This is a genomic window from Candidatus Deferrimicrobiaceae bacterium, from assembly GCA_036504035.1.
Lineage (GTDB): Bacteria > Desulfobacterota > Deferrimicrobia > Deferrimicrobiales > Deferrimicrobiaceae > JANXPS01.
Genome location: DASXVV010000004.1, coordinates 1 through 93883 on the forward strand (window position 1 = coordinate 1; position 93883 = coordinate 93883).

Genomic DNA, 93883 nt, shown 5'->3' on the forward strand with positions numbered 1-93883 from the left:
GTGGGCCTGCGCCTGCCTCAAGGATCCGGCCGTCCTCAAGGACGGCAAGGCCACCCTGTCCCTCGACGCGATCGACGGCGAGACCCCCGAGGGCAAGGAGGTCCTGGCCTCCGCCCGCGAGATCCTGCGCCACCTCGGCAAGAAGGACGCCGCCGAGATCACGCTCGAGGACACCGCCGACACCAACAAGGTCTTCGTCGAGACGCGCTTCAACGGCGACGGCATCGTCATCCCCGAGGCCGCCGAGGACGAGGCGGTCAAGCAGGTGGTGCTGGACATCATGGCCTGCTGCGGCGAGAAGACCGACCGCAGCGGCAAGCCGGGCCTCGACCAGGCAGCCGTGGACACGTTCTTCGTCGCCGCCCAGGCCTACGCGGACTGGTGGAAGGAGGGCGAGGCCGCGCCGGCGATCCTGCCGCTCGGCGACGCGACCGTCGCCGCCGGCGACGCCGTCAGGGCGGTCAAGGCCAAGGTGGACGACTACTTCGCCCGCTGCCGCCTGGCCGCGTTCGACGCCCGCGCGATGCAGGCCCTCAACCGCGAGGAGAAGGACTACCTCGCGTTCACGGCCAAGGACCTCACCATCACGCACGACGAGATCGCGGCCCTGCCGCTGTCGCACATCGAGGCGGACCGGCCGCTGCCCTTCTTCGACGGCCCGAACCCCGCCTGGGCGGCGCGCCTGGCCCAGCTCCACGCCGCCGCCGTCGTCCCGCTGCTCGGCCCGCGCGACCGGCTCACCGAGGCCGACTGGCAGGCGCTGGGCGAGCGCCTCGCCGCGCACGAGGAGTGGCGCGGGCGCAAGGCCGGCGCCGAGGTGGAGAAGCTCGGCAAGGAGCGGGTCCGCGCGATGCTCGGCGGCCCGGCCAAGGACCAGGTCACCGCGCTCGTCGACCAGGACCAGGCGCTCGAGCCCGAGTACAAGGCCATCGCGAACGTCGAGAAGCTGATCCGCCTGCACCGCGATCTCTACCAGCTCCTCGTCAACTTCGTCTCCTTCCGCGACTTCTACCGCGGCAAGGGCAAGGCCATCTTCCAGAGCGGCACCCTCTACCTCGACCAGCGGAGCTGCGATCTGTGCGTGAAGGTCGAGGACATGGCGCGCCACGGCCTGCTCGCGCACCTGTCGCGCACGTTCCTCGCGTACGTCGAGTGCGTGCGCAAGGCGACGAACGAGAAGATGACGGTCGCGGCCTCGTTCACCGCCGGCGATGCCGACAACCTCATGGTCGGCCGCAACGGCGTCTTCTACGACCGCAAGGGGCAGGACTGGGACGCCACGATCGTGAAGATCGTCGAGCACCCGATCAGCATCCGCCAGGCGTTCTGGGCGCCGTACACCCGGACCATCCGCTGGATCGAGGAGCAGGTGGCGAAGCGCGCCGGCGCCGCCGACACCGCGATCCACGCCGGGGTCACCACCCACGGCGAGCACGTGGTCGGGCACGTCCACCCGGGCGCGCCCCCCGCCCCCGTCCCCGCCAAGCCGGGCGTCGGGGCCGCGCCCGCGGCCGCGCCGGTCAAGCCGAAGTTCGACGTCGGCGTCGTGGCCGCGCTCGGCGTCGCGGTCGGCGGCATCACCGCCGCCCTCGGCGCGCTGCTGTCGTCGTTCTTCGGCCTCGGCCTGTGGATGCCGCTCGGCCTCGTCGGCCTGATGCTGCTCATCTCGCTGCCGTCGATGATCATCGCCGCGCTCAAGCTGCGCCAGCGCAACCTCGGGCCGATCCTCGACGCCAACGGCTGGGCGGTGAACGCGAAGGCCAAGATCAACATCCCGTTCGGCACCTCGCTGACCGGGACGGCCAAGCTGCCCAAGGGCTCCCGGCGGGACCTCTTCGACCCCTACGCCGAGCACCACAGCCAGCGCAACGCCGTCATCGCGGCGGCGATCATGGTCCTCCTCGCGGGCCTGTGGACCTGGGGCAAGCTCGACCGCGTGCTGCCGCAGAGGATGCGCGCCGCCGTCGTCCTGCACCGCGAGGAGCCGAAGCCGGAGGTCGCCAAGAAGACGCCCCCGGCCCCGGCCAAGGCGCCCGCCCCCGCGGCCAAGGCGCCGCCCGCCCCGGTGAAGACGGCCGCTGCGCCCGCGCCGGCCACGCCGCTACCGCCGGCCGCGTGCGCGCCGCTCGCCGCGGCGGCGGCCGCCGCCTGTGCCGTCCCCGCCACGCCCGCCGCGGCCGCCGCCGGCGCCGCGCCCCCCGCCACGCCCCCGCCCGCGGGCGTGACCGCGGCCAAGAAGTAGCCCGCCGCCGCCGGCCACTCGACTCGCGTTGTGGCGCTGGACTCCATTTCACCATCGCTGTATCTTTAGGCCGTCCCATGGTCGCCACCGAGCCCAGCCGGGTCCTCCTCGTCGAGGACAACCCGGACCACACCTACCTCGCCTCGCTCGTGATGGGCGGCGCGAGCGTCGCCCACGAGGTCGTCTGCGCGGCCGACGGTCAGGACGCCATCGACCGGCTGCGCGGCGGCGGGCCGCACGCGGGCCACCCGCTCCGTCCCGACCTGGTGCTCCTGGACATCAAGCTGCCCCGTCTCGACGGGTTCGCCGTGCTGCGGATCATCCGCGAGGATCCGGGGCTCATGGCGATCCCGGTCGTGCTGCTGACCACCTCCGGCAACCCCAGCGACATCGAGCGCGCGATCGCGCTCGGCGCCAGCGACTACATCATCAAGCCCATCGGCCTCAACGAGTTCGAGCGCAAGCTGCACGCCGTCCTGAGCTACTGGCTCAGCGTCAGTGACCTCGGGCGCGGGCGCCGCCCGCCGCAGTAACGAAGTGCCAGGCGGCGCCGGGGGGCGCCGTCGCGGGGATAGGTCTCGGGGGATGAAGACCGCCGACATCGAGATCACGAAGCTGCTGCGGTTCGAGCCCGCCGCGGGGCGCATCTCCCTGGGCGGACGGCGGCTGCTGCTCTTCGACGCCGCGGCCACCGGGGCCATGCGCGAGCAGCTCATCAAGACGCTCGGCGAGGCGGTCGCGCGCGGCATCCTCATGCGCTGGGGTTACCAGACGGGGCTGCAGGACGCCCGCAGCCTGGGCGAGCAGTTCGCCTGGGACTCGGAGCGCGAGTGGATGCTCTCGGGCCCGCTGATGCACGAGTGGGAGGGCATCTGCGCCGTCGAGACGACGGAGCTGCGCTTCGACCGCGCGCAGGGCGCGCTCTCGATGACCGGGGTGTGGCGCAACTCCTACGAGGCCGAGCAGCACGTCAAGAGCTTCGGCCACGCCGAGGATCCGGTGTGCTGGACGCTGACCGGCTACGCCGCGGGCTGGACCACCGGGGTCATGGGCGCGCCCATGATCGCCGTCGAGACCGCCTGCGTCGGCCGCGGCGATCCGGCCTGCGGCTTCGCCATCCGGCCACGGGGCGAGTGGGGCGAGGAGGCGGCCGCCGCCATCGCCGCGCTCGCCGAGGAGCAGCCGATCCAGCGGCTCGAGGACCGCGTCGACGCGGCGCGCCGCGCCCTGAAGGAGAAGAACGTCCAGCTCGAGCGGGTGGCGAGCGAGCTGGCCGAGTCGAACCAGCGGCTGCGCGAGCTCGACCGGCTCAAGACCGAGTTCTTCGCCAACATCTCGCACGAGTTCCGCACCCCGCTCACGCTCAACCTCGGCCCGCTCGAGGAGATGCTGGCCGAGCCGCGCCCGCCCAAGGACCAGGCGCGGCTCGACCTCATGCACCGCAACGCGCTGCGCCTGCTGCGCCTCGTCAACAACCTCCTCGACTTCGCGCAGATCGAGGCCGGCAAGATGCGCGCGGTGTACCGGCGCGTGAACCTGCGGGCGACCACGAAGGACCTGTGCGCCTCGTTCGAGTCGTCGTTCATCGCGCGCGGCCTGACGCTCACGTTCGCGGACGGGGCCGACGACGTGGTCGGCTACGTCGACCTCGAGATGTGGGAGAAGATCGTCTCGAACCTGCTCGCGAACGCGCTCAAGTTCACGGCCAAGGGCGGCGTCACCCTGCAGCTCGCGACGGCGCCCGGGCGCCTCGTCCTCGAGGTCGCCGACACCGGGCCCGGCATCGCGTCCGAGGAGTTGCCGCACATCTTCACGCGCTTCCACCGCGCCGAGCAGATCGGCGGCCGCAGCCACGAGGGCGTGGGGCTCGGGCTGCCGCTCGTGAGCGAGCTGTGCAAGCTGCACGGCGGCGAGGTCACCGTCGACAGCCGCCTGGGCGCGGGCGCCACCTTCCGCGTCGCGCTCCCGGCGGGCCGGGACCACCTGCCGGCCGACCGCGTGCTCGAGGAGCCGGTCGCCGCGGACGCGCTCCTCTCGCCGCAGCCGCTCGACGCCGCCGCGGCCGCGGCGAGCGCGGTGCCGACCCCGGTGCGGCAGGCCCCCACCTCGCCGCGGGAGCGCATCCTCATCGTCGAGGACAACGCCGACCTGCGCGCCTACCTCGCCGGCCTCCTCGGCGCGCGCTTCGAGGTCGAGGTCGCCGGCGACGGCGCCGAGGCGCTCGCGTGCGCCCGCGCGAACCCGCCTTCGCTCGTGCTCACCGACGTGATGATGCCGGGCCTCGACGGCTTCGGCCTGCTCGAGCGGCTCAAGTTCGACCCGCTCACGGCCTCGGTCGCGGTGGTGATGCTGACGGCGCGCGCGGAGCTCGGCGAGAAGCTGCGCGGCCTCGAGATCGGCGCCGACGACTACGTGCTCAAGCCCTTCAACCCGCGCGAGCTCCTCGCGCGGATCACGGCCCAGGTGAGCCTGCGGCGGGCCCAGCGCCAGCTCGAGCACTACGCGACCGAGCTCGAGCGCCTGGTCGAGGAGCAGGTGGGCGAGATCCGCCGCCAGAACCGCACCCTCGAGGACGCGCAGCACGAGATGGAGGACTTCCTCTTCATCGCGTCGCACGACCTGCAGGCGCCGCTCGTCACGATCGCCGGCTACGCCCACCTGCTGCAGACGCGGCTGCAGAGCCACCTCGGCGCCGTCGAGGTGCGCGCCGCCGAGCGCATCCAGCTCGCGGTCAAGGCGATGCAGGCGCTCATCGACAGCCTCCTCGCGCTCGCCCGGGTGCGCCACCGCGAGCCCGAGCGCCGCCGCGTCGATCTGCGCGAGCTCCTCGCCACGGTGATCGTTCAGCTCGGCGCCAAGATCGACGAGACCGGCGCCAAGCTCGAGGTGCAACGCGTGCCCCACGTCGCCCACGGCGACGCCACGCAGCTGAGCCAGATCCTGCGCAACCTCGTCGAGAACGCCATCAAGTACCGCGACGAGGCGCGGCCGCTGAAGATCGACATCGGCGCCGCGGACGAGGAGGGCGCCCTGACGCTGTGGGTGCGCGACAACGGCGTCGGCATCGCGCCCGAGCACCACCACCTCATCTTCCGCCCCCTCGCGCGCCTCGAGCAGGTGCGCCAGGTCGGCGGCACCGGCATGGGCCTCTACATCGTGCGCAAGATCGCCGAGGCCCAGGGCGGCAAGGCCTGGGTCGAGAGCCAGCTCGGCCTGGGCTCGACGTTCTACGTGCGCCTGCCCCGAGTGCCGGAGCGGACCACGCGGTAGGGCGCGGCTCTCAGGACAACAGGGAGACGGGGAGGCGGGGAGAACGGCTAGGGTTTGAGGCGCAGACGCCGGAGGCCGTGCTTGAGCACGGGGACGCGGAAGTTGACCAGCAGTGCGACCTCGAGCCCGGTGAGACGCAGGTACGTGAGGGCCTGGGCTTCGTGGATGGGCGCGAGAGCCTCGACGGCCTTGATCTCGACGATCACGCGATCCGCAACAACGAGGTCGAGGCGGTAGCCGCATTCGAGCGCGAGGCCCTTGTACGTGAGGGGGACGGCGCGTTGCCGCTCAAATGACATCCCGCGCAGCGACAACTCGTGGCAGAGGCAGGCCTCGTACGCGGATTCGAGAAGACCGGGGCCGAGGTGTCGATGCACCTCGATGCACGCCCCGATCACGGGCTCCGACAAATCCCAGAGAGGTCTCCCCGTCTCCTCGTCTCCCTGTTTCATGTCCGGACTATCGGCCGCCCCTCCTCGCGGTTGCGCCGGGAGCCCTGGCGCGACCGCGCATCTGCGCTACCCTTCAGTGTCCGCGCGGCGCTCCCCCGGTGAGCGCCAAAGAGTTTGCGGCGTCCCGCGGACGGACGCAGAATCCGAGCCGATGTCTTCCAAGAACAGCGAGAGCAAGCGCGCGGCGGGGCGGGTCGTTCCCCTGTTGCCCCTGCGCGACATCATCGTCTTCCCCAACCAGGTCGTCCCGCTCTTCGTCGGGCGCGAGAAGTCCATCGGCGCGCTCGACCAGGCGATGGCGCACGAGGGCAAGGAGATCCTGCTCGCCGCGCAGAAGAAGGCGCGCACGAACGAGCCGGGCCCCGAGGACATCTTCGCCTTCGGCACCCTCGGCACCATCATCCAGCTGCTGCGCCTGCCCGACGGCACCGTCAAGGTGCTCGTCGAGGGCAAGGGCCGCGCCACCATCGAGCGCTTCCTCCCCGAAGAGGCCTACTTCGCGGTCGAGGCGCGCGAGGTGGTCGAGCCGGTCGAGAAGGGCGTCGAGCTCGAGGCCCTGGTCCGGTCGGTGAACGGCGTCTTCGAGACCTACGCCAAGCTCTCCAAGCGGGTGCCCCCCGAGATGCTCCTCTCGATCCAGACGATCGACGAGGCGGGGAAGCTGTCCGACCAGATCGCCGCCCAGCTCCAGCTCAAGCTCCAGGACAAGCAGATCCTCCTCGAGACCACCTCCGCGACCAAGCGCCTCGAGAAGCTCTACGAGCTGATGCAGGGCGAGATCGAGATCATGCAGGTCGAGCGGAAGATCCGCACCCGGGTCAAGAAGCAGATGGAGAAGACCCAGAAGGAGTACTACCTGAATGAGCAGATGCAGGCCATTCAGAAGGAGCTCGGGGAGCGGGACGAGTTCAAGAACGAGATCCAGGAGCTCGAGGAGAAGGCCAAGGCCAAGAAGCTGTCGAAGGAGGCCCAGGCCAAGATCAAGAAGGAGCTGAAGAAGCTCAAGATGATGTCGCCGATGTCGGCCGAGGCGACCGTCGTCCGCAACTACATCGACTGGGTCCTGTCGCTGCCCTGGGACGAGTACACCCAGGACAAGCTCGACGTGAAGGAGGCCGAGAAGATCCTCGACACGGATCACTACGGCCTGCAGAAGGTGAAGGAGCGCATCCTCGAGTACCTGGCCGTCCAGGCGCTCGTGAAGAAGATGAAGGGCCCGATCCTCTGCCTCGTGGGCCCGCCCGGCGTCGGCAAGACCTCGCTCGCCAAGTCCGTCGCGCGCGCGACCGGCCGCACCTTCGTGCGCCTCTCGCTCGGCGGCGTGCGCGACGAGGCCGAGATCCGTGGTCACCGGCGCACCTACATCGGCGCGCTGCCGGGCAAGATCATCCAGAGCCTGCGCAAGGCGGGCTCGGGCAACCCGGTCTTCCTGCTCGACGAGGTCGACAAGATGTCGACCGACTTCCGCGGCGACCCGTCGGCGGCGCTGCTCGAGGTCCTCGACCCCGAGCAGAACAGCCTCTTCAACGACCACTACCTCGACCTCGACTACGACCTGTCGAACGTGATGTTCATCACCACGGCGAACAGCCTCCACTCGATCCCGCTGCCGCTGCAGGACCGCATGGAGATCATCCAGCTCCCCGGCTACACCGAGTGGGAGAAGCTCGCCATCGCGCAGCAGTACCTGGTGCCGAAGCAGAAGGCGCTCAACGGCATCGCCGACGTCGAGTGCGACTTCACCGAGGACGGCCTGCGCGGCATCATGCACGGCTACACCAAGGAGGCCGGCGTCCGCAGCCTCGAGCGCGAGGTCTCCTCGGTGTGCCGCAAGGTCGCCAAGGACGTGGTCGAGAAGGGCAAGGAGACGCGCTTCAAGATCACCGGCCGCAACCTGGTGAAGCTCCTCGGCGAGCCGCGCTTCCACGCCAACCGCACCGAGGAGAAGGACGAGATCGGCCTGACGAACGGCCTCGCCGTGACGATGATGGGCGGGGACCTGCTCGCGACCGAGGTCACGGTCATGCCCGGCAAGGGCAAGCTCGTGCTCACCGGCAAGCTCGGCGAGGTCATGCAGGAGTCGGCGCAGGCGGCCATGAGCTACGTCCGCTCGCGCGCCATCAGCCTCGGGCTCGACCGCGACTTCAACCAGCGCGCCGACATCCACGTCCACTTCCCCGAGGGCGCCATCCCCAAGGACGGCCCGTCGGCGGGCGTCACCATGGCGACCTCCATCGTCTCGGCGCTCCTGCGCATCCCGGTGCGCCGGGACGTCGCGATGACCGGCGAGATCACGCTGCGCGGCCGGGTGCTGCCGATCGGCGGCTTGAAGGAGAAAGCGCTCGCGGCACTGCGCGCGGGCATCACGAAGCTGATCGTGCCCGAGCAGAACCGGAAGGACATCGAGGACATCCCGAAGCACGAGGCGAAGCGGTTCGATTTCAGCTTCGTCAAGACCATGGACGACGTCGTCGGGCTGGCGCTCAAGCGGAACCCGCTGCGCCCTGCCGACAAGCCCGGGAAACCCGCGAAGGCCGCGAGGAAACCCGCGAAGGCAGCCGGGAAGCCGGCGAAGACGACCGGCAAGCCGCCGAAGGCCGCGGGGAAGCCCGCCGCGAAGTCTGCGGAGAAGCCGGCGAAGTCCGGGCCGAAAAAGGCCGCTGCCCCCGGAGCGCAAAAAAGGAAGTGAGCGGGAGCCCTCGTTCCCGGCGCACGCTCCGAGACGCCGGGGAATTCGGATTCATCGACGCGATCCGCCGCGCGTACGGAGGGGCCGAGCGGCCCGGCGAGCTGGGCATCGGCGACGACGCCGCGCTGCTGCCGGTGCATGGGCGCATGGTGCTTTCCACCGACATGCTCGTCGAGGGGACCCACTTTTCCCTCGGCTATTTCCGGCCCGGCGAGATCGGCGTCCGGGCGCTCTCGTCCAACCTTTCCGACCTGGCAGCCATGGGCGCCAGGCCCGTCGCTTATCTCGTGGCGATCGCCGCGCCGCCCGACACGCCGCTCGATTTCCTCCGTTCTCTTTACCGCGGCATGGCGCTGGCCGCCGCGCCGGCCGGCATGCGGCTCGTCGGCGGCGACACCGTGCGCGGCGACCGGCTCACGCTGTCGGTCACGGTCGTGGGCGAGACCGCGCCGGGCAAGGCGCTGCTCCGGACCGGCGCCCGCCCGGGCGACCTCGTCGTCGTCACGGGCGAGCCCGGCTGGTCGCGCCTCGGGCTGGCGCTTTTGTTTCGCGGCCGTCCCGCCCGAGCGGGCGGATGGCGACGCGAGGCGATGCGGCGGCACCTGACCCCCGAGGCGCGTTGGCGGGAAGGAATCGCCGCTGCGGGCTCCGGCGCGGTCTCCGCCATGATCGACGTCAGCGACGGCGTGCTGGCCGACCTCGGGCACCTGGCCGAAACCGGACCGATCGGCGCGCAGCTCGACGCCGCGGCGTTCCCGATGTCGATGCGCTTCCTTCTCGCAGCCGAGACGCTGGGGGAGGACCCGATGGCGGCGTTCCTTTCCGGCGGCGAGGATTACGAATTGCTGATGGCAGTGCCCCCCAAGAAGCTCGACCGGCTGCGCCGGGCGCTCGCGCCCTTCCGCTGCGGGCTGGCCCCGATCGGCCGCTTCACCGAGGCGCCCGGTGTCGTCGTTGTCACGCCCGACGGAAGCCGGCTCTCCGGAACGGCGCTTCCGACCGGTTTCCGACACTTCGAGCCGCGCTGAAACGGCTGTCATGGAATTCGTCCTCATTCCGCTGCTCCTGATCGTCTCCGCCTTCTTCGCCGCGTCCGAGACCGCCTTCTTCGCGCTGCGCCGCGTCGACCTGCTCCGCTGGAAGGAAGAGGGAAATCGCGTCGGCGGGCTCATCGAGAAGATGCTCGCGGCCCCGAGCTCCCTCATCACCACCATCTTCATCGGGAACGAGATCGCCAACGTCTCGATCTCCTCGCTGATCACGGGGCTGGTCCTCCCGCTCTACCCGCGGTACGGCAAGCTCATCGCGACCGCCGTGGGGATGCTGCTCATTCTGGTCGTGGGCGACATCGGGCCCAAGTCGATCGTCTGGCCCCGCGCCGGCGCCTTCTCCCTGGTCGCCGTGCGCCCGTTCCGCGCGTTCGCCCGGGTCGTGGCGCCCGTCCGCTTCGTGCTCGAAGGGCTGGCCAGGGGCATCCTTGCGCTGCTCGGCGGCGGGACGCTCTCGTCGACCTGGGGCGTGTTGTCCGAGCGCGAGTTCCGGGCGCTGGTCGACGTGGGCGAGGAGGAAGGGACGCTCGAGCCCGGCGAGAAGACGCTCATCCACAACATCTTCGAGCTGACCGAGCAGCGCGCGGGAGAGGTCATGACGCCGCTGGCCGACGTGTTCATGGTGCCCGCGGGGATGCCCTACGCCGAGCTTCTGGCGCAGGTCAACCGCTACCGCCGGTCGCGCATCCCTGTTTACGAGGGGGATCGGCAGAACGTGGTCGGGATCCTCTACGTCAAGGAGCTGCTCCCCGCCGTCGCCGAAGGGGCGCCCGACGTCGACTGGAGACCGCTCGCGACCCCGCCCTTCGTCGTCCCGGCCTCGAAGAAGCTGCCGCTCCTGCTGCGGCAGTTCCAGCAACGCAAGATCCACATGGCGCTGGTCGTCGACGAGTTCGGCGAGATCGTCGGCATCATCACGCTTGAAGACGTCCTCGAGGAGCTGTTCGGCGAGATCATGGAGGAACACGACCGCGAGGAGCGCGAGGTGACGCCGGGGCCCGGGGGATCCCACCGGGTGCTGGGCAAGATGCCGATCCACCGGTTCAACGCGCGGTTCGGCACCGGCCTTCCCGACGAAGAGTGGGACACGGTCGCCGGGCTGCTCCTCCACGCCTTTGGGCGGGTGCCTTCGCGCGGCGACGCGATCGTCCTGGGGGGCTTGCGCTTCGGCATCGAACGGCTCAAGGGCATCCGGATCGTCGAAGTGTCGGTCACGCCAGTGACCGGGGGAAAGGAGTAAACGGTGGAGCTCGCGCTGGCCATCATGGCCTGCCTCCTGATGGAGGGGATCTTCACCGGGGCCGAGATGGTGCTCATCTCGGCCGACCGGAACAAGCTGATGGAGCGCGCCCGCCGCGGCGACGGCGGCGCCGTCATCGCGCTCGAGCTGCTCGGCCGCCCCGACAAGGCGATCGCGACCACGCTGACCGGCACCAACATCTTCGTCGTCCTCAGCACGGTCCTGACCACTTCCCGGCTCCTTCCCGCGTTGGGCCCGCGCGCCTCGCTCGCCGCGATCGCCATCGTCACGCCGCTCGTCATCCTGCTGGGCGAGATCGTCCCGAAAAGCTTCGCCGTGCCCCGGGCCGACCGGCTGGCGGGAAGCGCGGCCCGCTTCATCCGGGTCGCCGGATATCCCCTCTACCCGATCGTGGCCGTCGTCTCGTTCCTGGGCCGCCTGTTCGCGAAGCCGTTCGGGGGGACCGAGCCGATCCACGGCGCGGTCACGCGGGAGGACCTCCGGCTGATCCTCAAGATGAGCCGCGCGGGCTCCGACGTCGAGCCGCACGAGCGGACGATGGTGCGCCGCGTGTTCCACTTCGGAGAGCTGATCGTGGGGGACATCCACCGGGCGCTTCCCCAGGTCGCCGCGCTTCCCGAGACTGCGACCTGCCGCGACGCCGCGCTGCTGGCGGCGCGAAGCGGCTATTCCCGCTATCCCGTCTACCGGGATCGACTCGACCATATCGTCGGGTTCCTGCACGTGCTCGACACCGTGGGAAAGAACCCGGGCGAGCCCGTGCAGCCTCTCCTGCGCAAGGCGCTCTTCGTCCCCGAGCTGATGCACGTCGACGATCTGATGGCGGCGTTCCGCAAGGCGGCCACCTCGTTCGCCGTCGTGGTCGACGAGTTCGGCGGCGTGACCGGGATCGTCACTGCCGAGGACGTGGTCGAGGAAGTGGTCGGCGAGATCGAGGACGAGTACGACCGCGGGCGCGAGACGCCGCGCAAGGTGGGCGAGGGTTCCTTCCTCGTCTCGGCCCGGACCGAGCTTGCGCGTCTCGAGGAGTCGGTCGGCATCCGTCCGCCTCACGGCGATTACACGACGCTGGGCGGATTGTTGATAGACCTGGCCGGGAAGATCCCCGCGGCGGGCGAATCGTACCGGATTCCCGGCGCGGTTCTCACCGTGGTCCGCGCTTCCGACCGGGCGGTGACGCAGGTGCGCATCAGGATCGAAACGACGAAGGAGGATTCGCGATGACCCCGGAAAAACTCAAGACGCTTCTCAAGGACGTGGCCGCGGGCAAGAAGAGCCCCGACGACGCCTACGAGAACCTGAGCACGATGCACTACGAAAGCCTCGGCGACGCGCACGTCGACCACCATAGGGCGATCCGGCAGGGGATGCCGGAAACGATCTTCGGCGAGGGCAAATCGTCGGCGCAGATCCTCTCCATCGCGCGGGCGATGCGCAAGGCCGGCTCCGACGTGCTGATCACCCGGATCGACGAGGCGAACGGGAAGGTGATCCGCAAGCATTTCCGCGAGGCCGTGATCCACCCGAAGGCGCGCTGCGCGGTGATCCGCTCGAAAGAGCCGGAAATGGTGGGCAAGGGGACCGTGCTTGTCATCACCGCAGGCACCTCCGACGTGCCGGTCGCCGAGGAGGCGGCGCTTACCGCCGAGTTCATGGGCAACAAGGTCGAGCGGCTCTTCGATGTCGGGGTCGCCGGCATCCACCGGCTGCTGATGCAGAAGAAGGCGCTGACCGGGGCGCGCGTCATCGTCGTCGTCGCGGGCATGGAAGGCGCGCTGGCCTCGGTCGTCGGCGGCCTGACCGACAAGCCGGTCATCGCGGTGCCGACCAGCATCGGATACGGCGCGTCGTTCGGCGGCATCGCCGCGCTGCTCGGCATGCTCAACTCGTGTTCGCCGACCGTCTCGGTCGTCAACATCGACAACGGCTTCGGCGCCGGCGTCTACGCGTCGGTCATCAACCGGCTTTAGGAGGCGAGGGAGCCATGTCCGGCAACATCCTTTATTTCGACTGCTTCACCGGCATCGCGGGCGACATGACGTGCGCCGCGCTGCTGTCGCTCACCGGCGCCGAGAAGGAGCTGCGCAAGGGCTTGAAGGGGCTGCCTGTTTCCGGCTATGCGCTCAAGGTCGACCGGGCATCGTCGTGCGGGATCGCCGGGCTGCGCGTCGACGTCAACGTGTCGGCCAAGAAGGCGCACGCGCGGCACCTGCCAGAGATCGTCGACCTGCTCCGGAAGTCGGCGCTGCCTCCGGGGGCGAAGGCGCGGGCCGAACGCGCATTCGACCTGTTGGGCACGGCCGAGGCCGCGGTGCACGGCACGACGAAGGACAAGGTGCATTTCCACGAGGTCGGCGCGGTCGACGCGATCGTCGACATCGCCTCGGGCTGCTTCCTGTTCGACCTTCTCGGCAATCCGCGGGCGTTCTGCTCGGCGCTGCCCGGCGGGTCGGGCGAGGCGTGGTCCGAGCACGGCAAGATCCCGGTGCCGGGGCCCGCGACGCTGGCGCTCCTGACCGGCGCGAAGTGGCGCCTCGGCGAGGGCGAGGGCGAGCTGGTGACGCCGACCGGCGCGGCGCTGCTGCGCGCCTTCGAGGCGTCGTTCGAAAAGCCGCCCGAGATGACGGTGCGGCGCGTGGGCACCGGCCTCGGCCACAAGGAATTCCCCGGCCGGCCCAACTGCCTGCGGGTGGTCGAAGGCGAGACGACCGGCGCGGGGCCGGGGCGCGACCGGGTGCTCGAGATCGAGGCGAACATCGACGACATGAATCCGCAGCGCTTCGAGCTGCTGATGGCGCGCGCTTTCGAGGCGGGCGCGCTCGATGTGGCCATCCTGCCCGCGACGATGAAAAAGGGGCGGCCGGGCTGGCTGTTGCGCATCCTGTGCCCCGAGGAGGATCTCGAGATCGTCTCTGCGGCGGTCTTCTCGCTGTCCACCTCGATCGGGCTGCGCTACCACGCCTGCGACCGGCTGACGCTGTCGCGGACGGTCGTGATGGTCGAGACGGCCTATGGCCCCCTCCGGGTCAAGGAGATCGCGCTGCCGGACGGGACACGTCGCGGGGCGCCCGAGTACGACGACGTGAAAAAGATCGTGCAGTCGGGCAAGGCGTCTTTCGAGGAGGCGGCCCGGGCCGCGGAAGAGGGCTGGCGGAAGCTTCGACGGTAGCGTCGCCGCAGCTTCGCACGTCGACTCCCAAGGTGGATTGGGAATAATATTTCCCGAGTTCGGTTGTTAATTACCGTATGCCGCACCTTCCTCCCGTTCGGCGCAAGGCCTCCTTCTGCGCCAAGTCGTTTGATTCCCGGTTACTTGCGACCCCGCCCCTTTCCTGCCATATCCCCCGGCGCATAAATTGCTTGCGCTCCAAAGAATCAGCCGTTCTTGCCCGGCCGGTCCGGGGGGAGGTCGCTGCATGGAATAGCGATGCCAGACGCGCGCAGACCTTATCTCTGAAATCATCGATCGATCGTAAGGAAAGAGAGGTTCCTCGATGTCCATTGGCCAGGAACTGTCGTCCATCGATTTCCAGTCCATGATCGGCGGCCCGCTCAACGCCGTCATCAAGGCGCAGGCGCAATCGGCCCAGACCTCGGTCGACTTCATCAAGAGCGTCGGGTTCAACGCGGCCGATGCCGCGACCGACCCGGGCAAGCCGACGATGGTCACCTTCACGTACGACAAGCCCATCGAGACGAAGGACGCCGCCGGCGTCATCACGGTCACGCCCACCCCCTTCCGGCTGACCGTGCCCATTCTCACGATGCTGCCCATCCCCTACATCCGGGTCGAAGAGGTCACGATCGACTTCAACGCGAAGATCAATTCCGTCGTCGAGTCGACGACCACCTCCTCCTCCGAGCTCAATGCCTCGCTGGCGGTCAAGGGCGGGTGGGGCCCGGTCTCCGCGGAATTGAAATGCAGCTACAGCACCAAGAAATCGACCTCGGCGACCGACAAGACCGAGCGTACCTACAGCCTGATCATCCACGTCCGCGCCGTCCAGGACGAGCTGCCGGCGGGCCTTGAGAAGCTGCTGGGCGTCCTCGAGAACAGCATCAAGGAAGTCAAGGCGGCCTGATCGCCGATTGACCGGCGGGCAAGGGCGATCCTCCGAACGATCGCCCTTGCCTGCAAGCAGAATCGAAAAGGAGGCAACGCGTGGCGGATCTCGGGGAGCTGATGGGGGCGATGATGGCCGGATTGATCCGCGCGCGTCGGGTTGCCGACGAGCAGACGGCGTCGCTGGCGGAATACTACAAGGACAATCCGCTGCTCGAGGGGCTGTCGATCCCGCGCATCCGGATTCCCGAGATGACGATCGACCTGCCGCTGCTGATCGAGGATTCCACGTCGGCCCAGGCCGGAGAGATGGAAGCGCCCGCCAAGATCGCGGCCGCGGTCGAGGCCCAGATGAAGGCAACGCTGGCGAAGAACAACATCCGCATCGCCCCGGCGTTCAACAAGCCGTTCCTCGAGGCCGTCAAGGGCCGGCTGGCGTCGCTGAAGGATGCGGGCGGGCCGGTCACGAAGGAATCGGTGGTGCGCGGCGTCCAGGAGGCGTTCGCCGATACGCTGGCCGGCACGGGCACGACGCTCGGCACGCCCGAGAAGGAGGCCATCGCGAAGGAGCTCCGGCTCCGCGTCGCGGCCATAAGCCTGGTCAAGGAGCCGGTGATGCCGGGCATCCAGGCCAACATCCGGACGGCCGACGTCAAGGAGCGCGCCTCTGCCCAGAACGTGGTCCGTCTCAAGATCACCCTCAAGGAAGAGGGGCTCGAATGGGCGACCCAAGCGAGCGACACGGGCGGCGTGATCCGCACGCTCCAGCCCGAATAGCGCCCCTTCCCCTGAAAAAGGAGGCCGGCCGATGCAATGCATTCTGCGGGAAAAGCTGGTGGCGCAGGCGGTGCTCCTGTCGGCCGTCAGCCAGGTCTACCGCACCGAGAGCAACCGCTTCGTCGAGGCCTACCTCGCCTGGCTGGAGGCGGCCGAGAAGGATCTGGCCGGCCTGCGTGCGCCGATCGGCATCCTGCTGCAGTCCGAGAAAAGCGCGCTGATCTCGGTGCTCGACGGCTACGTGCCGGGACACGTCCAGCCCGGGCGGAACCTCCGGAAAATAATGAAGGCCGCGGCCGCCCAGTCGCTCGAACGGATCTCCCGCGAGATCTTTTCGAAGGTCGAGCACATCGACCAGGAGCTCGGGCAGCAAAGCGAAAAGATGTGCCACGCCGTCGCGGTCCTGTTGTCCAAGTCGCCCGAGATCGTCCCGCTGCTCGATCCGGCCCAGCCGGGGATCGACAAGGTCTGGCATCTGCTCGGCGCGACGCCCGAGACCGCGTCGATGTATCACTACTTCAGCGCGAAGCTCGCCGTATCCGACCGGAACTACCTCCTCGGCGACATCCTCCAGAAGATCGTCGCCAACCGGGTCCCTGCCTGAGCCGAAGTCCGATGCTCGGGCGGTCTAATTATTTACTGAATAATTCGATTATTTGAGGAAACGAATGGCCAGGCACGGACCCCGATCGGGGATAAAGTGTCAATCCGCTGGATTTCCGGAGGGTTTTTCAGGGCATTCGTGAGGCATGACGGTTGCAAAGATTCTGTATCCGATCAGGCTGCCCAAGGAGGACGCGATGAATCCACGCATGGCATCACGAATGGCCGCGCTCTTGACCACGATGGCTTTCCTGTTTTCAGGGTGTGTGGAGGACACCGTTCCGATCGACACGTCGCACGCGGTCGTCGCCTGGAACGACCTGGGCATGCATTGCATGGACAACGACTATTCCGTGTTCGCCATCCTGCCCCCCTACAACAACCTGCACGCCCAGGTCGTCAACCGGTCGACCGGCAAGGAGGTCACCTCCGGGATCTCGGTCACCTACCAGGCCACAAAGGATACGCGGAGTTCCATCAACACCACCAGCGTGGGCAAGACCAACTTCTGGAGCTACGTCGGCGACCTGTTCGGGGTGACGCTGCCGCCGGATACGGGCCTGGCAGGCAACCGGACTCCGAGCCGCTCCCCGGCCGCGATGGCCTACGACAACGTGAAGGGGTTCTGGAAGGCCGACGGAATCCCCATCGTGTGCACCGATGACGCGGGCCAGACGGACTACTACCCGATGGTGAAAGTGGTTGTGAAAAACGGGCGGGGCGAGACCATCGCAACGACGAAAACCGTGCTCCCGGTCAGCAACGAGATGACGTGCAAGGGGTGCCACTCCTCCAACGTGGGCGGCGCCGTGGATGCCCTTCCGGCGGCGGGATGGGCCTTCGACCCCAACCTCGAAAAAGACTGGAAGCTGAATATCCTCCGGATCCACGACGACCGGAATTTCGCCGATCCCGCCCGCGCGGCCGTATACGCGGGTGTGCTTTCGGCGAATGGATTCGACGGGACGGGGCTCGAGAACACCGTCAGGCTATCCGGGAAGCCGGTCCTTTGCGCACAATGCCATCGCTCGAATGCCCTGGGAACAGCCGGAGCCGTAGGCGTCAAGCCGCTGACTGCGGCGATGCACACCCACCACGCGCCCGTGATGCAGGACTCCACGGGCATGCCGCTCGACGACGGGACCGACCGTACGGCGTGCTACTGCTGCCACCCCGGTTCCATCACGCAATGTCTGCGCGGGACGATGGGAAATGCCGTGGACGCCTCGGGGAACCCGTTGATCCAGTGCCAGAGTTGCCACGGGAACATGTCCGCCGTCGGGGCGTCCACGCGGCAAGGTTGGCTCGACATGCCCGACTGCCGGTACTGCCACTACCAGTCGTCCGCCAAGGGAAGCTACGTGCGCGACAACACGGTCTTCGACGCGGCCGGAGGATACCGGCAAGCGACGGGAATCTTCGGAAGCCCCGGGCTTTATAAGGTTTCCGCCGGGCACGGCCGGATCCAGTGCGAGGGATGCCACGGCCCCACGCACGCCGAGTATGCGTGCTCCGAGGCGAACGATAATGTCCAGAGCACCGCGCTTCAGGGATATGCCGGAAAGATCACGGAATGCGAGGTCTGCCACGTCCGAGTTCCACTCACGAAGAACGGCGGTCCCCACGGCGTTCACACCCTGGGAGAGAGCTGGGTCGCGCTGCACGGTCCTTTCGTGAAGAGCGATCCCGCATACTGCGCGACTTGTCATGGCGCCGATTTCCGGGGAACGTTCCTTTCGAAGGTTCCGGTCGGGAGATTCTTCAACCAAGGGCCATTGGGGCGAATCACCCTCGCGCGGGGGCATTTGGTGAGCTGCTTCGATTGCCACTCCCGGCGGACCTGGTAACGGCGTCGCCGTACCGGGCGCATTGACCCGTCCGCGGAGAAAGTGATGTAATCGCCTATCCCCTCCGGAAACGAGGTCTCTTGGCCAAGGCAAAGACAGAGTACGCCTGCACGCAGTGCGGCACCGTTTCGCCCAAGTGGGTGGGGCAGTGCCCGGGGTGCGGGCAGTGGAGCACGATGGTCGAGGAAACCGTCGCGGCGGCGCCGAAATACACCGGGCGCTCGTTCGAGGATTTCCCCGTCTCGAAGCCGGTAAAGCTGTCCGAGGTGTCCGAGAGCGCGTCGGCGCGCACCGGTAGCGGCATCGTCGAGTTCGACCGAGTGATGGGGGGCGGCGTGGTCCCCGCGTCGGCGACGCTGATCGGCGGCGATCCCGGCATCGGGAAGTCGACGCTCCTGCTGCAGGTCGCGAAGGGGCTGGCGTCCGCGGGCAAGCCGATCCTCTACGCGTCGGGCGAGGAGTCCGAGGCGCAGATCAAGATGCGGGCGGCGCGGATGGGGATCGACGGCGGGTCGATCTACCTGATGGCCGAGACGTCGCTCGAGCGGATCGTGCAGGCGACGGGCGACCTCGCTCCCGCGGCGCTGGTCGTCGACTCGATCCAGACCGTCTTCACGGGCGAGCTGCCGGGGGCGCCCGGCTCGGTCGGTCAGGTGCGCGAGTGCGCGGGGCGGCTGGTGTTCTTCGGCAAGAAGGCGGGCATCTCGGTCTTCCTCGTCGGGCACGTGACGAAGGAAGGGGCGATCGCGGGGCCGCGGGTGCTCGAGCACCTCGTCGACACGGTGCTCTACTTCGAGGGGGAAAAAGGCCACCCGTACCGGATCCTCAAGGCGGTGAAGAATCGCTTCGGCTCGACCAACGAGATCGGCGTCTTCGAGATGCGGACGACCGGCCTCTCGGAGGTCGCCGACCCGTCGGGCATGTTTCTCTCCGAGCGCAACGGCGACACGTCGGGCACCACCGTCTTCCCGGCCATCGAAGGGACGCGGCCGCTGCTGGTCGAGGTGCAGGCGCTCGCCTCCCAAAGCTACCTCGCGATGCCGCGCCGCACGGTGCTCGGCGCCGACACCAACCGGGTGATCCTTTTGTGCGCGATCCTCGAGAAGAAGGCGGGGCTGGCGCTTTACAACCAGGATATTTTCGTCAACGTCGCGGGCGGCATCAAGATCGACGAGCCGGCGGCGGATCTCGCGCTGCTGTGCGCCGTCGCGGCCTCCTTCCGGGACCAGACGATCCCCGCGGGCACGGCGATCTTCGGCGAGGTGGGGCTGGGCGGCGAGGTGCGGGCGGTGTCGCAGGCCGAGAGCCGGCTGAACGAGGCGTCGAAGATGGGATTCACCCGGGCGATCCTGCCGGCGAGCAACGCCGAGCGGCTGGGCACGAAGTTTCCGCTGACGCTTGCGCCAGTCCACGACATCCGCGAGGCGCTGGCGGCGGCCTGGAAGAAGTAGCCTCAAGACCAGAACGACAACAAGGGAGCAGACGATGATGCCACGCTCGTCGCACCGGCTCGCCCTCGCGCTTTTCCTCCTCATGATCGTCGCATCCCGGGGTGTTCTTGCCGGCGGAACTTCCCCCTTGTCCCCGGCGGAGTGGCAGGACGGGAAGAAGGCGCTGTACGTCGCCCTTCTCAAAGGGAAAATAAACGATGTCCTGATCGTTCCCTTCCAGCCGGAGGAGAACGGGATCGACCTGCCGGGCCGGGCGCTCATGACGAGATACCTGGACGACCGGCTGCGACGGACGACCGGCTTCCGGATCCCCGACCCGACGCTGGTGGCTAGGGCGCTTGGCGAAAACGCCAGGACGTTTCCCGACGTGGAGGTTTACAGGCTCGCAAACGATCTGGGCATCCGGTTCCTCATTCGGGGCTTCGTCGGGCACAATCTCAAGGAGACAATGTCGGTCAAGCTACTCGTCCAGGAACGGAAGGCGGGAACGCCACTGGCTCCGGAGACGCCGGTCGCTCGCCTCGAGTGGACCGGGCTTTCCTTCTCGGATGAACGGCCGCCGGAGGAGGCATTCCTCGGGCTGATCGACAACGTCGTCGCGAAGTTTCCGATCACGCAGACCCGGAAGTCGGAAACGAAACGGTTCGGGATGGTGGGGCCGATCGCGCTACCCTCGACGATCCCGGAACTGGCGGAAGCGAAGTCCGTTTCTCCCGCAGAGAACGCGTGGCGTCTCCAGGCGCTCGCCCTGCTGTTCCCCGAGGATGCCCCCGAACGGGAACAGCTGTTCGAGCGGTCGCTCGTGGCCCTTGTGTCGGTTGCGCCTGAATCGCCGGATTACCGTCTCCTGAAAAGCCGCGCCCTGTTTTACCTTGCCCGCAGGCCGGCGGCTGTCGCGGCGCTCGGCTTCCCTGAAACCGCGGATGAAACGTATTTTTCCGCCTATCTCGACGCGGACCTCCCGACGGCACGGAAAGCGATGGAAAGAATCGGTTCACCGCTGGCAAGGGTCATGGCGGAGATCGAGGTGAACGACCTCGACTGGGCATTCGACCAAAATCTTCCCGAACGAGCTCGATACCCGGCGCTCACGAAGGAGATTCCGGCCTGGGAAATGGTCATGACCTGCCGCCTCCTGGAAAGGGACGGATGGACGGTGCCGTCGAACCTGCTCGTGAAGGACCGGATGGACCAGGAGTTTCCCGCACCCGGCGCGAAGGCGAAGGAGCTTGCGGCCGGGATGCTGATCCTCGCCGAATCTCCGGGCAAGGGGGAGGACGTGCTGCTGTCCGCCCATCGTCATTACCGGAAAGTCATGGAACTGGAAGGAAAGCAGCTGTATTCCGGGGACGATTCGGCGAGTCCTTCCCGGCGCGACGCCCTTGAACTGCTGACGGCGATCGGGGAGCGGAACGTCGTCAAAGAGATCAATCTGCGGGGGAATATTCAGGCTCTGCCCGAGAAGGCAATCGAGGAACTCGATTTCGTGGACGGCGTGTACAACGGGTATCCGGAGCTTTTGCTGCTTCGGGCGCAATCGGAGAAGCGGATCTCCGAGACACGGCAGCAGGACGGACGATCAAGCCTGCTAGCGGCCGCGAGGGAACATGCCGCCGAGGCGTTTTATCGCTCCGCGGGGCAAACCGGCGTCGCGAGGAGGTCCCAGGAATTTCTCGAGGAGCAGAAAGCGGACATGACCCTTTTGGCAGGCTATGATCGCGATTATCCCAGGCGATGGGACTGGAACTACTCCGGGCCCGGCGACCGCCTTGCACTCCGCAAGGAGGCGTTGACGGGACGCAATGCGTCGTCGCTGCCTGACGGCTCCTACCCGGCGCTGAAGAACGGGGAACTCGGGCTGCTGTACACCCACGCCGGGTTTTCCTGGTTCACCTGGCTCGTCGAGAATCTGCCTGCGAACCCCGCGAGCCGGAGCGCGGTCGACGCGTTCGTCGCGGCGAACGGCCGCCGGTTTGCCGGCCATCGGGGCCAGGCTTCTTTCCGGGCGAAACGGGACCTGGGGAAGGGCGAGCCGCAGGCTGCCGTCCGGATCTACAAGGAGGCGATCGATGCGTCTCCGAGGGTCTGGCAACCCTATGCCGACTTCGGGAAAATGCTGATGGCGGGAGGGGAGGTCGACAACGCCTTCGAACTGTACCGGTCGTATCCGCTATTCGGAGACACTGGGAACGATCCCGGGCCAAACAAGGTCGGGCTTTCCAACCAGGCCTGCGAAGTGGGTCAGGAATTCTTCTGGGCCGGATACCCCGACAAGGCGATCCCGTTCTTCAAGGCCTCGGCCGGCTACAAGACCGGCTCGGGCGCCGGCATGGTTGCGGCCGCCCGGGTTGCCACCATCGAAATGGATTTTCCGCGGGCGGCGGCTTACGCCCTCGAGTCCTTCAAGCGATACAACAACGCGTATTCGTTGCGTGACTACCTGGGACTGCTCCACCTGTTCGGATACGGGAAACAGGTCTGGCCTCTGTTCGATACGGTCGTATCCAAGGGGTTGAATCCGCCGGTCTGGTACTCCGCATTCATCGGCCACCGGCTCGATGGGAGTCGCGACGACGAAATCCTGACTTGGTACGGTCGGCCCGAAATCCGCAACGTCGAGGGAAACGGGATCGGATCCCCCATGATGCTCGAACTGTTCGTCGACCGTCCGGTCGACGAACAACTTGTCGCGAAGATTCGCGAGGCGGAAGTGAATCGTCCCGCCACCGGGGTGGAAGATCGCTACGTCGCCGAGGCTCCGGGCCGCGTCTCGGACCTGGCCGGAATCTACTGGCGTGTGAAGAGCGGCAACGTGGGCGACGTGATGCCCGCCGCGCGATCGATCGAATTCATGCAGCGGCAACCCGACCTGATCGGGCCCATCCTGCCTTATATGGTGTGGGGCAGCGTGAAGAGCGGGATCGGCCCGTCGTATGCCCAGTTCGCCGAGAGGTACCGGGAAAAGTCGCCCTTCGACTACGAGCTGGCAAAAGCCGCGATCGCGGCCGGAACCGGAAACCACGATGAGGCAGTGCGTCGCCTGAAGGCGGCCAGCTTCCGTATTCCCCGGGAGGCGCAGCCGATCCCTCCCTGGTACCGTCTCGTCGAGTGGGCGGAATGGTTCTATGCCGACAGCAAGCGGCCCGAGTATCGGGAACTCGCACTCGACTGGGCGAAGCGGCACCAGCGGATCCAGCCGATGTATGCGTGGGCCTACGCCGTGGAGGCCCGGTATGCGGAGGAAGGGCCCGCTCGCACGAGGGCGCTGGCGATGGCGTTGCACCTGGATCGGCGATCGGAGCGGATCACGGCCATTCCGGAAGCCGAGAAGGAGAAGGCGCGGGAGTGGCTAAAGGCGAACAACCCCTTCAAGATGCCTTCCGCGAAGTCGGGGCAGGGGCTATAGGGGGCGGTATCCCTTGAACCCCTTCCCTATCAGGTAGAGCTCGAACGATTCCTTGCGGGTGGCCTCTGGGCGGATGCGGCGCACCTTGTCGAAGTGGGGTTGCAGCTCCTTGAAGACGAGGTCGGACTCGTTGCCCGTGAAGATCTTGGCAAGGAAGGCGCCGCCCGGCTTGAGCGTCTCCCTGGCGAATCCGAAGATGATGCGGACGAGGTCGGCCGAGCGCGCCTGGTCGGTGAAGGCGCTTCCGGTCGTGTTGGGCGCGGCGTCGGAGAGCACGAGGTCGGCCTTGCGGCCCAGGAACCCGATCACCTCGGCGGGGAGGGCGGGCTCCTCGAGCGACTGGTGGTAGAAGCGGAAGTTGTCGCCGCCCAGCGGGTCCATCGCCAGAATGTCGACCGCCGCGACCTTGCCCTTGGCGCCGACCATCTGCAGCAGGAGCTGGCTCCAGCCGCCGGGCGCCGCCCCCGCGTCGACGACGAGGTCGCCGGGCTTCACGATCTTTTCGGCCACGACGATCTGCTGCAGCTTGTAGGCCGCCCGCGACCGGTACCCTTCCTGCTTGGCCTTGAGGTAGTAGCTGTCCTTGCGCTTGTACATGGTCGTCATGATAACGCAACCGGGGCGCGAAGTTGACAGCCGGAGGCCTAAGACGCTAGATTCAAATTACCCATGGCGCGCGCAATCACCGATATCGACGACGTTTTCCATCACATCAGCGCCGACCTCAAGAAGGTCGAGAAGGCGCTCGTCGCCTTCCTGAAGTCTCCCGTCCCCATCATCCCGGTCGTCGGGAAGCACATCACGCTGTCCGGCGGTAAGCGTTTCCGGCCGGCGTCGCTGCTGCTGGTGGCGGAGGCGTGCGGCTACAAGGGGCCCCGGCGCACCGTCCTGTCGGTCGTCACCGAGTACATGCACACCGCAACGCTGCTGCACGACGACGTCGTCGACGGCGGCACCGTCCGGCGCGGGAAGCCGTCGGCCAACGTGGTATACGGCAATTCCGTCAGCGTCCTCGTGGGCGACTTCCTCTTCGCCCGCGCCTCGCAGCTCATGACCGAGGACGGCGACCTCGACGTTCTCGGCATCTACGCCCGCACGCTGGTGTCGCTCACCGAGGGCGAGGTGCTCCAGCTCATGAAATCGAAAGATCCCGCCATCTCCGAGAAAGACTACCTGCGCGTCGTCTTCCACAAGACGGCCTCGCTCATCGCCGCCGCTACCGAGACGGGCGCCGTGCTCGCGGGCGCCGACGCCGCGCTTCGCCGGAAGATGTTCGAGTACGGCTCATCGGTCGGCATCGCCTTCCAGCTCATGGACGACATCCTCGACTACACCGGCACCGAGAAGGATCTTGGCAAGAGGCCGTACGCCGACCTGCGCGAAGGGAAGGTCACGCTGCCGCTGATCCAGGCGCTTCGCGTGGCGTCCGACAGCGATCGCGCGCATGCGGCTGCAATCTTGTCGGGCCGGTCGGTGGGCGAAGGGGACATCCGCTCCCTGGCCGACCTGGTCGCCGCGAACGGCGGCATCGAATACACCGAAAAGTTGGCGCGCCAGTACGTCGCGCGCGGTAAGCGTCAGCTCGCCGGCCTCCCCGACTCGCCCGCCCGCACCGCACTCGAAGTCCTCTCCGACTACATCGTCTCCCGCACGAATTAATCTGCTCGGGGCATAGGCCCCCGTCCGTGGACGCTCCGGGGCCGCTACGCGCCGGGGGGCGAAACCGCGCGCGGATGATGGAAACGCGCGACGAATAAGCCATAATGGCGGTATGAACAACGGGAACGGGCATGCCCGCGGGGGCGCGACGTGGACGGTGCCGGCGGATGTCGCGCCGGGCGCGACGCTGCTCGACGCGCTGCGCGACGAGGGAATCGTCGTGCCCGCCGATTGCGGCGGGGTCGGCACGTGCGGGCTCTGTGCGGTCCGGGTAGTCCCCGCGTCGGAGCCGTCGGCTGCCGACTTGGACCATATCGATTCGCCCCGGATCGCGCAGGGGTGGCGATTGGCATGCGGCGTGGCCGCGCGGCCCGGGATGGTTGCGCATCTGCCGGAGGATGCGACCCGGGTCCCGGCTTCCGCCCGCGAAAAGAAGGGGCGTCGTTCCTCCGGCGAAAGGGCCGATTCCCCGGCGGCGGCCCCTCCCGCCCCGAAGAGGAGCGGCATCGCCCTCGCCGTCGACCTGGGTACGACGACGGTCGCCGCGGCGCTCGTGTCGCTTCCGGGCGGCGAGATTCTGGCGGAAGCCTCCGCACCCAATACGCAAAGGCCATACGGCGGCGACGTCGTCTCCCGGATCGAATACGGGTCGCGCGGGCCGGCCGAGCTTGGCCGACTGCGCGACGCCGCGGTCGAAAGCCTCCGCGCCGCGGCCGCGGCCGCCTGCCGCGCGGCCGGCGTGCGGCAGACGCAGATCGACGGCGGCGCGATCGCCTGCAATCCCACGATGGCGCACCTGCTCCTGGGAGCGAACCCTGCGCCGCTTGGCCGCGCGCCGTTCCGGCTGGCCGTCGAGGGGACGCTCATCCTCGCCGGTAAGCGGATCGGTTTCCCCGGCGCCCCCGACGCGCTCGTGACGCTCCTGCCCGCGGTCTCCGCGACGCTGGGCGGAGACGCCGTCGGCGGCGCCGTCGCGCTCGGATTCGACCGGGTGGGCCACGACCCTCGCCTGCTCGTCGACGTCGGCACCAACACCGAGATCGTGCTGGCGATCCCGGGGCGAAAGCGGGTCCTTGCCGCTTCGGCCGCGTCGGGTGGCGCCTTCGAGGGCGCCGCGATCGCCTGCGGCATGCGGGCCGAGGCCGGTGCGGTGACTGCCGCCGGCTGGTCGGGCGACGACCTGACATTGACGGTCGTTGGCGGCGGTGCGGCGCGCGGGATTTCCGGCTCCGGACTGCTCGACCTGGTCGCCCTGCTGCTCCGGTTCGGGATCGTCGACCCGTCGGGCCGCCTGCTCGGCCGCGACGCGCTGTTCGGCTCGGCGCCGCCCGCGCTCCTGGGCCGCCTTCTTCCCGGGCGGGACGGCGACATCCGGTTCCTCGTGTCGCGTGCACCCGGCCGCACGGTCACCCTCTCGTCCGCCGACCTCCGGCAGCTCCAGCTCGCGAAGGGGGCGGTCCGCGCGGCGCTCGACCTTATGCTGGAAGAAGCGGGAATTTCCCCGCGCGACGTCGCCGAGGTCGCGGTCGCGGGAGCCTTCGGCGCGGGCATCGCGGAGGAGAGCGCGGTCGCGACGGGGCTGTTCCCGGAAGATTTTCGGGGGAAGTTTACGCAAGGCGGGAACGCCTCGCTCCGGGCCGCGGTCGAGACGCTGCGCGACGGGCGGTTCGCCGGACGCGTCGACGCCTTCGCCCGACGGATCCGTCCGCTGTCGCTGCCCGACCTGCCGGAATTTCCCGCCCGTTTCCTGGCCGCGATGGAATTTGCGCGCGATTCTCAAGTTTTTCCGCCCTTCCGCCGATAAGTCCCTTGTTCTGATGTATCATTCGTCGCAGTACGCCCAAGGAGGAAAGACTAGATGAAGAAGGGTAACAACAGCGGTTTCACTTTGGTCGAAGTCGTGGTCGTCGTCGCGGTCATCGCCATCCTGGCCGCGGTCCTCACGCCGTACATCACGAAATACATCGACGATTCCAAGATCGCCAAGGCCAAGAACGAGGTGCAGGTCATCTCGGCTTCGCTCGCCAACCTCTACAAGGATACGGGTCGATGGCCGACCTCGCAGGCGGCGCCGAATGCGGCCTACCTCGCCTGGACCACGACCGCGCCGACCACCTTCCCTGGCATGCTGACGGGTGCCTGGGCCACCGCCGCCAACACCGGAAATCTCGCGAATCACCTGGTGACGAACGGCCCCCCGGTGAACTACCCGGCAACCGGCGACATGATGTGGAGGGGACCTTACGCCACGACCATTCCCCTCGACCCGTGGGGCCATCCTTACCTCGTTTATGTACCGGCGGCGGGTGCCGTCAATCCTCCGCCCCCGATCTGGGTGCTTTCCGCAGGTCCCAACGGCATCGTCAACAATGCAGCCAACGCCCCGGCGCTGGTCAATGCCGCGAACAACGACGACATCGGGATCCGAATCCGATAAGGACCTGCAGTTGATCTTTGCGAAACCCGAAATAGCCGGAGACGCAGCCCGCGCCTTCGGCTATTTCCATTTCATGCCTTCCGGAGGCGTCCGTGGCTGATCCCGCCCCGGCCGCCAAGCCGTCCGGCGGGGCCGCGCCCCGCAAGTTCCTCGGCGAGCGGCTCATCGACGCGGGCCTGCTCACGCAGGACCAGCTCGAGCTGGGGCTGCGCGAGCAGAAGCGCACCGGCGACCGGATCGGCGAGATCCTCATCAACCTGGGGTTCGTCACCCAGGAGCTGATCTCGTCGGTGCTCGCCTCCGAGGCGGGCGTCACCTTCGTTGCGCTCGACAACTACCTCATCGAGCCCAAGGCGCTCAAGTGCGTGCCCGAGGCGATGGCGCGCCGCTTCAAGATCGTCCCCATCCTGCTCGAGCCGCCCAAGCTGACGATCGCCATGGCCAACGTCTTCGACGTCCTCGCGATCGACGAGGTGCAGCGCGCGACCGGATTCGTGGTCGACGTCGTGTCCACGACCGAGTCGAACATCCTTTCCGCCATCGAGCAGTACTACGTCGGCGGGGGCTCGCTCGAAGAGATCATCCAGAAGTCGGTCCGGCAGGTCGAGGCGGGCCGCGTCTCCGAGTCCGACCTGGCCGCGGGCGCCCCGATCATCCGGCTGGTCGACCAGCTCTTCCTCACCGCGGTGCAGGAAGGCGGCACCGACATCCATTTCGAGCCCGAGGAGCGCGTCTTCCGCATCCGCTTCCGCGTCGACGGCAAGCTGCGCCCGGGTCCCTCGCTTCCCAAGGAGTTGCAGCCCGCGGTCACGGCGCGCGTGAAGATCCTTTCCGGACTCAACATCGCCGAGACGCGGCTCCCGCAGGACGGCAAGATCAACTTCTACGTCGGCAAGCGCAAGATCGACCTGCGCGTCTCGACGCTGCCGACCGTCCACGGCGAGAACATGGTGCTGCGCGTCCTCGACAAGAGCAAGGTCGTCATCGGCCTCGAGTCGCTCGGCTTCTCCGAGCGCAACAACGCCGTCTTCCGCACGGCGCTCGACAGCCGCAACGGCATCATCCTGGTATGCGGACCCACCGGCTCGGGCAAGACGACGACGCTTTACTCGGCGCTCTCCTACATCAACGGTCTCGACCGCAGCATCATCACGCTCGAGGACCCGGTCGAGTACGAGCTGCCGATCATCCGCCAGTGCCAGATCAACCTGAAGGCGGGGCTCACCTTTGCGGCGGGGCTGCGCTCGATCCTGCGGCATGACCCCGACGTCATCCTGGTCGGCGAGATGCGCGACGGCGAGACGGCCGAGCTGGCGATCCGCTCTGCGCTGACCGGCCACCTCGTGTTTTCGACGCTGCACACCAACGACGCCTCGGGCGCCATCCCGCGCCTCGTCAACATGGGCCAGGAACCGTTCCTCGTCGCTTCGTCGCTGCGCGCGGTCATCGGGCAGCTGCTGATGCGGACCACCTGCTCGCAGTGCCGCGTCCCCTATGTCCCGACGGCCGAGGCGATCGAGCGGGCGCAGCTTTCCTCCGAGGAGCTCGCCTCCGCTGCATTCCTCACCGGCGAGGGGTGCGAGGTGTGCGGGAAGACGGGCTACAAGGGGCGCGTGGGCATCCACGAGATCCTCGAGATCTCGCCCGAGATTACGCGGATCGTCATGCAGCGGTGCAACAGCGCCGAGATCCAGGACATCGCCGTGGCCGAGGGAATGATCACCATGCGGCGCGACGCCGTCGCGAAGGCGCTCGCCGGCAAGACCACGCTCGAAGAAGCGTTGAGGACGTCGTAGGCCATGCCGAGATACGCATACGAGGCGGTCGACGACTACGGCAAGCGGGTGCAGGGCGCGCTCATGGCGGCCGACGAGAATGCGCTCCGGAACGCGCTCGCAGGGATGTCCCTTTACCTCGTCAAGGCGACCGAGCGGGCGGGCGGGGGCGCGTCGAGCCTGTTCCGGAAAAAGATCAAGCGCGACGACCTCATCCAGTTCACCTTCCACTTCAAGACGCTGATCGGCGCGGGCATCCCGCTGGTCTCGGCGCTGGGCGACCTCGCCGAGCAGACCGAGAACCCCGAGCTTCGCGACGTGCTCCAGGACATCCGGCGCAACCTGCAGTCGGGCGCCACACTGTCCGACTCGTTCGCGCTCCATCCCAATGTGTTTCCCGAGATCTTCGGCAACATCCTCCGGGCGGGCGAGACGACCGGGAACCTCGACTCGGTGCTCGACGACCTCACCAAGTTCCTCACCTGGCAGGAGGAGCTCTCGGGCACGATCAAGCAGGCGACCTATTACCCGGCCACGCTTCTTTCCGCCGTCGGGATGCTCATCTTCGTCCTCTTCTCGTTCGTCTTCCCGCGCTTCCTGATGATCTTCAAGGGGGCCAACATCGAGCTGCCCGCGCCCACCCGGGTCGTCATCGCGATCAGCGTCTTCTTCCGCGACTACGGCGTCTTCCTGGTCGTGGGCGTCGTCGCCGTCATCTTCGCCTACCGCTTCTACCGGAAGACCGAGAAGGGGCGTCTCGTCACCGATCGATGGAAGCTCAAGATGCCGCTGATGGGGCACGTGATCCGCGCCATCGAGATCAGCCAGTTCTGCCATTACCTCGCGTCGCTCTTCCGCGCGGGCGTCGAGATGACGCATGCCCTCTGGATCGTCGAGAAGCTGGTCGGCAACAAGGTCATCGCCCAGGTCATCCACGAAGCGCGCGAAGATCTCATGGCGGGCGGCAGCCTCTCGGCCTCGCTGCGCAAGTCGGGCGAGTTCCCGCCGATGGTGCTTCGCATGGTGTCCGCCGGGGAGAGCACGGGAAACCTCGACGGCTGCCTCGAGAACGTCTCCGAGTTCTACGACCGCGAAGTGCCCAAGCTGCTCAAGAAGACGTTCGCGGTGATGGAGCCGCTCATCATCCTCGTGCTGGCCGTCGTCGTCCTGGGCGCCGCCCTCGCCTTTTTCCTGGCGCTCTACAAGATGGTCGGGTCGCTGTCGAAATGACGATGCGGGAAGGGACCGCCATGAGCAAATCCCGGGCGGGATTCACGCTCGTCGAGATCGTCGTCGTGATCGCGGTCATCTCGATCCTGGCCTCGATGGCGGTGCCGTTCGCGGCGAAGATGATCGATTCCGCGCGGGAGGAGAGCACGAGGAAGCGGATGCTCGACATCGACAAGGCGATCCTGGGAGACCCCGCGACGGGGACGTTCGGTTTCGTCGGCGATATGGGCCGGCTGCCCAACGGCGCCAACCCCGTCCAACAGCTCGGTTCGGGGACGGGGATGCCCGGCACTTCGAACGGCCAGCTCGGCGTCCGGTACGGCTACAACGGGCCCTACATCAACTCGGGCTTCAGCGCGGCGAGCTACTACACCGACGCCTGGGGCCGGAACTTCGACTACAACTTCCCGAACGTCGGCCAGATCCGCAGCCGCGGGGCCGATGGCGTGGCGGGAACCGCGCCGAACTTCGGCGACGACATCATCTACCCCCCCAACCAGGTCAACATCAACGGCCGCCTGACGGTCAACGTCTACGTCTGGGACAACACGCAGTTCGTCCCCAACCCGACGCTCACGACCTATCCGGGCACGACGGGGTGGGTCCGCGTCTATTTCTCCAACAACGGCGTACAGTCCGCGATGCCGCTCTCGCTCTCGCCCACGCTCGCCGCGCCCCCGTTCGTGTTCACCGTCCCGGCGGGCGCCCACGCGGTCCTGGGAAGCATCACCCTCCCGGCGAAACCTGCGGCCACCGGACAGGCGGTCGCGGCCGTGCCGTCCAACAACCAGCAGACCGTGCTGAACCTCTACCTGCGGTGACCCGATGATCCCGACGATAATCCCGACCAAGGGACGCATGCTGTCGATCGAGTTCGGCGCCCGGGAGATCCGGGTGGTCGAGTTCGTCCCCAACACCCGGCCGGTCCAGGTGACCAACGTCGCGGCCACCGAAAGGCCCAGCGGCGAACCTAACGTCATCGGGAAGTTCCTCAAGGAATTCCTCGAGTCGAAGGGCTTCGTCGCGAAGCGGGTGCTCATCAGCTATTCCGGTCCCGTCATCGAGCACCGCATCTACGCGATCCCCCCGGTGGCTCCCGAGAGCCGCGAGGAGCTGCTGCGCGGGAAGGTGGCCCAGGAGGTCAGCACGCCGGTCGGCGAGCTTCGCGTTGCCGGCGAATTCCTCGGCAAGGTGGTCGAGCAGGGCGTCGAGCGGCACGAGATCCTGACCGCCTTCGTCCCCGAGTTCGAGGTCAAGCGGCTGATCTACATGCTGGTCGAGGCGGGCGTCTCGCCGGCCCGCGTGGCGACCGTCCCGCTCGCGCTCGCGGCGCTGCATCCCTCCGAGGCGAAGGACAACCTCGCCGGGTTCCTGCACGCCGAGAGCAACCATTGCACCATCGGCGTCTCCAACGCGGGAAAGCTGCGCTTCGCGCGCGAGTTCCCCGTCGAGATGCCGACCGGGGGGGGGAGCGCGCCGCCTCCTCCCGAGATGCCCGAATACGGAAACCTCGACCTCGGGGGCGATTCCCCCGTGGCGGCGACCCCCTCGATCCAGGAGGTGCCCACCCTTGCCGAGACGCCCGAGGACGAGGCGATCGCCGAGCGACTCGTCACCGAACTGACCCGGTCGCTGCTCTATTACCGCCAGCTCTCGCGCGGCGGCGCGATCACGAAACTCTACTGGAGCGGCATCCCGCCCACGCCGACGATCGAGCGGCTGATCGGCGAGCGGCTCAAGTTCAAGATCGAGCCGCACCCGGCCGGGAACGCCTCGACCGGCCTCGACCGGTTCGAGGCCTCGCCCGCCGAGTTCGGCGTTCCCGTCGGCCTGGCGGTCGCCATGCAGTCGGCCGAGCAGATCAACCTGCTGCCCGAGGAATACCTGCGCCGGCGGAAGCGGCGCAAGAGTTACGCGGCGCTCGTGGTGGCCGGGGTGCTGTTCCTCGCCGCCAACGTGGGCCTCTTCATGGGGTTCCGCAACGCGCAGAACCGATACCGGGCCATCCTCTCCGATTCCGATGCGGGCCAGGCGCGCAATGCCGGGATGGAAGCGGACTATATCCGCTGGTCCGCGCTGCGCGGGACGATCCACGAGATCGCGAAGGCCGAGAAAACGCTTGCGACGCCGTTCACCCGCTGGAACGGGCTGTTTGCGTCGCTCGGCGCGGCCGCCCCGAAAGAGGTGACCTTCACGCAGATGTCGCTCGACCGGTTCGAGGGCGGATACAAGGGGACGCTGCACGGGCTCTCGCGCGGGAAGGATCCGGCCCAGGTCCAGGAGCGGCTCGGCGTGTTTCTCCACGGTCTGGAAGGGCGTGCCCCGATGCTCGGGATGACGTACGCGCCGGTCGAGATCCGGCCGGTCCGCAAGGAAGAGGGGCGGGGGTACGAGCAGGAATTTCTCGTCACCTTCACGCTCGTGCGAGAGGATTAGGGCGATGAAGCTGCTCGACGGGCTGAAGAAAAAGGAGATCGGCTACCTGCTGTTGGGGCTGGCGGCGGCCTGCATCATCGCCTGGGTCCTCGTGTACGCGCCCGCGATCCGGGAACTCAAGCGGCTAAAGGCCGAGGTGGCCGTCCGGCAGGATGCGATGGCCGAGTCGATGCGGCAATGGTCCGACATGCGCCGCTCGAAGGGGGGCGAGACGCAAGGGTGGGAAGCGTCCGTCCGGCGCTGGGACGAGCGGGTACCCGGCACCCCGATGGCCGACGCGCTGATGGCCGAGATCAGCGCGCAGGCGGTGCGGCACGGGCTGACCGTGTTCCGGCTGACGCTGCCGGCCGAGGGCGCGGAAGAGAACGCCATGGCCGGCGTGCCGGCGGGCGGCGACCCGGCGCAGGACAACGTCGACCGGCCGGTCGAGCAGAAATACGAGATCGTTTTCCGCTCCTCCTACCGGGATCTCGCCGGTTTCCTGGACGAGCTGCCCCACCTTCGGCGGCTGATCACGCTTCGCGCGCTCCAGGTCCGGGAGGACGAAGGGGCGATGGAATCGAAGTTGTCGATCTCGGCCTGGCATCGAGGCAAACCTTGAAGCCGATCCGGGAGCTGATGCAGGACAAGCGGGTGGCCGCCGGGCTAGCGGGCCTCGCGCTCCTGTTCGTGGCTTATCGGTTCTCGACGACGGGGAAGCGCCCGGCCGTGCCCGCCGTGGCCGACAACGGGGCGACCGCCGCCGCGGCCTCCCCCGCTCCCGGGGACAACGCGGCCAGTCCGAACGGCGCCTATGCTCCGCCCACTGCCGACAACACGGCGGCATCCGTCCCTCGGGGCGACGTGGCCTGGAACTGGGAGCGGAACCCGTTCATCGGCCCTCCGAAAAAAGGGAGCGGCGCCGGCCCCGAGGCGTTCCCGACAATCGTGATCCCGGGCTTCGGGAAGAATGCACATCCCATCTCCCCCCCGCCGGCCGCGGACCCGGCCATCGCGACACGCACGGAACCCGGGATCGGGAACGCCGAAGGGACGATGCCGGAACTGCGCGGCACCGTGCTCTCCGGGGATCGGAAGATGGCCGTCTTCGGCACGCACCTCGTGCCCGCAGGCGAGCAGGTCGACGGGTGGACGGTCGACCGGGTGACGGCCTACGACGTATCGATCCGCAAGGGGGGCGAGCGTCGCACGCTCGCAGTGTTCAAGCCGGCAAGCGCCAGGGAAGAGGGAGGAAAACCGTGAAGATTCTGCCGATCGCCGGCATCTTGATCGCTTTGGGGGTGGCCGGCTGCGCGAAGCCGCAGACGGTGCGCCGGGAGCCCCCGCCCCGCGTGACGGTCGCGCGGGAGGCCGCGCCCGAGGCGCGCGTCGAGGTTCCCCTTCCCGAGTCGCCGGTGGAAGCGGTCGAATCCGAGAAGGAAGGCCCATCCGATTTCCGCAAGGCATCGCGCCGCTACACGCTGGTGCTCAACGGCACCGAGGCGCGCGAGCTGTTCCTGTCGCTGGCGAAGGAGAACGACCTCAACATCGTCTTGTCGCCCGAGGTGACGGGGACGGTGACGCTCGACATCAAGGAGGCGACCGCCCCCGAAATCATCGAGGAGGCGTGCCTGATACTTGGCTGCCGCGCCGAATTCTCCGGGAAGACCGTCCGCATCCTTCCCGAGAAACGGGTCACGCGGCTGTTCCGGCTCGATTACGTCCTCACCTCCCGCGTGGGCACCGGAATGATCTCGGCGTCGACCTCGACGGGAAGCAGCAGCGGCGGCAGCAGCGGGGGAAGCAGCTCTTCCGGCGGCAGCGGGGGAGGCGGCGGCGAAAGCCAGAGCACGAACAGCATCCAGACCGAAGAGAAGGTCGACTTCTGGGGCGGCCTATCTGAGGAGCTGACGACGCTCCTGTCGGGCGGCGATGCGAAGGTCGTCGTGAACCGCGCGGCCGGCACCGTGATGGTGAGCGACTTTCCGGCCAACATAGAACGGATCGGGAGCTACCTCAACGTGCTCGAGTCGCGTTCCCGCACGGGAGTCATGATCGAGGCGAAAATCCTCGAGGTGACGCTCGACGACAAGACGCAGTACGGCATCGACTGGTCGGCGGCGCCCGGGCTCGACCGCGTAAACCTCGCAGGCTCGCTGGGCGGCGGGAACGTGTTCAGCCAGTCGCTATCGACGCTCGCGTCCGGAACCCAGCCCACCTTCCAGTTCGGGATCGCGGGGAGCCGCTTCACGGCCATGCTCAACGCGATGGCGTCATCGGGGCAGCTCAACGTGCTGTCGACGCCGAAGATCTCGACGCTCAACAACCAGAAGGCGATCATCCGGATCGGCCGCCAGGACGTCTTCTTCCGTGCGACCGTCACGCCGGCGACCACGACGTCGGCTGCGGTCATCACCTACAATCCCGATACGATCACCGAGGGAATCATCCTCAGCGTGACGCCGCAGATCGGCCGGGGCGGCAACGTGATGCTCTCGATCCACCCGTCGATCACGGCCAAGGTGGGCGAGGCGAAGGCGCCCGACGGCAACACGGCGCCCGTCGTCGACGTGCGCGAGACCAACACCCTGGTCAACGTGGCCGACGGCCAGAGCGTCTTCATCGGGGGGCTGATGCAGGAGACGACGCAGGAGGTCGTCACCTCGGTCCCGCTGCTGGGCGACATCCCGTGGATGGGCGCGCTTTTCCGGAACACGAGCCACAGCAAGAAGAAGACGGAGCTGGTCATCCTGATCACGCCGCACGTGGTCCCGCCGGCCGATATGGCCGCCACCGGCCGGAAGGAGCTCGAGTCGATCCGGCACCACGATCGCGGGTACCACGTCGGGGGCAAGCCCTGGATCTACGGGACCGGGGGCGAGCTGCTCGGAATCTCCCCCTGGGAAGAGTAGGCCGAATCCGATGTACGAGAGCGCGTTCGGGCTGACCGAAAAACCGTTTTCCCTGACGCCCGACCCGGACTACCTGTTCCTGTCCGAGAGCCACCAGCAGGCGCTCGACCACCTGCTGTTCGGGCTCGAAAGCGGCGACGGCTTCATCGTGGTCACGGGCGAGGTGGGCGTCGGAAAGACGACCGTCTGCCGGGCGCTGCTCCGGCGGCTGTCCGACCGGTACGTCACGTCGATCGTCCTCAACCCGATGCTGACCGAGAAGGAGCTGATCCGCGGCATCCTCGAGGATTTCGGGGCCGAATGCGGCGGCGGGGGGACGAAGAAAGACCATCTCGACGCGCTCGACCGGTTCCTGCTGGCGTCGGCCGAGGCGGGAAAGCGGCCGGTGCTGATCATCGACGAGGCGCAGGACTTGACGCCCTCGCTGCTCGAGCAGGTGCGGCTCCTTTCCAACCTCGAGACCGAAAAGCGGAAGCTGATCCAGATCGTCCTCATCGGGCAGCGGGAGCTGAAGGAGAAGCTGGCGATGGACGCGTTGAGGCAGCTCGACCAGCGGGTGACCGTCCGGGCGCAGATCCGGCCGCTCGACCGGAAGGCGATGCGGCGCTACGTCGACCACCGGCTTTCCGTGGCGGGCGCCGGCGGGCGGCAGCTGGTGACGGATGGCGCCGAAGGGGCGCTCTTCCGCTGCTCGGGCGGCGTGCCGCGCGTGGTCAACATGCTGTGCGACCGCGCCTTCCTGTCGGCGAGTCTTCGCAACGGGGCGGCGATCGACGCCGCGGACGTGCGCCGCGCCGCCGACTCGGTCTTCGATCGCGGATGGCGGATGCGCCGGATGCTCCGGATGTTCCCGAAGGCGGCGGCCGTGCTGGCCGCGCTTGCCGTCGCCGCGAAGACGGGGAGGGGGGCATGAGCCTCCTCCAGGACGCCCTCCGGAAGCTTCAGAAAGAGGAACGGATCCAGCGCGCGCCCGAGCTTCCGCCGCCGACGCCGCTCGACCCGGCCCCTTCGGCGCTCCCCGCCCCGCCCGCCCTGTCGGGCCGCCGAACGCTTTGGCTCGTGCTCGGCGCCCTGGGCTTGACGCTCGCGGCCGCCAGCGCCGTGCTGGTCGTCGCCCTTCCGTCGAAGAGCACGCTCAAGCCCATGGCACGACGCGAGGCGCCCGTTGTCGTCCCCGCGGCGTCCGCGGTTCCCGCTTCACCTGTCGACAATGCGGCGGCGGCGGCGCAGACGTCCGCCCCGCCCGCTTCCCGGGCGGACAACGTCCCCGTCGCGCCGTTGCCCGAGTCGCCGGCAGCTGCGCCCGAGCCCGAGCCGAAGACGATGGCGAAGGTCCGATCCGCGCGCAATCCGGCCCCGCATCGGGCGGTCCGCGTATCCCCTTCCGGAAAGGGCGCCCGCGGGGAAGCCGCCGCGCCCGCCGCGATGCCCCCCGTCGCGTCAGCTCCGGCCGTGACCGCGAAGGCCCAGGCGGTCCCGTTCGCATCGCCGGCGACCGCGGCCCCTGTCGCGCCGGATGCCGCACCCGCGGCGGCGGTTCGGGAGCGCGTCTCGCCGGCCCCGTCCGTACAGGATCGCGCCTGGACGGTGGCGCGTTTCAACGAAGGGATCGCTGCCCAGCGGCGCGGCGACTGGGCCGGGGCCGAGGCCGCATTTGCCGAAGTCGCGGCGCGCGAGCCGTCGCTGGTCGAGGCCTGGAACGGCACCGGGGTGGCGCGGATGCGCCAGAAGAAGACGGAAGGGGCGAAATCGGCGTTCGCGCGTGCGATTGCACTCGATCCGGCGTATGCGCCCGCCCTGGTCAACGCAGGCCTCCTGTCGATGCAGGCCGAGGGGAAGACCGAGGAGGCCGCGCGCTATTTCTCCCGTGCCGCGGTTGCCGACCCGGCGTCTCCGGCGCCGCGGGTCAACCTGGCGATCGCGCAGATGCGGCTCGGGCAGTTGCCCGAGGCGGCGGAGACGCTTGCCGCGGCCCGACGCCGCTTCCCCGGGAACCCCGACTTGCTCTACAATCTGGGCGCCGTCTACGAGCGGTCGGGCGACCGGCCCCGCGCCGTCGCCGCCTGGAAAGCGTTCCTCAAGGCAGCGGGCGGGCATAGCCCCGCCCTGGAAACGGCGGTCCGGGGACGCCTGGCCGATTGGAACGAACCATCGCACTAGGGCGGCCCGATCGCAGGGGCAGCCAATTTCGGAGAGAGGCATCATGTCGACAAGAGACGAAGCGACTGCAACCATTCTGAACGCGCTGGCAACCGGCCCGATCCCGTCGGCGGTCCCGGCGGATTGCGATTACGCCGAGGAGCTGTCCCGGCTCGTCGCCGCCATTTCCGGGACCCGGCGTGTCATCCTGGCGCTCGGCAGCGGCGATTTTTCCACCCCGGTCGACGGGACCGGGCCGCTCGCCGAGGCGCTGGCTTCCCTCCGGACGTCCATGCTTCGCGTCCTCAGGCAGACGAAGCAGGCCGCGGCCGGCGATTACAGCCAACAGGTCGAGGCCATGGGGGAGTTCTCCCACGTCTTCAACGGGGTGGTCCAGCGGCTCAAGGAAGTGAACGACGAGCTGGTCCACGTCGGGAACCACGATAGCCTGACCGGGCTCTACAACCGGACCTTCTTCGACGCCGAGTACGACCGGATGTCGCGCGGCCGGACGTTCCCTATCAGCTTCATCGTGGCAGACATCAACGGCCTCAAGCTGGCAAACGACCGGCGGGGGAACGCGGTCGGCGACGAGCTGATCACCCGGGCCGGCGAGCTGCTCCGCCGGCAGGTCCGGGCCGACGACGTTCTCGCACGGGTCGGCGGCGACGAGTTCGTCATGCTCCTGCCCCATGCCGACGCGGCGGCGGCCGAGATGATTCTCAATCGGATCCGCACGGCCATGGCAAAGGAGGAGGCGGCCGGCGAGGACCTTCCCGTCTCGCTCTCGCTGGGATCGGGGACCGCGCCGAAGCCCGAGCGGATGGCCGACGCCCTCAAGGAAGCCGACGACCGGATGACGCTCGACAAGGCCGCCCATTACCTGAAATAGAGGGGCGCCCCTCCCGGCCGGGCTTGACGTGCGGGGGGCGTCCGGTCAGAATGGTGGGACGGAAGTTCCCGTCGGGTGGTTGCCGCGTGCCGAAATCGGTCGGCCCGGGCGCCACTGGGAAGATGGTGAGAATCCATCGCTGCCCCGCAACTGTAACCGGCGACGAAATCCACACCGCTCCGCATCGAAGATTTTCACGAGGAGCGAGCCACCGGGCGCCATGCCGCTCCGGGAAGGCGTGGAAAGTAGGCCGCGACCCTGCAATCTTTGCGGGGCCGCCGAAACCGGAAGCCAGGAGACCGGCCCGACGCGGAGTTTTCCCGAGCTACCTTTCGTGGGAGAAGGGTCGGGAAACGCAGGGCGCGTCGCCATCGTTCGCATCGCCTGCTTTGTGATCCCCCCTCCTTTTCCCCGTCGGGAACCAGGGCGGGGGTTTTTCGTTTGAAGGCATCGTCAATCCATCGCGGAAGCAGGGACCGGATCCGGCGCACGGTGCTCGCGCTCCGGTTACCGCTGGTTCTCCTGCCGCTGCTCCTCGCGCTGTTCTCCCTGCAATCGGACGCGTTCTATCCCGTCCGTTCCCGCACCGACCCGTTTCCCCTGGCCATGAAAGACGCCCGGGGCGCTGTTGTCCGCCTCCCGGCCGCGCCGCGCCGCGTCGTGTCGATCGCGCCCAGCTTGACCGAGATCGTCTTCCTGCTCGGGAAATCGTCGTCGTTGGTCGGCACGACCCGCTACTGCAACTTCCCGCCCGCCGCGGCGAAACTGCCGAAGGTGGGCGGCATCTCCGACCCCGACGTGGAGCGGATCGTGGCCGCATCTCCGGATCTCGTGCTTTGCACCACGGACGGCAACCCGAAAGACAAGGTCGAAGCGATAGAGGGTTTGCACATCCCGGCCTACTGCGTCGCCCCGCAGAACCTCGAAGGGATCTTCGACACGGTCGAGCGCGTCGGCGCGCTGCTGGGCGTTCCCGCGGAAGGAAAGCGGCAGGCGACGCTCCTGCGCCGCCGCGCCGGGCGGGCGAGCCGCCCGGGATCGAGGACGTCGCCGCGAGTGCTGTTCGTGGTCTCCACCAGCCCCGTCATCGCGGCCGGCGGCGGCACGTTCATGGACGAGCTGATCCGCGTCTCGGGGGGCGTCAACGCGGCGGGCGGTTTCGCGACCCGGTACCCGCGCCTATCGACGGAAGACCTGCTTTCCGCCGCGCCCGACCTGATCCTCGTCGCGTCGATGGTCGGCGTCGATCGCTTTTCGCCCGAGGTGACGCGCTGGAAGCAGGTGCCCGCGTTCCGGGACGGGGCGGTCGACTACGTCGACGGCGATATCGTCACGCGGCCGGGCCCGCGGATGGTCGACGCGCTCGAGACGGTCTCGCGCCGCCTCGACCGCTGGCGGGCCGCGCATACGCCCGGGAGGAGGCGCTGATGCGGCCGGTCGTCGTCTACCCGCTGCTGGGCGCGGCGTTCGCCGGCGCGATGGCGCTGTCGGTCGCGACCGGCTCGACCCATATCGCGCCCGCCGACGTCCTCGGGGCGCTGGCCGGAGGCGGCGCCGACACCGCCGCGCGGGTCGTGCGCGAGCTGCGGCTCCCGCGGGCGCTTCTGGGCGCCATGGTGGGGGGCGCGCTCTCCGTCTCCGGCGTCGCGTTCCAGGCGTTGCTGCGCAACCCGCTGGCCGACCCGTACATTCTGGGCGTCTCGGGCGGCGCCGCGGTCGGGGCGCTGCTCGCCTCGCTGTTCGTCACATCGGCGTTCCTGCCGCTGCCCGCCTGCGCCTTTCTGGGGGCGGCGCTCGCCGCGACGGCGGTCTTCCTGCTGGCGCGCCGCGGTGGCGGCGTATCGCGCGAGCGGCTCGTCCTCATGGGCGTCGTGGTCGGCGCCTTCCTCAACGCGCTCATCATGATGATGGTGACGATGGCGCCGCCGGGCCGGATCCCCGGGGCGATCTACTGGCTGATGGGCGACCTTGGGCAGGGGACGCTCTCGCGTGTCGGCCTGCTCGCGCCTTACGTCGCGGTTGGCCTTATCGTGCTGCTGCTGCTTTCGCGCGGTCTTGACCTGCTGCTGCTTGGCGACGAGGCCGCGTTCCAGGCAGGGCTGCCCGTCGAGCGGATCAAGACGGTGCTCTACCTCACTGCATCGCTTTTGGCGGGCTCCGTCGTCGCGGTCTCGGGGCTGATCGGTTTCATCGGCCTGATCGTCCCGCACGGGGCGCGGGCGCTGGTCGGCTCGTCGCACCGGCGGCTCCTGCCTGCCGCGCTGCTGCTGGGCGCCGCATTCCTGCTGGTCGCCGACGTCGCCGCGCGCACGCTGTCGCCCTCGGGGGAGCTGCCGGTGGGGGCGGTCACCGCGCTGGTCGGCGCCCCGTTCTTCCTTGTGCTGCTGCGACGGAAGGGGACCGGCGCATGAGCGGGCCGGCGCTGTCGGCGCGCGCCGTGTCGTTTCGATACGGCGGCCGGGCGGTACTGTCGGATGTCTCCTTCGCGATGACGGCGGGAGAGGTCGTCATCCTGCTCGGCCCCAACGGGGCGGGGAAAAGCACGCTGCTGCGGCTGCTCTCCGGGACGCTGTCGCCCGCCTCGGGCGAGATCGCGCTGTTCGGGCGCGCGCCGGCCGATTACTCCCGTCGGGAGATGGCGCGGCGCCTGTCGGTCGTCGGCCAGGACCCGCCGGTCGATTTCCCGATGTCGGTCGCGGAATACGTGGCGCTCGGCCGTTACCCGCATCTCGGCCTGTTCGGCGGCGAGGGCGTCGGCGACCGGGAAAAGGTTTCGCAGGCGCTTTCGGCCTCCGGATTGTCCGACCTCGCAGGGCGGCCCCTGTCGGCGCTGTCGGCGGGCGAGCGGCAACGCGCCGCAGTCGCCCGGGCGATCGCGCAGGACGCCCGGGTCATGCTGTTCGACGAGCCGACCGCGTTCCTCGACATCCGCCACCGGGTGCTGTTCCACGAGATCGTCGAGCGGCTCGCGGGCGAAGGCGGTATCGGTGCGCTGGTCGCATCGCACGACCTCTCGCTTTCGGCCGAGTACGGCGACCGGATCGTGCTTTTGGCCGGGGGCGCCGTGATGGCCGACGGCAGGCCCGAGGACGTGCTGACGCCCGAAAACGTTTACGCGGCGTACGGCGTCGAGGTCGTGTGCGACCGGAACCCGGCGACGGGCGCAGTCCGCATCACGCCGGTCCGGCGCAGCCGGGCAAGGCAGGACGGGTAGGAACAGGAAGCAGGCAGGAAGGAAGCACCACGAGGGCGGAAGCCGGGGAAGGCCGTGAGAGGCGGCCGCTGCCCCCGCAACCGTAACGGGAACGAACACCGCGGCAGGCCCGCCACGCGCAGGCCGAAACCACTGGGAGGAGAGCTCCCGGGAAGGCGCGGCAAGTAGGCAAGGAAACGATGCCCGGAGCCGGTAGATCCGGACCGCCCCATTACATTCCCCTTTCGAGGGCGAGGAGGAGCAATGAATCACGGAATCGGAAACAGGGCGCCGGGCATCCTGCGGTGGGCGGCGGCAAGCGGCGTGGCCGTCGCGATGCTGCTGGCGGGCACGGGTCCGGCCGCATGGGCTGACGACGAAACGGTGACGACGATCGACCCGGTCCAGGTGACGGCGACGCGCATCCCGAAGAAGGTGAGCGAGCAGGCGTCGTCGGTCAGCGTGGTGACGCGCGAGGAGATCGAGCTGGGCAACCAGCCGCTGGTCGGCGATGCCATGCAGGGCCTTCCCGGCGTCGAGGTACGGCGGAAGGGGACGCCCGGCAACCAGGAAGACATCAAGATCCGCGGCGGTTCGGGCAAGAATACGCTCGTCCTGATCGACGGCTTCCCGGTCAACAGCCCGACGTTCGGTGCCTTCGATATCGGCTCGCTGCCGGCGGACGCCTTCGAACGGGTCGAGGTGATGCGGGGGGCGCAGGGCGCGCTGTACGGGTCCAGCGCCATGAGCGGCGTCGTGAATTTCGTTCCCCGGAAGGGGGACGAGGGGCGCGAGGGGGGCGGGGGGATTTCCGGCGGCAGCTACAACTCCCTCAAATGGAACGGTTACGGGCAGGGGGGCGACGCCGACCGGAACTTTCATCTCGGTCTTTCCGGCTTCAACAGCGACGGGCAGTTCCGGAACGACGACGTCCGGTCGGTGTCGTTCCTTGGCACCGGCGAGACCACGGTCGGCCAACGGAACCGGCTGCACGCCATCGTTCTCTCGACCGACACGAACAAGGGGATCGCGATCGACGGGACGCAGCCGCTCGACATCAACCACCTCCAGGACCGCCGCAGCTTCCTGGCCGGGTTGCGCTGGGAGACGCAGCTGTCGAAGGTCCTCTCGATCACCGCGTACGGAAGCCAGTTCGACGAGTTCTTCCACGAGAAGGACCCGGTCGACCCCGGGGAGGTGTCGCCCTGGGGTGGTCCCCCCTTCGCCTTCGAAGAGACCACCAAGACCCGGAAGCAGTCCGGCGGGCTGACGGGGCACCTGGCGGCGGGACCGTATTCCGACACCTTCCTCGGCGCCGAATATGCCAAGGACCGCGCGGGCGATTCCACCTTTTCCAATTTCGGCGACAGCGTGAAGGGCGACGCGACGATCAACCGGTCCGTCTACCTGCAGGAGGAGCTCCACTTCGCGAAGCGGGCCGGGCTGAGCGCAGGCGCACGGCTCGACAAGAACAGCGAGGCGGGCACCCAGTTCAACCCGAAGGCGGCGGCGTACTGCAACCTCGACGCGATCGGCACCCGGCTTCGGGCCGGCGTGGGGCGGGGATTCCGCACGCCCGGTTTCATGGACAAGGACGTGACGTTCGGTGGAAACCCGGATCTCAAGCCGGAGACGACGGTCTCGCATGAGGCGGGGATCGACGTCCGCCTTCCGGGAAGGCTCGGCCAGCTCTCGGCGACCTGGTTCTACCAGAACTTCCACGGTCGGTTCCAGACCGGGCCGGCCTCGGCCGCGCACCCGTTCGGGCAGCTCGAGAACATCGGCCGGTCGTATGCGCGGGGGATCGAGACGTCGGTCGCATTGCGCCCGATGAAGGAGATCGAGGCGACGCTCGGCTATACGCTCACCGATTCGTGGGACTCGACCAACCAGGTCCGGCTGCAGGGGATTCCAAGGCATCGCGGGACCGCTTCGCTGCTCCTGCGCCCGATCGACCCGTGGGAGACCCGGATCGACTGGCAGGCCGAGAGCAACATGCTCGACTTCGGGCCGGCCGACCTGGTTCCCACGGTGCGCGGCGGCTATGCCCGGGTCGACCTTTCCACCCGTTACACCTGGACCGTGGCGAACGCGGCGATCCGGGAAGTGGCGCTGACGGGGGAGGTGCGCGACCTGACGAACCGGCAGTTCGAGGAGCGGCGGAACTACCCGGTGACCGGGACCACCTTCATGGTGGGGACCCAGATCCGGATGTAGGGAAAAACCCGGGGGTGGCGCACCGCCGCCCCCGGGGAATCATCCAAAACAGATCGGCGACGAAAAGGAAACGATCGGGGCATGGACAGCGGGAACACAGGGGTTATCGGTCGGACCGGGGCGTTTCCCTCGGCCGGGGCGAAGGCGGGGGGGCAAAAGGCGCTTGCGGCGTCACCGATTCGGCGCGCCCTGGGGTTATCGGCCTTGGCGCACCTGCTGGCCGTCGGCGGGTTTCTCGTCGTCGCCGCTGCGGGTCCTCGCGCGCCCGCGTTCGTCGAGGTGTCGCTGGTCGCGCCGCCCCGGGAGACCCTGCTGCCGGCGGCCGTTTCCGGGGGCGCCGGCAACCGGTCGCCGCACGCGGCATCCGCCCGACCGGCACCCCGCCCCGCCACGGATCCGGGTCGGGCACAGGGCCGATTGCAAGGGAGGGCGTTGCCGGCGTCTGGTCTGCCTGCCCAAATCTCGCCGGCAGCCGCACCCGTTCAATCGCCCGCGCCGCCGCTGACGGCGCCCTCGCGGCCGACGACATCCGGCGCGGCCGCACACCCGGCATTGCCGTCCGTCGCCGGAGGCATCCCGGGGGGCATCGGCATCCCGGACGGCGGTGTACGCCTGTCCGGTCCTGCGCCGACGGGGTCCGCATCGGGCGCCGGCCGCGAAGGCGCCGGCTTCGCTTCACCGGGCTACGCCGGCCGCAGCGGGTCCGGCGTTTCGGGCTCCGGCGCCCTTTCCGGGGACGGGACGGGTCATGTCCCGCCCGCCCCACGCGCCCTGCGCGACCGGATCCAGTCGCGCGTCGCTTACCCGGCTGAGTCGATCCGCCGGGAGGAGGAGGGCGAAGTGCTGCTGCGCGTGCTCGTCGGGCGCGAAGGCGATCCCCGAGAGATCCGTGTCGTCCGGAGCAGCGGCGTCCGTCGTCTCGACGAGGCCGCAAGGCGGGGCGTCGGCGGCGCTGCCCCGTTGCCCTCATCGCCCGGCTGGTACGAAGTCCCCGTCCGCTTCTCCCTGCGCATCGACTGATCCCACCCTGACGGGCTATAATCCGTTCACTATGCGAAGACAGTACATCGAAGTCCCCGTATCCATCCGTTGTCGCGGCCTGTCCGCCAAGTACATGCGCCTCAAGGGGAACATCCTGGGGCCGCTCTACTGGCTCGCGGCGCTCCTGGCCGGCGGCCCGGGACTCGCGTTCCACCTGAAGTGCTCCTGGCTGGGGCTCGTCGCGTTCGTCACCCGGTGCATGAAGCGCGGCAGCTACAACCTGATGTTCTTCCCGATGGATTCGACGCGCTATTTCGAGTTCGACGAGGGGTGGAAACGACTCGGCCGCCTGCCGTTCAGGCGATATCTCGATGTTTCCTCCCCCCGCCTCCTGCCCTTCATGCTCCTGCGGGCAAACCGGCAGGCCACGGCCGAGTTCATCAATCCCGATCCGAACGACATCCGCGATACGGAGAAGTTCTTCAACGAATTCGGCATCGCCGGGCGCTGCAGATTCAACGGCTGCACGATCGCCCAGGCCGACTTCGAGCCTGCCTCGTTCGATCTGGTCACGTGCATCTCGGTCCTCGAGCACATCCCCTCCGACCGCGAGGCGGTCGAGCAGATGTGGTCGCTTCTCGCGCCCGGGGGAAGGCTCGTCCTGACCGTGCCGTGCATGAAGCTGCCGCTCGAGCAATACATCAGCCACAACCAGTACGGCGTCCTGGGCGCCGACAGCGAAGGGTACACCTTCTGGCAGCGCTTCTACGACGGCGAACTGCTCGAGAAGAACGTCTTCTCGGTCACCGGCCGGCCGGAGCACGCCGTCTTCTTCGGGGAGAAGAGCTACGGGCTCTTCTTCCGGAACGCGACGATGAAACGGTTGTTCGGCGCCCGGTACCCGTTCTGGCGGGAACCCTGGATGATGGCGACCGAATACCGTTATTTCCAGACCATCGGGGAGATGCCCGGCGAAGGCGTCGCCTATCTCGAGTTCGTCAAGAAATGACCGCGCCGCGCCTTTCGATCTGCATCGCGACCTATAACCGGGCCGCGTTCATCGGGGAGACGCTCGACAGCATCCTCTGCCAGATCACCGACGAAGTGGAAATCGTCGTCGTCGACGGCGCCTCGACCGACGACACCCGGGAGGTCGTCGAGCGCCATGGCGCCGGCTATCCCGGCCTGCGCTACATCCGTCTTCCTCAAAAGGGGGGGGTCGACCAGGATTTCTGCAAGGCCGTCGAGCTGGCCCGCGGCGAATACTGCTGGCTGTTCTCCGACGACGATCTGTTCAAGACGGGCGCGCTGGCGCGGGTGCTGGCGGAGCTTGCGGGCGATCCCAGCCTCCTGATCGTCAACGCCGACGTCATGAACCGCGACTTCACCTTCGACATCCAGCCGTCCATGCTCGAAAACGCGGTCGACGAGCGTTATCCGCCCGGCGATCTCGAAGGGCTGTTTTCCAGGATCGTCCCCAGCATCTCGTTCATCGGGTGCGTCGTGATCCGACGTTCGGTCTGGATGGCGCGCGAGCATGCCCGTTACTTCGGCACCGAATTCATCCATGTCGGCGTCATCTTCCAGGAGCCGCTTCCCGGGACGGCGCGCGTCCTCGCGAAGCCTCTGGTCACGATCCGTTACGGGAACGCCCAGTGGTCGACCCGCTCGTTCGAGATCTGGATGCAGAAATGGCCGCGCGTGATCTGGTCGCTCGAGCGGATCTCCGACGCGGCCAAGCGGAAGCGCGTGAAGCCCGAGCCGTGGCGGCGGCTTTCGACGCTCCGCCTCTACCGGGCGCTGGGCTCCTACTCGCCCGAGGCGTACGAAAGGATCATCGCGCCCAGCGGCGCGTCCCGCCTCTGGAAATTGGCGGCCTATGCGATCGCCCGCCTGCCGCAGCCCGCCTGGAACGCCTGCATGCTCTGGTACCTGAAGACGTTCAAGAACAAGCCCAGCAAGAAGATGACGATCTACGACCTCTCGCTCAGCCGGGAAAGCCTCCTCCGGAAGTAGCCGGGGCTTGTTGCTTTACAGCCGGTTGACCGCCACGTTCTTCGGCAGGAGCCGCCCGCGGGCGCCCCGGGTCCGGATGTACTCTTCCTCGAGCTGTGCCCGGGTCATCGTCACGCCGTTCCCGCGCACCGCGGGCAGCATCACTTCCTTCGAATACGCGACCAGCCGGAGCATCTCCTCGCCCGGCTTGAGCGCGATCAGCTTGCACCCCTGCCCCTTCGGGTATTCGAGCACCTCGGCGAGCGGGAAGACAAGGGCGTTGCCCGCGCTCGACGCCGCGAACACCCGGTCTTCCTTCGGGCCCAGCAACACCGGCGGCAGCATCTCGCCGTCCTTCACGGTGACGATCGCCTTGCCCGCCTTGACCCGACCCGTCAAGTTCCCGATCTCGGTGACGAACCCGTAGCCGATCGTGCTCGACAGCAGCACCCGGTCCTTCTCGTGGGCCAGGAAGGCGGCGATGATCCGGGCGCCCGGATACAGGTCGATCAATGAGGCGACCGGGACGCCGTCGCCCCGCCCGCCGGGGACCGCGCCGGCCGAGATCGTGTAAGCGCGTCCCTGGCTGTCCATGAGCACGATCGAATTCGCGGTGCTGGTCTCGAGCGTCGTGTGCAGCCCGTCGCCGTCCTTGAAGCCCATGCCGGACACCTCGAGGCCGTGTCCCTGGCGCGACCGGAGCCACCCCTTCTGCGAAAGTACGATGGTGACGGGGTCGTCGCTCACCGTCTCCTCGAAGACCGCCGGGGCCGCCTCCTCGATCACCGTGCGCCGCGGAGAGCCGAACTTCGCCGCGTCCGCCGCGAGTTCCGCGCCGATCCGCTTGAGGAGCGTCTTGCGGTCGGCGAGCATCTTCGCCAGATCCTTGCGCTCGTCGCGCAGCGTCCCCAGCTCCTTGTCGATCGCGATCGAATCGAGCCGGGTGAGCTGCCGCAGCCGCATGTCCAGAACCTTGTCGGCCTGGATCTCCGAGAGCGTCCAGCGGTTCATCAGCCGCTGCTTCGCCTCGACGTCGGAGTCGGAGGCCCGGATCATCCGGATCACCTCGTCGATGTCGAGCAAAATCTTCGCGAACCCCTCGAGGATGTGGATCCGGGCGTCGACTTTCTCTAGCCGCGACTTCGTACGGCGGATCACCGTGTCGGTGCGGTAGGCACACCAGTCGCGCAGGATCTCGAGAAGCCCCATCTGGCGCGGGAAGCCGTCGAGGGAGACCACGCACTGGTTGACCTTCACGCGCGACTCGAGGCTGGTCACGCTGCACAGGTAGCCCATCAGCTCGTGGGGATCCTGCCGGCGCGACTTCGGGCAGATCTCGATCTGGACCGGCGGCGTTCCCTGCCCCGCGGAGTTGTTGACCGCGGAAACGCGCCCGAGCATCTCGGCCTTCGCGGCCTTCTGCTCGGGGGAGAGCTGGTTGTCTCCCGGCTTCTTCCCCTTCTTCGGCGTCGGGTTCGACAGCTCCTCGAACTCGCCGAGCACCTTGTCCGGCGAGATCTTCGGCGGCAGCTCGAAGACGACGATCCGCCACCCGTCGTGATCCTTCTTCACCTCCCACCGGCAGCGCACGGTGAGCATCCCGCGGCCGGTGCGGTAGATCTCCTCGATCTCGGACCGCGGCGTGATGACCTGGCCGCCGGTCGCGAAGTCGGGCCCCGGGATGTGCTTCAGAAGATCCGGAAGCGTCGCATCGGAATTCTGGAGCAGCGCCCCGGCGGCGGCGCACACCTCGGCGAGATTGTGCCCCGGGATGTCGGACGCCATTCCGACGGCGATGCCCATCTGGTCGTTCATCAGGATCGTGGGGACGCGCGAGGGCATGCTGACCGGCTCGCTGTCGTTGCCGTCGTAGTTGGGGCGGAAGTCGACCGTTCCCATCTCCAGCTCGGAGAGGAGCAGTTGGGCGATATCGGTGAGGCGGCACTCGGTGTAGCGCATCGCGGCCGCGGGGTCGCCGTCGATCGAGCCCCAGTTTCCCTGCCCGTCGACCAGCGGGTGGCGCATGTTGAAGTTCTGCGACAGGAGCACCATCGCCTCGTAGACGCTCGCGTCGCCGTGCGGGTGGTACTTGCCGATGACGTCGCCGACCACGCGCGCCGCCTTCTTGTGCGGCCCCTTGGGGCCCAGGTTCAGCTGATGCATCGCGTAGAGGATGCGCCGGTGGACCGGCTTGAGGCCGTCGCGCACGTCGGGGATCGCCCGCATCATCAGGGTGGAGACCGCGTAGCTCATGTACCAGCGCGACATCCCCTCGTCGGCGGGGATGAAGTCGCGCCAGGGCAGAAGCTGCGCGGGGGCGTTCGTGTCGGCGCTCATTTAGATATCGGCCTCCGTTCCGAGATTGCCTTCGCTTTCGATCCAGCTGCGCCGGTCGGAGGCGCGCTTCGAGGACAGGCACTTGTCGATCGTCGAGTACGTCTCGTCCTCGCGCCCCTGCATGATCTTGATCGGCAGCAGCCGGCGGGTGTCCGGGTTCATCGTGGTCTCCCAGAGCTGCTCGGGGTTCATCTCTCCCAACCCCTTGAAGCGCTGGATCTTGACCTTCTCGAGATCGATCCCCTCTTCGTCGGCCTGCGCTTTCGCCGCCTCGAGCTCTTCCTCGTCGAGGCAGTAGAGAATGCGCCGGGCCTTGTTCTTGCCGTGCGCCGGGAGGTCGACCCGGTAGAGCGGCGCCTCGGCGACGAAGATATGCCCGTGCTCGACCAGCGCGGGCAGGTGGCGCACGAAGAACCCTTCCAGCAGGCTGCGGATGTGGGCGCCGTCGACGTCGGCGTCGGTCATGATGATGATCTTGCCGTAGCGCAGGCTCGACAGGTCGGGCTTGTCGCCCCGCTTGTGCGGGTCGATGCCGACGGAGACGATGATGTTGTGGATCGCCTCGCAGGCGAGCACTTCGTTCGTGGTCACCTCCCACGTGTTGAGCACCTTGCCCCGCAGCGGCAAAATCGCCTGGCAGTCGCGGTCGCGCGCCATCTTTGCGGAGCCGCCGGCCGAATCGCCCTCGACGATGAACAGCTCGGTGCGCTCGGGATCGTCCTCCTTGCAGTCGGCGAGCTTGCCCGGCAGCGTCCCCAGCGTTCCCTGCTTCTTCTTCTCGACCTTCTTCGCCTGGCGCATCCGGGTATTGGCCGCGTCGACGGCGAGCGCAGCGATCACCTTGCCGTGTTCCGGATGATCGTTCAGCCACAGCTGGAAACGGTCGCGGAAGACCGACGAGATCATGGCGGGCGCCCCGCGGGACGAGAGCCGCTCCTTGGTCTGCCCGTCGAACTGCGGGTTCTTGATGCGGGCGGAGAAGATGTAGCAGCACTTCCCCCAGACGTCGTCCGGCACGATCTTGACGTTGCGCGGCAGCATGTCGTGGTGCTCGGCGAAGGCGCGGATCGATTCGCAGACGGCCGACCTCAGCCCGTTGACGTGGGTGCCTCCCTGGACCGTCGGGATCAGGTTGACGAAGCTCTCTCCGAGCCCGGCTCCGTCGTTGATCCAGCAAAGCGCCCAGTCGGCGCCTTCGCCGACCGCGTGCTCCTCGCTGTCGCGCTCGGTCCAGTGGCGGCTGCCGACGAAGATCGGGGCGGCCATCTCGTGGTCGCCGACCAGTTCCCGCAGGTAGTCGGTCATTCCCTCGACGTACTTCCACGACTTCTCGTCGGCGAAGAGTCCGCCCTCGACCCGCAGCGTGGTCGTGATGCCGGGCAGCAGCATCGCCTTGGTGCGCAGCAGGTGCTCGAGCGAGGGGACGTGGATCTCGGGGCTGTCGAAATATTTGCCGTTGGGGCGGAACCGGACGATCGTGCCCGTCTTCCCCTTCGGGACGGGGGTGTCCGTCGTGTACAGCTTCTTCACGAGTTCGCCGTCCTCGAACATGATCCGGTATTCGGCGCCGTCCCGGTGGACGGTGGCTTCCAGCCGCGTGGAAAGGGCGTTGGTCACCGAGACGCCGACGCCGTGGAGGCCGCCCGAGAAGCCGTAGTTGCGCTTGTCGAACTTGCCGCCCGCGTGCAGCACCGAGAAGACGAGCTGGATGCCGGGCACCTTCTTGACCGGGTGGATGTCGACGGGGATGCCGCGGCCGTCGTCGGAGACCGTGATCGTCCCGTCGGCGAGCAAGGTCACCGCGATGGTCTTCGCGAAGCCGGCGAGGCACTCGTCGGCGGCGTTGTCGATCACTTCCTGGAGGATGTGGTTCGGGGTATTGGTCCGGGTATACATCCCGGGGTGGCGTCGGACCGGTTCGAGCCCCTCGAGGGTCTGGATCGACTCGGCGTCATAGGTCTGGGGCGTGCGCGACAAGCGGGTACCTCCGTTCTGGATGCTTCCGTAACCGTTGCAGGGGAAGGGAACGAGACCCTTATGTTACCCGACCTCGCGCCGCGATGCACGCCCGGGGCCCTCCGCCTTTACTCGGCGGTGGGTTTGGGGGTATTTTATAGGGCAGAGTCTTGTCACGGGGGCAGCAGCGAGCATGGAGCAGAGCGTGATCGAGAAGTGCCGGGAAGCGTTGCAGCGGCAGATGAGCGAACTGATGGAGGATGCGGGCAAGACCGTCTCCGACATGACGCTGGGGCCGGAAGACAACTTCCCCGACCCGACCGACCGCGCCGCCCTCGAGTCCGACCGCAACTTCACGCTTCGGCTGCGCGACCGGGAGCGCAAACTGGTCGCCAAGATCAAGGAGGCGATCAAGCGGATCGAGAACGGCACCTTCGGCATCTGCGAGACCTGCGGCGGCGAGATCGAGGTGAAGCGCATGCTCGCCCGCCCGGTCACCACCGAGTGCATCGACTGCAAGACCGCCGCCGAGGAAGAAGAAGTCCGGTAGCCCCGCCCGTCTGATTCCCCGGAGGTCTCATGACCGAACTTCGAAAAGACCCGATCGTGGGACGCTGGGTCATCATCTCGACGGAACGCGCCAACCGCCCCCACGACATCTCCGAGCAACCGTCCCTCAAGCGTGACGGGGTCTGCCCCCTTTGCCCGGGCAGCGAGCGGATGACGCCGCCCGAGATCCTCGCATTCCGCCCCAACGGGGCTCCCAACGACTCCAACTGGACCGTCCGCGTCGTTCCCAACAAGTTCCCCGCGCTGCGCATCGAAGGCGACCTGGGCAAGGCGGCCGACGGGCTCTACGACCGGATGAACGGCGTGGGCGCCCACGAGGTCGTGATCGAGAGCGAGCGGCACGACGTCGACCTCTACGACCTGCCGCCCCGGCAGTTCGAAGATGTTCTCTGGGCCTACCGGGAGCGGCTGATCGACCTCAAGAAAGACAAGCGTTTCAAGTCGGTCATCATCTTCAAGAACCACGGCTCCGCGGCCGGGGCGTCGCTGGCCCACAGCCACTCGCAGCTCATCGCCCTGCCGATCGTCCCCAAGCGGGTCATCGAGGAGATGACCGGCTGCAAGAACTACTTCAAGTTCCGCGACCGGTGCATCTTCTGCGACATCACGATGCAGGAGATGGACCAGAAAAGCCGCATCGTCGAGGAGAACGGCGAGTTCGTCGCCTACGCGCCCTACGCCCCCCGCTTCCCGTTCGAGACCTGGATCGTTCCCAAGCGCCACCAGTGCGCCTTCGAGATGATCGAGTCCGACCAGATCCGATCGCTGGCCGCGATCTTCCGCCGGACGCTGCGCCGCCTCAACCTCGCCCTCGAGAACCCGCCCTTCAACTACATCGTCCACAGCGCCGCTTTCCAGGAGGGCGCCGCCGATTATTACCACTGGCATATCGAGATCATGCCCAAGCTGACCAAGGTCGCCGGCTTCGAGTGGGGATCGGGATTCTATATCAACCCGACGCCGCCCGAAGAAGCGGCCAAGTTCCTGCGCGAATTGCCCGAGTAGGGGGGTCATGAAGGTCCTGATCGTATCCTCCGAGGCTGTCCCGTTCGCCAAGACCGGCGGCCTGGCCGACGTCTGCGGCGCGCTCCCGCGGGCGCTGCGCCGGATCGGCATCGAGGCCGATCTCGCGCTGCCGTTCTACGGATGCATCGACCCGGCCCGCTTCGGGACCCGGCCCGCGGGGCCGTCGTTCCCCGTTCCGCTCGCCCAGCACGACGAAAACGGCTCCGTCTCGGAAGTCGACGGGGGCGAGGGGGTTCGCGTCTTCCTGGTCCGGAACGACCGATTCTTCGACCGGGAGTTCCTTTACGGCACCAAGGACGGCGACTACGTCGACAACTGCGAGCGGTTCACCTTCTTCTGCCGCGCCCTGATGGAATGGATGCGCCGCACCGGCCGCCATTACGACGTCATCCACAGCAACGACTGGCAGGCCGCCCTCATCCCCGCCTACCTCAAGACGCGCTATGCCGGCGACCCGGCGTTCCGCGGCACCGGATCGCTCTTCACCATCCACAACCTCGGCTACCAGGGTATCTTCTGGAATCACGCGCTGCCGGTGACGGGGCTCGGATGGGATCTGTTCACGCCGCAGGGCGTCGAGTTCTACGGCAATCTCAACTTGATGAAGGCCGGGCTCAACTTCGCCGACCTGCTCTCCACCGTCAGCCCGACCTATGCGCGTGAAGTTCAGACGGTCGAATACGGCTACGGGCTCGAAGGGGTGCTCCACGAACGGCGCGAATCGCTCGTCGGCATCCTCAACGGCGTCGACTACGACGAATGGAACCCTTCGACCGACCGCTTCATCGGCGCGCCCTTTTCGGCCGCCGACCTGTCCGGCAAGCGCGTCTGCCGCGCCGAGCTCCTCCGCGAGTTCGGCATGCCCATCGACGTCGAGGAGCCGGTGGCCGGCTTCGTGGGGCGGCTCAACGAGCAAAAAGGGGTCGACCTCATCGAGCAGGCGGGCGAGTGGATCGCCAACAGCCCCATGCGGCTCGTCGTGCTCGGCGCGGGCGAACGACGGTATGAAGATTCGCTGACCGACCTGGCCAACCGCTTCCCGGGCCGGATCGCGGTCCGGCTCGCCTACGACAACCGGCTGGCGCACATGATCGAGGCGGGCTCCGACCTCTACCTCATGCCCTCCCGCTACGAGCCGTGCGGGCTCAACCAGATCTACAGCCTCCGCTACGGGACCATCCCGATCGTCCGCGTCACCGGCGGGCTGGCCGACACGGTCGTCGACGCCGACGCGTTCCCCGACGCCGGGACCGGCTTCTCCTTCTCCGGTTACGCGGCGGCCGAGCTCATCGGGGCGATCCGGCGCGCGCTCGACGCGTTCCGGGATCCCGTCCGGCGCGAGTCCATCATCCGCCGCGGCATGGGGCTCGACTTCTCCTGGGACGCGTCCGCCCGCGCCTATGCCGTTCTTTACGAAAGGGTGGCGGCCCTGGCCGCCCCGAAGTGAAGACCGGAAGCGAGCGCCCCGCCTTCCTGCTCTCCCGCGTGATCGAGATCTGCAACTCGAACGTGCAGATCGAAAACCGCCTCAAGCACGTCTGCGACTTCCTCTGCAAGGAGACGTTCGCCGACTGCGTCTGCATCTACGGGCGCGAACAGCGCACCGGCCTCCTCTATCCCTGGGTTTCCTCCTGCATGCAGGTCAACGAATGCAGCCGGATTCCATTTCGCCTGCGTCCGGGGGAAGGGGTCGCGGGCAAGGCGGCGCAGAAGCGGGCGCCGATCTTCTTCCAGGACGTCCGGAAGATTCCCCCGTCGCTGGCCGACCCGCGCGAGCTGCGCGATTTCACCTCGATCCTCTCGATCCCCGTGACGGACGACGTTTACCTCTACGGCGTGATGAACCTCTCGTCCGCCGTCCCGGCGCAATATTCCGAGGAAGAAGCGTCGCTCATGCGCACCGTGGCCGTCGAGGTGGCGGGCGCGATCCGCAACAGCCGGCTCTACCACGACGCCCGCAAGCGCGTGTCAGAGCTGGTCACGCTCAACGAGATCGGGCGGGCGATCACCTCCACCTTCCAGGTGCGCGACCTGCTGGGATACATCGCCAAGACCACGTCCCGCCTGCTCCAGGCCGACGGCTGCACCATCCGGCTGGCCGACCCCGGCGCGAAGGGACATCTCAAGGTGATGGTCGACGAGGGTTACATGCGCTCGGGCATCCGGAAGGAGCTGCGGGAGCAGGGGCGGCGGCTCGCCGATCACATCGCCCGCGACCTCAAGCCGATCCTTATCAACGGCCCCGAGGATTCCCCTGCGTGGGGGACGCTTTCCCGGGAGGGGATCTCCTCGTACCTGGGGCTGCCGATCCTTTCCAAGGGGAAGGCGCTCGGCGTCATCAGCTATTACTCCTATTCGGCGACGCTCACCTTCGACATGGAAGTGGTCAACCTGATGCAGACCGTCTGCAGTCAGCTCGCCAACATGATCGAGAACGCGACCATGTACCGGGAGGCGCAGCAGCTCGCCCAGGCGAACCAGGACAAGGTGCAGCGGCTGTCCACGCTTTACGACGTGGCGCGGGCGCTCATGTCCACCGTCAAGACCGAGCCGCTGCTTCAGGTCATGCTCTACGCCCTCACCTCGCCGACTGGGCTCAACTTCAGCCGCGCCATCCTCTTCCTGCTGTCCGAGGACGGCGAGCAGCTCGACGGGCGGATGGGGATGGGACCGCGCGACCGGCGCGAGGCGCGCCGGCTGGCGAAGATCCACGCCTCGCTTCCGGCCGGCGTCGAGGGCCCCGGGGAGGAGACGCTCCGAAAGATGCTGTGGCCCGACATCGGGCAGATCCGCATCCCGGTGACGACCGAAGGGTGCCTCGTCGCCCAGGCGGTCACAGAGCAGAAGGCGGTCCGCACCGAGACCGGCTGCGGGCGCGCCGATACGGACGTGATCGAGGGGTTCTGCGCCGCCCACGCGTCCGCCTACGCGACCGTGCCGCTGGTCGCCAAGGGGCAGGCGCGCGGCGCGATCTACGTCGACAACCGGTTCCGGGAGCGCGAGATTACCGACGAGGACATCCAGGTCCTGACGATGTTCGCCTCCGAGGCTTCGCTGGCGATGGAGAACGCCGAGCTCTACGAGAACCTCGAGACGGCGCTCCACCAGGTCCGGGCCACGCAGGACAAGCTGCTCCAGAGCGAGAAGCTGGCGGCGCTCGGCGAGATGGCCGCCAAGATCGCCCACGAGATCAAGAACCCGCTCACCGTCATCGGCGGCTTCGCGGGCCGCATCGTCCGGAAGGGAAAGTCGGGCGAGATGGACACGGCGACGGCGACCCGCTACTCCCGGATCATCCAGAAGGAGGTGCAGCGGCTCGAGCGGATCCTCCAGGAGACGCTCTACTTCTCCCGCGAGATGGCGCCCAACGTCCGCAGCGTCGACGTCAACACCGAGATCCGGGAAGTGCTCCTCATGTATCGCGAGGAGCTCGAGGAGTCGCGCATCACAACGGTGGCCGACTTCGCCGAGATGCTGCCCATCATCTCGGTCGACCCCGACCAGTTCCGGCAGGTGCTCTGGAACCTGATCGGCAACGCGGTTCAGGTGATGGAGCACGGGGGGATGCTCAAGCTGGCGACGCGCGCCTCGTTCCCCGAGGAGGGCGACGGCATTGTCATTTTGATCGGCGACACGGGGGGCGGCATCCCGCACGACGTGGTCCACAACATCTTCAACCCCTTCTTCACGACCAAGTCCAAGGGCACCGGGCTCGGTCTCCCGATCGTTCACGCCATCGTCGAGCGTCACGGCGGCACGATCCACCTCGACAACCACGAAGGGGTCGGCGTCACCTTCTCGATCTACCTGCCCCGGTTCCCGAAGGAGATCGGGGCGACCGGGCGCCTGCTCGACCAGATCCGGAAGGGCGGAATCAACGAAAACGGGAACGGCGCCCGGGGAAATCCGCAGGGGGCGTGACCCGGCCCGCCGCATCGCGGTATAATAAGCGGATTCCCAGAAAGGCGGCAAAGACGGGCATGGACACGGCACTGAGGAATATCCGCAGCAAGGTCGAGGACGGGACGCGGCTGACCGAGGACGACGCGCTGGCGCTCTACCGGTCGCGCGATCTCATCTCGATCGGCGAGATGGCGAACCTGGCCAATCGCAGGATCAACGGGGACAAGGTTTACTTCATCGTCAACCGGCACGTCAATCCGACCAACATCTGCGTCAACCGGTGCAAGTTCTGCGCGTTCAGCAAGAGCAAGGACGAGCCGCTGGCCTACACGATGACGATGGACGAGATCCTGGCGCGCTCCGACGAGGCCGAGGCGCAGAAGGCGACCGAGATCCACATCGTCGGCGGGCTCCACCCCGACCTGACGTTTGATTTTTACCTCGACATGCTCCGGGCGCTGCGCGCGCGGCACCCCGCGATGCACATCCAGGCGTTCACGGCGGTCGAGATCGACTATTTCGCGCAGATCACCGGGCTGCCGCTCGGCGAAGTCATCGCGCGGTTGAAGGAAGCGGGGCTCGGCAGTCTTCCGGGCGGCGGCGCCGAGATCTTCGCGCCCGCGGTGCGCAACGAGATCTGCCCCGAGAAGATCCCCGGCAGCCGATGGCTCGAGGTGATGGAGGCGGTGCACCGGGCCGGGCTCAAGAGCAACGCGACGATGCTCTACGGCCACGTCGAGTCGCTCGAGTCGCGCGTCGACCACATGCGGCAGTTGCGCGAGCTCCAGGACAAGACCGGCGGATTCCAGGCGTTCATCCCGCTCGCCTTCCATCCCAAGAACACCGAGATCGCCAAGGGCTACACGACCGGCGTCGAAGACCTGATGGCGCTGGCGGTCGGGCGGCTCTACCTCGACAACTTCGCCCATGTGAAGGCCTTCTGGATCAACGTGGGCGCGAAGCTCGCCCAGGTCTCGCTCCACTTCGGCGTCGACGACATCGACGGCACCGTGGTCGAGGAGAAGATCTCCCACGCGGCAGGCGCCCAGACGGGCCAGGAAATGACCGTAGACGCCCTGGTGACGATGATCCGGCAGGCGGGCCGCATCCCGGTCGAGCGCGACACGCTCTACAACGTCGTGCGCACGTTCCAGGCTGCGGAGGGCCTTCGGGCGTGAGCTGGGAAGCCACGCTTTCCGAGGTCCTCGAGGGCCGGCGTCCGACCGAGGTCGAGGCGGTCTGGCTGCTCCAGGACGCCCCGCTGTTCGCGCTCGGGAAGGCGGCCGACGCGGTGCGCCGGAGGCTCCATCCCGAAGGCGTCGTCACCTACGTCGTCGACCGCAACATCAACTACACCAATATCTGCACCTGCGGATGCGCCTTCTGCGCCTTCTATCGCGACAAGGACGCCTCCGACGCTTATGTGCTGACCGAGGCCGAGCTCGACCGCAAGATCGTCGAGACGATCGAGGCCGGCGGCACCCGCATCCTGCTCCAGGGCGGGCTGCACCCCGATTGGGGGATGCCCGAGGCCGAGGCGCTCGTCCGCGCGGTCAAGAAGCATTCGATCCGCTGCCACGGCTTTTCGCCGCCCGAGATCACCCACTTCGCGAAGCAGTCCGGCGTGAGCATCGCCGAGGCGGTCGCGCGCCTGAAGGCGGCCGGGCTCGATTCGATCCCCGGCGGGGGCGCCGAGATCCTCGACGACGAGGTGCGCGCCGTCATCAGCCCCAAGAAGATCGGCTGGTCCCAGTGGGCCGAGGTCATGCGCGAGGCGCACCGGCAGGGGCTGAAAAGCTCGGCCACGATGATGTTCGGAAGCGTCGAGACCGCCGAGTCGGTCGTCCGGCATATCCTGCGCATCCGCGACCTGCAGGAAGAAACGGGCGGTTTCACCGGTTTCATCCCCTGGACCTTCCAGCCCGGAAATACGGCGCTCTTCACCGACCCGCGCTTCGGCGGCGGCGCGGGGGCCGGGTACAACCACGCGACCGGCTACCTCAAGGTGCTGGCGCTGTCGCGGCTGCTGCTCCCCAACGTGCCGACCGTGCAGGTCTCGTGGGTAACGATGGGCGCCAAGGTGGCGCAGGTGGGGCTGTTCTTCGGGGCCGACGACTTCGGCAGCACGATGATGGAGGAAAACGTCGTGGCCTCCGCCGGGGTGTCGTTCCGCATGACCGAGCACGAGATCATCGAGACCATCCGTGACGCGGGCTTCCGCCCGTCACGCCGGGAGGACCGTCCATGCTCGACCTGAAATTTGTCCGCGAGAACATCGAGGTGGTCGAGGAGGCGCTCAGGAAGCGCCATTCCGATCTGTCGCTGGCCGGCTTCCGGGCGCTCGACGAGAAGCGGCGGGCGATGCTCTCCGCCGTCGAGGGGCTGCGCGCCGAGCGCAACGCGGCGTCCGAGGAGATCGGGCGGCTGCGGCGCGGGAAGCAGGACGCCACGGCGCTGATGGAGCGGATGAAGACGGTGTCAGCGCAGATCAAGGAAGCCGAGGCCGGCCTGCCCGAGATCGAGGCAGAGATGGAATCGCTGCTGCTCAACATCCCCAATATCCCCGACGCCTCCGTGCCCGAGGGCGCGAACGAGGGCGACAACCCGGTGATCCGCACGTGGGGGACGCCGCGCGTCTTCGACTTCCCGGTGAAGGACCACGTCGACATCGGCGAGGCGCTCGACATCATCGATTTCGAGCGGGCCGTCAAGATCACGGGCGGGCGTTTCTGCCTGCTCAAGGGGGCCGGGGCGCGGCTCGAGCGTGCGCTGGTCAACTTCATGCTCGACCTCCACACGGGCGAGCACGGCTACACCGAGGTGCTTCCCCCGTTCATGGCCAATTCGGCGTCGTTTCTCGGCACCGGCCAGCTCCCGAAATTCGAGGACGACCTCTTCAAGATCGCCGACACCGACTACTACCTGGTGCCCACCGCCGAGGTCCCGGTGACCAACATCGTCCGGGACGAGATCCTCGACGAGGCTTCCATGCCGCTCCGGATGACGGCCTACACGCCCTGCTTCCGCAAGGAGGCGGGTTCCTACGGCAAGGATGTCCGCGGGATGATCCGGCAGCACCAGTTCAACAAGGTCGAGATGGTCGCCATCGCGAAGCCCGAGGAGGCGTTCGGCGAGCTCGAGCGGCTGACGGGCCACGCCGAGGAGGTCCTCAAGCGGCTCGGCCTGCCTTATCGCGTGATCACGCTGTGCACCGGCGACATGGGCTTTTCGTCTGCCAAGACCTACGACATCGAAGTGTGGCTGCCGTCCCAGGGGCGCTACCGCGAGATCTCCTCGTGCAGCTGCTTTTCCGATTTCCAGGCCCGGCGGGCGAAGATCCGCTTCCGTGACGCCGCCACGGGCAAGACCCGCCTGGCGAACACGCTCAACGGCTCCGGCCTGGCCGTCGGCCGCACCTCGGTGGCGATCCTCGAGAATTACCAGCAGCAGGACGGCTCCGTGACGGTTCCCGAGGCGTTGCGCCCCTACATGGGGGGACTCGAGCGGATCGTCCCGCGATAACATTTTGCGCGTCGGGGGGGCTGCATCTGATACAATTTTGATCCTGTTCATTGCAATTTCGCGTCTTATTCCCTAGATAACGCCAGTACAACAAAACCAGGGGGGTCGTCGCCATGAGCCAGGTTCCCGAGATCGTCTACATCGTCCATCAGGCCATCGATCACGAGAAGGAAGCGATCAGCCTCTACCTTGAGCTGGCCAAGATCTCCAAGGACAGCAAGGCCAAGAACGTCCTGATCAACCTGGCTTCCGACGAGGTCGGCCACATGACCCGCCTCGAGGGGTACCTGGCCGAGCTGCTCCAGGGGAAGGCGCTGATCCCGGGGCCCATGGTCGCGGGCGAAGCGATGGCTGCCGAGATGACCCGGAGCACGAAGCTCGAGGAATTCGACAAGAAAGAGCTCGAGACCGCCGACGAGATCCGCATCCTCGAGCTGGCGATCGACAAGGAGATCGGGGCCAACAGGCGCTATCTCGAGATGGCCGAAAAGGCGCACAGCGCAGACGGCAAGGCGATGTTCCTGTCGCTCGCCAAGGAAGAAGACCTCCACGCCCGGATCCTGCGCGCCGAAGTCGACGCGATCGGGCAGGAAGGGTTCTGGTTCGATCTGCAGGAATTCACGATGGAAAAACAGCAGGACTAAGCTGGGAAGGGCACGGCAAAAAGATGGAAATCATCAGGCAGGCGCGACACCGCCTGGAAGAAGAGCTTCACCGGATCGATCACGAGCTTCGGGTCGATCTGCCCAAGGAAATCAACGTGGCGCTGGCGCAGGGGGACCTCTCCGAAAACGCCGAGTACGAGGCCGCCAAGGACCGGCAGTCCACGCTGCAGGCGCGCATGGGCCAGATCCAGAAACGGCTGGCCGACCTGTCGCGCATCGACGTCAAGGGCATCCCGAAGGATCGCGCGGGGCTGGGCAGCGAGGTGACGGTCGAGAATCTCGAGACCGGCGACGTGGTGAGCTACACGCTCGTCATCCCCGAGGTCGCCGACGGCAAGCACAACCTCGTCTCGGTCGCCGCGCCGGTGGGCAAGGCGCTGCTCAACCGGCGGGTGGGAGACACGGTCAACGTCGAGATCCCGAAGGGAAGCTACGAGTTCGAGGTCCAGCGGATCGTCACCACGTTCGGAGACGTGATGGAATAGCCTCCGCGATCGCTGCGGCGCCAGGGTTTCAGGGGGCGGGCGGCGCGAAAGCGCTTCCCGCCCCGCATCTTTTCAGGCGTGATCCGGATACTTCTCCTTCACCCGCTCGACCAGTCCCTTCACCTCTTCCGACCGGCTGCGCGGACACACCAGCACGGCGTCGCCGCTGCGGACCACGACCACGTCCTCCATACCCAGCACCGCGACGAGTCCCCGGTCGGAGCGGACCAGGACGTTCCGGCAGTCGACCGCGATCGTGTCGCCGAACAGGACGTTGCCTGACGCATCGCGCCCCAGGAACTCGTGGAGCGATCGCCAGGTGCCGATGTCGTTCCAGCCGACCGCCGCGGGGACGACGAGGATCTCGGGCTCGTGCTCGAGCAGCCCGTGGTCGACGGAGACCGAGGGGATCGACCGATAGGCCTTCCTGAGCGCCCCGCGAAATCCCGGCTTGCCCGCGAGGCGGAAGGCGCCGTCGATTGCGTCGTGCACGACGGGCAGGTGGTTCGCCAGCCGTTCCCGGAATTCGGGGAGGCGGAAGATGAACAGGCCGCTGTTCCAGTCGAACCGGCCGGAACGGAGGAAGCGCCGGGCGGTCGCCGCGTCGGGCTTTTCCGCGAATCGGCGGACCCGGTACGCCTCGACGCCCTTTTCTTCCAGCGGCCGCCCCCGTTCGATGTAACCGTACCCCGTGGCGGGCGAGGTCGGCGGGATGCCGAGCGTCACGAAGCAGCCGCTCCTGCGCGCCAGGCGCATCGCCTTCCGGATGACCGACCGGAACCCCTTGAGATCGGCGATCGCATGGTCGGCGGGCGAAGCGAGCACCACGGCTTCCGGATCGCGCAGCCGGATCGCGGCGGCGGCCAAGGCGACGGCCGGAGCGGTGTTTTTGCCCTCGGGCTCGAGCAGCAGGTTTTCGGGGGGGATGCCCAGCTTTTCCGGGACGAGGTGCGCCCGGTCCTTCTCTCCCGCGACGACCCAGACGTTGCCGGCGGGGACGAGCGGCGCGAAGCGGCGGATCGTCTCGACGATCATGGCGCCTTGCCCGGTCAGGTTGAGGAACTGCTTGGCGCGCCTTTCCCGGCTCTCGGGCCAGAACCGGGTTCCCGACCCGCCCGCCATCACGACCACATGATCCATCCATCCCTCCCGTTCCGCAATTGCGCTAGAATACATCCCGTGCAGATCAACCTCAAAAAGAGTTTCATCACCGGCATCTTCGTCGTCATCCCGATGGTGCTGTCGATCGGCCTGCTTACCTGGTTCTTCACGCGGGCCGACGGCTTCTTCTCGCCCATCATCGACAGCATCCTGCCGCTGGTCACGGGCTATCCCGCCCATATCCCGGGTACCGGCATCATCACCGGCTGCGTCATCATCCTGATCGTCGGCCTCATCGCCCGCAATGTCGCGGGCGCCAAGCTGCTCGGGGCGTTCGACCGCCTGATCCACCACGTCCCGGTCTTCCGCGCGATCTACTCCACCATCAAGCAGATGACCGATTCCTTCTCGCCCGACAACACGAGCGCCTTCAAGGAAGTGGTCCTGGCCGAATATCCGAAGGAAAACTCCTACGCGCTGGGCTTCCGCACGTCCACCGTCGAGGTCGACGGCGAGCGGTTCGCGGTCGTCTTCGTCCCGACCAACAACCTCTATCTCGGTGAAGTGCTGCTCATCCCCGAGACCCGGCTTCGGCGTCTCGACATGAGCATCGAGCTGGCGCTGCGCTGCCTCGTCTCGGGCGGCACGGCCGCGCCCAGGGTGCTGCGCAGCAGCAGCGTCCCGCCCAAGGCCTGAATCACTTCAGCACGAATTCGATCCGGCTGTCTCCCTGCTTCTCCTTCTTCGCGGGGGCGAGCGTCTTTGCCTCGACCGTGAAGATCCTCCCTGGATCGACCTGCTTCGTCGCGGCGAGATAATCGATCGCCCGCTTCGACCGGTCTTGCGCGAGCTGCCGCAGCTGGTCGTCGGTGATCTCGATGTGCGTCAGGATCAGCTTCTCCATCTCGGGCACCGGCAAATCCTTCTGCATCCCGATCAGGTTGCGAGGCTTGGGAAACGATTCGGCCGAGTAGGCCTTGAGAAGGTATTTCGGATACTCCTCCGCAGTCACCGAGACGTTGTCGGCCGCCTTCGCGTCGCCGCCCTGCTTCGCCATCTCCTTGATCTTCTGCGCCCGCACCTTCCGCTCGAACGTCGCCTTCCGCAGCGCGTCCCGGTCGGCCGGCGGATCGCTGTAGCCGACGACGTCGAGCTTGAGCGCGGGCCGTTGCTCCAGCGCCTTGGCCAGCGCCTTGAGCTTGGTTTCCCCCGCGGCATCGATCGTGTCGAGGCCGGCCGGGAACTCGAGGTAGCTCAGCTCCTCGCCGTTGCCCATCAGCGCCCCGAGGAGCGCGAAGGGGGAAGTGGCCGCCTTGACGAGCAGGTTCTTGACGATCTGCCAGATGACGCCCCAGACGCTGAATTTCGGATCGTCGAGCGAGCCGCTGACCGGCAGGTCGAGCCGGATCTCCCCGTTGCGATCCTTGAGCAGCGCGACGGCGAGCCGGACCGGAAGCTTGGTCGCGTCGGGGCTGTCGACCTTTTCCCCGAAGTTGAACTGGTCGATGAAGACGACGTTGCCGGCATCGAGCTTCTTCTTGACGATCAGGTACTTGAGGCCCAGCGACAGCTTCCCTTTCTCGATCGCGTAGCCGGCGTAATGCCCCGAGTAGGGCGTCATCGGGGAGAGGTCGATGTCCTTGAAATCGACCTTGAGGTCGACGAACAGGTCGTTCCGCAACGGGTTGATCTTGCCGGAGATCTCAAGCGGGGCATGGTTGTCGAGCCGGCCCCGCAGGAGCACGTCGGCCATTTTCGTCTCCTCGGAGGACAGCCCGGACACGCGCCCGCCGACCTCCTCGAGTTTGGCGGTGTAGTTGGGCCGGACGTGGCGGTCGGTGAACAGGATCGTTCCCCCCTGCAGCGTCACGGTCTCGACCGAGACGGGGGTGGGGGTCGACGCGGGTGCCGGAGCGGCGGCGGCCGGAGAGGGTGTGGCGGCCTTCGCCGCGTTGTCGCTTATCCCCGCGGCGGGCGCCTTCCGGACGATGTCCTGGACGTTCAGCGTCCCGTCGGGATTGACCACCAGCTTCGAATAAAGACCCGACAGGGAGACTTCGCGGATCGCGGCGGAAGTCGGATTGACGCCGATCCGCATGCCGGAAAGCTGGAGCGCCTCCCATTTGAGGAAATCCTCGCCGTTCTCGTCGAGCGTGGCGAGGCCGCGAAGCCCGGCTTCGCCGTCCCACTTGACCTGCGCGGGGGCGCCTGCCGGGAGCTTCAGCGACAACCTCCCGTCCGCGTCGACGCGGCCGCCGGTCAGCTCGATGTTCACCTTCTGCGTGAAATAGGGCTGCAGCGGCGCCAGGTCGATCCCGTGAACCTTGACCGAGAGGTCGGCCTGCGACGGATCGATCCCGACCGTGCCGCTGACGGCGGCGGTGCCGGTCCCGTTGAGCGTCAGCCGTACCGAGGCCTTGCCCCGGCTGTTTTTGGCCGTGGACAGGTTGGCCGCGGAGATGTCGAGCGGCGACAGCGTCAGCAGCACGGCTTCCTCGGGCTGCTGGTCGTCCCAGGTTGTCTTCCACCGGTCGAGCGCCAGCTTGCCGAGAGTGATTTGCCAGGCGGGGGCGGAGGGAGTCGCTTTTGCGGCGGCCGCCGGTTTCGGGGCGGCTTTTTTCCCGGGGCCCTGGGGCGCGGCCGGCGTCAGCCCCGACAGGTTGACCTTACCGTCCTCGTTGCGGACGATGCGCAGCTGCCCGCGCGCGCTCCCGACCGACCCGATCCGGGCGGTGCGCCGGAGCAGGTCGATGGCGGTCTCCTTGACCTCGAGGCGGGGCACCTGGAGGAAGTCGGCATCGTCGCCCCGCTGCCGCAGCTTGAGCGACGTCAGGGCGGCCGCCAGGTTGTCGATGGCGGTGACCGCATTGTCGCTGCTTCCCGCCCGCCAGACGTAGCGGGCGGAGAGATCGAGCAGCCCTTCGCGAACGTCGAACAGGACCGACTTCGCATAGTAGGGGGCGTATTTCTTCAGGGCGATCCCGCCGATGCGGATCTCGCCTTCGGCCGCGAGCGGCGCGAGCGTGAGCCGGCCGGCATCGCGCACCGTTTCCCGCGTTTCCGTGGCCAGCGACAGGTCGAGCCCGAACGGCTTGCCCGGGGCCGTCGTGAAGTCGCGCGCCGTCACCGTGACGTTGTCGAGCGTGGTCTTGAACGGCTTTCCGTCGACGGCGGCATCCTCGTAGATGATCTTACCGCCGGTCAGCCGGAACGAGACGGCCTCGAACAGCGCGGCGGGCGCCTCCGCCGGCTTCGCCGGCTTGTCCTTGGCCGCCGCCGGGGGCTTGCCGCCAGCCGCCTCGGCCGGCGTCTTCCCGTCGCCGCCCGGCAGCAGGGAAAGGAGCGTCAGCTTCCCTTCGCGGTCGCGCGCGAGGTGCAGCTCCGGCGAAGTGAGCAGCACGTCGCCCAGCTTCACCCGCAATGGGCCGGGAGAAGCGGAGACCAGCGGCACGTCGAGCCGCGGGACCGACAGGACGGGGGCGTCGCGCAGGTCGGTGATCCGGAAGTTCTTGAGGGCGAGCGCGCCCGCCAGCACGATCGTCGGGGGAACGTCCTTGCGCTGCGTGAAGAAGAGCGTCACCTTCGTGTCGATCGCGCCCGATGGGATCTTGAACTTGAGCGGCACCGGGGAATATTCGAGGTAGTACGGGAGGTCGATGTCGCGCACGTCCATCGCGAACGAGGTCTCGCGGGCGTTGCTGAAGGGGCGCGTCTTCCCGGTCAGGGCGACCGGCGTTCCGTTGACCGTGGCTGAAAAGGCGGGTTGCACATACTTCTCGACATAATAAGGGAGGTTCGAGACGAACGGCACGGACAGGTCGATCCGCCGGATGGCGTGCTTCGTCTTCTTCGGCCGGTCGTCGAAATCGACGGCGCCGTTCTCGATCCGGATGTTGTTGATCGAGAAGCGGAGCGGCTTGGACTCGGGCGGCGACGGCTTGCCGGTGAATTCGTCGACCAGGTCGGAGAAGTTGTAGCGGCCGTCGGGCTTGCGGACGATGGCGATCCGGGGACCGCGCAGCGTGACTTCCCGCAGGACGGGACCCCGGTGCCAGGCGGAAACCATCTGGGCGTCGACGAACAGTTCGTCGAATGCAAGAAACGGCCCGCCCGTCTCCCGGTCGGCGATCGCAAGCCCGCGCACCGTGACCGACAGCGTGAACGGGTTGATCCGAACCGAGGCGACCGTCGTCTTCCGGTGAAGCGCTTTCGTGGCCTGTTTCTCGATGACCGACCGGACGATCGGGGGCAGCACGAGGAAGCCGAGCAGCGCAATGAACGCGATCGCACCCGCCAGTCCGATCACGATTTTTCGGACGACCGGTTTCCTCGCCATCGTATTGATATCCATCGGTTTCTCCTTGAGATCGATCCGCTTGACCGATTTTAGCATCATCGGCGTTATCCTGAAGCGGGTTGCAGTCCCGCCGCGCACCCAAACCGGGAATCCTTGCGGCGCTCCCGGCATCCAACGCCTATGAAAGCCGCAGGATATACATTGATCATCATGTCGATCTGGCTTACGGCTTCGGCCGTATCGGCGGGAGATACGAAGATGTCTGTTGCAGGAACGAAGGCGGCGACGGCGACGTTCGCGGGGGGATGCTTCTGGTGCATGCAGCCGCCTTATGACACGCTGCCGGGCGTGATCCGGACGACCGTCGGCTATACCGGAGGGCACACGGTCAACCCGACGTACGACCAGGTTTCCGCCGGTGGCACGGGGCACGCCGAATCGGTCGAGATCGTCTTCGATCCGTCGAAATTATCCTACGGGAAGCTGCTCGACATCTTCTGGCACAACATCGACCCGCTGGTTGCGGACCGCCAGTTCTGCGACGTGGGCGCGCAATACCGCACGGCGATCTTTTTCCACGACGAGGCGCAGCGCAAGGCGGCCGAGGCGTCGAAGGCGGCGGTCGAGAAGTCGAAGGGGTGGAAGGTGGCGACGCAGGTCGTCGCGGCGGGGCCGTTCTACCCGGCCGAGGAATATCACCAGGAGTACCACACCAAGAATCCGATCCGGTACAAGTTCTACCGCTACAACTGCGGACGCGACCAGCGTCTCGACGAGCTCTGGGGAAAGAACCGGTGACCGCGCCGGAAATTCCCTGGAAGCCGACGAAGGCGCAGCTCGCGGAGGCCGCATCGACCGGGACCGTGGCCGACGTGATCAAGGACGGGCTCTCCGTCCTCTTCGTCGGGATCAATCCCGGCCTCTATTCCGGCGCGATCCACCACCACTTCGGCCGGCCCGGCAACCGCTTCTGGCCTGCGCTTTACGCTTCCGGCTTCACCCCGCAGGCCCTGTCGCCGTTCGAGGAGCGTGCGCTTCTTGGGTACGGCCTCGGCATCACCAACCTGGTCGGCCGCACGACGGCGACCGCGGCGGAGGTGACCACCGATGAGCTGGTCGAAGGCGCCGAGGCGCTCGCGGCCAAGGTGCGCCGGCATCGGCCCGGCTTCGTGGCTTTTCTCGGGCTCACCTCCTACCGCGCCGCGTTCCGGCGTCCGAAGGCGGTGCTGGGTCTGCTGCCCGACCCGTTCGCCGGCACGCGCGCCTGGTTGCTTCCCAACCCGAGCGGCCTCAACGCCCACCACCAGCCCGCCGACCTGGCAAGGATGTTCGGGGAATTGCGGGTAGCCGCGGGGGCGCCACCCGGGTGATTCGCCGGCGCCCGGATTCCCTCGGCTTCGTCAGAGGGGGGCCGTTCACTCCGTAGTCAGCCGCAACCCTCCTATCCACCGGCACTGCGTTCAGACCCCCCTTCCTTCCTCTCTGTCGGGAGCGGGGCGCCGGGCAGGCGTCTTCTTGTTGGAGCGGCCGCGTTTCCGGGAGCGACCGCGAATCGGTCGTCCGCGAGGCGTTCAAGGATCTCCTGAAAGTTCTGTCCCGCCGGCACGACCTCACCTTCGTCGCCGAATACGAGATCACGAAGCCCGCGAAGGAGCGCCGATACGTCGACGGCGCGCTGCTCCATTCCCTGCGTGTCCCGTTCGGCTACTGGGAAGCGAAGGACGAGAAGGACGACATCGACGCCGAGATCCTCCAGAAGCGGCGCCGCAACTACCCAACCGACAACATCGTCCTCGAGGACTCGGCCCGCGCCGTGTTGATCCAGAACGGCGAGGAGGTCATGCGGAGCGCCGTCGACGACATCGCCGGGCTGGCACGACTCCTCGATCTCTTCTTCGCCTACCAGCCGGGAGAGGTCACCGAGTTCCGCCGGGCCGTCGTGCAATTCGGGTTCGACATCCCGTCGGTCTTGTCCGCGCACCGGGAAATGATCGAGTCGGCGCACGCCGCGAATCCCGCCTTCCGAGAGGCCTCCGTAAAATTCCTGGACCATGCGCGGGAGGCGATCAACCCGTCGCTCTCGGCCGCCGATGTCCGGGAGATGCTGATCCAGCACGTCCTGACCGAGGAGATCTTTTCGAAAGTCTTTGGCGAGGACGACTTCCACCGGAACAACAACGTCGCGAAGGCGCTGTACGCGCTCGAGGGCACCTTCTTCACGGGAGACCTGAAGAAACGGACGCTCAAGGCGCTCGACCCCTACTACGCCGCGATCACCGGGGAATACGAGGAATTCCCGAACCTGTGCTTCGTCGACACGCTCGACAACGTCCACGGCCTCCGCAAGCACGAAGGGCACATGGACGACCTGTTCGGCTCCGTGAGCGAGGAGAACGTCGGCCGCATCCGCCGCCAGAACGCCCGGAAGATCAGCGTCGTCATCGGCAACCCGCCGTACAACGCGAACCAGCAAAATGAGAACGAGAACAACAGGAACCGTGATTATCCCGAGATCGACAAGCGGATCAAGGAAACGTACATCAAGGCGAGCACCGCGCAGAAGACGAAGCTCTACGACATGTACGCCCGCTTCTTCCGCTGGGCCTCCGACCGCGTCGACGAGAACGGGATCGTGGCGTTTGTGAACAACAACTCCTTCGTAGACGGGCGCACCTTCGACGGCTTCAGGAAGGAAGTGGCGAAGGAGTTCAATGAAATCCGGGTCGTCGACCTCAAGGGGAACGCCCGCACCAGCGGGGAGCGGCGCCGGCAGGAAGGCGGGAACGTTTTCTTGGATACGATTCGGGTAGGCGTGGCGATCTGGTTCTGTGTCAAGAAGAAGGGTCAGAAGGGATGCCGCATCTTCTACGAATCGGTCCGCGATTACGCCCCGGCCGAGGAGAAGGTGGAGTTCCTCGCCCGAAATCCGCTGCTGGAACGCAAGGCCGAGGAGATCGTCCCCGACGTCCGCGGGAACTGGATCCATCAGTCGGCAAGCGACTTCGACACGCTCGTACCCGTGGCTTCGAAAAGGGCCAAGCTGGCGAAGCGGCTCGCCGACGAGAAGGCGATCTTTAAGCTGTTCTCCTTGGGCGTGGTGACGGCGCGGGACGAGTGGGTCTACGGCATCAAGCGCGCCGAGGTGGAACGGAAGGTCCGCTTCCTGGTCGACGCCTACAACGGCGAGGTGGCGCGCCTGAAGGACCATCTGGCCGACGACGACCTCGCGAGCAGGCTCGACACGACGATCAAATGGACGCGGGCGGTGAAGAACGATCTGCGCAAAGGAACCAAATACCGGTTCGACGAATCGTCCCTCACCCGGGGGGTCTATCGTCCTTTCGTCTCGCGCGACCTGTATTTCAATCCGAAGCTGAACGAGATGCAGTACCAATTCAAGAGAATTTTCCCACTCCTTCCCCCCGAGGACGGCGGTCCGGGTTCGTTGGCGATATTGCTGAGCGGGCATCCCGAATCTAAGCCGTTTTCCGTGCTGGCGATCCGGGACATTCCTTCATACGACACGCTCGAAAAGACATTGGTGCTCACTGCTTCAAAGTTGGAATCCGACGGTTCCCGCACCGACAACATCACCGACTGGGCGCTCGCGCGCTTCAGGAAAACGTATCCGGCGGGGAAGGAGAAGGGCGCGAAGGCCGTGACGAAGGAAGCGATCTTTTTCTACGTCTACGCTGTCCTCCACGATCCCGCCTATCGCGAGAAGTACGCGCTCGACCTGCGGCGCGACTTCCCGCGCGTGCCGCTCCACGACGACTTCTGGCGTTGGGTCGAGCGGGGGAAGGCGCTTGCCGACCTGCACGTGGGCTACGAGGCGGCTGAGCCGTTCCCGCTGGTGCGCACCGATGTTACCGACGCACGGCGCAAGAGGAGCGCGGTGTCTCCCCGAGATGCTTGCTGAAGGCCGACAGGGAGGCGGGTGTCATCCGTATCGACGAGGAGACGACGCTGTCGGGGATCCCGCCCGAGGCCTGGACATACCGGCTCGGGAACCGCTCGGCCATCGAATGGGTGCTCGACCAGCACAGGGAGCGCAAGCCGAAGGACCCGACGATCCGGGAGCGGTTCGACAGCTACCGGTTCGCCGACCACAAGGAGGCCGTGATCGACCTCCTCCGGCGCGTGACGAACGTCTCCGTGCAGACCATGAAAATCGTCTGCGAAATGGATATCGCCGGACGTTAAGGGCACGAGGGATTCGGGGCCATCCGCCCAATGCTCGGATGCCCGATGCTTCCGTAGCGGAACGGGCTGGGGGGTCTGAACGCAGTGCCGATGGATAGGAGTGTTGCGGCTGCCAACGGAGTGAACGGCCCCCCACCCGCGGAGCCTAGGATCAACGGGGCATGATATCATAATGCTATCATTGGCTCCCGGAGGGCTTCCATGTCCCAGATACTGGTCCGTGACCTGGACGAATCGCTGGTCGAGCGGCTGAAGCGTCAGGCAAAACGGCACCACCGCTCGTTGCAGGGCGAGGTGAAAGCGATTCTCGTCGAATCCGTGCGCCTGACGCCGTCCGAAATGCTGGCGACGGCGGAAGACTGGCACCGGCGATTGGCCGGCGGGAAATTCGGCGACAGCGCCCTCCTGGTGCGCGAGGACCGCGGCCGGTGAAGGCCGCGTTCGTGGTCGATGCCAGCGTCGCCGTCAAATGGTTCGTTCCCGAGATCCACGCGGGATCAGCATTGCGCTTGCTCCGCGAGGGGACCGGCCTGCATGCGCCCGAGTTGATCCAGGCGGAGTTCGGAAACATCCTCTGGAAGAAGTGCCGCGCGGGCGAGCTCGACGGAAAGACGGCCGGGGAAATCCTGGTCGGATTCCGGAGAGCGCCTTTGGCGATCCATCCGTATGGAAGCTGCCTGCACACGGCCTGGGAAATCGCCCGGAGGTACGACCGGACGTTCTACGACAGTTTGTACCTCGCCCTGGCGATGGCCGAAAAAGCCCCCATGGTCACCGCCGACCGGAAATTCTTCGACGCCCTGGCCGGAACGCCGGCGGCGAAACATCTCCGGTGGATCGAGGACGTCGATTGAACGTTACGCTTGACAAACAGCGTTCTTTTCGCCTAACCTGTTTCCCATCATGAAGACGCAAAACGCACGCATCACGAACGTCGGTCGCCTCGCTCTACGCGGGCTGCCCGGAGGCCGGTCTACCGCCGCGTGAGCGTACGTCTCATTTGTTAAGCGCACACGGGCCGCGGAACCGGCAAAGGTTCCCGCGGCCTTTTCGTTTTTTTATCGAAGCCGCCGGGAGCTCCCTCCCGGCGGCTTTTTTATTGTCCGGCCGACGAAAGACGCAAAAACCGAATAAACCAAAAACGGGAGGAACGGGAAAATGGCTGAAAAGGTCTTCATCTTCGACACGACATTGCGCGACGGGGAGCAGGTGCCGGGCGCCAAGCTCGCCAAGGACCAGAAGGTCGAGATCGCGAAGCAGATCGCCGCGCTCGGCGTCGACATCATCGAGGCGGGCTTCCCCGCCTCGTCCCCCGGCGATTTCGACGCGGTGCAGACCGTGGCGCGCGAGGTCAAGGGGCCGGTCATCGCGGGTCTTGCCCGCGCCGTCAAGAAGGACATCGACACGCTGTGGGAGGCGATCAAGCTCGCGAAGCGGCCCCGTATCCACACGTTCATCGGAACCTCCGACATCCACATCCAGAAGAAGTTCCGCTCCGACAAGGAGAAGATCCTCCAGTGGAGCATCGACACCGTGAAATACGCCCGGTCGCTGTGCGCCGACGTCGAGTTCACGACCGAGGACGCGGCCCGGACCGAGTTCGAATACCTCTGCCGCGCCGTCGAGGCGGCCATCAAGGCCGGCGCGACGACGATCAACATCCCCGACACGGTGGGCTACGCGACCCCGATGGAGATGGCCGACCGGGTCCGGCGGCTGAAGGAGAAGGTGCCGGCGCTCGACCACGCGATTCTCTCGATGCACTGCCACAACGACATGGGGCTCGCGACGGCCAACACGCTGGCGGGCATCCTGGGGGGGGCGCGCCAGGCCGAGGTGACGATCAACGGCATCGGCGAACGCGCCGGAAACGCGGCGCTCGAAGAAGTCGTCATGGCGATCCGCACGCGGAAGGACATCTTCAAGGGGCTCTACACCGACATCAACACGAAGGAGATCGCGAAGACCAGTCGGATGGTCTCGACGCTCATGGGGCTTCCGATCCAGCGCAACAAGGCGATCGTCGGCGTCAATGCGTTCGCCCATTCGTCGGGCATCCACCAGGATGGGATCCTGAAGGACCGCGCGACCTACGAGATCGTCCGGCCCGAGGACGTCGGCGTCTCCGCGCATGCCTTTACGCTGACGGCCCGCTCCGGGCGCGCCGCGCTCAAGCACCAGATCGCGGGCATGGGGCACCAGGTCACCGACGCGCAGCTCGATTCGATCTACGAGGCGTTCCTTACGCTGGCCGACAAGAAGAAGGAAGTGGCGGTCGAGGATCTCGGCGCGCTCGTCCAGGAAGAGCTGTTCAAGGTGCCCGAGATCTACAAGCTCGAGCACATCCAGTTCCTGTCGGGCTCGAAGGCGACGCCGATGGCGGCGCTCCGCATCCGCAAGGACAAGGAGGTCATCGAGGAGGCGTCCACCGGCAACGGCCCCGTCGACGCGGCCTACAAGTGCGTAGAGCGGGTCGTCGGCCGGAAGTTCGAGCTGATCGACTGGGGGCTGAACGCGATCACCTCGGGCGAGGACGCGGTCGGCGAGGCGCGGGTGCGCATCCGCTTCAAGGACACGATCGTCGCGGGCACGGCCACCTCGACCGACGTCATCGAGGCCTCGGTCAAGGCATACCTCGCCGCGATCAACCGCTACATCGCGCTCGAGGCGCGCGAGAAGGCCGCGAAGAAGGTGAAGGGCGCGCCGAAGAAGAAGGTCGCGGTCAAGGGCGTGTGACCGGTCCCCGCGGGCGCCTTGCGACTTGCCCCGGGGACCGTCTGGACGGGCCTGGCCGGCACCGGAGGTCCGTTTTCGGCGGGCCGGGATGGCGCGGGGGAACGCGCCTTTCCCGGCCCGATTTTTTTCGGGAGCACGTTTTATTGAGGGGAATTGCAATAATATTGCAGTCAATTACCGAGGGAGGTGTATATTCCGGAAGTCACGAGTGAAATACCTTTAGCCGGAGGACCGCCATGCGCCGCCTTACCCTTTCCCCTATCGCGTTGCTTCTCGTATCCCTGATCACCTCGTGCGGAAGCAGCGGAGGGGGAACGTCGGGGACCGAACGGGCTCCACTGACGCTGGCCGGGACGGTGTCCACATTCGCAGGCACGGGGGTTGCCACCTTCGCCGGATCCGAGCCGACCTTCTTCGGCCCCAGCGGCGTCGTCAAGGTCGGTTCGGACCTTTTCGTGACAGATATGGGAAACAACACGATCCGCAAGGTCGTGATCGCGACGGGCGAGACGACAACGCTGGCGGGGAGCGGAGTCCCCGGGCATGCCGACGGCACGGGGAGCGACTCCAGCTTTTGGTCCCCCGGTGGCATCACGTCGGACGGTACGAACCTCTACGTGGTCGACCGGTCGAACAGCAGGATCCGGCAGGTAGTAATCGCGACCGGGGAAGTGACGACGTTGGCGGGACGCGACGGCCCCCACGAATCCGTCGATGGCACGGGCAGCGCGGCGGAATTCGCTTTCCCCGAGGGCATCGCGACCGACGGGACGAACCTTTACGTGACCGAATCGGGCAGCAAGATCCGGAAGGTGGTGATTGCGACCGGGGTCGTCACGACGATCGCGAACTTCTCGAACGGAATCCGGCACCCCTACGGCATCGCCACCGACAACGGGACGAACCTTTACCTCACCTCGTCCGACAATACGATCCAGAAAATGGTGGTCGCGACGCTGGAAGTGACGACGTTGGCAGGAAGGCCCGGCGCCACGCGCACCGACAACGCCGCCCTCGACGGTACGGGGAGCGCGGCCACATTCTACAATCCCTGGGGCATCGCGATCGACGGAACGAACCTGTTCGTGACCGACTCCCGCAACCACACGGTCCGGAAAGTCGTGATCGCGACCGGGGCAGTGACGACGCTGGCGGGCGGCCGGAAAAGTGCCGGGTATGCCGACGGCGCGGGCAGCGCGGCCCGTTTCAACCTGCCTTGGGGCATCGCGACCGACGGGACCGAGCTGTTCTTGGCCGACTACATGAACTTTTCGGTCAGGAAGGTGGCGATCGCATCGGCGGAGGTGACGACGGTGTCTGGAAGCCCCGGCTTCTCCGCTGACGGCACGGCGGGCGAGGCCACCTTCAACAATCCCTCGGGCGCCGCGTCTGACGGGAGGAACCTCTTCGTGGCAGACACCTGCAACCACACGATCCGGAAGATCGTGATCGCGACCGGGGCGGTGACGACGCTGGCGGGGTACGCGGGGGAATACGGCGTCGCAGACGGCAATGGAAGCGACGCCAGGTTCAACAACCCGTCCGGCCTCGCGACCGACGGGACGAATGTCTATGTGGCCGACACGGGGAACTGCACGATCCGGAAGATCGCGATCGCCACTGGTGAGACGACGACGCTGGCGGGGCGCCCCGAGGAGGTCGGCGCCGCCGACGGCTTCGGGAGCGAGGCAACGTTCAACTCGCCATACGGAATCGCGACGGACGGGACGAACCTCTACGTGGCGGACACGGCAAACCATACGATCCGGAAGGTCGTGATCGCGACGGGGGAAGTGACGAGCGTGGCGGGCGCCGCCGGCATTGCCGGCGCCTCCAGCGGAATGGGTGCCGCGGCGACGTTCAACCAGCCGGCCGGCATCACGTATGACGGGGGGAACCTCTACGTGGCCGACACCTTCAACGGCACGGTCCGGAAGATCGTACTCGCGACCGGCGCCGTGACGACACTCGCGGGGATCTCGGGGGCGGGCGGGTCCGACGACGGCATGGGGAGCGGGGCGCGCTTCGACCTGCCGACCGGGATCGCGTCGGACGGGATGTACCTCTACGTATCGGATCAGGGGAACCACACGATCCGGAAGATCGTGATCGCGACCCGGGAAGTGACGACGATAGCGGGAAGTGCCTCCCATACCGGCGCCACGAACGGGGCGGGGACCGATGCGCGGTTCTATTACCCGACGGGGCTCGCGACCGACGGGACCTCACTCTTCGTCGCCGACTGCTTCAACAACGCAATCCGGGTGATCCGGTAGCCCGGCCGGCGTCGGGCAGAACTTGCGGAGGCGGCAGCTCGCCGGGCGCCGCCTCCGCTCAACCGAAATCGATCACATTCAACTCGAGGGCCTCCGCCGCCCTGGCCATCAGTTCGTCGAACGTGGCGAGAGCCGTGGCGCCGGCGGCTTGTGCGAAGGCCAAGTGAAGGGCGTCGAGCGTCCGGAGCGGGATGTCGGGCAGCATGGTCATCAGGTTCACGGCCCCTTCGAACGAATCGGGTGATAGGGGTGCCTTGTAGAGGAAGCCGTTGCGCAGGTCCTCGCGGAAGGCGGCATAAACCTTCGCCTCGGTCGTCGCATCGAACGCCTTTTCACGACGTTTCCTGGCCAGCAAACTTCGCATCTCGGCGACGGTCAGGTCGCTGATTACCATGGGGGCCGATCCGACGATGAACCGCTCGACCGCCTCGGAGTGCGGTTCGTTGAGGTACCACTTGGCCAGCGCGCTCGTGTCGAAATAGACCGGACCGTCAACGCGCATCGCGTTCTTCCCGGATCGCCCGCTCGCTCCCATCGGCCATCGGCGCCATGCTTTCGCGCAACGCCTTGTGGGACGGCACCGCCCGATTGCCCCCGATCGGCACAAGTCGGGCCACCGGCTCTCCCCGTCGGGTGATCGTCACATCCCCTTCGGCGAGCAGTTTCTCGAGGCGCGACAGCCCTTCTCGGGCTTCCCGTACGGTAATGCTCCTCATCGGGCCGGTCCTCCTTCTGCCTCCGTGCAGCACGTGCCTCATTTATGGTAATTGTAGCACATGGAGTCGGATCCGGAGTCAATCCGCGTCGGGCAGCACGTATCCCGCGTCGGGGATGATGAGCGCGGGGGGGAGTTCCTCCAGCAACGTTTCCGCCAGCCGGATCGCTTCCTCGAACGATCCGGCCGGCTTCATTCCCATCCGCTCCACGTCTTCCCCCCGAAGCGACGACACCAGGATCACCCGGCAGCCGTGCGCCTTGGTCAGCGTGGCGTGGGCGGTCTGGCCGTAGATCTGGTAGTTCTTCCGCAGGTCGATTTCCATCTGGCCGGGATCCTCGAAACGGAACCAGTGGAAGAAGTTCGGGCTGCCGAAGCCGTCGGCGCACTCGGCGAGCAGGATGAGCACGCCGCCGGGCTCGACCGCCCGGAACGCGTTGTCGAGCGCCTTGTGCGACTGGATCACGTTGATGTCCTTGGGCCAGCCGCCCGCCGAGGCAATGACGAGCGGGTAGCGCCGCGGCAGAGAGACGCGGAATACGTCCGCATACCGCTCGCAAGCCTCGCGATGCGCCAGTCGCCAGTCTCCGGCCACCGCGTCGAACAGCCGCTTGTCGGGCAGGAGCAGCGTATTGAGCAGAAACGTCGGCGCGGCCATCGCGACGGCCTCGTCGATGTCCTCGTGCACGGGGTTTCCGTCGAGCTGCCCGGCGTGCGCCAGCGGGTGCTTTCCCGGACCGTCGGGCAGGAAGACGCGGAAATGGGTGGCGGCCGCGGTGTCGCGATGGGCGCAGCCGGGGACGAGCGCTTTGCGGCCCCCGCCGAAGCCGGCGAAGTAGTGGAAGGAGATCGTGCCGGTCAGGACGACCCGGTCGTGGTCCATGACCGGTCGGTAGACCTGCACGCGGGTGCCCCGGGTCGTGACGCCGAGCGTCGCCATCTCGCCGTCCGGGTCGGATTGCACGACCCGGACGCCCGAGGAAAGCTCGGGGCCGACGACCTCTGCGATCTCGGCGTCGGTCAGCGCCCGGTGGGTTCCGCGTGCGACGAACAGCGTTACGCACTTCCGCGGGATGCCCGCGGCGTCCGTTTCCGCGAGCAGCGGCGACAGGAACTTCTCGGTCGCGCTGTAGCGGGTGATGTCGGAGATCGGCACTGCGACGGATTCGGAAGGCGACAGAAGAGCGCGGAGTGGGGGCGATCCGACCGGGCCCCCCAGCCGGGCGCGCAGCATCGCGATCTCGTCGGACGGCATCGCCGGTTCCCGGGCGGCCAGCCACGCGGCTTCCCGGCGGGCGCGGTCGGGGATGGCGACCTCGCCGCGGCCGTACCGAAGGGTTGTCGGGATCATTTGCGCCTCCTTGCGGTACACTTGATCGATCACCAGGCCGTGCTCATTCTATCGCGACCGGATCGGAGAGATCGATGGACAACCGCTTCCTGCTCGAATTCGCCATGGAGACGGCCGCCGGCGCCGGGGAGATCCTGCGCAGCAACTATGGCCGCCGCCAGACGATCCACTTCAAGGGCGAGATCAACCTCGTGACCGACGTCGACCGCGCTTCCGAGGCGTACATCAAGGACCGTATCCGCAACCAGTTTCCGGACCACGGCATCATGGCCGAGGAAAGCCCCGAGGAAAAATCGCCTTCCCCGTACCGCTGGATCGTCGACCCGCTCGACGGGACGACAAATTACGCGCACAACTACCCCTGCTTCTGCGTTTCCATCGGGGTCGAGCACGAAGGGATACCGGTCGCAGGCGTGGTCTACGACCCGCTGCTGGACGAGATGTTCACGGCGTGGGCGGGAGGAGGCGCGTTCCTCAACGATGAGAAGATTGCCGTTTCCGACATTGACGAGCTACGGCGTGGGTTGCTGGCGACCGGATTCGCCTACGACGTCAAGACGTCGACCGACAAGAACTTCGACTATTTCCAGTCCTTCGTCATGACGGGGCAGGCGATCCGGCGCGACGGCTCCGCCGCGCTCGACCTGTGCTATCTGGCGAGCGGCCGCTTCGACGGTTTCTGGGAGATGCAGCTGAAGCCGTGGGACACGATCGCCGGGCTGCTGATCCTGCAGGAAGCGGGCGGGATGGCCACCTGCATGGACGGCTCTCCGTACGATATCCACAAGCCCGACATCCTGGCGAGCAACGGGAAGATCCACGGGCAGATGCTGGACGTGATCCGGCGGACCGTGAAGGGGTAGCGTCGAGGGAAGCAAAGAAAAGGGCGCCAAGGGAATTTCCCCGGGCGCCCTTTTCTTATGTCTAAAGAGAAGCGGGACTACTTCTTGATCGGTTCCAGCATGATGACGCCGTACTTGTCGTGCTGGAACGGGTGAACCGCCGGGAACTTCCCGAACAGCCAGCCTTTGAAGATCTCCTTGCCGGCCTGCTTGATCTCGAGGCGAAGCGCCGGGTTTTCAAGCTTGTCGGAGTTGGAGGTGATCGAGTCGCCGGTCATCGCGAAGTGGGGCAGGAACTCGCCGACTTCGAGCGTCAGGTCGCTGTCGGGGACCTTGAAGGAGGAGTTCAGGTCGACGGTGAACGTCTTCTTGGTCTTCTTCTCCTTGTATTCGACTTCGATCTTGGCGCCCTTCCAGGCCTTCTTGATCGCATCGGGGACGACGATCTTCTTCTCGGCGCCGCCGCCCATGTCGCCGTGCGGCGCGCCGCCCTGGCCCATGCCGGGAGGCATCTGGCCGGGAGCCGCACCCTGCGGGGGCATCGGAGGAGGCGTTTCCTTCTTCTTGCAGCCGTTTGCCGCAAGGCCGAACGTGACAAGCAGGGCGATCAACAGAGCGAAACGCTTCATCGGGCAAATCTCCTTTCGGTGCGATCAAATTGAATGAATGGCGGAGAGGGAGAGATTCGAACTCTCGGAACCCTTTTGAGATTCACACGATTTCCAGTCGTGTTCCTTCGGCCAGCTCGGACACCTCTCCGCTTGAAAAAACGATCTTGAAAAGATCAATTCGGGGTCGAACCCGAATAATTGCTGCCACCTTTACCCCTGGAAGGGAAAAAATGGCGGAGAGGGAGGGATTCGAACCCTCGGTACAGTTTTACCCGTACAACCGCTTAGCAGGCGGTTGCCTTCAGCCGGCTCGGCCACCTCTCCGTTTTCGGTTGCGCAGGGAAAGATCGATCCTGGCGGAGGGAGCAGGATTTGAACCTGCGGAGCATCGCTGCTCAACGGTTTTCAAGACCGCCGCCATCAGCCGCTCGGCCATCCCTCCCCGAAACTTTTACTTATACATTATTACGGGACCGGATGGGACAAAAAATATCTGAGCGCGAAATGCCCCCTCCGACGCAGCCGAGGGGAAGATGGCGCCCGCGGCGCGTTGCCGTGGGAGGCGATTTCCAATATGATATTAGATTAAACCTACATCCGGGGGGCATTTCCGATGGCAATTCCGTTCATGGACCTCAAGGGGCAGTTTTCGGCGTACGAGGCCGAGATTCGCGCACAGATGGACGACGTGCTGAAAAGCGGCGCGTTCATCATGGGGCCCAAGGGCGCCGCGCTCGAGAAGGCGCTCGGCGGATTCGTCGGCGCGCGCCATGCATTCGGCTGCTCCTCGGGAACGGATGCCCTCCTGCTGGCGCTCATGGCATACGGCGTGAAATCCGGCGACGAGATCGTCACGACGCCCTTCACCTTCATCGCCACGGCCGAAGTGATCGCCCTGCTCGGCGCGGTTCCCGTCTTCGTCGACATCGACCCCGTGTCCTACAATATCGACCCTGCGAAGATCGAGGCGGCGATCACGCCGAAGACGCGCGGGATCATCGCGGTCAGCCTCTATGGGCAATGCGCCGACCTCGAGGCGATCCTCGCGATCGCCGAACGGCGCGGCCTCTTCCTGGTCGAGGACGGCTGCCAGTCGTTCGGCGCGGTGCGCAACGGAAAGCGTTCCTGCGGCTTTGCGCACGTCGGCACGACTTCCTTTTTCCCATCCAAGCCGCTCGGATGCTACGGCGACGGCGGGATGGTCTTCACCTCCGACGACGCGATCGCCGACAAGGTGATGGGGCTGCGCAACCACGGGCAATGGGAACGGTACCGGCACCGGGTGATCGGCATCAACGGGCGGCTCGACGATCTCCAGGCGGCGGTGCTGCTGGCCAAGTTCGCACGCTTCGAGGAAGAGCTCGCCACCCGCACCCGGATCGCCCGCCGATATTCCGAGGCGCTGGGCGACGTGGTGAGCGTCCCCGCGATCATGCCCGGCAACACGCACGTCTTCGCGCAGTACTCGGTGCGCACGCCGTCGCGCGACGCGTTGGCGAAGGCGCTGGGCGAGAACGGGGTGCCCACGGCGGTCCATTACCCGATCCCGCTGCACCTGCAGGAGGCGTTCGCGTCGCTGGGATTCCGCGAGGGGACGCTTCCCGTTTCCGAGGCGGTTTCGAAGGAGATCATGTCGCTTCCGATGTCCGCCTTCCTGTCGCAGGCCGACCAGGACGAGGTCATCCGGCAGATCCGGCGCTTCTTCGGCAAGTGACCCGCCCCGCCCAGGCGATCCTGGTCCGCGCGGTCAACTGGCTGGGCGACGCGGTGATGACCACCCCCGCGCTCGCCGCGTTGCGCGCGGCTCGGCCGGGGAGCCGCATCACGCTTCTGGCCAAGCCGCTGGTCGCCGAGCTGTTCCGGGGGCACCCCGACGTCGACGAGGTGATGGTCTACGACCGCGACGGCAGCCACGGGGGAATCTCCGGCAGGCTCCGGATAGCGTCCGTCCTGCGCGCCCGCCGCTTCGATTCCGCCATCCTGCTTCAGAACGCCTTCGACGCCGCGCTGCTGGCTTTTCTCGCCCGCATTCCCGACCGGGCCGGCTATCCCACAGACGGCCGGCGATTGCTGCTGACGCGCCCCGTACCGCTGACGCCGGAGATCATGGCGTCGCACGAGGTCGAATACTACCTGTCGCTGCTCGCGGCGCTCGGCGTGCCCCGCCCGCAGTCGCCCGGGCTGCGGCTGCACGTGACCGGCGATGAGCGAAACGCGATGTCGGCCCGCCTGTCCTCGCTGGGCCTCACGCCGGGTGCGCCCATCCTGGGGATCAATCCCGGGGCGACGTTCGGCGCCGCCAAGCGCTGGTTTCCCGAGCGGTTTGCCGCGGTCGCCGACGCCCTCGCCGAGGCCTGGGGCGCCTCGGTCGTGCTACTCGGATCGGCAAAGGAAGCGCCGCTCTCCGACGCGATCGAGGCGGCCATGAAGAAGAAGCCGGCCAAGCTGACCGGGAAGACGACCGTCCGGGAGATGATGGCGCTGCTCGGGGCATGCGCCTTCCTCGTGACGAACGATTCGGGCCCGATGCACGTCGCCGCCGCGCTGGGCACCCCGCTGACGGCGATCTTCGGCCCGACCGAGTGGCGCCGCACCTCGCCTTGGACGAAGAGAGCCCGGCTTGTGCGCGCCGAGGGGATCGCCTGCGCGCCCTGCAAGCGGCGCGAATGCGACCGCGCGCCGATCTGCATGCTGGGCGTGACGCCGCAGATGGTCATCGACGCGTCGCTCGACCTGTACCGCGAGGTGGCCGATGGACGTGTCTGAATCCGCGCGGATCCTCATCGTCAAGCTGTCCGCGATGGGCGACGTCGTCCATGCGCTGGCCGCGGCCGCGTACCTGCGCAAGTCGGCGCCCGGCGCCACGATCGACTGGGCGGTCGACACCCGCTTCGCCGGGATCGTCGAAGGGCACCCCGCCGTCGACGGGGTCGTTCCGCTCGACATCAAGGCGTGGAAGACGCGCTGGTCGGAGGAAAAAACGCGCCGGGAGGTCATCGGGGCGATCCGGGGTCTCCGGTCGGCCCGCTACGACGTTGCTTTCGACCTGCAGGGGAACGTCAAGAGCGGCGTGGTGACGCTGCTCTCGGGCGCGCCGGTGCGGGTCGGCTTCCCGAAGGAGATCGTCCGGGAGAAGCCGAACCTCTTGTGCACGAACCGGCACGTCCCGCACGACCCGTCCGACCGGCACATCACGCACCGGCTGCTCCGGCTGGTTTCGGCGCCGTTCGGCGGGACGTTCGCTCCCGAGGAGGCCAGGCCTTCCCTTCCCGTGCCCGAAACGGCCCGGCTGGCGGCGGCGGGGCGGCTCGCCGAGGCGCTTCCGGGAGCGACCCGGTTCGTGGCGCTTCACGCGGGCACGACCTGGGCCACCAAGCGGATGGACCCGGCGTTCTGGGCGGCCGTGATCGTGCAACTGCGCGACCTGTCGCCGGGGTTGGGCGCGGCGCTGTCGTGGGGGAGCGAGGCCGAGCGGGTCGAGGCCGAGCTGATCCGCTCGCTGGCGGGGGGGCGGGTGGCGCTCCTCCCGCGGTTGGGATACCCGGAGCTGGCCGCAGCCTATGCCGCCTGCGGATACATGATCGGTCCCGACTGCGGCCCGCTCCACCTTGCAGCGGCGGCGGGTGCCTCGACGGTCTCGGTCTTCCGAAGTACCATACCCGAATGCGTCGCGCCCGAAGGGGCACGCCACAGGGCCATCCGCGCGCCGCAGCCGTGCTTTGGCTGCATGATCCGGGGCAGCAAATCCTGTCCGCGCGACGCCGCGTGCCGGGAAAGCATTCCGCCGGCCGAGGTGGCCGGGACGATGAAGGAGCTCATGACTTGGTGAAGGTGCTCGCCGTCTTCGGGACCCGCCCCGAGGCGATCAAGATGGCGCCGGTCGTCGCCGCGCTGAAGGCGCGGCCGGGGCGCTTCGACGTCCGGGTCTGCGTGACCGCGCAGCACCGCGAGATGCTCGACGCCGTGCTGGCGCTTTTCGGCATCAAGCCCGAGTACGACCTCGACCTGATGCGGCCGGGGCAGGACCTGTTCGACGTCACGACGGGCGTGCTCTCGGGGATGAAGCGGGTGCTGGCCACGGAACGGCCGGACATCGTGCTGGTCCACGGAGACACGACCACGACCATGGCCGCGGCGCTTGCCGCTTTTTATTGCCGCATCCCGGTCGGCCACGTCGAGGCGGGGCTTCGCACCGGCGACAAATACGCCCCGTTTCCCGAGGAGATCAACCGGAAGGTCGCCGGCGTCGTCGCCGACCTGCACTTCGCCCCCACCGAGGCGGCGCGCGACAACCTGTTGCGGGAAGGGGTGGCCTCCGGCGCGATTCATGTCACCGGCAACACCGTGGTCGATGCGCTGCTCGACGTCGCCGGGCGGATCCGCGGCGATGCGGCGCTCCGGTCGCTTCTCTCCGCCGAATTCCCCTTCCTCGATCCCGATCGGCGGCTGATCCTCGTGACCGGCCACCGGCGCGAGAATTTCGGGGACGGCTTTGAACACATCTGTCGGGCGCTGGCCGACCTGGCCGCGAAATACGCCGACGTGCAGATCCTTTATCCCGTGCACCTGAATCCCCAAGTGCAGGAACCGGTGAACCGGATCCTGGGCGGGGGCGGCGCATCCGGCATCCATCTGGTTCCGCCGGTCGACTACCTGCCGTTCGTCTACCTGATGGACCGCGCGCACCTGATCGTCACCGATTCGGGCGGCGTGCAGGAAGAGGCGCCGTCGCTCGGCAAGCCGGTCCTGGTGATGCGCGAGGTGACCGAGCGGCCCGAGGCGGTGGCGGCGGGAACGGTCCGGCTCGTGGGCACCGGCCGCGAGGCGATCGTGCGCGAGGCGTCGCGGCTGCTCGACGATCCGGAAGCGTACGCGGCGATGAGCCACGCGCACAACCCATACGGAGATGGCCTTGCGGCGGAACGGATCGCCGACTGCCTCGAAAGGTTCGGTGATAATTGACGCGAGGCCCGCTCCATGTAGATTCCAGGGAGGAGCTGTTCCGCAGGGTGCTGGCACTGCGCCGCGAGGGACAACTCTACAACCTGTCCAACGGCTATTTCGAGGATGGTTTCCGTGGCAGCATCGACCGTTTCTGCGAGATCGCCTATGCGCTCCGCGACAGCCCTCGAGTGCTCGACGTCGGGGCGGGAGGCGGCCTGCTGCTGTCGCTTCTTTCCGAGCTGGGGCACGAATGCCACGCGGTCGACATCAACGACAACTCCGAGGCCTTCCCCGAGATCTACCGGGCGAAGAAGATCGAGTTCCGCGTGTGCAACGTCGAGGCCGACCCGATCCCGTATCCCGACGGCTTCTTCGACGCGGTGACCTGCTGCCAGGTGCTCGAGCACTTCACCTATTCGCACCTCGGCGCCGTCCGCGAGATGCGGCGGGTCCTTCGGCCCGGCGGCATCCTCGAGATCGACGTGCCCAACGCCGCCTGCTTCCGCAATCGCAGCCGCATGGTGCGCGGGAAGCACATCACCTGGGACTACGCCAAGCATTACCTGCACGCGGAGCCGCTGATGTACAAGGGGATGCCGTTCTTCCCCGACCGGCACAACCGCGACTTCACGCTCGCCGACCTCAGGCTCCTGATGGAAGAGGCCGGCTTCCGCATCCGCGATATCCATTTCCTGAAATCGAGCCGCTATCGGGAGGGTCTCGAATCGATCCGCTCGATCGGCAGCGCGATGCGGGACGCGATCCCGTCGCTGCGCAAGTCGATCATCGCCTTCGGCGAGAAGGCGGTGTAGCGGCAATGATCCTCCACGTCGTCGAGCCGACTTTCGAATCGAGCGCCGGCCACTGCCGCAGCTTCGTCGAGAGCCTGTGCCGCGCGTCGGCGGGGCGCGGGGTGTCGATCCACATCTGGGCGGGACGCGGCGCCGAATTTTCCGCGCCGGAAGGGGTCGACGTCACGCTGCACCGGCACTTCTTCCGGCGGCTGCGTCGCGTCCAGTCGTTCTTCCTCTACAGGAAGCTGCTCAAGGGGCCGGGTCGGCTCTTCGTTTCCACCGCGGGTCGCATCGACATGGCGCTCGTGACGCTGGCGGCCGGCGGCACATTGCCGCCGAAGAAGGCCTACCTCTACTTCCACTGGCTCTGGGCGTCGCCGAAGAAGCTGGCGTTTTTCCGGGAGACGGCGCTGCGCCAGCCCGAGCTGGTCATCCTGGCTCCGATCCCGCCCGTCGTCGAGCCGTTCAAGGAATGCGGCTTCCGGAACGTGCGGATGGTTCCGTATCCCGTCGCCCCCGCGGGCGGCTCCGAAAAGCCGGCCGGGCCGTTCCGCCACCTGCTGTTCGCGGGGGCGGCGCGCAAGGACAAGGGATTCGAGCACATCGTCGCGTTGATCGGGCGGCTCAAGGAGCTGGGGGAGACGGTTCCGTTCGTCGTCCAGACCTCGGCCGACCATTACGGCAAGGAGGACCCGTTCATCCGCGAACTGTTCGTGCGCCTGAAGGCGATCGGATACCCAGGGCTCCGGACCGTCCCGGAAACGCTGTCGTCCGAAGAATACGCGAAGCTTTTCGCGGGGGCGATCTGCATCCAGCCCTACGACCGCGCCACCTTCGCGGGGCGGGTCAGCGGCGTCACTTTCGACGCGCTCGCGGCGGGCGCGCCGATCGTCGTCCCCGACGGGACCTGGAACGCCCAGGCGGCCGAGGCGCACGGCGCCGGCGTCGTGGTGACTGACCTCGGGCCCGAAGCGCTGCTCGCGGCCGTGCAGACAATCCGCGCCGACTACGCCGGCTACCGCGACCGTGCCTGGGAAGGGGGCCGTCGGATGCAGCAGTCCAACGGCTCCGCCCGGCTGCTCGAGGCGCTGGTCGAATGACCTCCGGGCCGGCGCGGGATCCCGCGGGCGGGCGCAAGCCGTTCTCGGCGGTGCTGATCGCCCTCAACGAGGCGGGTCGCCTCGCGGCGTGCCTCGAATCGCTGGCGTTCGCCGACGAGATCGTCGTCGTCGATTCGGGCAGCACCGACGCGACGTCCGAGATCGCCCGGGCGCACGGCGCCCGCGTCGTCCAGATCCCGTGGCGGGGCTTCGGGCCCCAGAAGCAGGCGGCGGTCGATGCGGCCTCGCACGATTTCGTGCTCAACGTCGACTGCGACGAGCGGGTGACGCCTACTCTGGCGGCAGAGATCCGGGGGCTGCTCGACTCCGCGCCCTCGTTCGCCGCCTGGAGCGTGCCCCGCCGCACCTTCCTGGGCGAAAAAGAGATCCGCCATTGCGGCTGGTATCCCGACCGGACGGTGCGCTTCTTCGACCGGCGGCGGGCGCGCTTCTCGGACGACCTCGTCCACGAGCGGGTGATCGTCGAGGGCGCGACGGGTGCGCTGGCGAATCCGCTGATCCATAAGTCGTTCAAGGGGCTGGCCGACCTGCTCGTCAAGCTCAACCGGTACAGCGACCTGTCCGCCCTCCAGATGCACGGGAGGGGGCGCCGCTGCGGTTTCCTCGACCTGCTGCTGCGGCCGCCGTTCGCCTTCTTCAAGACCTTCGTGCTGCGCCGGGGCTTCCTGGACGGGGTCGAGGGGTTCGTCGTCTCGTGCAGCACGGCCATGCTGTCGTTCGCGAAGTACGTCAAGCTGCGCGAATTGTCGCAACGGGAGAAGCCTTGACCCGCCCCCTCGCGACGCCTCCCGCCTCGGTCCTGATCGCCTGCGTCCGGCTGATCGGCGACGTGATCCTCTCCACCCCCCTCATCGGGCTGTTCCGGGAGGCTTGGCCCGACGCCGCGATCGATGTGCTGGTCGCCCGGGGGACCGGGGATTTCCTCGAGAAGGACCCGCGCATCCGGAAAGTGATCTACGCGGGCAGCGGGGAGACGCCGGGTTCGGGCAAGGGCGGCGCGGGATACGCGCGGGCGATCTTCCGGGCCTATGACCTTGCCGTCAGCCTGACCTCGAACGACCGCGGGACGCTGGCGGCCGCGATCGCCGGTCGGCGGGCGCGCGTCGGGTTCACCCAGGGGGGGCGCGGCATCCGGGACGTGTGGAAGAAGGCGGTGCTCACCCACGCGATCCCGAACCAGTACGCGATCCACGTCGCGCGGCTTTCCCAGCTCGTGGGCGAGGCGCTCGGGCTGCGGGTCGACCGGCTCGAGGCGAAGGTCTTCTGGGACGCAGCCGACGCGGCGGCCGTGTCCACCCTCCTCCATGCGGGCGGCGTCGACGCCCCCTACTTCGTCGTCCACCCGTTTGCCCGCTGGGGCTACAAGTACTGGGCTCCGGAGCGGTTCGCCGAGGCGAGCGATTTCGTGGCCGGACGGTACGGCCTTCTCCCCGTGTGGAGCGCATCGCCCGATCCCGCCGAGCGGGCGCTGCTGCGCGAGACGGCGGCGCTGTGCCGCGTCCGGCCGGCGCTGGTCGAGGGGGCGTTGTCGCTTTCCGGCATGACCTGCCTGCTTTCCCGCGCCGCCCTTTACATCGGCCTCGACACGGCGATCTCGCACCTTGCGGCGACGACCGGGATTCCGATGGTCGTCCTCTACGGGCCCTCGATCGCCGAGCGCTGGTCGCCCTGGGACAACGCGGGGCCGGTCGCGCAGCAATGCCCGCTTCCGCGGGGCACGCAGCGCATCGGGAACACGATCCTGGTCCAGAAAGGGTGGGACTGCGTCCCGTGCGGCAAGGCGGGGTGCGACGACCGGGGGGGCGAAAGCCGCTGCATGGCCGAGATCTCCGTGGACGAGGTGACGTCCGCCGTCGAGACGCTCCTGCGGCCGCCTGGTCCCGCAGGGAGCGGCGCTTGATTTCCCCCGCCGCCTCCCGGTGGCTGGTGCTGTCCTATTTCGCGAACATCGACGGGATGGCGCCGTCCCAGCACATCGACGACCGGCTGCCCCATCTGCGCCGTCTCGGCATCGCGCCGATCCTGCTCACCGGCCCCTGCTGCGACCCGATCGAGGGGATGATTCATGCGCGCGTCGCCTCGGTCGCCCCGTCGGGACTTCGCTTCGAGCTGCGCCATTTCAGGCGGCGCTCGGCCGGCGCGATACGGATGCTCGGGACGCTTGCCTCGGCGGCGCTGCTTCCCGCCTACCTGCTCGAAAAGCTCGCGGCCGACCTCGACAGCCAGTGGTCCTGGTTCCCGCGCGCCGCGCGCAAGGGGCGTGCCCTGTGCCGCGAGAACGCGCCGAACCTGATCTATTCGACGGGAGGGCCCTGGAGCGCCCACGTCGCGGCGGCCCGGATCGCGCGAACGACGGGGCTTCCGTGGATCGCCGAGCTGCAGGACCCGCTTGTCCACGGCGACTGGCTTCGCAGCCGCGTTGCGCTGCGCGTGGCCGCTTCCGTCGAGCGGATGATCTTCCGGGATGCGTCCGCGGTCGTCTACCTGACGCAGGCTGCGCGCGACGCGGCCGAGAGCCGCACCGGCGTCTCCGGGAAAGCGGTGTGCATCTACGCCGGCGCCGAGCCGTTTCCCGATCCGCCGCCGCTGGTCGCAAAGAAGGCGTCCTGCCGTTTCGCCCACTTCGGATCGCTGGGCGGGTCGCGCAACCTCAAGGTGTTCCTCGATGCGCTGGCGATGCTGTTCCGGGACCATCCCGACCTTGCGGATAAAGCCGGACTCGACGTCTACGGCACCGTCGACCGGCTGTCGCGCGCGCTCATCGAGGCGTTCCCGTGGGCGAACGCCGTGACGATCCACGGCCGGGTGCCGCGGAGGGAATCGCTCGCCGCGATGCGCCGGGCCGACGTCCTGCTTCTCATCCAGAACACGGAAGAGTTTTCGATCGAGACGATCCCGTCGAAGACGTATGAATACCTCCATGCGGGGCGCCCGGTGCTCGGCCTCGTCTACCGGAACCCGGAGCTCTACGCGATGCTGGAGGGCGCCGGCCACGTCGCGGCCGACGGCGCCGACCCTGCGGCGGTCAAGGAGGCCGCCCTGCGGCTGATCCTGTCCCGGGAATCCGCCGGGGAATCCGCCCCCAAGCCGTCGCCGTACACGGTCGCCGCTGCGGTCGATGCCCTCGCGTCGCTGGGCGCATCACTGGGGAAGCGAGCGTGACGGCTCCCGCACCACTTCCGAAGGCCAGCGTCCTCGTCGTGACCTGGAACGGGCTCGCGGAGGCGACGATCCCCTGTCTCGACAGTCTCTTCGCCGGGACGACCTTCCCCGACTTCGAGGTGGTCGTCGTCGACAACGGATCGACCGACGGCACGCGGGAATACCTGGTGGCGCGCGCGGTCCGCGAGCCGCGCCTCAAGATCCGGCTCAACGACACGAACCGCGGTTTCGCCGGCGGCAACAACGACGCGATCCGGGAGGCGTCCGGCGACCTCCTCGTCCTGCTCAACAACGACACACAGGTATCGGAAGGATGGCTTGAGCGGCTGTGCGCGCCGCTCCTGCGCGACCCGTCCGTCGGCCTTGCGGGCCCCGTTTCCAACGCGGTCGGCAACGAACAGCAGATCTTCACGCGCGGAGAGAGCCCGGCCGAACTCCTCGAGGAAGGGGCGGCCTGGACGCGGGCGTCCCGCGGGGACACGTTCGAGACCGGCCGGCTCGGCTTCTTCTGCGTCGCCACGCGCCGGGACGTCGTGGAAAAGGTCGGGGCGCTCGACGAGGGCTACGGGCTCGGCTTCTTCGAGGACGACGATTATTGCCTCCGGGTCCGGAACGCGGGCTATCGCCTGATCTGCGTCGAGGATGTCTTCATCCATCACCGGGGCAGCGTCTCGTTCGGGAAGGTGCCGGGCGTGGTCCGGTCGTTGCTCAAGGCGAACCGGCGGCGGCTCGAAGGGAAGTTCGGCATCTGCCACGATCCGCCGCACCCGAGGGAGCGCCAGCTCGACCTCGCCGAAGCGTACCTGGCGCAGGGCGGCGACCCGGAGAGGATCGCGGCCAAGGTCCGGAACCGGCTGGCCGCCGCCCTGCGGCTCACGCCGAAGGGGTGGCTCAAGCGGCTTCGGTTCGCCGCCCGGCTGAAGCGGATCCGGAGGCGGCTCGAGGCGTTCGTAACCGGCGGTGGGGCCGGAATCGAAGCCGACTGAAGATTTCCCACGGTCGCTCCGATAAGAAACTGGTGGTGCCGTTTCGAATCCATTGACCGAAGAGGTTATCGAGAATGATTCCCCCCGGTGATTCCCCGAACCAGGACGGTCGCGAAGACCTGCTCCAGGAGGCCGAACGGCTGCTCCTGGCGGACCGCGAGAAGGAGTCCGGCGAGGCCGGGCCCGTCCGGGCGTTCCTCGTGTTTTCGCTGGGCCGGGAGTGGTACGCGATCGACTTGTCCAGCGTCAGGAAGGTGTTGCGCCCGGCGTCTTTTGCCCGCGTGCCGGGGGCGTTGCCCGAGGTGCTGGGGCTCATGAACAGCCAGGGCGAGGTGCTGTGCATCCTCGATCTGCGGAAGATTCTCGGAAGGCCGGCCCCGTCGTCCCCCTCGGCCGAGGGGCAGCTCGTGATCGTCGTCCAGGCGGGCGGCAAGGAAGCGGGTGTCCTGGTCGACACGGTCGACGACGTGTGGGAGATGCCGGCCTCCGACGTGGCGCCGACGCTCGATTCGCTTGACCCCGGGAAGGCCAAGCTGTTCGAGGGGACCCTCGAGCGGGACGGCCGCTTCGTCGGCCTGATCAGCGCCGCGATGTGCCTCAACCCTTGAGGGGCGGGGCGTGAACGTCCTGGTCATCGACGACGGCGAAACGCTGCGCGGCTACGATTGCCGCGAGGTGCTGCGCGTCGACGAGCCGGCCGGGGGAGGCGAGCTTCCGTTCATCGTCCATTTCGGGCGTGCCGGGAGCACGTGGGAACTTTGCTGCAGGAACGTGCTCGGCTTCTACCCGCTGTCGGCGGCCGACATCCGTCCGCTGCCGTTGGTGCTTAAGGAACGATTGACGCAGGGCGAGGGTCCGTGGGCGGTCGGGATCACGCCCGGCGGCCTGTGCCTGCTTTATTGAAGACAATCGTTTGGTGAGGGGGATTCGTTGCGCTGGACCAGCTTTACCGGAAGATTGATGCTGCTGCTCGCGTCGCTGCTGCTCGCGGCGGTCGTGGTCATCGCCGCGGGGGTATCACTGCTCGCACGCGACATCCTGGTCGGTGCCGGCCGGGACCCCATGGAGGCCTATCGGCTGGGGGCCGGGGCTGCCGGGGTCGCTTTCCTGGCGCTGGTGGGTGCGTTGCTGGTCATCGGGTTCTTCTCCCGCCGTTTCACGGCCGGCCTCATCGGGCTGGCGGGGACGGCGCAGGAAATCTCGGCCGGCGATCTCCGGACCCAGGTCCCCGAAGCGGGGTTCGACGAGCTCCGGATGCTGGCGCGTGCCTTCAACGCGATGGCCGACAGTCTCCGCACGGTGATCCGCCAGATCCAGGAATCCGGCGGGGCCGTGGGCGAATTCTCTTCGGGGATCACGACGGTGATCCAGGAGCAGGCGACGAGCGCGTCGCAGCAGGCGGCGTCTTTGGCCGAGGTGACGGCGACGATGGAGGAGCTTTCCCGCACCTCGCACCAGATCGCGGGCAACGCCGAGTCGGTCCGGGAGAGCGCCGAGCAGACGGTCGAGATGGCGCAGCAGGGGACGACGCTGGTCAGGGAAAGCGTCGACGGGATGGCCCGGATCAAGGACCGGGTGACCGACATCGCTCAGAAGACGCTGTTTCTGGGCGAGAAGAGCGGCGAGATCGGGAAGGTGATGGATCTCATCAAGGAGATCGCGGGCGAGATCCACCTGTTGGCGCTGAACGCGGCGATCGAGTCGGCGGCGGCGGGCGAGCACGGGCGGCGCTTCGCGGTGGTGGCGTCCGAGGTCCGGCGCCTTGCCGAGAAGACGCGGGAGTCGACCGAGACGATCCGGTCGCTGGTTTCCGAGATCCAGTCGGCGACGCAGGGGTCGATCGTGGCGACCGAGCAGGGCAGCCGCGAGGTCGACAAGTGGCGCGAGACGATCAACCTGACGGCGGATGCCTTCGCGGAGATCATCGGGATGATCGAGAAGACCTCCGAGGCGTCGATGCAGATCTCTCTGGCGACGCACCAGCAGACGAGCGCGAACGACCAGGTCGTGGCGGGGATGAGACAGGTCGCCGAGACGGTGCGGATCTCGGCAGCCCAGATGAAGGAGTCGTCGACGTCGGCGGTCGAACTCAAGGGGATGGTGGACAAGCTGGCAAACAAGGCCGCGGTATTCCAGGTCTGAAGCGTGAGAGGGTGATCCCATGAAAATTTCCGGCATCGGTTGGAACAGCCTGTCCGGCCGCATGATGATCGCGTTTACCGCGTTCGTGCTGCTCGTGACCGGGCTGTTCGTGACGGTCCCCTACCGCATCACACGGAGCGCGCTCGAGCAGGGATCGATCGATCGCGGGAAGCTGTTCCTGCGGTCGTTCCAGCGTGAGGTCTCCGATGCGCACCGCCAGGGGGGGATCGAAGCGGTCCGGGAGCTGTTCCGGCGCGTCCACCAGGAAGGGCACGATGTCGCCTGGGCCGCGTTCGTCGACGGCTCGGGCACGTTCGTGGCGCACACCGAAGGCAGCCGCGCGGGAACGCGATGGGAGGGGGGCGAAAAGGGAGGGGCTTCCGATGGACATCGGCTCTCCGGAAGCGGCGATGCGTTCATGGAGTTCGCGGCGCCGGTGATCGACGGAGACAAGACGCTCGGCATGGTCGTGATCGGCGTCTCCGGGGCCGAGGCGGCGGGTATTCTCAACCGCCTCCTGTCGCGCCTGCTGCTCCTCGGTTTTTGCGTGATCGTCGTCTCCATGGTCTCAACGCTGCCGTTTACCCGGCAGATGTTGTCCGGCCTCACTCACCTCAAGGAGATCACCCGCGAGATCTCCCGCGGCGAACTGCGGACGCAGGTGCCCGAGGAAGGGTATGACGAGGTTCGGGCGCTGGCGCGCGACTTCAACCGGATGGCCGACACGTTGCGAACGTTCATTCAGCAGATCCAGGAGGCGGGCGGGCGGCTCGGCGACTTCTCTTCCGGCATCACGACGGTGATCCAGGAGCAGGCGACGAGCGCGTCGCAGCAGGCGGCGTCTTTGGCCGAGGTGACGGCGACGATGGAGGAGCTATCCCGCACCTCGCACCAGATCGCGGGCAACGCCGAGTCGGTCAAGTCGAGCGCCGAGCAGACGGTCGAGATGGCGCAGCAGGGGACGACGCTGGTCAGGGAAAGCGTCGACGGGATGGCCCGGATCAAGGACCGGGTGACCGACATCGCGCAAAAGACGCTGTTTCTGGGCGAGAAGAGCGGCGAGATCGGGAAGGTGATGGATCTCATCAAGGAGATCGCGGGCGAGATCCACCTGCTGGCGCTGAACGCGGCGATCGAGTCGGCGGCGGCGGGCGAGCACGGGCGGCGCTTCGCGGTGGTGGCG

Annotated in this window: 78 protein-coding genes, 3 tRNA genes and 2 riboswitches; of the genes, 68 read left to right on the forward strand and 13 right to left on the reverse strand. The window is 67.4% G+C overall.

Annotated features, from left to right (window positions below; translation table 11 throughout):
- From VGK27_00920 to VGK27_00930, 3 genes are all read left to right on the forward strand, one after another.
- On the forward strand, positions 1–2242 hold a 2242-nt coding region (locus VGK27_00920; GenBank protein HEY3488664.1), incomplete at its 5' end, for a hypothetical protein.
- 77 nt (positions 2243–2319) lie between these two features.
- Positions 2320–2775 carry a response regulator gene (locus tag VGK27_00925; protein ID HEY3488665.1) on the forward strand — a complete coding sequence of 152 codons (456 nt, stop codon included), beginning with the start codon at positions 2320–2322 and terminating at the stop codon, positions 2773–2775.
- A gap of 52 nt (positions 2776–2827) precedes the next feature.
- Positions 2828–5512 carry an ATP-binding protein gene (locus tag VGK27_00930; protein HEY3488666.1) on the forward strand — a complete coding sequence of 895 codons (2685 nt, stop codon included), beginning with the start codon at positions 2828–2830 and terminating at the stop codon, positions 5510–5512.
- 47 nt (positions 5513–5559) lie between these two features.
- On the opposite strand, the gene VGK27_00935 is transcribed toward VGK27_00930, so the two are convergent.
- Complete coding sequence (locus tag VGK27_00935; GenBank protein ID HEY3488667.1) at positions 5560–5964, reverse strand: GxxExxY protein; 405 nt, start codon at positions 5962–5964, stop codon at positions 5560–5562.
- A gap of 151 nt (positions 5965–6115) precedes the next feature.
- Here VGK27_00935 and lon point away from each other — a divergent pair, with 151 nt between their 5' ends.
- The 12 genes from lon to VGK27_00995 all read left to right on the forward strand — a co-directional run bounded on the left by lon (position 6116) and on the right by VGK27_00995 (position 23110).
- Positions 6116–8653: an endopeptidase La gene (gene lon / locus VGK27_00940; protein HEY3488668.1), complete on the forward strand. Its 2538-nt coding sequence runs from the start codon at positions 6116–6118 to the stop codon at positions 8651–8653.
- Positions 8650–9681, forward strand: a complete 1032-nt coding sequence (gene thiL / locus VGK27_00945) for a thiamine-phosphate kinase (GenBank protein ID HEY3488669.1) — start codon at positions 8650–8652, stop codon at positions 9679–9681. The genes lon and thiL overlap by 4 nt, the downstream gene beginning before the upstream one ends.
- A 10-nt stretch (positions 9682–9691) precedes the next feature.
- Positions 9692–10942: a hemolysin family protein gene (locus VGK27_00950; protein ID HEY3488670.1), complete on the forward strand. Its 1251-nt coding sequence runs from the start codon at positions 9692–9694 to the stop codon at positions 10940–10942.
- Positions 10943–10945: 3 nt separating this feature from the next.
- Positions 10946–12187: a hemolysin family protein gene (locus tag VGK27_00955; GenBank protein ID HEY3488671.1), complete on the forward strand. Its 1242-nt coding sequence runs from the start codon at positions 10946–10948 to the stop codon at positions 12185–12187.
- Positions 12184–12933 carry a nickel pincer cofactor biosynthesis protein LarB gene (gene larB / locus VGK27_00960; protein ID HEY3488672.1) on the forward strand — a complete coding sequence of 250 codons (750 nt, stop codon included), beginning with the start codon at positions 12184–12186 and terminating at the stop codon, positions 12931–12933. The genes VGK27_00955 and larB overlap by 4 nt, the downstream gene beginning before the upstream one ends.
- Positions 12934–12947: 14 nt before the next feature.
- A complete protein-coding gene (larC, locus tag VGK27_00965; GenBank protein HEY3488673.1) occupies positions 12948–14132 on the forward strand; it encodes a nickel pincer cofactor biosynthesis protein LarC in 1185 nt (394 codons plus the stop codon).
- Between the two features lie 325 nt (positions 14133–14457).
- Positions 14458–15045, forward strand: coding sequence for a DUF2589 domain-containing protein (locus VGK27_00970; GenBank protein ID HEY3488674.1), 588 nt, complete (start codon positions 14458–14460; stop codon positions 15043–15045).
- A gap of 80 nt (positions 15046–15125) precedes the next feature.
- Positions 15126–15803, forward strand: coding sequence for a hypothetical protein (locus VGK27_00975; protein ID HEY3488675.1), 678 nt, complete (start codon positions 15126–15128; stop codon positions 15801–15803).
- A gap of 31 nt (positions 15804–15834) precedes the next feature.
- Positions 15835–16407, forward strand: coding sequence for a hypothetical protein (locus tag VGK27_00980; GenBank protein HEY3488676.1), 573 nt, complete (start codon positions 15835–15837; stop codon positions 16405–16407).
- Positions 16408–16603: 196 nt separating this feature from the next.
- Entirely contained in the window at positions 16604–18253 is a 1650-nt protein-coding gene (locus VGK27_00985; GenBank protein ID HEY3488677.1) for a hypothetical protein, read from the forward strand.
- 80 nt (positions 18254–18333) lie between these two features.
- Entirely contained in the window at positions 18334–19704 is a 1371-nt protein-coding gene (gene radA / locus VGK27_00990; protein HEY3488678.1) for a DNA repair protein RadA, read from the forward strand.
- A 34-nt stretch (positions 19705–19738) separates the two neighbouring features.
- The gene (locus tag VGK27_00995; protein HEY3488679.1) at positions 19739–23110 is read left to right on the forward strand and encodes a hypothetical protein; all 3372 of its coding nucleotides are present in this window, start codon (positions 19739–19741) and stop codon (positions 23108–23110) included.
- Here VGK27_00995 and VGK27_01000 read toward each other — a convergent pair.
- Complete coding sequence (locus VGK27_01000) at positions 23105–23716, reverse strand: RlmE family RNA methyltransferase (protein ID HEY3488680.1); 612 nt, start codon at positions 23714–23716, stop codon at positions 23105–23107. The genes VGK27_00995 and VGK27_01000 overlap by 6 nt on opposite strands.
- A 63-nt stretch (positions 23717–23779) precedes the next feature.
- Between VGK27_01000 and VGK27_01005 the strand changes: the two genes are divergently transcribed.
- The 20 genes from VGK27_01005 to VGK27_01100 all read left to right on the forward strand — a co-directional run bounded on the left by VGK27_01005 (position 23780) and on the right by VGK27_01100 (position 46976).
- On the forward strand, positions 23780–24769 hold the full coding sequence (locus VGK27_01005) for a polyprenyl synthetase family protein (GenBank protein HEY3488681.1): 990 nt from the start codon (positions 23780–23782) through the stop codon (positions 24767–24769).
- 112 nt (positions 24770–24881) lie between these two features.
- Positions 24882–26573, forward strand: a complete 1692-nt coding sequence (locus tag VGK27_01010; GenBank protein ID HEY3488682.1) for an ASKHA domain-containing protein — start codon at positions 24882–24884, stop codon at positions 26571–26573.
- A gap of 54 nt (positions 26574–26627) precedes the next feature.
- Entirely contained in the window at positions 26628–27206 is a 579-nt protein-coding gene (locus VGK27_01015; GenBank protein ID HEY3488683.1) for a type II secretion system protein GspG, read from the forward strand.
- A 92-nt stretch (positions 27207–27298) separates the two neighbouring features.
- Positions 27299–29002 (forward strand): GspE/PulE family protein, encoded by a 1704-nt coding sequence (locus VGK27_01020; protein HEY3488684.1) that lies wholly within the window; start codon positions 27299–27301, stop codon positions 29000–29002.
- 3 nt (positions 29003–29005) lie between these two features.
- A complete protein-coding gene (locus tag VGK27_01025; protein HEY3488685.1) occupies positions 29006–30211 on the forward strand; it encodes a type II secretion system F family protein in 1206 nt (401 codons plus the stop codon).
- Between the two features lie 20 nt (positions 30212–30231).
- Entirely contained in the window at positions 30232–31032 is an 801-nt protein-coding gene (locus VGK27_01030) for a prepilin-type N-terminal cleavage/methylation domain-containing protein (protein ID HEY3488686.1), read from the forward strand.
- Positions 31033–31036: 4 nt separating this feature from the next.
- The gene (locus VGK27_01035; protein HEY3488687.1) at positions 31037–32647 is read left to right on the forward strand and encodes a hypothetical protein; all 1611 of its coding nucleotides are present in this window, start codon (positions 31037–31039) and stop codon (positions 32645–32647) included.
- A 4-nt stretch (positions 32648–32651) separates the two neighbouring features.
- A complete protein-coding gene (locus VGK27_01040) occupies positions 32652–33248 on the forward strand; it encodes a hypothetical protein (protein HEY3488688.1) in 597 nt (198 codons plus the stop codon).
- Positions 33245–33889 carry a hypothetical protein gene (locus VGK27_01045; GenBank protein HEY3488689.1) on the forward strand — a complete coding sequence of 215 codons (645 nt, stop codon included), beginning with the start codon at positions 33245–33247 and terminating at the stop codon, positions 33887–33889. The genes VGK27_01040 and VGK27_01045 overlap by 4 nt, the downstream gene beginning before the upstream one ends.
- The gene (locus VGK27_01050) at positions 33886–35538 is read left to right on the forward strand and encodes a secretin N-terminal domain-containing protein (protein ID HEY3488690.1); all 1653 of its coding nucleotides are present in this window, start codon (positions 33886–33888) and stop codon (positions 35536–35538) included. Before VGK27_01045 ends, VGK27_01050 begins: the two co-directional genes overlap by 4 nt.
- Positions 35539–35548: 10 nt before the next feature.
- Positions 35549–36451 carry an AAA family ATPase gene (locus VGK27_01055; GenBank protein ID HEY3488691.1) on the forward strand — a complete coding sequence of 301 codons (903 nt, stop codon included), beginning with the start codon at positions 35549–35551 and terminating at the stop codon, positions 36449–36451.
- Complete coding sequence (locus tag VGK27_01060; protein ID HEY3488692.1) at positions 36448–37698, forward strand: tetratricopeptide repeat protein; 1251 nt, start codon at positions 36448–36450, stop codon at positions 37696–37698. The genes VGK27_01055 and VGK27_01060 overlap by 4 nt, the downstream gene beginning before the upstream one ends.
- A 43-nt stretch (positions 37699–37741) precedes the next feature.
- A complete protein-coding gene (locus tag VGK27_01065) occupies positions 37742–38569 on the forward strand; it encodes a GGDEF domain-containing protein (protein ID HEY3488693.1) in 828 nt (275 codons plus the stop codon).
- A gap of 80 nt (positions 38570–38649) precedes the next feature.
- A riboswitch (cobalamin riboswitch) is annotated at positions 38650–38892 on the forward strand.
- Positions 38893–39010: 118 nt separating this feature from the next.
- On the forward strand, positions 39011–39997 hold the full coding sequence (locus VGK27_01070) for a cobalamin-binding protein (GenBank protein HEY3488694.1): 987 nt from the start codon (positions 39011–39013) through the stop codon (positions 39995–39997).
- On the forward strand, positions 39997–40980 hold the full coding sequence (locus VGK27_01075) for an iron ABC transporter permease (GenBank protein HEY3488695.1): 984 nt from the start codon (positions 39997–39999) through the stop codon (positions 40978–40980). The genes VGK27_01070 and VGK27_01075 overlap by 1 nt, the downstream gene beginning before the upstream one ends.
- Positions 40977–41783, forward strand: coding sequence for an ABC transporter ATP-binding protein (locus VGK27_01080; protein HEY3488696.1), 807 nt, complete (start codon positions 40977–40979; stop codon positions 41781–41783). The genes VGK27_01075 and VGK27_01080 overlap by 4 nt, the downstream gene beginning before the upstream one ends.
- Positions 41784–41827: 44 nt before the next feature.
- A riboswitch (cobalamin riboswitch) is annotated at positions 41828–41983 on the forward strand.
- 43 nt (positions 41984–42026) lie between these two features.
- Positions 42027–43979, forward strand: coding sequence for a TonB-dependent receptor (locus VGK27_01085; GenBank protein HEY3488697.1), 1953 nt, complete (start codon positions 42027–42029; stop codon positions 43977–43979).
- 81 nt (positions 43980–44060) lie between these two features.
- Positions 44061–44999, forward strand: coding sequence for a TonB family protein (locus tag VGK27_01090; GenBank protein ID HEY3488698.1), 939 nt, complete (start codon positions 44061–44063; stop codon positions 44997–44999).
- A 31-nt stretch (positions 45000–45030) separates the two neighbouring features.
- Positions 45031–45969: a class I SAM-dependent methyltransferase gene (locus VGK27_01095; protein HEY3488699.1), complete on the forward strand. Its 939-nt coding sequence runs from the start codon at positions 45031–45033 to the stop codon at positions 45967–45969.
- Entirely contained in the window at positions 45966–46976 is a 1011-nt protein-coding gene (locus VGK27_01100) for a glycosyltransferase family 2 protein (protein ID HEY3488700.1), read from the forward strand. The genes VGK27_01095 and VGK27_01100 overlap by 4 nt, the downstream gene beginning before the upstream one ends.
- Before the next feature lie 15 nt (positions 46977–46991).
- On the opposite strand, the gene VGK27_01105 is transcribed toward VGK27_01100, so the two are convergent.
- Both VGK27_01105 and parE read right to left on the reverse strand, forming a co-directional pair.
- Positions 46992–49292: a DNA topoisomerase IV subunit A gene (locus tag VGK27_01105; protein ID HEY3488701.1), complete on the reverse strand. Its 2301-nt coding sequence runs from the start codon at positions 49290–49292 to the stop codon at positions 46992–46994.
- The gene (gene parE / locus VGK27_01110; GenBank protein ID HEY3488702.1) at positions 49293–51269 is read right to left on the reverse strand and encodes a DNA topoisomerase IV subunit B; all 1977 of its coding nucleotides are present in this window, start codon (positions 51267–51269) and stop codon (positions 49293–49295) included. It lies immediately after the preceding gene.
- A 172-nt stretch (positions 51270–51441) separates the two neighbouring features.
- Here parE and dksA point away from each other — a divergent pair, with 172 nt between their 5' ends.
- The 9 genes from dksA to greA all read left to right on the forward strand — a co-directional run bounded on the left by dksA (position 51442) and on the right by greA (position 61419).
- A complete protein-coding gene (dksA, locus tag VGK27_01115; protein HEY3488703.1) occupies positions 51442–51798 on the forward strand; it encodes an RNA polymerase-binding protein DksA in 357 nt (118 codons plus the stop codon).
- A gap of 29 nt (positions 51799–51827) precedes the next feature.
- Positions 51828–52823 (forward strand): galactose-1-phosphate uridylyltransferase, encoded by a 996-nt coding sequence (gene galT / locus VGK27_01120; GenBank protein HEY3488704.1) that lies wholly within the window; start codon positions 51828–51830, stop codon positions 52821–52823.
- Positions 52824–52830: 7 nt separating this feature from the next.
- A complete protein-coding gene (gene glgA, locus VGK27_01125) occupies positions 52831–54291 on the forward strand; it encodes a glycogen synthase GlgA (protein ID HEY3488705.1) in 1461 nt (486 codons plus the stop codon).
- Positions 54288–56765, forward strand: a complete 2478-nt coding sequence (locus tag VGK27_01130; protein ID HEY3488706.1) for a GAF domain-containing protein — start codon at positions 54288–54290, stop codon at positions 56763–56765. The genes glgA and VGK27_01130 overlap by 4 nt, the downstream gene beginning before the upstream one ends.
- Before the next feature lie 59 nt (positions 56766–56824).
- Positions 56825–57925: an aminofutalosine synthase MqnE gene (gene mqnE / locus VGK27_01135; GenBank protein ID HEY3488707.1), complete on the forward strand. Its 1101-nt coding sequence runs from the start codon at positions 56825–56827 to the stop codon at positions 57923–57925.
- A complete protein-coding gene (gene mqnC / locus VGK27_01140; GenBank protein ID HEY3488708.1) occupies positions 57922–59004 on the forward strand; it encodes a cyclic dehypoxanthinyl futalosine synthase in 1083 nt (360 codons plus the stop codon). Before mqnE ends, mqnC begins: the two co-directional genes overlap by 4 nt.
- A complete protein-coding gene (gene serS / locus VGK27_01145; protein HEY3488709.1) occupies positions 58992–60269 on the forward strand; it encodes a serine--tRNA ligase in 1278 nt (425 codons plus the stop codon). The genes mqnC and serS overlap by 13 nt, the downstream gene beginning before the upstream one ends.
- A gap of 113 nt (positions 60270–60382) precedes the next feature.
- Positions 60383–60913 carry a ferritin family protein gene (locus VGK27_01150; protein ID HEY3488710.1) on the forward strand — a complete coding sequence of 177 codons (531 nt, stop codon included), beginning with the start codon at positions 60383–60385 and terminating at the stop codon, positions 60911–60913.
- 23 nt (positions 60914–60936) lie between these two features.
- A complete protein-coding gene (gene greA / locus VGK27_01155) occupies positions 60937–61419 on the forward strand; it encodes a transcription elongation factor GreA (protein ID HEY3488711.1) in 483 nt (160 codons plus the stop codon).
- A 72-nt stretch (positions 61420–61491) separates the two neighbouring features.
- On the opposite strand, the gene VGK27_01160 is transcribed toward greA, so the two are convergent.
- Complete coding sequence (locus tag VGK27_01160) at positions 61492–62559, reverse strand: sugar phosphate nucleotidyltransferase (protein HEY3488712.1); 1068 nt, start codon at positions 62557–62559, stop codon at positions 61492–61494.
- A 39-nt stretch (positions 62560–62598) separates the two neighbouring features.
- On the opposite strand from VGK27_01160, the gene VGK27_01165 reads away from it, so the two are divergent.
- Positions 62599–63216 (forward strand): DUF502 domain-containing protein, encoded by a 618-nt coding sequence (locus VGK27_01165; protein HEY3488713.1) that lies wholly within the window; start codon positions 62599–62601, stop codon positions 63214–63216.
- Between the two features lies 1 nt (position 63217).
- Here the strand turns inward: VGK27_01165 and VGK27_01170 are convergent, their stop codons facing one another.
- The gene (locus VGK27_01170) at positions 63218–66916 is read right to left on the reverse strand and encodes a DUF748 domain-containing protein (GenBank protein HEY3488714.1); all 3699 of its coding nucleotides are present in this window, start codon (positions 66914–66916) and stop codon (positions 63218–63220) included.
- Positions 66917–67075: 159 nt separating this feature from the next.
- Between VGK27_01170 and msrA the strand changes: the two genes are divergently transcribed.
- The 8 genes from msrA (at position 67076) to VGK27_01210 (ending at position 76032) form a co-directional block, all read left to right on the forward strand.
- Complete coding sequence (gene msrA, locus VGK27_01175) at positions 67076–67615, forward strand: peptide-methionine (S)-S-oxide reductase MsrA (GenBank protein HEY3488715.1); 540 nt, start codon at positions 67076–67078, stop codon at positions 67613–67615.
- Positions 67612–68187 (forward strand): mismatch-specific DNA-glycosylase, encoded by a 576-nt coding sequence (locus VGK27_01180; GenBank protein HEY3488716.1) that lies wholly within the window; start codon positions 67612–67614, stop codon positions 68185–68187. The genes msrA and VGK27_01180 overlap by 4 nt, the downstream gene beginning before the upstream one ends.
- A gap of 443 nt (positions 68188–68630) precedes the next feature.
- Positions 68631–70736 carry a type ISP restriction/modification enzyme gene (locus VGK27_01185; protein HEY3488717.1) on the forward strand — a complete coding sequence of 702 codons (2106 nt, stop codon included), beginning with the start codon at positions 68631–68633 and terminating at the stop codon, positions 70734–70736.
- Positions 70730–71020 (forward strand): type ISP restriction/modification enzyme, encoded by a 291-nt coding sequence (locus VGK27_01190; GenBank protein HEY3488718.1) that lies wholly within the window; start codon positions 70730–70732, stop codon positions 71018–71020. Before VGK27_01185 ends, VGK27_01190 begins: the two co-directional genes overlap by 7 nt.
- Positions 71021–71221: 201 nt before the next feature.
- Positions 71222–71452: a hypothetical protein gene (locus VGK27_01195; GenBank protein ID HEY3488719.1), complete on the forward strand. Its 231-nt coding sequence runs from the start codon at positions 71222–71224 to the stop codon at positions 71450–71452.
- Entirely contained in the window at positions 71449–71874 is a 426-nt protein-coding gene (locus VGK27_01200; protein ID HEY3488720.1) for a type II toxin-antitoxin system VapC family toxin, read from the forward strand. Before VGK27_01195 ends, VGK27_01200 begins: the two co-directional genes overlap by 4 nt.
- A 304-nt stretch (positions 71875–72178) precedes the next feature.
- The gene (locus VGK27_01205; GenBank protein ID HEY3488721.1) at positions 72179–73756 is read left to right on the forward strand and encodes a 2-isopropylmalate synthase; all 1578 of its coding nucleotides are present in this window, start codon (positions 72179–72181) and stop codon (positions 73754–73756) included.
- 236 nt (positions 73757–73992) lie between these two features.
- On the forward strand, positions 73993–76032 hold the full coding sequence (locus VGK27_01210) for a hypothetical protein (protein ID HEY3488722.1): 2040 nt from the start codon (positions 73993–73995) through the stop codon (positions 76030–76032).
- 58 nt (positions 76033–76090) lie between these two features.
- Here the strand turns inward: VGK27_01210 and VGK27_01215 are convergent, their stop codons facing one another.
- The 3 genes from VGK27_01215 to larA all read right to left on the reverse strand — a co-directional run bounded on the left by VGK27_01215 (position 76091) and on the right by larA (position 78098).
- Entirely contained in the window at positions 76091–76534 is a 444-nt protein-coding gene (locus tag VGK27_01215) for a type II toxin-antitoxin system VapC family toxin (GenBank protein HEY3488723.1), read from the reverse strand.
- Entirely contained in the window at positions 76524–76748 is a 225-nt protein-coding gene (locus VGK27_01220; GenBank protein HEY3488724.1) for a type II toxin-antitoxin system prevent-host-death family antitoxin, read from the reverse strand. The genes VGK27_01215 and VGK27_01220 overlap by 11 nt, the downstream gene beginning before the upstream one ends.
- Before the next feature lie 78 nt (positions 76749–76826).
- A complete protein-coding gene (gene larA, locus VGK27_01225) occupies positions 76827–78098 on the reverse strand; it encodes a nickel-dependent lactate racemase (protein HEY3488725.1) in 1272 nt (423 codons plus the stop codon).
- A 74-nt stretch (positions 78099–78172) separates the two neighbouring features.
- Between larA and VGK27_01230 the strand changes: the two genes are divergently transcribed.
- Positions 78173–78961: an inositol monophosphatase family protein gene (locus VGK27_01230; protein HEY3488726.1), complete on the forward strand. Its 789-nt coding sequence runs from the start codon at positions 78173–78175 to the stop codon at positions 78959–78961.
- Between the two features lie 77 nt (positions 78962–79038).
- On the opposite strand, the gene VGK27_01235 is transcribed toward VGK27_01230, so the two are convergent.
- The 4 genes from VGK27_01235 to VGK27_01250 form a co-directional block, all read right to left on the reverse strand.
- A complete protein-coding gene (locus VGK27_01235; GenBank protein HEY3488727.1) occupies positions 79039–79569 on the reverse strand; it encodes a hypothetical protein in 531 nt (176 codons plus the stop codon).
- 38 nt (positions 79570–79607) lie between these two features.
- Positions 79608–79699, reverse strand: a tRNA-Ser gene (locus VGK27_01240).
- Positions 79700–79782: 83 nt separating this feature from the next.
- Positions 79783–79875 (reverse strand) — tRNA-Ser (locus tag VGK27_01245).
- A 30-nt stretch (positions 79876–79905) separates the two neighbouring features.
- Positions 79906–79993 (reverse strand) — tRNA-Ser (locus VGK27_01250).
- Positions 79994–80164: 171 nt separating this feature from the next.
- Here VGK27_01250 and VGK27_01255 point away from each other — a divergent pair.
- The 14 genes from VGK27_01255 to VGK27_01320 all read left to right on the forward strand — a co-directional run.
- Positions 80165–81265: a DegT/DnrJ/EryC1/StrS family aminotransferase gene (locus VGK27_01255; GenBank protein HEY3488728.1), complete on the forward strand. Its 1101-nt coding sequence runs from the start codon at positions 80165–80167 to the stop codon at positions 81263–81265.
- Positions 81262–82317 carry a lipopolysaccharide heptosyltransferase II gene (gene waaF, locus VGK27_01260; GenBank protein ID HEY3488729.1) on the forward strand — a complete coding sequence of 352 codons (1056 nt, stop codon included), beginning with the start codon at positions 81262–81264 and terminating at the stop codon, positions 82315–82317. Before VGK27_01255 ends, waaF begins: the two co-directional genes overlap by 4 nt.
- The gene (locus VGK27_01265) at positions 82310–83380 is read left to right on the forward strand and encodes a glycosyltransferase family 9 protein (GenBank protein ID HEY3488730.1); all 1071 of its coding nucleotides are present in this window, start codon (positions 82310–82312) and stop codon (positions 83378–83380) included. Before waaF ends, VGK27_01265 begins: the two co-directional genes overlap by 8 nt.
- Positions 83377–84513, forward strand: a complete 1137-nt coding sequence (gene wecB / locus VGK27_01270; GenBank protein HEY3488731.1) for a UDP-N-acetylglucosamine 2-epimerase (non-hydrolyzing) — start codon at positions 83377–83379, stop codon at positions 84511–84513. Before VGK27_01265 ends, wecB begins: the two co-directional genes overlap by 4 nt.
- Positions 84514–84560: 47 nt before the next feature.
- On the forward strand, positions 84561–85307 hold the full coding sequence (locus tag VGK27_01275) for a class I SAM-dependent methyltransferase (protein ID HEY3488732.1): 747 nt from the start codon (positions 84561–84563) through the stop codon (positions 85305–85307).
- 5 nt (positions 85308–85312) lie between these two features.
- Entirely contained in the window at positions 85313–86389 is a 1077-nt protein-coding gene (locus VGK27_01280) for a glycosyltransferase (protein ID HEY3488733.1), read from the forward strand.
- Positions 86386–87177, forward strand: a complete 792-nt coding sequence (locus tag VGK27_01285; protein HEY3488734.1) for a glycosyltransferase family 2 protein — start codon at positions 86386–86388, stop codon at positions 87175–87177. The genes VGK27_01280 and VGK27_01285 overlap by 4 nt, the downstream gene beginning before the upstream one ends.
- A complete protein-coding gene (locus VGK27_01290; GenBank protein ID HEY3488735.1) occupies positions 87174–88310 on the forward strand; it encodes a glycosyltransferase family 9 protein in 1137 nt (378 codons plus the stop codon). The genes VGK27_01285 and VGK27_01290 overlap by 4 nt, the downstream gene beginning before the upstream one ends.
- Complete coding sequence (locus VGK27_01295) at positions 88307–89572, forward strand: glycosyltransferase family 4 protein (protein ID HEY3488736.1); 1266 nt, start codon at positions 88307–88309, stop codon at positions 89570–89572. The genes VGK27_01290 and VGK27_01295 overlap by 4 nt, the downstream gene beginning before the upstream one ends.
- A complete protein-coding gene (locus tag VGK27_01300) occupies positions 89569–90558 on the forward strand; it encodes a glycosyltransferase (GenBank protein HEY3488737.1) in 990 nt (329 codons plus the stop codon). The genes VGK27_01295 and VGK27_01300 overlap by 4 nt, the downstream gene beginning before the upstream one ends.
- A gap of 74 nt (positions 90559–90632) precedes the next feature.
- A complete protein-coding gene (locus tag VGK27_01305) occupies positions 90633–91166 on the forward strand; it encodes a chemotaxis protein CheW (protein HEY3488738.1) in 534 nt (177 codons plus the stop codon).
- A gap of 10 nt (positions 91167–91176) precedes the next feature.
- Positions 91177–91461, forward strand: a complete 285-nt coding sequence (locus VGK27_01310; protein HEY3488739.1) for a hypothetical protein — start codon at positions 91177–91179, stop codon at positions 91459–91461.
- A gap of 27 nt (positions 91462–91488) precedes the next feature.
- Complete coding sequence (locus VGK27_01315) at positions 91489–92700, forward strand: methyl-accepting chemotaxis protein (GenBank protein ID HEY3488740.1); 1212 nt, start codon at positions 91489–91491, stop codon at positions 92698–92700.
- A 19-nt stretch (positions 92701–92719) separates the two neighbouring features.
- On the forward strand, positions 92720–93883 hold a 1164-nt coding region (locus VGK27_01320), incomplete at its 3' end, for a methyl-accepting chemotaxis protein (GenBank protein ID HEY3488741.1).

Bases quoted from the DNA above. Each gene is read 5' to 3' on its own strand.
- VGK27_00925 (HEY3488665.1), top strand. From the start codon at position 2,320: ATGGTCGCCACCGAGCCCAGCCGGGTCCTCCTCGTCGAGGACAACCCG.
- VGK27_00930 (HEY3488666.1), top strand. From the start codon at position 2,828: ATGAAGACCGCCGACATCGAGATCACGAAGCTGCTGCGGTTCGAGCCC.
- VGK27_00935 (HEY3488667.1), bottom strand. From the start codon at position 5,964: ATGAAACAGGGAGACGAGGAGACGGGGAGACCTCTCTGGGATTTGTCG.
- lon (HEY3488668.1), top strand. From the start codon at position 6,116: ATGTCTTCCAAGAACAGCGAGAGCAAGCGCGCGGCGGGGCGGGTCGTT.
- VGK27_00950 (HEY3488670.1), top strand. From the start codon at position 9,692: ATGGAATTCGTCCTCATTCCGCTGCTCCTGATCGTCTCCGCCTTCTTC.
- larB (HEY3488672.1), top strand. From the start codon at position 12,184: ATGACCCCGGAAAAACTCAAGACGCTTCTCAAGGACGTGGCCGCGGGC.
- larC (HEY3488673.1), top strand. From the start codon at position 12,948: ATGTCCGGCAACATCCTTTATTTCGACTGCTTCACCGGCATCGCGGGC.
- VGK27_00970 (HEY3488674.1), top strand. From the start codon at position 14,458: ATGTCCATTGGCCAGGAACTGTCGTCCATCGATTTCCAGTCCATGATC.
- VGK27_00980 (HEY3488676.1), top strand. From the start codon at position 15,835: ATGCAATGCATTCTGCGGGAAAAGCTGGTGGCGCAGGCGGTGCTCCTG.
- VGK27_00985 (HEY3488677.1), top strand. From the start codon at position 16,604: ATGAATCCACGCATGGCATCACGAATGGCCGCGCTCTTGACCACGATG.
- VGK27_00995 (HEY3488679.1), top strand. From the start codon at position 19,739: ATGATGCCACGCTCGTCGCACCGGCTCGCCCTCGCGCTTTTCCTCCTC.
- VGK27_01000 (HEY3488680.1), bottom strand. From the start codon at position 23,716: ATGACGACCATGTACAAGCGCAAGGACAGCTACTACCTCAAGGCCAAG.
- VGK27_01005 (HEY3488681.1), top strand. From the start codon at position 23,780: ATGGCGCGCGCAATCACCGATATCGACGACGTTTTCCATCACATCAGC.
- VGK27_01010 (HEY3488682.1), top strand. From the start codon at position 24,882: ATGAACAACGGGAACGGGCATGCCCGCGGGGGCGCGACGTGGACGGTG.
- VGK27_01015 (HEY3488683.1), top strand. From the start codon at position 26,628: ATGAAGAAGGGTAACAACAGCGGTTTCACTTTGGTCGAAGTCGTGGTC.
- VGK27_01025 (HEY3488685.1), top strand. From the start codon at position 29,006: ATGCCGAGATACGCATACGAGGCGGTCGACGACTACGGCAAGCGGGTG.
- VGK27_01030 (HEY3488686.1), top strand. From the start codon at position 30,232: ATGAGCAAATCCCGGGCGGGATTCACGCTCGTCGAGATCGTCGTCGTG.
- VGK27_01035 (HEY3488687.1), top strand. From the start codon at position 31,037: ATGATCCCGACGATAATCCCGACCAAGGGACGCATGCTGTCGATCGAG.
- VGK27_01040 (HEY3488688.1), top strand. From the start codon at position 32,652: ATGAAGCTGCTCGACGGGCTGAAGAAAAAGGAGATCGGCTACCTGCTG.
- VGK27_01055 (HEY3488691.1), top strand. From the start codon at position 35,549: ATGTACGAGAGCGCGTTCGGGCTGACCGAAAAACCGTTTTCCCTGACG.
- VGK27_01060 (HEY3488692.1), top strand. From the start codon at position 36,448: ATGAGCCTCCTCCAGGACGCCCTCCGGAAGCTTCAGAAAGAGGAACGG.
- VGK27_01065 (HEY3488693.1), top strand. From the start codon at position 37,742: ATGTCGACAAGAGACGAAGCGACTGCAACCATTCTGAACGCGCTGGCA.
- VGK27_01075 (HEY3488695.1), top strand. From the start codon at position 39,997: ATGCGGCCGGTCGTCGTCTACCCGCTGCTGGGCGCGGCGTTCGCCGGC.
- VGK27_01080 (HEY3488696.1), top strand. From the start codon at position 40,977: ATGAGCGGGCCGGCGCTGTCGGCGCGCGCCGTGTCGTTTCGATACGGC.
- VGK27_01085 (HEY3488697.1), top strand. From the start codon at position 42,027: ATGAATCACGGAATCGGAAACAGGGCGCCGGGCATCCTGCGGTGGGCG.
- VGK27_01090 (HEY3488698.1), top strand. From the start codon at position 44,061: ATGGACAGCGGGAACACAGGGGTTATCGGTCGGACCGGGGCGTTTCCC.
- VGK27_01095 (HEY3488699.1), top strand. From the start codon at position 45,031: ATGCGAAGACAGTACATCGAAGTCCCCGTATCCATCCGTTGTCGCGGC.
- VGK27_01100 (HEY3488700.1), top strand. From the start codon at position 45,966: ATGACCGCGCCGCGCCTTTCGATCTGCATCGCGACCTATAACCGGGCC.
- VGK27_01105 (HEY3488701.1), bottom strand. From the start codon at position 49,292: ATGAGCGCCGACACGAACGCCCCCGCGCAGCTTCTGCCCTGGCGCGAC.
- dksA (HEY3488703.1), top strand. From the start codon at position 51,442: ATGGAGCAGAGCGTGATCGAGAAGTGCCGGGAAGCGTTGCAGCGGCAG.
- galT (HEY3488704.1), top strand. From the start codon at position 51,828: ATGACCGAACTTCGAAAAGACCCGATCGTGGGACGCTGGGTCATCATC.
- glgA (HEY3488705.1), top strand. From the start codon at position 52,831: ATGAAGGTCCTGATCGTATCCTCCGAGGCTGTCCCGTTCGCCAAGACC.
- mqnE (HEY3488707.1), top strand. From the start codon at position 56,825: ATGGACACGGCACTGAGGAATATCCGCAGCAAGGTCGAGGACGGGACG.
- serS (HEY3488709.1), top strand. From the start codon at position 58,992: ATGCTCGACCTGAAATTTGTCCGCGAGAACATCGAGGTGGTCGAGGAG.
- VGK27_01150 (HEY3488710.1), top strand. From the start codon at position 60,383: ATGAGCCAGGTTCCCGAGATCGTCTACATCGTCCATCAGGCCATCGAT.
- greA (HEY3488711.1), top strand. From the start codon at position 60,937: ATGGAAATCATCAGGCAGGCGCGACACCGCCTGGAAGAAGAGCTTCAC.
- VGK27_01160 (HEY3488712.1), bottom strand. From the start codon at position 62,559: ATGGATCATGTGGTCGTGATGGCGGGCGGGTCGGGAACCCGGTTCTGG.
- VGK27_01170 (HEY3488714.1), bottom strand. From the start codon at position 66,916: ATGATGCTAAAATCGGTCAAGCGGATCGATCTCAAGGAGAAACCGATG.
- msrA (HEY3488715.1), top strand. From the start codon at position 67,076: ATGTCTGTTGCAGGAACGAAGGCGGCGACGGCGACGTTCGCGGGGGGA.
- VGK27_01195 (HEY3488719.1), top strand. From the start codon at position 71,222: ATGTCCCAGATACTGGTCCGTGACCTGGACGAATCGCTGGTCGAGCGG.
- VGK27_01205 (HEY3488721.1), top strand. From the start codon at position 72,179: ATGGCTGAAAAGGTCTTCATCTTCGACACGACATTGCGCGACGGGGAG.
- VGK27_01210 (HEY3488722.1), top strand. From the start codon at position 73,993: ATGCGCCGCCTTACCCTTTCCCCTATCGCGTTGCTTCTCGTATCCCTG.
- VGK27_01215 (HEY3488723.1), bottom strand. From the start codon at position 76,534: ATGCGCGTTGACGGTCCGGTCTATTTCGACACGAGCGCGCTGGCCAAG.
- VGK27_01220 (HEY3488724.1), bottom strand. From the start codon at position 76,748: ATGAGGAGCATTACCGTACGGGAAGCCCGAGAAGGGCTGTCGCGCCTC.
- larA (HEY3488725.1), bottom strand. From the start codon at position 78,098: ATGATCCCGACAACCCTTCGGTACGGCCGCGGCGAGGTCGCCATCCCC.
- VGK27_01230 (HEY3488726.1), top strand. From the start codon at position 78,173: ATGGACAACCGCTTCCTGCTCGAATTCGCCATGGAGACGGCCGCCGGC.
- VGK27_01235 (HEY3488727.1), bottom strand. From the start codon at position 79,569: ATGAAGCGTTTCGCTCTGTTGATCGCCCTGCTTGTCACGTTCGGCCTT.
- VGK27_01255 (HEY3488728.1), top strand. From the start codon at position 80,165: ATGGCAATTCCGTTCATGGACCTCAAGGGGCAGTTTTCGGCGTACGAG.
- VGK27_01280 (HEY3488733.1), top strand. From the start codon at position 85,313: ATGATCCTCCACGTCGTCGAGCCGACTTTCGAATCGAGCGCCGGCCAC.
- VGK27_01285 (HEY3488734.1), top strand. From the start codon at position 86,386: ATGACCTCCGGGCCGGCGCGGGATCCCGCGGGCGGGCGCAAGCCGTTC.
- VGK27_01305 (HEY3488738.1), top strand. From the start codon at position 90,633: ATGATTCCCCCCGGTGATTCCCCGAACCAGGACGGTCGCGAAGACCTG.